The organism is Sphingobacterium daejeonense (genome assembly GCF_901472535.1).
Taxonomy (GTDB): Bacteria; Bacteroidota; Bacteroidia; order Sphingobacteriales; family Sphingobacteriaceae; genus Sphingobacterium; species Sphingobacterium daejeonense.
Genome location: NZ_LR590470.1, coordinates 3,858,444 through 3,973,786 on the forward strand (window position 1 = coordinate 3,858,444; position 115,343 = coordinate 3,973,786).

General features: G+C 37.3%; 112 protein-coding genes and 23 pseudogenes (2 of these 135 cut by a window edge). 54 read left to right on the plus strand and 81 right to left on the minus strand.

From position 1 onward, the window contains the following. The 12 genes and pseudogenes from ilvB to FGL31_RS18530 all read left to right on the plus strand — a co-directional run. A pseudogene (ilvB, locus tag FGL31_RS30025) lies at positions 1-434 on the plus strand (biosynthetic-type acetolactate synthase large subunit) (it extends 1,312 nt beyond the left edge of the window). Positions 435-436: 2 nt separating this feature from the next. After that, positions 437-1,030: pseudogene (gene ilvN / locus FGL31_RS30030) on the plus strand (acetolactate synthase small subunit). Positions 1,031-1,044: 14 nt separating this feature from the next. Further along, on the plus strand, positions 1,045-1,515 hold the full coding sequence (locus FGL31_RS18490; RefSeq protein ID WP_138093644.1) for a DinB family protein: 471 nt from the start codon (positions 1,045-1,047) through the stop codon (positions 1,513-1,515). 40 nt (positions 1,516-1,555) lie between these two features. After that, positions 1,556-2,521 carry a ketol-acid reductoisomerase gene (ilvC, locus tag FGL31_RS18495; protein ID WP_394366159.1) on the plus strand — a complete coding sequence of 322 codons (966 nt, stop codon included), beginning with the start codon at positions 1,556-1,558 and terminating at the stop codon, positions 2,519-2,521. Positions 2,522-2,537: 16 nt separating this feature from the next. Next, a complete protein-coding gene (locus tag FGL31_RS30035; protein WP_394366160.1) occupies positions 2,538-3,104 on the plus strand; it encodes an NADP-dependent ketol-acid reductoisomerase in 567 nt (188 codons plus the stop codon). Between the two features lie 32 nt (positions 3,105-3,136). After that, positions 3,137-4,534: a 3-isopropylmalate dehydratase large subunit gene (leuC, locus tag FGL31_RS18500; RefSeq protein WP_138093647.1), complete on the plus strand. Its 1,398-nt coding sequence runs from the start codon at positions 3,137-3,139 to the stop codon at positions 4,532-4,534. A 12-nt stretch (positions 4,535-4,546) separates the two neighbouring features. Beyond that, positions 4,547-5,212 (plus strand): 3-isopropylmalate dehydratase small subunit, encoded by a 666-nt coding sequence (gene leuD, locus FGL31_RS18505; protein ID WP_138093650.1) that lies wholly within the window; start codon positions 4,547-4,549, stop codon positions 5,210-5,212. After that, a complete protein-coding gene (locus tag FGL31_RS18510; RefSeq protein ID WP_138093654.1) occupies positions 5,130-6,593 on the plus strand; it encodes an ATP-binding cassette domain-containing protein in 1,464 nt (487 codons plus the stop codon). Before leuD ends, FGL31_RS18510 begins: the two co-directional genes overlap by 83 nt. Before the next feature lie 3 nt (positions 6,594-6,596). Beyond that, positions 6,597-7,672, plus strand: a pseudogene (gene leuB / locus FGL31_RS30040) (3-isopropylmalate dehydrogenase). Between the two features lie 35 nt (positions 7,673-7,707). Then, positions 7,708-8,868, plus strand: a complete 1,161-nt coding sequence (locus tag FGL31_RS18520; protein WP_138093657.1) for a 2-isopropylmalate synthase — start codon at positions 7,708-7,710, stop codon at positions 8,866-8,868. A gap of 57 nt (positions 8,869-8,925) precedes the next feature. Continuing rightward, positions 8,926-10,179 carry a threonine ammonia-lyase IlvA gene (ilvA, locus tag FGL31_RS18525; protein ID WP_138093661.1) on the plus strand — a complete coding sequence of 418 codons (1,254 nt, stop codon included), beginning with the start codon at positions 8,926-8,928 and terminating at the stop codon, positions 10,177-10,179. Between the two features lie 400 nt (positions 10,180-10,579). After that, on the plus strand, positions 10,580-11,101 hold the full coding sequence (locus tag FGL31_RS18530) for a DUF2911 domain-containing protein (RefSeq protein ID WP_138093664.1): 522 nt from the start codon (positions 10,580-10,582) through the stop codon (positions 11,099-11,101). A 57-nt stretch (positions 11,102-11,158) separates the two neighbouring features. On the opposite strand, the gene FGL31_RS18535 is transcribed toward FGL31_RS18530, so the two are convergent. Continuing rightward, entirely contained in the window at positions 11,159-11,617 is a 459-nt protein-coding gene (locus tag FGL31_RS18535) for a GNAT family N-acetyltransferase (RefSeq protein ID WP_138093667.1), read from the minus strand. A gap of 484 nt (positions 11,618-12,101) precedes the next feature. On the opposite strand from FGL31_RS18535, the gene FGL31_RS18540 reads away from it, so the two are divergent. From FGL31_RS18540 to FGL31_RS26655, 8 genes are all read left to right on the plus strand, one after another. Beyond that, the gene (locus FGL31_RS18540) at positions 12,102-12,335 is read left to right on the plus strand and encodes a glutaredoxin family protein (RefSeq protein WP_099369994.1); all 234 of its coding nucleotides are present in this window, start codon (positions 12,102-12,104) and stop codon (positions 12,333-12,335) included. Positions 12,336-12,358: 23 nt separating this feature from the next. Continuing rightward, complete coding sequence (nrdI, locus tag FGL31_RS18545; RefSeq protein ID WP_099369993.1) at positions 12,359-12,766, plus strand: class Ib ribonucleoside-diphosphate reductase assembly flavoprotein NrdI; 408 nt, start codon at positions 12,359-12,361, stop codon at positions 12,764-12,766. After that, positions 12,726-13,259, plus strand: coding sequence for a ribonucleotide reductase N-terminal alpha domain-containing protein (locus FGL31_RS26630; RefSeq protein WP_232046951.1), 534 nt, complete (start codon positions 12,726-12,728; stop codon positions 13,257-13,259). The genes nrdI and FGL31_RS26630 overlap by 41 nt, the downstream gene beginning before the upstream one ends. Beyond that, the gene (locus FGL31_RS26635) at positions 13,246-14,592 is read left to right on the plus strand and encodes a ribonucleoside-diphosphate reductase subunit alpha (protein ID WP_232046952.1); all 1,347 of its coding nucleotides are present in this window, start codon (positions 13,246-13,248) and stop codon (positions 14,590-14,592) included. Before FGL31_RS26630 ends, FGL31_RS26635 begins: the two co-directional genes overlap by 14 nt. Before the next feature lie 68 nt (positions 14,593-14,660). After that, the gene (locus FGL31_RS26640; RefSeq protein WP_262709262.1) at positions 14,661-14,834 is read left to right on the plus strand and encodes a ribonucleotide reductase barrel domain-containing protein; all 174 of its coding nucleotides are present in this window, start codon (positions 14,661-14,663) and stop codon (positions 14,832-14,834) included. A 102-nt stretch (positions 14,835-14,936) separates the two neighbouring features. Continuing rightward, positions 14,937-15,320 (plus strand): ribonucleotide-diphosphate reductase subunit beta, encoded by a 384-nt coding sequence (locus tag FGL31_RS26645; protein ID WP_232046953.1) that lies wholly within the window; start codon positions 14,937-14,939, stop codon positions 15,318-15,320. After that, positions 15,280-15,699, plus strand: a complete 420-nt coding sequence (locus FGL31_RS26650; protein WP_232046954.1) for a ribonucleotide-diphosphate reductase subunit beta — start codon at positions 15,280-15,282, stop codon at positions 15,697-15,699. The genes FGL31_RS26645 and FGL31_RS26650 overlap by 41 nt, the downstream gene beginning before the upstream one ends. 40 nt (positions 15,700-15,739) lie before the next feature. After that, positions 15,740-15,925 carry a hypothetical protein gene (locus FGL31_RS26655; RefSeq protein WP_232046955.1) on the plus strand — a complete coding sequence of 62 codons (186 nt, stop codon included), beginning with the start codon at positions 15,740-15,742 and terminating at the stop codon, positions 15,923-15,925. Between the two features lie 147 nt (positions 15,926-16,072). On the opposite strand, the gene FGL31_RS26660 is transcribed toward FGL31_RS26655, so the two are convergent. The 8 genes from FGL31_RS26660 to FGL31_RS18585 all read right to left on the minus strand — a co-directional run bounded on the left by FGL31_RS26660 (position 16,073) and on the right by FGL31_RS18585 (position 25,230). Beyond that, the gene (locus FGL31_RS26660; RefSeq protein ID WP_232046956.1) at positions 16,073-16,642 is read right to left on the minus strand and encodes a RagB/SusD family nutrient uptake outer membrane protein; all 570 of its coding nucleotides are present in this window, start codon (positions 16,640-16,642) and stop codon (positions 16,073-16,075) included. Next, positions 16,578-17,708 (minus strand): RagB/SusD family nutrient uptake outer membrane protein, encoded by a 1,131-nt coding sequence (locus tag FGL31_RS18560; RefSeq protein WP_232046957.1) that lies wholly within the window; start codon positions 17,706-17,708, stop codon positions 16,578-16,580. Before FGL31_RS18560 ends, FGL31_RS26660 begins: the two co-directional genes overlap by 65 nt. A 12-nt stretch (positions 17,709-17,720) precedes the next feature. Beyond that, positions 17,721-18,410: a hypothetical protein gene (locus FGL31_RS26665; protein WP_232046958.1), complete on the minus strand. Its 690-nt coding sequence runs from the start codon at positions 18,408-18,410 to the stop codon at positions 17,721-17,723. A gap of 1 nt (position 18,411) precedes the next feature. After that, positions 18,412-20,766 carry a SusC/RagA family TonB-linked outer membrane protein gene (locus tag FGL31_RS18565; RefSeq protein WP_232046959.1) on the minus strand — a complete coding sequence of 785 codons (2,355 nt, stop codon included), beginning with the start codon at positions 20,764-20,766 and terminating at the stop codon, positions 18,412-18,414. 256 nt (positions 20,767-21,022) lie between these two features. After that, positions 21,023-22,201, minus strand: a complete 1,179-nt coding sequence (locus FGL31_RS18570; RefSeq protein ID WP_138093670.1) for a glycoside hydrolase family 76 protein — start codon at positions 22,199-22,201, stop codon at positions 21,023-21,025. A 123-nt stretch (positions 22,202-22,324) separates the two neighbouring features. Continuing rightward, positions 22,325-24,040 carry a GMC oxidoreductase gene (locus tag FGL31_RS18575; RefSeq protein WP_138093673.1) on the minus strand — a complete coding sequence of 572 codons (1,716 nt, stop codon included), beginning with the start codon at positions 24,038-24,040 and terminating at the stop codon, positions 22,325-22,327. Then, the gene (locus FGL31_RS18580) at positions 24,040-24,519 is read right to left on the minus strand and encodes a gluconate 2-dehydrogenase subunit 3 family protein (protein WP_138093676.1); all 480 of its coding nucleotides are present in this window, start codon (positions 24,517-24,519) and stop codon (positions 24,040-24,042) included. The genes FGL31_RS18575 and FGL31_RS18580 overlap by 1 nt, the downstream gene beginning before the upstream one ends. 51 nt (positions 24,520-24,570) lie before the next feature. Beyond that, entirely contained in the window at positions 24,571-25,230 is a 660-nt protein-coding gene (locus tag FGL31_RS18585; RefSeq protein WP_138093679.1) for an HAD family hydrolase, read from the minus strand. Positions 25,231-25,405: 175 nt separating this feature from the next. On the opposite strand from FGL31_RS18585, the gene FGL31_RS18590 reads away from it, so the two are divergent. The 4 genes and pseudogenes from FGL31_RS18590 to FGL31_RS18605 all read left to right on the plus strand — a co-directional run bounded on the left by FGL31_RS18590 (position 25,406) and on the right by FGL31_RS18605 (position 29,717). After that, the gene (locus tag FGL31_RS18590) at positions 25,406-26,017 is read left to right on the plus strand and encodes a fumarylacetoacetate hydrolase family protein (protein WP_138093682.1); all 612 of its coding nucleotides are present in this window, start codon (positions 25,406-25,408) and stop codon (positions 26,015-26,017) included. Position 26,018: 1 nt separating this feature from the next. Continuing rightward, positions 26,019-27,740, plus strand: coding sequence for a M23 family metallopeptidase (locus FGL31_RS18595; RefSeq protein WP_138093685.1), 1,722 nt, complete (start codon positions 26,019-26,021; stop codon positions 27,738-27,740). Positions 27,741-27,752: 12 nt separating this feature from the next. Continuing rightward, positions 27,753-28,217 (plus strand): thioredoxin-dependent thiol peroxidase, encoded by a 465-nt coding sequence (bcp, locus tag FGL31_RS18600; RefSeq protein WP_138093688.1) that lies wholly within the window; start codon positions 27,753-27,755, stop codon positions 28,215-28,217. A gap of 29 nt (positions 28,218-28,246) precedes the next feature. Further along, a pseudogene (locus FGL31_RS18605) lies at positions 28,247-29,717 on the plus strand (glycine--tRNA ligase). A gap of 81 nt (positions 29,718-29,798) precedes the next feature. On the opposite strand, the gene FGL31_RS18610 reads toward FGL31_RS18605, so the two are convergent. The 7 genes from FGL31_RS18610 to FGL31_RS26675 form a co-directional block, all read right to left on the minus strand. After that, positions 29,799-30,818: a helix-turn-helix domain-containing protein gene (locus FGL31_RS18610; protein WP_138093690.1), complete on the minus strand. Its 1,020-nt coding sequence runs from the start codon at positions 30,816-30,818 to the stop codon at positions 29,799-29,801. Positions 30,819-30,986: 168 nt separating this feature from the next. Next, entirely contained in the window at positions 30,987-31,196 is a 210-nt protein-coding gene (locus FGL31_RS18615) for a hypothetical protein (protein WP_138093693.1), read from the minus strand. 2 nt (positions 31,197-31,198) lie between these two features. Then, positions 31,199-31,654, minus strand: coding sequence for a hypothetical protein (locus FGL31_RS18620; protein WP_138093695.1), 456 nt, complete (start codon positions 31,652-31,654; stop codon positions 31,199-31,201). 332 nt (positions 31,655-31,986) lie between these two features. Beyond that, a complete protein-coding gene (locus FGL31_RS18625) occupies positions 31,987-32,469 on the minus strand; it encodes a hypothetical protein (RefSeq protein WP_138093698.1) in 483 nt (160 codons plus the stop codon). A gap of 159 nt (positions 32,470-32,628) precedes the next feature. Then, positions 32,629-34,950 (minus strand): glycoside hydrolase family 95 protein, encoded by a 2,322-nt coding sequence (locus FGL31_RS18630; RefSeq protein WP_138093701.1) that lies wholly within the window; start codon positions 34,948-34,950, stop codon positions 32,629-32,631. A gap of 2 nt (positions 34,951-34,952) precedes the next feature. Then, entirely contained in the window at positions 34,953-36,092 is a 1,140-nt protein-coding gene (locus FGL31_RS26670) for a discoidin domain-containing protein (protein WP_232046960.1), read from the minus strand. Further along, positions 36,055-36,858 carry an alpha-L-fucosidase gene (locus FGL31_RS26675; RefSeq protein WP_232046961.1) on the minus strand — a complete coding sequence of 268 codons (804 nt, stop codon included), beginning with the start codon at positions 36,856-36,858 and terminating at the stop codon, positions 36,055-36,057. The genes FGL31_RS26670 and FGL31_RS26675 overlap by 38 nt, the downstream gene beginning before the upstream one ends. A gap of 204 nt (positions 36,859-37,062) precedes the next feature. On the opposite strand from FGL31_RS26675, the gene FGL31_RS18640 reads away from it, so the two are divergent. Continuing rightward, positions 37,063-38,238 (plus strand): trans-sulfuration enzyme family protein, encoded by a 1,176-nt coding sequence (locus tag FGL31_RS18640; protein WP_138093704.1) that lies wholly within the window; start codon positions 37,063-37,065, stop codon positions 38,236-38,238. Between the two features lie 213 nt (positions 38,239-38,451). Here the strand turns inward: FGL31_RS18640 and tpx are convergent, their stop codons facing one another. Next, positions 38,452-38,949, minus strand: a complete 498-nt coding sequence (gene tpx, locus FGL31_RS18645) for a thiol peroxidase (RefSeq protein WP_099369975.1) — start codon at positions 38,947-38,949, stop codon at positions 38,452-38,454. Positions 38,950-39,122: 173 nt separating this feature from the next. Here tpx and FGL31_RS18650 point away from each other — a divergent pair, with 173 nt between their 5' ends. From FGL31_RS18650 to FGL31_RS18660, 4 genes are all read left to right on the plus strand, one after another. Continuing rightward, positions 39,123-40,343: an OmpP1/FadL family transporter gene (locus FGL31_RS18650; RefSeq protein WP_138093707.1), complete on the plus strand. Its 1,221-nt coding sequence runs from the start codon at positions 39,123-39,125 to the stop codon at positions 40,341-40,343. A 19-nt stretch (positions 40,344-40,362) separates the two neighbouring features. Next, positions 40,363-40,620, plus strand: coding sequence for a hypothetical protein (locus FGL31_RS26680; protein WP_232046962.1), 258 nt, complete (start codon positions 40,363-40,365; stop codon positions 40,618-40,620). Further along, positions 40,589-41,632, plus strand: a complete 1,044-nt coding sequence (locus FGL31_RS18655) for an SGNH/GDSL hydrolase family protein (protein WP_232046963.1) — start codon at positions 40,589-40,591, stop codon at positions 41,630-41,632. Before FGL31_RS26680 ends, FGL31_RS18655 begins: the two co-directional genes overlap by 32 nt. A gap of 241 nt (positions 41,633-41,873) precedes the next feature. Further along, positions 41,874-42,290, plus strand: a complete 417-nt coding sequence (locus FGL31_RS18660; RefSeq protein ID WP_099369973.1) for an OsmC family protein — start codon at positions 41,874-41,876, stop codon at positions 42,288-42,290. A gap of 2 nt (positions 42,291-42,292) precedes the next feature. Here the strand turns inward: FGL31_RS18660 and FGL31_RS18665 are convergent, their stop codons facing one another. The 7 genes and pseudogenes from FGL31_RS18665 to FGL31_RS18690 all read right to left on the minus strand — a co-directional run bounded on the left by FGL31_RS18665 (position 42,293) and on the right by FGL31_RS18690 (position 48,018). Beyond that, positions 42,293-43,093, minus strand: coding sequence for a substrate-binding domain-containing protein (locus FGL31_RS18665; protein ID WP_232046964.1), 801 nt, complete (start codon positions 43,091-43,093; stop codon positions 42,293-42,295). 31 nt (positions 43,094-43,124) lie between these two features. Further along, entirely contained in the window at positions 43,125-43,304 is a 180-nt protein-coding gene (locus FGL31_RS26685; protein ID WP_232046965.1) for a LacI family DNA-binding transcriptional regulator, read from the minus strand. Between the two features lie 31 nt (positions 43,305-43,335). Then, positions 43,336-44,772, minus strand: a complete 1,437-nt coding sequence (locus FGL31_RS18670; RefSeq protein ID WP_138093710.1) for a S41 family peptidase — start codon at positions 44,770-44,772, stop codon at positions 43,336-43,338. 70 nt (positions 44,773-44,842) lie between these two features. Beyond that, entirely contained in the window at positions 44,843-46,342 is a 1,500-nt protein-coding gene (locus FGL31_RS18675) for a S41 family peptidase (RefSeq protein ID WP_138093713.1), read from the minus strand. A gap of 7 nt (positions 46,343-46,349) precedes the next feature. Continuing rightward, positions 46,350-46,898: an HAD family hydrolase gene (locus FGL31_RS18680; RefSeq protein ID WP_138093716.1), complete on the minus strand. Its 549-nt coding sequence runs from the start codon at positions 46,896-46,898 to the stop codon at positions 46,350-46,352. A 1-nt stretch (position 46,899) separates the two neighbouring features. Continuing rightward, complete coding sequence (locus tag FGL31_RS18685) at positions 46,900-47,367, minus strand: ATP-grasp domain-containing protein (protein ID WP_138093718.1); 468 nt, start codon at positions 47,365-47,367, stop codon at positions 46,900-46,902. Between the two features lies 1 nt (position 47,368). Then, positions 47,369-48,018: pseudogene (locus FGL31_RS18690) on the minus strand (ABC transporter ATP-binding protein). A gap of 149 nt (positions 48,019-48,167) precedes the next feature. Here FGL31_RS18690 and sucC point away from each other — a divergent pair. The 3 genes and pseudogenes from sucC (at position 48,168) to FGL31_RS18705 (ending at position 52,055) form a co-directional block, all read left to right on the plus strand. Continuing rightward, positions 48,168-49,365 (plus strand): annotated as a pseudogene (gene sucC, locus FGL31_RS18695) (ADP-forming succinate--CoA ligase subunit beta). Between the two features lie 496 nt (positions 49,366-49,861). Next, entirely contained in the window at positions 49,862-51,175 is a 1,314-nt protein-coding gene (gene hemL / locus FGL31_RS18700) for a glutamate-1-semialdehyde 2,1-aminomutase (protein ID WP_138093720.1), read from the plus strand. Between the two features lie 67 nt (positions 51,176-51,242). After that, a complete protein-coding gene (locus FGL31_RS18705; protein WP_138093722.1) occupies positions 51,243-52,055 on the plus strand; it encodes a hypothetical protein in 813 nt (270 codons plus the stop codon). 828 nt (positions 52,056-52,883) lie between these two features. On the opposite strand, the gene argC is transcribed toward FGL31_RS18705, so the two are convergent. The 3 genes and pseudogenes from argC to FGL31_RS18720 form a co-directional block, all read right to left on the minus strand. After that, a complete protein-coding gene (gene argC / locus FGL31_RS18710; RefSeq protein ID WP_138093724.1) occupies positions 52,884-53,909 on the minus strand; it encodes an N-acetyl-gamma-glutamyl-phosphate reductase in 1,026 nt (341 codons plus the stop codon). A gap of 91 nt (positions 53,910-54,000) precedes the next feature. Next, positions 54,001-55,190: pseudogene (gene argG, locus FGL31_RS18715) on the minus strand (argininosuccinate synthase). Between the two features lie 53 nt (positions 55,191-55,243). Next, a pseudogene (locus tag FGL31_RS18720) lies at positions 55,244-55,949 on the minus strand (GNAT family N-acetyltransferase). Between the two features lie 564 nt (positions 55,950-56,513). On the opposite strand from FGL31_RS18720, the gene FGL31_RS18725 reads away from it, so the two are divergent. Then, positions 56,514-56,705, plus strand: a complete 192-nt coding sequence (locus FGL31_RS18725; RefSeq protein ID WP_232046966.1) for a hypothetical protein — start codon at positions 56,514-56,516, stop codon at positions 56,703-56,705. Positions 56,706-56,805: 100 nt separating this feature from the next. On the opposite strand, the gene FGL31_RS26690 is transcribed toward FGL31_RS18725, so the two are convergent. From FGL31_RS26690 to FGL31_RS26700, 3 genes and pseudogenes are all read right to left on the minus strand, one after another. After that, a complete protein-coding gene (locus tag FGL31_RS26690) occupies positions 56,806-57,306 on the minus strand; it encodes a prolyl oligopeptidase family serine peptidase (RefSeq protein ID WP_232046967.1) in 501 nt (166 codons plus the stop codon). Between the two features lie 4 nt (positions 57,307-57,310). Beyond that, positions 57,311-57,592, minus strand: a complete 282-nt coding sequence (locus FGL31_RS26695; RefSeq protein WP_232046968.1) for a prolyl oligopeptidase family serine peptidase — start codon at positions 57,590-57,592, stop codon at positions 57,311-57,313. 28 nt (positions 57,593-57,620) lie between these two features. Continuing rightward, positions 57,621-58,701 (minus strand): annotated as a pseudogene (locus FGL31_RS26700) (S9 family peptidase). 383 nt (positions 58,702-59,084) lie between these two features. Here FGL31_RS26700 and FGL31_RS29285 point away from each other — a divergent pair. The 8 genes and pseudogenes from FGL31_RS29285 (at position 59,085) to FGL31_RS18760 (ending at position 64,196) form a co-directional block, all read left to right on the plus strand. Continuing rightward, positions 59,085-60,059 (plus strand): S8 family serine peptidase, encoded by a 975-nt coding sequence (locus tag FGL31_RS29285; protein WP_317131078.1) that lies wholly within the window; start codon positions 59,085-59,087, stop codon positions 60,057-60,059. 20 nt (positions 60,060-60,079) lie between these two features. Continuing rightward, entirely contained in the window at positions 60,080-60,556 is a 477-nt protein-coding gene (locus FGL31_RS29290) for a S8 family serine peptidase (protein WP_317131079.1), read from the plus strand. A 2-nt stretch (positions 60,557-60,558) separates the two neighbouring features. Next, positions 60,559-60,714, plus strand: a complete 156-nt coding sequence (locus FGL31_RS29295; RefSeq protein ID WP_317131080.1) for a hypothetical protein — start codon at positions 60,559-60,561, stop codon at positions 60,712-60,714. Between the two features lie 65 nt (positions 60,715-60,779). Next, a complete protein-coding gene (locus FGL31_RS18740; RefSeq protein ID WP_138093728.1) occupies positions 60,780-61,085 on the plus strand; it encodes a hypothetical protein in 306 nt (101 codons plus the stop codon). Further along, positions 61,063-61,725 (plus strand): annotated as a pseudogene (gene nth / locus FGL31_RS18745) (endonuclease III). Before FGL31_RS18740 ends, nth begins: the two are co-directional and overlap by 23 nt. Positions 61,726-61,866: 141 nt before the next feature. Continuing rightward, a pseudogene (gene recA, locus FGL31_RS18750) lies at positions 61,867-62,894 on the plus strand (recombinase RecA). A gap of 118 nt (positions 62,895-63,012) precedes the next feature. Continuing rightward, the gene (locus FGL31_RS18755; RefSeq protein WP_138093730.1) at positions 63,013-63,645 is read left to right on the plus strand and encodes a hypothetical protein; all 633 of its coding nucleotides are present in this window, start codon (positions 63,013-63,015) and stop codon (positions 63,643-63,645) included. Next, positions 63,642-64,196 carry a metallophosphoesterase family protein gene (locus tag FGL31_RS18760; RefSeq protein WP_138093732.1) on the plus strand — a complete coding sequence of 185 codons (555 nt, stop codon included), beginning with the start codon at positions 63,642-63,644 and terminating at the stop codon, positions 64,194-64,196. The genes FGL31_RS18755 and FGL31_RS18760 overlap by 4 nt, the downstream gene beginning before the upstream one ends. A 279-nt stretch (positions 64,197-64,475) precedes the next feature. Here FGL31_RS18760 and FGL31_RS18765 read toward each other — a convergent pair whose 3' ends face one another. The 7 genes and pseudogenes from FGL31_RS18765 to FGL31_RS18795 all read right to left on the minus strand — a co-directional run bounded on the left by FGL31_RS18765 (position 64,476) and on the right by FGL31_RS18795 (position 70,745). Then, positions 64,476-65,045 carry an ATP-binding cassette domain-containing protein gene (locus tag FGL31_RS18765; protein WP_232046969.1) on the minus strand — a complete coding sequence of 190 codons (570 nt, stop codon included), beginning with the start codon at positions 65,043-65,045 and terminating at the stop codon, positions 64,476-64,478. Between the two features lie 20 nt (positions 65,046-65,065). After that, the gene (locus FGL31_RS18770) at positions 65,066-66,547 is read right to left on the minus strand and encodes a DUF5687 family protein (protein ID WP_138093734.1); all 1,482 of its coding nucleotides are present in this window, start codon (positions 66,545-66,547) and stop codon (positions 65,066-65,068) included. 460 nt (positions 66,548-67,007) lie between these two features. Beyond that, positions 67,008-68,646: pseudogene (gene pruA, locus FGL31_RS18775) on the minus strand (L-glutamate gamma-semialdehyde dehydrogenase). A 352-nt stretch (positions 68,647-68,998) separates the two neighbouring features. Then, positions 68,999-69,613, minus strand: a complete 615-nt coding sequence (locus tag FGL31_RS18780) for a superoxide dismutase (RefSeq protein ID WP_099370373.1) — start codon at positions 69,611-69,613, stop codon at positions 68,999-69,001. A 91-nt stretch (positions 69,614-69,704) separates the two neighbouring features. After that, positions 69,705-70,181: a nucleoside deaminase gene (locus FGL31_RS18785; RefSeq protein ID WP_138093736.1), complete on the minus strand. Its 477-nt coding sequence runs from the start codon at positions 70,179-70,181 to the stop codon at positions 69,705-69,707. Beyond that, complete coding sequence (locus tag FGL31_RS18790; protein ID WP_138093738.1) at positions 70,181-70,522, minus strand: tRNA-binding protein; 342 nt, start codon at positions 70,520-70,522, stop codon at positions 70,181-70,183. The genes FGL31_RS18785 and FGL31_RS18790 overlap by 1 nt, the downstream gene beginning before the upstream one ends. Positions 70,523-70,529: 7 nt before the next feature. Continuing rightward, positions 70,530-70,745, minus strand: coding sequence for a hypothetical protein (locus tag FGL31_RS18795; protein ID WP_138093740.1), 216 nt, complete (start codon positions 70,743-70,745; stop codon positions 70,530-70,532). A 71-nt stretch (positions 70,746-70,816) separates the two neighbouring features. Here FGL31_RS18795 and FGL31_RS18800 point away from each other — a divergent pair, with 71 nt between their 5' ends. The 5 genes and pseudogenes from FGL31_RS18800 (at position 70,817) to FGL31_RS18820 (ending at position 78,985) form a co-directional block, all read left to right on the plus strand. Then, a complete protein-coding gene (locus FGL31_RS18800; RefSeq protein ID WP_138093742.1) occupies positions 70,817-71,395 on the plus strand; it encodes a porin family protein in 579 nt (192 codons plus the stop codon). 163 nt (positions 71,396-71,558) lie between these two features. After that, positions 71,559-72,338, plus strand: coding sequence for a succinate dehydrogenase cytochrome b subunit (locus tag FGL31_RS18805; protein WP_138093744.1), 780 nt, complete (start codon positions 71,559-71,561; stop codon positions 72,336-72,338). Between the two features lie 49 nt (positions 72,339-72,387). Further along, positions 72,388-74,325 (plus strand): annotated as a pseudogene (locus FGL31_RS18810) (fumarate reductase/succinate dehydrogenase flavoprotein subunit). 46 nt (positions 74,326-74,371) lie between these two features. Further along, positions 74,372-75,149: pseudogene (locus tag FGL31_RS18815) on the plus strand (succinate dehydrogenase/fumarate reductase iron-sulfur subunit). A gap of 83 nt (positions 75,150-75,232) precedes the next feature. Continuing rightward, positions 75,233-78,985 (plus strand): ATP-binding protein, encoded by a 3,753-nt coding sequence (locus FGL31_RS18820; RefSeq protein WP_138093746.1) that lies wholly within the window; start codon positions 75,233-75,235, stop codon positions 78,983-78,985. A 439-nt stretch (positions 78,986-79,424) separates the two neighbouring features. Here the strand turns inward: FGL31_RS18820 and FGL31_RS26705 are convergent, their stop codons facing one another. The 4 genes and pseudogenes from FGL31_RS26705 to FGL31_RS18835 all read right to left on the minus strand — a co-directional run bounded on the left by FGL31_RS26705 (position 79,425) and on the right by FGL31_RS18835 (position 82,316). Further along, positions 79,425-79,601, minus strand: a complete 177-nt coding sequence (locus tag FGL31_RS26705; RefSeq protein WP_232046970.1) for a DUF8428 domain-containing protein — start codon at positions 79,599-79,601, stop codon at positions 79,425-79,427. Next, positions 79,591-80,367 carry a cell division protein ZapB gene (locus tag FGL31_RS18825; protein WP_232046971.1) on the minus strand — a complete coding sequence of 259 codons (777 nt, stop codon included), beginning with the start codon at positions 80,365-80,367 and terminating at the stop codon, positions 79,591-79,593. Before FGL31_RS18825 ends, FGL31_RS26705 begins: the two co-directional genes overlap by 11 nt. Positions 80,368-80,476: 109 nt before the next feature. Continuing rightward, a pseudogene (gene gmd, locus FGL31_RS18830) lies at positions 80,477-81,629 on the minus strand (GDP-mannose 4,6-dehydratase). 126 nt (positions 81,630-81,755) lie between these two features. Then, a complete protein-coding gene (locus FGL31_RS18835) occupies positions 81,756-82,316 on the minus strand; it encodes a lipocalin family protein (protein ID WP_099370363.1) in 561 nt (186 codons plus the stop codon). A gap of 399 nt (positions 82,317-82,715) precedes the next feature. Between FGL31_RS18835 and FGL31_RS26710 the strand changes: the two genes are divergently transcribed. The 5 genes and pseudogenes from FGL31_RS26710 (at position 82,716) to FGL31_RS18860 (ending at position 88,994) form a co-directional block, all read left to right on the plus strand. Next, the gene (locus FGL31_RS26710) at positions 82,716-83,096 is read left to right on the plus strand and encodes a lysylphosphatidylglycerol synthase domain-containing protein (RefSeq protein ID WP_232046972.1); all 381 of its coding nucleotides are present in this window, start codon (positions 82,716-82,718) and stop codon (positions 83,094-83,096) included. After that, a complete protein-coding gene (locus FGL31_RS26715; RefSeq protein WP_232046973.1) occupies positions 83,041-83,580 on the plus strand; it encodes a lysylphosphatidylglycerol synthase transmembrane domain-containing protein in 540 nt (179 codons plus the stop codon). The genes FGL31_RS26710 and FGL31_RS26715 overlap by 56 nt, the downstream gene beginning before the upstream one ends. A 57-nt stretch (positions 83,581-83,637) precedes the next feature. Then, a pseudogene (locus tag FGL31_RS18850) lies at positions 83,638-84,347 on the plus strand (SDR family NAD(P)-dependent oxidoreductase). Between the two features lie 243 nt (positions 84,348-84,590). Next, positions 84,591-87,596 (plus strand): SusC/RagA family TonB-linked outer membrane protein, encoded by a 3,006-nt coding sequence (locus tag FGL31_RS18855; RefSeq protein ID WP_138093748.1) that lies wholly within the window; start codon positions 84,591-84,593, stop codon positions 87,594-87,596. Positions 87,597-87,614: 18 nt separating this feature from the next. Next, positions 87,615-88,994 (plus strand): RagB/SusD family nutrient uptake outer membrane protein, encoded by a 1,380-nt coding sequence (locus tag FGL31_RS18860; protein ID WP_138093750.1) that lies wholly within the window; start codon positions 87,615-87,617, stop codon positions 88,992-88,994. A gap of 92 nt (positions 88,995-89,086) precedes the next feature. Here the strand turns inward: FGL31_RS18860 and FGL31_RS18865 are convergent, their stop codons facing one another. From FGL31_RS18865 to FGL31_RS18880, 4 genes are all read right to left on the minus strand, one after another. Next, positions 89,087-90,451, minus strand: a complete 1,365-nt coding sequence (locus tag FGL31_RS18865; protein ID WP_138093752.1) for an alpha/beta hydrolase family protein — start codon at positions 90,449-90,451, stop codon at positions 89,087-89,089. Positions 90,452-90,632: 181 nt separating this feature from the next. Continuing rightward, entirely contained in the window at positions 90,633-91,055 is a 423-nt protein-coding gene (locus FGL31_RS18870; RefSeq protein ID WP_138093754.1) for a hypothetical protein, read from the minus strand. Then, complete coding sequence (locus FGL31_RS18875) at positions 91,045-91,305, minus strand: hypothetical protein (protein ID WP_138093756.1); 261 nt, start codon at positions 91,303-91,305, stop codon at positions 91,045-91,047. Before FGL31_RS18875 ends, FGL31_RS18870 begins: the two co-directional genes overlap by 11 nt. A 207-nt stretch (positions 91,306-91,512) precedes the next feature. Further along, a complete protein-coding gene (locus FGL31_RS18880; protein WP_138093758.1) occupies positions 91,513-91,782 on the minus strand; it encodes a DUF2089 family protein in 270 nt (89 codons plus the stop codon). Between the two features lie 135 nt (positions 91,783-91,917). Between FGL31_RS18880 and FGL31_RS18885 the strand changes: the two genes are divergently transcribed. Further along, positions 91,918-92,649 carry a lysophospholipid acyltransferase family protein gene (locus FGL31_RS18885; protein ID WP_138093760.1) on the plus strand — a complete coding sequence of 244 codons (732 nt, stop codon included), beginning with the start codon at positions 91,918-91,920 and terminating at the stop codon, positions 92,647-92,649. A 17-nt stretch (positions 92,650-92,666) separates the two neighbouring features. Here the strand turns inward: FGL31_RS18885 and FGL31_RS18890 are convergent, their stop codons facing one another. Both FGL31_RS18890 and FGL31_RS26720 read right to left on the minus strand, forming a co-directional pair. Then, complete coding sequence (locus FGL31_RS18890) at positions 92,667-93,686, minus strand: glycosyltransferase family 2 protein (RefSeq protein WP_317131081.1); 1,020 nt, start codon at positions 93,684-93,686, stop codon at positions 92,667-92,669. Between the two features lie 518 nt (positions 93,687-94,204). Next, the gene (locus FGL31_RS26720; RefSeq protein ID WP_232046974.1) at positions 94,205-94,762 is read right to left on the minus strand and encodes a lysylphosphatidylglycerol synthase domain-containing protein; all 558 of its coding nucleotides are present in this window, start codon (positions 94,760-94,762) and stop codon (positions 94,205-94,207) included. 81 nt (positions 94,763-94,843) lie between these two features. On the opposite strand from FGL31_RS26720, the pseudogene ruvC reads away from it, so the two are divergent. After that, positions 94,844-95,415 (plus strand): annotated as a pseudogene (gene ruvC / locus FGL31_RS18900) (crossover junction endodeoxyribonuclease RuvC). Here the strand turns inward: ruvC and FGL31_RS26725 are convergent. Then, positions 95,412-95,822, minus strand: a complete 411-nt coding sequence (locus FGL31_RS26725; RefSeq protein ID WP_232046975.1) for a hypothetical protein — start codon at positions 95,820-95,822, stop codon at positions 95,412-95,414. The pseudogene ruvC and the gene FGL31_RS26725 sit on opposite strands and share 4 nt — an antisense overlap. Then, the gene (locus tag FGL31_RS26730; RefSeq protein WP_232046976.1) at positions 95,794-96,456 is read right to left on the minus strand and encodes a hypothetical protein; all 663 of its coding nucleotides are present in this window, start codon (positions 96,454-96,456) and stop codon (positions 95,794-95,796) included. Before FGL31_RS26730 ends, FGL31_RS26725 begins: the two co-directional genes overlap by 29 nt. A gap of 379 nt (positions 96,457-96,835) precedes the next feature. On the opposite strand from FGL31_RS26730, the gene FGL31_RS18910 reads away from it, so the two are divergent. Continuing rightward, a complete protein-coding gene (locus tag FGL31_RS18910; protein WP_099370389.1) occupies positions 96,836-97,306 on the plus strand; it encodes an Lrp/AsnC ligand binding domain-containing protein in 471 nt (156 codons plus the stop codon). Positions 97,307-97,352: 46 nt separating this feature from the next. On the opposite strand, the gene FGL31_RS18915 is transcribed toward FGL31_RS18910, so the two are convergent. The 32 genes and pseudogenes from FGL31_RS18915 to rplB form a co-directional block, all read right to left on the minus strand. After that, the gene (locus FGL31_RS18915) at positions 97,353-98,417 is read right to left on the minus strand and encodes a M20 family metallo-hydrolase (protein ID WP_138093762.1); all 1,065 of its coding nucleotides are present in this window, start codon (positions 98,415-98,417) and stop codon (positions 97,353-97,355) included. After that, positions 98,410-99,209: pseudogene (proC, locus tag FGL31_RS18920) on the minus strand (pyrroline-5-carboxylate reductase). Before proC ends, FGL31_RS18915 begins: the two are co-directional and overlap by 8 nt. Before the next feature lie 11 nt (positions 99,210-99,220). After that, the gene (gene argB, locus FGL31_RS18925; protein WP_099370348.1) at positions 99,221-100,009 is read right to left on the minus strand and encodes an acetylglutamate kinase; all 789 of its coding nucleotides are present in this window, start codon (positions 100,007-100,009) and stop codon (positions 99,221-99,223) included. A 6-nt stretch (positions 100,010-100,015) separates the two neighbouring features. Beyond that, a pseudogene (locus tag FGL31_RS18930) lies at positions 100,016-100,983 on the minus strand (Rossmann-fold NAD(P)-binding domain-containing protein). Between the two features lie 17 nt (positions 100,984-101,000). After that, positions 101,001-102,133: pseudogene (locus FGL31_RS18935) on the minus strand (aspartate aminotransferase family protein). A 134-nt stretch (positions 102,134-102,267) separates the two neighbouring features. Then, the gene (gene rplQ / locus FGL31_RS30045) at positions 102,268-102,999 is read right to left on the minus strand and encodes a 50S ribosomal protein L17 (RefSeq protein ID WP_138093765.1); all 732 of its coding nucleotides are present in this window, start codon (positions 102,997-102,999) and stop codon (positions 102,268-102,270) included. A gap of 94 nt (positions 103,000-103,093) precedes the next feature. Next, entirely contained in the window at positions 103,094-104,086 is a 993-nt protein-coding gene (locus FGL31_RS18945) for a DNA-directed RNA polymerase subunit alpha (protein ID WP_093100377.1), read from the minus strand. A gap of 78 nt (positions 104,087-104,164) precedes the next feature. After that, positions 104,165-104,773 (minus strand): 30S ribosomal protein S4, encoded by a 609-nt coding sequence (rpsD, locus tag FGL31_RS18950; RefSeq protein WP_099370344.1) that lies wholly within the window; start codon positions 104,771-104,773, stop codon positions 104,165-104,167. A 67-nt stretch (positions 104,774-104,840) separates the two neighbouring features. Continuing rightward, positions 104,841-105,230, minus strand: coding sequence for a 30S ribosomal protein S11 (gene rpsK / locus FGL31_RS18955; protein ID WP_099370343.1), 390 nt, complete (start codon positions 105,228-105,230; stop codon positions 104,841-104,843). A gap of 10 nt (positions 105,231-105,240) precedes the next feature. Further along, on the minus strand, positions 105,241-105,618 hold the full coding sequence (gene rpsM, locus FGL31_RS18960) for a 30S ribosomal protein S13 (protein WP_094257893.1): 378 nt from the start codon (positions 105,616-105,618) through the stop codon (positions 105,241-105,243). 27 nt (positions 105,619-105,645) lie between these two features. Continuing rightward, positions 105,646-105,762 (minus strand): type B 50S ribosomal protein L36, encoded by a 117-nt coding sequence (gene ykgO, locus FGL31_RS18965; protein WP_013665024.1) that lies wholly within the window; start codon positions 105,760-105,762, stop codon positions 105,646-105,648. 42 nt (positions 105,763-105,804) lie between these two features. Further along, a complete protein-coding gene (gene infA / locus FGL31_RS18970; protein ID WP_021071231.1) occupies positions 105,805-106,023 on the minus strand; it encodes a translation initiation factor IF-1 in 219 nt (72 codons plus the stop codon). A 74-nt stretch (positions 106,024-106,097) separates the two neighbouring features. Beyond that, positions 106,098-106,880: a type I methionyl aminopeptidase gene (gene map / locus FGL31_RS18975; RefSeq protein ID WP_099370342.1), complete on the minus strand. Its 783-nt coding sequence runs from the start codon at positions 106,878-106,880 to the stop codon at positions 106,098-106,100. A 6-nt stretch (positions 106,881-106,886) separates the two neighbouring features. Then, positions 106,887-108,233 (minus strand): preprotein translocase subunit SecY, encoded by a 1,347-nt coding sequence (secY, locus tag FGL31_RS18980; RefSeq protein ID WP_099370341.1) that lies wholly within the window; start codon positions 108,231-108,233, stop codon positions 106,887-106,889. A gap of 6 nt (positions 108,234-108,239) precedes the next feature. Beyond that, positions 108,240-108,686 carry a 50S ribosomal protein L15 gene (gene rplO, locus FGL31_RS18985; RefSeq protein ID WP_099370340.1) on the minus strand — a complete coding sequence of 149 codons (447 nt, stop codon included), beginning with the start codon at positions 108,684-108,686 and terminating at the stop codon, positions 108,240-108,242. 110 nt (positions 108,687-108,796) lie between these two features. Further along, positions 108,797-108,976: a 50S ribosomal protein L30 gene (gene rpmD / locus FGL31_RS18990; protein WP_021071227.1), complete on the minus strand. Its 180-nt coding sequence runs from the start codon at positions 108,974-108,976 to the stop codon at positions 108,797-108,799. Between the two features lie 4 nt (positions 108,977-108,980). Next, positions 108,981-109,499, minus strand: a complete 519-nt coding sequence (gene rpsE / locus FGL31_RS18995; protein ID WP_093100392.1) for a 30S ribosomal protein S5 — start codon at positions 109,497-109,499, stop codon at positions 108,981-108,983. A 13-nt stretch (positions 109,500-109,512) separates the two neighbouring features. Continuing rightward, positions 109,513-109,866: a 50S ribosomal protein L18 gene (rplR, locus tag FGL31_RS19000; protein WP_093100394.1), complete on the minus strand. Its 354-nt coding sequence runs from the start codon at positions 109,864-109,866 to the stop codon at positions 109,513-109,515. 5 nt (positions 109,867-109,871) lie between these two features. Next, positions 109,872-110,426, minus strand: a complete 555-nt coding sequence (gene rplF / locus FGL31_RS19005; RefSeq protein WP_099370339.1) for a 50S ribosomal protein L6 — start codon at positions 110,424-110,426, stop codon at positions 109,872-109,874. Between the two features lie 18 nt (positions 110,427-110,444). Beyond that, positions 110,445-110,843 carry a 30S ribosomal protein S8 gene (gene rpsH / locus FGL31_RS19010; RefSeq protein ID WP_099365470.1) on the minus strand — a complete coding sequence of 133 codons (399 nt, stop codon included), beginning with the start codon at positions 110,841-110,843 and terminating at the stop codon, positions 110,445-110,447. A gap of 141 nt (positions 110,844-110,984) precedes the next feature. After that, positions 110,985-111,254, minus strand: coding sequence for a 30S ribosomal protein S14 (gene rpsN, locus FGL31_RS19015; RefSeq protein ID WP_093100399.1), 270 nt, complete (start codon positions 111,252-111,254; stop codon positions 110,985-110,987). Continuing rightward, entirely contained in the window at positions 111,247-111,786 is a 540-nt protein-coding gene (rplE, locus tag FGL31_RS19020) for a 50S ribosomal protein L5 (protein WP_232046977.1), read from the minus strand. The genes rpsN and rplE overlap by 8 nt, the downstream gene beginning before the upstream one ends. Before the next feature lie 30 nt (positions 111,787-111,816). Then, positions 111,817-112,162 (minus strand): annotated as a pseudogene (rplX, locus tag FGL31_RS19025) (50S ribosomal protein L24). 2 nt (positions 112,163-112,164) lie between these two features. Further along, complete coding sequence (rplN, locus tag FGL31_RS19030; RefSeq protein WP_037498951.1) at positions 112,165-112,533, minus strand: 50S ribosomal protein L14; 369 nt, start codon at positions 112,531-112,533, stop codon at positions 112,165-112,167. Between the two features lies 1 nt (position 112,534). Beyond that, the gene (rpsQ, locus tag FGL31_RS19035; RefSeq protein WP_099370336.1) at positions 112,535-112,789 is read right to left on the minus strand and encodes a 30S ribosomal protein S17; all 255 of its coding nucleotides are present in this window, start codon (positions 112,787-112,789) and stop codon (positions 112,535-112,537) included. A gap of 13 nt (positions 112,790-112,802) precedes the next feature. Further along, on the minus strand, positions 112,803-112,928 hold the full coding sequence (locus tag FGL31_RS30050) for a 50S ribosomal protein L29 (RefSeq protein ID WP_394366161.1): 126 nt from the start codon (positions 112,926-112,928) through the stop codon (positions 112,803-112,805). Beyond that, on the minus strand, positions 112,909-113,022 hold the full coding sequence (locus FGL31_RS30055; RefSeq protein ID WP_394366162.1) for a large ribosomal subunit protein uL29: 114 nt from the start codon (positions 113,020-113,022) through the stop codon (positions 112,909-112,911). The genes FGL31_RS30050 and FGL31_RS30055 overlap by 20 nt, the downstream gene beginning before the upstream one ends. A 91-nt stretch (positions 113,023-113,113) precedes the next feature. Further along, the gene (gene rplP / locus FGL31_RS19045) at positions 113,114-113,536 is read right to left on the minus strand and encodes a 50S ribosomal protein L16 (RefSeq protein WP_094257903.1); all 423 of its coding nucleotides are present in this window, start codon (positions 113,534-113,536) and stop codon (positions 113,114-113,116) included. A 51-nt stretch (positions 113,537-113,587) separates the two neighbouring features. After that, a pseudogene (gene rpsC / locus FGL31_RS19050) lies at positions 113,588-114,374 on the minus strand (30S ribosomal protein S3). 11 nt (positions 114,375-114,385) lie between these two features. Next, positions 114,386-114,817, minus strand: a complete 432-nt coding sequence (rplV, locus tag FGL31_RS19055; RefSeq protein ID WP_099370333.1) for a 50S ribosomal protein L22 — start codon at positions 114,815-114,817, stop codon at positions 114,386-114,388. A gap of 6 nt (positions 114,818-114,823) precedes the next feature. Next, positions 114,824-115,090 carry a 30S ribosomal protein S19 gene (gene rpsS / locus FGL31_RS19060; RefSeq protein WP_002997495.1) on the minus strand — a complete coding sequence of 89 codons (267 nt, stop codon included), beginning with the start codon at positions 115,088-115,090 and terminating at the stop codon, positions 114,824-114,826. 3 nt (positions 115,091-115,093) lie between these two features. Beyond that, positions 115,094-115,343: pseudogene (gene rplB / locus FGL31_RS30440) on the minus strand (50S ribosomal protein L2) (its annotated part continues 575 nt past the right edge of the window); the annotation flags it as partial.

Sequence of the window (115,343 nt, forward strand, 5' to 3'; positions counted from 1 at the left end):
CGATGGGATTCGGGTTGCCAGCGGCAATTGGCGCTTGGTATGGTGCTCCTGAGCGTGATGTTGTAGCGATTATTGGTGATGGAGGAATTCAAATGACGATCCAAGAGTTGGGAACCATTATGCAATTTGGCGCAAAGGTTAAAATTTTGATCTTAAACAACGAGTTCTTGGGAATGGTACGTCAATGGCAGCAGTTGTTCCATGATAAGAGATATTCCTTTGTGAATATCACCAGTCCAGATTTCGTTGCGGTAGCCAAAGGGTATTATATCGATGGAAATAAAATTTGTGAGCGTAAGGATCTTAAGGATGCCTTAAAGACCATGTTGGATCATGATGGTTCTTACCTATTAGAAGTAATGGTAGGTAAAGAAAACAATGTATTCCCTATGGTAGCGCAAGGTACGAGTGTGTCAGAAATTAGATTGAAGTAATCATGGAAAAACAAGAATATACCATAACCATCTATACGGAAAACTCTATCGGGATGATAGGTCGTATATCTGGGATATTTTCAAGACGTAAAATAAATATCGAGAGTTTGAATACTTCACCTTCTGAGGTTGATGGGATCCATCGTTTTACGATCTTAATTACAGAGTCGGAAGAAGTAGTACGCAAATTATGCCGTCAAATTGAGAAGCCAAGTTGAGGGTTTTTGAAGGCGTATTTCAACACGAATGATGAATTGATTTGGCAAGAGCAAGCTTTATATAAAGTCCCTGCGGAAGCAATTGCTGAGAAAGTATTGGTTGAGCGTTTATTGCGTCAATATGGAGCAAATGTCGTTGTTATCCGTAATGATTATATCGTATTTGAAACTGCGGGTCACCGTGAGGAAATCGACAGATTGACAGAGGAACTTGGAAAATACAGTTTGATTGAATTTGTAAGAGGAGCTCGTATTGCTATCATAAAAGACAGCGCGGGATTCCATACCAAACTTAAGCAATTTGAGATCAACGAACCAGGAACTGATATCGTTGAGAACGAATATCTGGATCAAAGGGACGACGTCTTCACGATGTAATTATAATATTAAAAATGGATAAAGTATTTAAATTCATTATCGATGGCCGTAAGGCGTTCATTCGTTTGATTGATGAACTTACATTAGATCAACTGAATGAGATTCCCGAAGGGTTCAACAACAACATCATTTGGAACTTCGGTCACATCGTGGTGAGTACACAAACCCTGAGCTATACCCGAACTGGTATTCGCGAAGGAGTAAATTGGGTGAAATATGTAGATGCCTATGCAAAAGGCACAAAGCCCACATATTATGTTAGCCAAGAAGAAGTGGATAACTTAAAGGAGATTGCATTGCGTTCAATTGCCGCAATTGAGGCAGATTATAACGCAGGGGTTTTCAAGCATGTCACCGCATACGAAACGGCAACCTACGGCGCAAGCTTAAATAGTATTGAGGATGTATTGATCACTTCGGTTGGTCATGACAACCTTCATTATGGCTATGCTACGGCACAAAAAAGAATAATCAACAACAAATAGTAAGAAACCTTAATCGAAAAAGTATTTAATCAATATTACAATGGCAAATTATTTCAACACATTACCACTTAGAGAGCAATTGGATCAGTTAGGAGTTGCGGAATTCATGGACCATGCAGAGTTCAATGAAGGAGTTGAGGCTTTAAAGGGTAAAAAAATCGTAATCGTAGGTTGTGGAGCTCAAGGCTTGAACCAAGGTTTAAACTTGAGAGATAGCGGACTTGACGTATCTTATGCATTACGTAAAGAAGCTATTGAACAAAAAAGAGATTCATGGAAAAATGCAACAGATAACAATTTCAAAGTTGGAACTTACGAAGAATTGATTCCAACGGCTGATCTAGTTATCAACTTGACACCAGATAAACAACATACATCAGTAATCAATGCGGTGATGCCATTGATGAAACAAGGTGCTACCCTATCCTACTCACACGGGTTCAACATTGTTGAGGAAGGGATGCAAATCCGTCCTGACCTTACTGTCATCATGGTAGCTCCAAAATGTCCAGGTTCTGAGGTTCGCGCTGAGTACTTAAGAGGTTTTGGTGTACCTACGCTAATTGCGGTACATCCAGAGAACGACCCTCAAGGCAAGGGATGGGCAGAAGCAAAAGCTTACTGTGCAGGAACAGGTGGTGACCGTGCCGGAGTATTGAAATCATCCATTTGTGCAGAAGTAAAATCTGACTTGATGGGTGAGCAAACAATCCTATGTGGTTTGTTACAAACGGGTTCTATTCTTTCATTTGATAAAATGGTAGAAAAAGGAATCGATGCAGGCTACGCTTCAAAATTAGTTCAATATGGAGTAGAAGTAATTACAGAAGCATTGAAACACGGTGGTGTTAGCGGCATGATGGACCGTTTGAGCAATCCTGCTAAAATCAAAGCATTTGAATTGTCAGAAGAATTGAAGGACATTATGCGTCCATTGTTTCAAAAGCACCAAGATGATATCATGTCTGGTGAGTTCAGTAAAACAATGATGGAAGACTGGGGCTAACGGCGATGCCAATCTATTGAAATGGAGAGCAGAAACCGGAGAGACAGCATTTGAGAAAACTCCTGCTGGGGATGTTAAAATCTCGGAGCAAGAATATTTTGACAACTATTTATTGATGGTTGCTTTTGTAAGAGCTGGTGTAGAATTAGCATTTGAAACTATGGTTGAGGCAGGTATTAAGCCAGAATCAGCTTATTATGAATCATTGCACGAAACACCATTGATTGCAAATACGATTGCACGCAAGAAATTATTCGAAATGAACCGTGTAATTTCTGATACTGCAGAATACGGATGTTATTTATTTGACCAAGCATGTAAGCCATTATTGGCGGACTTCATGAAGAAAATCGACACTGATGTTGTTGGTAAAAACTATAATGAAGGAAAAGATGGTTCGGTTGACAACATCAAATTAGTACAGGTTAACGAAATTTTAAGAAATCATGAGGTAGAAATCGTTGGTAGAAAACTACGTAAAGCGATGACTGCCAATGAAAGCTATTCAAACTGTTTAATTTTTCGTAAATTAGATAGCTTTAAAGGGGGTAAAATTGTCAAATTCATATTTTACCCCATTTAAAATTTCAAACCAATAAGAGATAAAAGAGTAAAATGGGAAAAACATTAGTAGAAAAAATTTGGGATGCTCATGTCGTCAAGCGCCAAGAGGGTTTTCCTGATATCTTGTATATCGATACCCACTTGATCCACGAAGTAACGTCTCCACAGGCGTTCGATGGATTACGCAAAAGAGGATTGCCTGTATTCCGTCCAAATCAAACAGTTGCAACTGCAGACCACAATGTCCCAACATTAGATCAGCACTTGCCAATCAAAGAAGAACTTTCTCGCTACCAAGTAGACATGCTGACCAAAAACTGTAAGGAATTTGGCATCGAGCTATATGGTTTGGGTCATCCATACCAAGGTATTGTCCATGTGATAGGTCCAGAATTGGGTATTACCCTTCCTGGCAAGACGATGGTATGTGGGGATAGCCACACTTCTACGCATGGTGCATTTGGTGCTATTGCATTTGGTATCGGTACATCACAGGTAGAGCAGGTATTTGCTACACAATGTTTGTTGCAGCAAAAACCTAAGACCATGAAAATAGAGGTGAATGGAGAATTGGGTAAAGGAGTTGGCGCGAAAGATATCATTCTATATATCATTTCTAAAATTTCTGCTGCTGGAGGTACTGGTTATTTCGTTGAATATGCGGGAGAGGCTATCCGTTCATTGAGTATGGAAGGTAGAATGACCATCTGTAACATGAGTATTGAGATGGGTGCACGCGGTGGACTGATTGCTCCGGATCAAACGACATACGATTATATCAATGGTAGAGAGTTTGCTCCTAAGGGTGAAGAATGGGACAAAGCGTTGGCTTATTGGAAAACATTATACTCAGATGAAGATGCTCAGTTTGATGAGGTATTGACCTTTGATGCTGCAGATATTCAACCGATGATCACTTATGGTACCAATCCTGGAATGGGTATTGGTATTACCGAAGCAATTCCTACTACGGGTTCACAACCTGAAAACGAGCGTCCATCGTATCAAAAAGCATTAAATTATATGGGTTTTGATGATGGCGAGCAAGTTATCGGCAAGCCGGTAGACTATGTATTCATCGGAAGCTGTACGAACTCTCGTATTGAAGATTTACGTCAGGTTGCTGCCTTTGTACAGGGTAAGCACAAAGCTGACAATGTTGAGGTATGGATTGTTCCGGGTTCAAAACAAGTGGAGGCGCAAGCGAAGCTTGAAGGAATAGACAAGATTTTTGAAGAGGCTGGATTTGTATTACGCGAGCCAGGCTGTTCAGCTTGTTTAGGGATGAATGAGGACAAAATTCCTGCTGGAAAATACTGTGTTTCTACTTCGAACAGAAACTTTGAAGGTAGACAAGGACCAAACGCTCGCACGATGCTGGTAAGCCCACTTACCGCAGCGGCTGCAGCTGTTACTGGTAAAATTGTTGACGTTAGAGAATTGGTGTAAAGAATTAGAATCATGAAAAAATTTGAAAAATTATCCTCTCGTGTAGTTCCACTACCGATAGAAAATATTGATACAGACCAAATCATTCCTGCTCGTTTCTTAAAAGCAACGACCCGTGAGGGATTTGGGAATAATTTGTTCCGTGACTGGAGGTTTGACAGCCAAGACCAGCCCAAGGCTGATTTTGTAATGAACAATCCTACTTATCAAGGAAAAATCCTAGTTGCAGGTAAAAACTTTGGCTGTGGTTCATCACGTGAACACGCTGCTTGGGCTATCCAAGATTATGGATTTGATGTCGTTGTGAGCTCCTTTTTTGCAGATATCTTTAAAGGTAATGCATTGAATAATGGCGTATTACCGATTACAGTTCCTGAACAATTTTTGGAGAAGATCTTTGAAAAAGTATTTGCCAACCCTGATACAGAGATTTTGGTTGATCTAGAGGCTCAAACGATTACAATTGCCGAAACAGGGGACCAATTTACATTTGAAATCAATCCTTACAAAAAATCATGCTTGATCAATGGTTATGATGATATTGACTATATCTTAAGCCAAAAGCAGATATCGAATCTTTCGAACAACACAGATAATGGCGACAAGAGTCCAAATTTCAGATTTAACGATCTCATACGGTGCAACCACAGTTTTGAGCAATCTGACATGGACTGTTGAACCACATCAAAATTACGTATTGGGAGGAAAGAGTGGTTCAGGGAAAACGACTCTTGCAAAAGCCATAGCAGGTCTTGTTACAGGCAGTGGAGATGTAAAGGTTGATTTTGATAAAAGCAGCTCCCTCCTACCTCAAGTAATTTATGTGTCTAATTGGTATCAATTTACCAATTTGGAAGGAGATAGAAATTTCTATTATCAACAGCGTTATAATAGACATCAGGGCAATGATACCTTAACGGTAAAGGCTGAATTCCTTCATTTTGCAAAGAAAGAAAATTTAAATCTGGAGGATATTCAAGATAAGATTGTTGCCATGGGCTTCGGTCACACCATGGATTCTCAATTGATTGAGCTTTCTAGTGGTGAGCATAAGAAGCTTCAGCTTATCAAATCCCTTTGGTTAAAACCACAGCTTTTGATAATTGATGAGCCTTATACGGGTCTGGACAAACAATCACGTGCAGAGTTGAACATATGGCTGGATGAGTTGGTGTGTGAAGGTGTTCAATTGATCATCATTTCAAATGACAAACAGTTACCTAATTCTATCAATAGCTATGCACATGTTGTGGATGGTCAATTAGAAATTGTGTCTTCATTTGATGAGATTCTGCAGGATGAGCGAAGAGTTCGGAAGACTTTACCTTCATTTTTGCAACAGGCTCCCAACATTAATTTTGAAAACATTGCAGATTTAAAGCACATTATCATCCGCTATGGTGACAAAGTTGTCTTAAAGGATGTAAGCTGGAGGGTTGATGTTGGTGAAAAGTGGTTATTGCAGGGTCCGAATGGCTCTGGGAAATCGACTCTATTGAGCTTAATCAATGGCGATCATCCTCAGTCCTATGGCTTGGATATATCCTTATTCGGAAAAAAGAGGGGCTCTGGTGAAAGTATCTGGGACATCAAACAAAAAATCGGCATGATATCGCCGGAGATGCATTGGTACTTTGATCAAAACGCTACGGTCTGGCATACTCTTGCTTCGGGGTTTTACGACAGTATTGGTTGGTTTATTGATGTAAAATTCCATGAGAAGAAACAGATTGAAGAGTTAATGTCGTTTTTTGATTTGACTGAACATAAAGACCAGTTATTGCATACATTGCCATTGGGCAAACAACGTTTGGCCATGTTGGCGAGGAGCATTATCAAAAACCCACCTTTGTTGGTATTGGATGAGCCTTGTCAGGGATTGGACACACAGCAAGCTAAATATTTCAATGATGTTGTCGATGAGTTATGCGAACACGGCAAGACTTTGATTTATGTTGGTCATTATGAAAGTCAGCTCCCAAGCTGTATTGAAAAAAGAATAGTATTAGAAAAAGGCGAAGTTGTCGCCTTGGAAAATAAAGTTGAAAACGTTTTATAAAACATGAAGAAAAACATTCTTATTATTCCTGGAGATGGTATCGGACAAGAAGTTACCACTTGGGGAAAAGAAGTTCTAAATAAAATTGCCGAGAAATATCATCATGAATTTATTTTTGATGAGGCAATCATGGGTCATACTGCCATTGAAGCAACAGGTAACCCCCTACCCGACGAAACGTTGGAGAAAGCAAAGGCTTCTGATGCGATATTATTTGGAGCGATAGGCCATGCTAAATATGACAATGATCCTTCTGCAAAGGTTCGTCCTGAACAAGGGTTATTAAAAATCCGCAAGGAATTAGGCTTATATGCTAATCTTCGTCCTATTCTGTTGTTTGATGAACTTTTGGATGCATCTAGTTTAAAGCCTGAAGTTCTACGTGGAACAGACATTTTATTCTTCAGAGAATTGACAGGCGATGTTTACTTTGGTGAGAAAAAACGTAATGAAGACAACACATTTGCTTCAGATTTGATGAACTACAACCGTTACGAGGTTGATCGTATTGCTCGTAAGGCATTTGATGCAGCAAGGACGAGGAACAAAAAACTTTGTTCTGTTGATAAAGCAAATGTATTGGGAGACATCAAGGTTGTGGAGAGAAGTAGTTCAGGAAATTGCCAAAGAATACCCTGATGTGGAGACCGAGCATATGTTCATCGACAATGCAGCGATGCAATTGGTTAAGAACCCTAAGAAATTTGATGTGGTATTGACAGCGAATCTTTTTGGAGATATCTTAACAGATGAAGCTTCGCAGATCGCGGGATCAATGGGTATGCTAGCATCTGCCTCGGTTGGTGATGGTACAGGTTTCTTTGAGCCTATCCATGGTTCAGCACATGATATCGCTGGTCAAAACAAAGCTAATCCTTTGGCTTCTATTTTGTCAGCGGCTTTGATGTTAGATATTGCTTTCGGACTACAGGAAGAAGCAAAAGAGGTTACTCAGGCAGTTGCAGACACCCTGAAAGCAGGTTGGAGAACAGGTGATATTGCCAATGCGGAAACTCCTGCAGACAAAATATTAGGCCACCAAAGAAATGGGCGCTAAGGTATTAGAGTTTTTAAAGTAGAAATTAATCAAGGTTTAAACATAAATTGAGACAATATGTTACACGATCCTAATCACTTATACATATTCGATACAACATTACGTGACGGTGAGCAAGTGCCAGGTTGTCAATTGACAACTCCAGAGAAAATCGAAATTGCTAAAGATTTGGAACGCTTAGGGGTAGATATTATTGAAGCAGGATTTCCTGTATCTAGTCCTGGAGATTTCCAATCTGTAGTTGAGTTATCCAAAGCTGTAAATGATGTGATCATCTGTGCACTGACCCGTGCTAACATGAATGATATCGATGTTGCTGCAGATGCATTAAAATATGCTAAGAGACCCCGTATCCATACTGGAATTGGTTCTTCGGATATGCATATCAAATATAAATTCAACAGTACACGTGAAGAAATTCTTGAGCGTGCAGTTGCTGCTGTAAAACATGCTAAGAAATACGTTGAAGATGTTGAGTTTTACGCTGAAGATGCTGGTCGTGCTGACCTAGCTTTCTTAGCACAGATGATTGAAGCAGTTATTGATGCTGGTGCTACGGTAGTCAATATTCCAGACACCAATGGATATTGTTTACCCGACCAATATGGTGCTAAAATCAAATATCTGAAAGAGAATGTCAGCAATATTGACCAAGCTATTATTTCGGCCCATTGCCACAATGATTTAGGTTTGGCAACAGCAAACTCTATTGCTGCAGTTCAAAATGGTGCTCGCCAAGTTGAATGTACGATCAATGGAATTGGTGAACGTGCTGGAAACACTTCTTTGGAAGAGGTAGCTATGATTTTAAAAGTTCACAATCAAGCTTTTGGAGGTTTATCATCGAACATCGACAGTAAAATGTTCACTTATCTTTCGAGAAAAGTAAGCGAGATGATGAATATGCCGGTCCAACCAAATAAAGCAATCGTAGGACGCAATGCTTTTGCACATAGTTCTGGTATCCATCAAGACGGTTTCTTGAAACACCGCGAAAACTATGAGATCATTCGTCCTGAGGATGTTGGATTAGCTGAAGCAGATATTATTTTGACTGCTCGTTCAGGACGTCATGCTTTGAAACATCACTTAGAACGTTTGGGCTATAACCTAGACAAAGATAAATTAGCAGATTGCTATCAAAGATTTTTAGTTATGGCAGATGCCAAGAAAGAAATTGTAGATGCGGATCTGTTGATATTGGTACAAGAAAACTAAGATAAAGGCTGGTTTTCCAGCCTTTTTTAAATCACCTAAACACCGAATGGAAAAAGAATGAGTTTGGACCTATCAACGATAACCATAGACTCTGTTGCTGCAAAAGAGCGCATCAAGGATGTGGTTACTCGTACACCATTACAATATAATTTACATCTCTCGGAGAAATACGGAGCAGATGTTTACTTAAAAAGAGAAGATCTGCAAGTTGTAAGATCTTATAAACTACGTGGAGCATTCAACAAAATATTGAGCTTGTCTGAGGAAGAGAGATCAAAAGGGGTTGTATGTGCGAGCGCAGGGAATCACGCGCAAGGTGTTGCTCTATCTTGTAAAAAACTTAACATCCAGGGTGTAATCTTTATGCCTGGTCCAACTCCAAGGCAGAAAATTACCCAAACTGAGATGTGGGGGAATGGCAATATTGAAATCATCTTAGTTGGTGATACATTTGATGATTGTCAGAAAGGGGCTTTGGAATATGCTAAAGATCATGGTATGACCTTCATTCCACCATTTGACGACCTCAAGGTTATTGAAGGGCAAGGCACAGTTGCGGTTGAGATCTTGGAAGACCTTCCTGATGTTGATGCAGTCTTTATCCCTATTGGTGGTGGTGGTTTATCTTCTGGGCTTAGTTACCATATGAAGAAGCACGCACCTCATGTTAAGTGTTATGGAGTTGAACCAGAGGGAGCTCCTTCGATGCAAGCGGCATTACAGAATGGTGGTCCTATCGAACTTGAGCATATCAACAAGTTTGTAGATGGTGCAGCTGTCAAAAAGATCGGTGCTTTGACCTATGATATCAGTTCTCAATTATTAGATAGCGTAAAGTCAATTCCCGAGGGGAAAATCTGTACGACGATTTTAGAGTTGTACAATAAGGATGCTATAGTTGCTGAGCCTGCTGGGGCATTGTCAATTGCTGCTTTGGATTTTCACAAGGATGAGATCAAAGGTAAAAAAGTAGTTTGCGTTGTGTCTGGAGGAAACAACGATATTGATCGCATGAGTGAAATCAAGGAACTATCATTATTGTATGAAGGGTTTAAACATTATTTCATTGTTCGATTTCCACAACGACCGGGAGCATTGAAGCTTTTGGTAACCGAAGTATTAGGTCCCAAGGATGATATCACCAGGTTTGAATACATCAAAAAGACTGAGCGCGAAAGAGGTCCAGCATTAATTGGTATTGAATTAAACGATCCAAATGACTATATTACATTTATAGAAAGATTAAAGTCTTACAAATTTGATTTCATCGAAGTGAATAAAGACCAGACTTTATTTGAGTATTTAGTATAAAAACGCAACTAACCCTCCAAAATAAAGTAGATGCAACGGCCATTAAATCATATGGTCGTTGCTTTTTTATTTTAACGGATATTAACTCTTTTTTGACCTTTTTGTTACAAAACAAATAAAAAAGGACAGTTATCTTAAAGGTAGATGTTTCCCGCCATCTGCTTCAATAACTGTCCTAAATTTTTAAACTAAATAACTTTGCCTTTCTTTTAAAAAGATCTTATGGTCTAAATTAATTGTTTGTTGTGTTAAGAAGTGTAAATAAATGATAATGTTCTCTTAAAATTATGTTCATTTCAGTTAGATACTTTTCAAGTATGGAACAATTAAAAATAAAAAACACAACAATTTTCATTATTTTCAGTTTATTAATAAGTTATAAACCAAAATTTTAGACACTATGAAAGCAACTACAATTCTATTGGCCTTGACCATGATATTGACTTTTTCATTTGCTCAAGCGCAAGAACAGAAACAGAAGGCTAGTCCAGCGGACAGTTCAAAGGTTACTACTGATGATGGAGTGACCATTGATATTCACTACAGCAGCCCTTCTCTTAAAGGGAGACAACTGGGTGTTGATTTAGCAGAGGTAGGGAAAGTTTGGAGAACAGGAGCTAATGAGGCTACTACAGTAGAGTTTGATAAAAACGTTACGGTGAATGGACAAAAACTTCCAGCAGGAAAATATAGTCTATATTCCATTCCTGGTGAAAACCAAACAACCATGATTTTCAACAAGACTTGGAAACAATGGGGAACCAAGTATGATGAAAAAGAAGATGCCTTAAGGGTGGTTGTTGACAATGAACAAAATTCAGACAATGTCGAGCGAATGAAAATCACTGCCGATAAGAATGGTAAAATCCATTTAGTATGGGGTAACTACGGTTTGGCTATGGATGTGAAAGCGGATAAGTAAGAATCCGTAAACATAAGAGATTAGAAATGGGTGACCGTGTTTTACGGCACCCATTTTTTATATCTCGAATCTCATTTCCAATAAGTTTGGTTTAAACCCAGCTTTCAAATATGCTTTTTTAGCAATTTCGTTTTCGTCGTATACATCCAATTTAACTTCTGTCAATCCTTTTTCTTTGGACCACTCAATCAGATTGTTTAAAATCTTTTGATTGATTCCATGCCCTCGGAATGTTGGTTTGACGTACATAAATCGCAAATACGCATATTCTTCAAATTTCTGATATGGTTTTGCTTTTAGGATTTTGGCATAACCTGAGCCTACAATTTCATCATTAATAACTGCCAGCAATACCTCTGCTTTATCTGATCTAATCAGTTCAGTTAAGTCATAATAGTGAATTTCTCCTTCCTTTAGGGAATTATCAAATGGTCTTTCAGCATCAACGATGCCTTGTTCGAATTCGAGAAGGATATTAATTTCAGATTCTAGCGCTTTCCTGATTTGCAGTTCCATATGATTTATTTATAATTTTCGATTTTAAAAACGGTGGTTTTATGGGTTGATTCTGATTGTGTTCTTAACAATTGTTGATAAAGTTGCATCATTTTTTGTTCAAAGAACAGATTAAAATTTTATTTATCAATACGTTAAAAACTATATAACGTTTTTGGTTAAGAATAACAAAAAAAAGCGGTTAATTTGACAATAAAAACAGGATCGAATTACGTGTAAAAATTTACTATTAAAAGCAATAGTCAAAGTTATCAACATAGTTACAAACCTGTAAAACAACGCTTTACCAAATATCGAATAGTGCCACGGGTGTTTTAGGTTGATTTTGTGAATCGATGTGGAAAAGTATCGTTACCGCCTGGAAGAAAAATAAGGGATATTTGTTCTACTTGAGAAAATAACCTTCTCATTTCAGAACGTTTTTTTAATTATCATAAAGACCAAGGCTTAAATAAGCTATAATTCTTTTTAAACATAACATACCATGGCAAGAATCATTAAATTCGAAAAAAATGACTGTGCACCATGCGCACAAGTATCGGCATACCTTGACAACAAGGGCATCTCTTACGAAACAGTTAATCCTTTCGATGAGCCGGAATTAGCTGTTAGGTTTAAAGTTCGCACAGTACCTACCGTTATCGTATTGGAGAACGATGAAATCAAAAATCGTATCATAGGATTCAATCCTGCGGAGTTGGATCAAATCGCATTGTAAGACAATCATAAACTAGATAAATTATGATTTATTTATACTATGATTCACGAACAGGTAATGTTGAGCGCTTTATCAATAAAGTCGTTCAGATTACAGGCTGGACCGCTATCCGTATCCAAGAAGGAATGGAGATCCAAGAGTCGGGCCATTTAGTGACCTATACGACCAATTTTGGTAAGGTTTCTGAAAAAACGGATGCTTTCATGAGAGAGCAGAGCCATCTTATCCATTCGGTTACATCAAGTGGTAACCGCAACTGGGGAAGAAATTTCGCGGTGGCAGCGGACAAATTATCTGAAATATTCGACATCCCAACGGCGATGAAATTCGAACTTTCAGGAACAATGGAAGATATTAATCAATTTATTGACATCATAAAAAATCAGTACTATGATAGCAAACGAGGTAGCGAAAAACTGGATATTGCTTAACAACGAAATCATGATCAAACATGATGACGAGTTCAGCTTGCACAAGGATAAGGAAGCTGTAAGGGCTTATTTCCTTGAATATGTAAACAAGAACACTGTCTTCTTCTACACATTGAAGGAGAAAGTTGACTATTTGATTGAAAACGATTATTACATCGATTTCTATCAATGGTTTACTTTTGAGCAAATGGAAGAGGTATATAACTATGTATTTGCCAAGAAATTCCGTTTCCAATCGTTCATGGCTGCTTTCAAGTTTTTCCAGAGCTACGCATTGCGTGATGACTCTGGCGAGAAATTCTTGGAACGCTATGAAGACCGCGTTGTTGCTGTTGCTTTGTTCTTGGCAAGAGAAGAAGGCGTACAGAAAGCTATCGAATATGCCGAGATCATGATCAATCAAGAATATCAGCCCGCTACCCCGACTTTCTTGAACGCTGGAAAAAAACGTTCCGGTGAATTAGTTTCTTGTTTCTTGGATGAAATTTGGTGATAACTTGAATGGTATTGGCTACGCTGTTGATTCAGCGATGAAGCTATCCTCCATTGGTGGTGGTGTTTCATTCAATATCTCGAAAATCCGTGCTCGTGGTGAAGCAATCAAAGGTGTAGATGGCCGTGCTGGTGGGGTATTGCCCATCATGAAGATCATGGAAGACACATTCTCCTATGCAAATCAATTAGGTCAACGCCCTGGTGCTGGTGCAGTATACTTAAACATTTTCCACTCTGATATCGAAGAATTCTTAGATTGTAAAAAAATCAACGTGGATGAGAAAGTTCGTATCAAATCGTTATCTATCGGTATTATCGTTCCTGATAAATTCATGGAATTGGCAGAGAAAGATGAACCATGTTATTTGATCTACCCTCACACCGTAATGCAAGAGTATGGTCAATACTTGGATGAGATAGACATGGACGTGATGTACGATGAATTGATCACCAACCCGAACGTAAAAAAGAAAAAAATCAATGCCCGTCACCTATTGGTGAAAATCGCTCAAACACAAAAAGAGTCAGGGTATCCTTATATCTTCTTTAAAGAAAATACAAACCGTGCGCATGCATTGAATGGAATAGGTAAAGTAAAATTCTCTAACCTATGTACAGAAATCATGCAAGTATCAGAAGTATCTGACATCAACATTTACGGTAAAGAAGACACTATCCGATACGGTATCTCATGTAACTTAGGTTCATTGAACATCGCAACAGTGATGGACAACAAACGAATCAAAGAAACAGTGAAAACTGCAATGAGAGCCCTTACTGTAGTTTCTGATGTAACGAACATTGAAATGGTTCCTTCTATTGCTAAAGCAAACCGTGAATTACATTCGGTAGGTTTGGGAGCAATGAACTTACATGGTTACTTAGCGAAAAGCTTTATCATGTACGAATCTACTGAGGCATTGGATTTTGCAAACATCTTTTTCATGGCCATGAACTACTATTCAATAGAAGCTTCCATGGAAATTGCAAAAGAACGCCAAAAAACTTTCGTAGGATTCGAAAAATCAGCTTACGCTGATGGAACTTACTTCGACAAGTATATCCTACAAGAATATGCTCCTAAAACTGAAAAAGTAAAGGAACTATTTGAAGGAATCCATATCCCTACTGTTCAAGATTGGGAAAACTTGAAAGCACAAGTAGCTGAGCATGGCGTTTACCATGCATACCGTTTGGCAATTGCTCCAAATCAATCTACTTCTTACATTATGAATGCAACTGCATCTGTAATGCCAATCGTAGACATTATCGAAGTTAGAGAATATGGTGATAGTACAAACCTACTACCCTATGCCATACTTGACAAATGACAACTACTTCTACTTCAAATCTGCATACGACATGGATCAGATGAAAGTGTTGAAATTAGTTTTCGGTTATCCAACGTCACATTGACCAAGGTGTATCAACTATCCTTCACACTAACTCAAAAGATTCAACACGCGATCTTGCGAAGTACTACATTTACGCACATAAGTTAGGATTGAAATCCCTATACTATACCCGTACTCGTAAATCCACAATCGAGGAATGTATTTCATGCTCTGCATAAAACAGACTCCTTAGAAAAAAGACATATAATTCAGAGAAGCTGAACTGGAAATTGAGAAATATCCAGTTCAGCTTCTTTAACTAAAAGAAACAAAGAATAGCAATGAGTAAACAATTTACAGCGGTAAACTGGAACACTCCAGACAACGATTATGCGTTGATGTTCTGGGAACAGAATATCAGACAATTTTGGATCGATACGGAATACATTCCTTCAAAAGATATTGACAGCTGGAAAGGCTTGAGCTGGGACATGAAAGAGTGTTATAAAAAAGCTTTAGGTGGACTGACACTATTGGATACCCTACAAAGCCATACAGGGATGCCAAAGATCATTGACCATATCAGCTCTTTGCAAAACAAAGCAGTTCTTTCATACATGTGTATGATGGAAGCTATCCATGCTAAATCATATTCAACCATCTTTACAACCGTTTCAACTACCAATGAAATCAACGATGTATTTGGATGGGTATCACAAAAATAAATTCCTTCAATACAAAGCTTCTACAATCGATAAGTACTACCGTGCTATTGATAAAGAAAATGTATCTGATGAAGAATTATTCATGGCTTTGGGTGCATCTGTATTGTTAGAGTCATTCTTATTCTATTCTGGATTTTTCTTGCCTTTATGGTTGTGTGGTCAAGGACAAATGGTAGCTTCGGCTGATATTATCAAAAAGATCATTGCAGATGAATCTATCCATGGTGTATTTGTAGGGCTTATCGGCCAAGAAGTGTTTGCTAGACTGTCCAACAAAGCAGAAGTAAAACAACGCTTCCTAGAGCTATTAAATGATCTGTATGAGAATGAAATCAAGTACACAGAAGAATTGTACACTGTGGTTGGTTTAAACAGCTGAGGTAAAAGAATACGTTCGCTACAATGGAAACAAAGCTTTGATGAACTTAGGTTTTGAGCCAATCTTTGAAGTAAAACAAGTGAATCCTATCGTATTGAATGGTTTGAATACAGAAACTACTCAACACGATTTCTTCTCGAAAAAATCTACGAACTACGAAAAAGCAACAGAGATCGTTCATTTGAAAAATGAAGATTTCCTATTGGATGCTACAGTAGAGATCTAATAAAAATACTCTTTGTTATAGAAAGCCTTCCAGGATATATCTTGGAGGGGCTTTTTTAATATCTATCCATTTAATACATGGTCTAAATAATAAAAACGGGCATGTACATAAATGCACACACCCGTAAAATATAACAAAGATAAATCCTTAGTATCCTGGGTTTTGTTGCAGGTTTGGATTAATTGCAATCTGTTGTTGAGGAATTGGGAACAATTCTTTATTTGGATCTCCGGTAGGTTTATGATCCCACCAAGCCGCTGTTGTGAATTTTCCAAAGCGAATAAGGTCTGTTCTACGTTTACCTTCAAAGATAAACTCTCGACCACGTTCTGCTAATAGTTCATCAAGCGTCAATTTTGCTGTGGTGTATTTGTTCGCTTCCCAATCAGCAGCTGCAAACGAGCGTTTTCTTGATGAATTGATCAAGTCAACAGCTTCTTGGTTCGCTGAGCCACCGTTTTTACGCATAATGGCTTCTGCTTTATTGAAAATTACTTCTGTCAAACGATAGATGATATAATCATTCTCTTGGTAATTATCATCTGAAAGACGTCCCGATTTGTATTTATTAAAGCGAGCACCTGAGTTTTCTTCACCTTCAGCCATAGATCCTTGTGAAGTTTTATCACCTTCACTTTCTCTACGGATGGAGTTAACAAAAACTAAAGGTTGTTTCGCATATTCTTCTGTTCCTAACACTGGAGTTTTTAGTTCCATATTTATATTGAGGACCAAATAGAAACCAATCTTTTTTACGAAGATCTTTTGCACCAAAGGCATCGAATGCGGTAGGTATTACTACAAATGCATTCCAACCTCCATACCCAACGTCCAAGGTTTCTTTCATATAGTCATATCCCATATAGAAACCACCCCAGTCAAATGTGAAACCACCTTTTCTACTAAATTGAAATTGGAATAGAGATTCAGGATTTGCACTGTTCGTATTACTAAAGATGGAATTGATATCGGCTGACAATTTAGGTGCACCACCAATACCACCACCAGTACCTTTGATAACATTATCAGCCGCAGCGATTGCTTGGTCCCACATTGGGGTTCCAGCCCATTTCTGAGCGTTCAGATAAAGCTCTGAAAGCATAGCATAGCCCGCAGCTTTATTTACTTGACCTATTGTTTTAGCATCTAGGGTAGGTAATTTAGGAACCTCAGCCTCCAATTCTGTTTTAATAAATTCAAAAACTTCTTTTCGAGGTTTTGTTTCTGGGTTTAAAGGTTTATCAGCTACTTCCACTGAAATCGGAATATTTCCCCAAAGATCTATAGCTCTCATATAATGATAAGCACGGAGTACCTTTAACTGGGCAATAACTTGATTTCTTTCTTCCTCCGTCATATCAATAGCATTGATGTCCAAGGATTCGATATCTGCAATGGCACCATTGATATATCCTATACCAGTCCACATTAAATCCCAAGAAGTTTTCCCTCTGTTTTCTGTAGCTGTCCAGGTATGGTAATGCATGCGGAAGTGGTCTCCCCCATCATAACCATGGCGTCCTTTTTGAGGCCAAGCAACCTGGTCTGCTGACAGTTCAGAATGATAATAAAAACCTGAGTTACCAGTTGGAGCCAACCATGCCTGCATATGAGTCATTGGGCGCAAGGCAGCCTGCATGACTTCCAGTTTATTCTTATAGAAACTATCTTTCTCTAAGGTGCTGTACAGATTCTCATCCAAATTGGTACAGCTGGAAAGACTTGCCGTAGCAATCATCGTTGCTACTGTAAATCGTATTGCTTTTTTATTAAATAATTTCATGTTTCTTCTCCCTTAAAAACCAATATTAAGTCCTAAAGACCAAGATTGCGTTCTTGGATAGAACCCTCTTGAATCAATCGCACCATTAAATCCTGTATCTTGCAATTCCGGATCAATTCCTGAATACTTAGTAAATGTTGCTAAGTTTCGAACGGTTAGATACACATACATATTTCTTAAGTAATCATTCTTCATATTGAAGTTGTAACCTAAAGTCACATTGTCAATTTTCACGAACGATCCATTTTCAAGGTAATAGTCAGAGTATTGAGGATCATCTTTTAGATCAGCATGCTTTCCGAAGGCAGATTCCAAAACGTTGTTTGGCAACCATTTTTGATTTCCAAAGAACATATCCGCAGTGTTCAAGATGTCGTATTTAAATTTACCTCTCAGGAATACCGTTAAATCAAGTCCTTTGTAGCTGAATCTATTTCCTAATGATGCTTGGTATTTAGGAATACCATTACCGATATAAGTTAGGTCATCATTGTTGATTTCACTTGCTGGCGCTGTTGAACCATCCGCTTTGTAGAATAACCACTTGCCTTCTTCATCCAATCCAGCATATCGCTTACCATAGAATGAACCAACTTCACCACCTTCTTCAAGTCTTACCGCATTACCTAAGTTTCCTGGTGAAGGAAGACCTCCAAATTCTAACCAGTTACTTTGGAAAATATCACTTGAAAGTTTAGTCAACTTATTTTTTTTGGTAGTTAGCTGTGAAATCAACTTGCCAAGTAAAGTCATCCTTAACAATCGGTGTACCTGTTAATTGAATTTCAACCCCTTTGTTTACTACTGAACCTACATTGTACCAAATACTTGATTGAACGTATGAAGGTAACTGTGCGTTGTATTGATAAAGTAAATCTTTGGTGTTCCTTTGATAAACGTCAATCGCACCAGTTAATCTGTTGTTGAACAAGCCAAAGTCCAAACCAATGTTTGTTTCTGCTTTTTGCTCCCATTTCAAATCAGGGTTCGGGTTTGTATTCACACCATATGTTTGGTAATAAACACCATCTTGAGGATAAACACCACCTGTTCCCAATGTAATTAATGATAGGTAGTTAGGGATACCCTGGTTACCAGTAACACCGTAACCCACACGAAGTTTTAAATCATTGACAACTTCTTTATTGGTGAAGAAGTCTTCATTGGTGATGGTCCAACCTGCAGAAACCGCTGGGAAGTTACCCCATTTGTTATTAGCCCCAAACCTTGATGAACCCTCACGACGTAAAATCGCTGTCAAAAAGTATTTGTCAGCATAGTTATAATTTACACGTCCAAAAAATGCAACTAATGTATTATCATCTTTAAATGAGTTCAACCCTGGTCTAGGTAATTTATCATTGGTGATTGCCGTACCTGATCCAAAATTCCAATCCAAAAATCCATCAGTGGTAAAACCACTATTTGACATATCAAAATATTCTAAGGTTGAGTATTGATAACTATACCCTAGTAATCCTGTAATCGTATGGTTGTCATTAAAAGTTTTGTTGTAGTCAATGGTACTTTCAAAAGTCTTGGTCCAGCTCAGTTCATTTCTTTTGTAGGCATATCCTGTACCTTGATAATTTGATTCAGGTCTTTGATCCCAATCTAACCTTGAACGGTATTGACGGCCATTCCAGTTATCACGTACGTAGGAACCGAACGCTGAAACGCTTAATTCATCGATGATTTGATATTTCAAACGTGCATCACCGGAGAAAGTCTGTTGATTTCTATCATCCAAGCGGTAAGCAAAACGACTGATTGGATTGTAGTTGTTAAATTCTTGAGTTTGGTAGTAGGTTCCATCAGGATTCATGATTGGAGCCGTTGGATTTCTTTGAACTGCTTGCTCAAAATCCGGAACGTTCTCACTATCATCCGCTTTTTTACCACCTAATAAATTTGCCTTATTAAAGTTTGCAGCAATGTTTGCTGACATGGTCAATTTATCATTGAAACCAGTTTGTGTAAAATTAATACGACCACCAAATTGATCTCTGCCGTTTTCTTTAGCTATACCTTTTGCTTGTTCATAATTAAAGGAAGCACGGTAGGTCGAGTTTTCTCCACCACCACTTGCAATAAAATTATGGAAGTGAGAGAAATTATCTTTATTGATTAGTTCATCATACAAATCTGTTGTTGCTCCAAGATCCAATTTAGGTCTGTTCATTCCTTGGACAACCTTTTCACGGAATTGTGCAGCATCCAACATTGTTGGCCTTCTATTTACAATCTCTGTTTGGCCATAGGTTAAATATTCAAACTGTGGTTTTCCGGCTTTTCCTTTTTTGGTAGTTACCAAAATTACACCACCATTACCACGGGTACCATAAATAGCTGCTGCAGAACCATCCTTCAATACATCAATCGATTCGATATCACCTTGTTTGATTAGATCTAGGCTACCACCTGGTATACCATCGATTACGACCAAAGGACTATTAGTTCCTTTTAAAGAAGCCATACCACGCAATTGGATATTAGTTCCAGAGTTTGGGTTACTACCTTGAGCCCTGGTGATATTCAAACCAGCCACTTTACCTTGAACTAATTCCATTGGGTTTCTCATTCCCCCACGGTTGAAATCTTTTTCTTTTACGGAAGCTACTGCAGAAGTAATTTCTTTACGCTTTTGCGTACCGTATCCTACAACTACGACCTCATCAAGTGATTCTGAATCGGGTGTCAAAACCACATTAGCTGTTGCTGAAGTTACCGGGAATTCTTGTGCTGTAAAACCGATGAAACTCACTTGTAGCACGTCCCCATTTTCGGCAGCAATGCTGAAGTTACCAGCATCGTCGGTTTGTGCTGCTGCATCTTTTCCTTTTACACGAATGGTTACTCCGGAAAGAGCTTCTCCAGTAGCACCATTTTTCACCGTCCCCGTAACTGTTTGCTGAAACTCAACCCTCTCAATTGACGTCTCTTCAGAGTAAGGTACCGAAGCAGCATATCCATAGCTGCAAGCCATCAGAGCAAAGCATAAAATACTCCCTCTGACAAAGCCTTTCCGATACATTTTTGAACTGTAAATGTTTGGCATGTTAATTAACGTTAATGAATAAATAATTTTAAAAGGTCTATAAACTAATATTTTACAATAAAACGTTTTAGCGAGATGTGAAAACAGAATTATTCTGCAATAACACAAATAACATAACGAAAATTTAAAGCAAATATTATCCCGTTTACAACTAGATTGATGTAAATTAGAAAAAATATGTTAAAAAACTTTAGCTGAGTGAGAAAGTTTAGTAAAAATTATTAGAAGTGTAGCTAAAACAATTAAGCTAATTGCGTTACAAAACCGAAGCTATTCTAGCATACATCTCAACCATAGCAAGCTGATCTAGTAACCATTTCTTCTTAGTCTCTTTTTGACCAGACCAGTCCTTTTGAAATAGACCATGATCATCTCTTAAATCCGTCCACGCATAGTTCAGATTATCAATGAAATTATTAAGATAAAGTGGATTTTTGTCAACATGAAATAGCTCCACATATCCCCGTAACATCACTGCTATAAACCATGCATCTGAATTCTTCAGCAACTTGAAATCTTTAGATGAATTTTCAGAAGAATGAAAGAAATAATTATATCCTGATGCAGCAATAGCTAGCGCATCATTTAGGTATTTTTGCTCATTAGTAATTTTATGCAGCAAAACTGCAGATTGTAACATTTGACCCGAGTTATAAGGAAACTTTGTTTTGTTAACCTTTCCAGATAAACTGATATTATCGTAATACAGATGATCTTCTTTGTCTTCCAAATTTTCCTTCGTCCATTGGTAAAGAGAAATAGCTTTGTCCAAATATTCTTTTTTGTTGGTCGCTTGGTAGAGCTTCAATAGATAAACTACTGCAGGAGCATTGGAACAAGTATTTTTGGATTCTTTTTTCTGTTCACACCAATAGATGCCACCACCTAATTTATCATCCATACCACTTTCTACAAATTTCCATATCTCTTCGGATTTTGCTAAGAAGGAATTGTCTTTGGTATTTAGATAAAGATCTGCGAAATCTATACCTAACCAAACATTATCATCATAAAAGCGATCAGATTGCGGAGCCGAACTTACATAGGAAGCATATCCGTATGGAGATCTTTTATCGTAATAATGTTGGAGGCCAGGCAATACAGTAGACCTAATATCTTTCAAAATAGATTTATCCTTGTTGATTTCGTACCGTGCAACCTGGGCAGATAATGAACCTGAGAATGGCCATAGGTATGAATAAGCATTTCCTTTTGAAGCTTGTTCTGGCCCCGCTAAATAACTGGCTTTGTAACTTTCATCATAGGGATAATTCTCACGTAGCAACTTCTCTCCCTTGATTCCAAAATGTTTATAGATGGAATCCAATGTTATTTTTGCCTTGTCAGCAAATCCTTTCTCGGATTTTAGTGATTGGGAAAATAACTGAGTTGTACATAAAATACAAAAGAATATAAAGATGAAAAGTCTTTTCATGATCACGGTTTTTTGATAATTATAAAAGGAACAGGGTTCCAGCAGGTTGACAGAACCTAGGATGGTTCTTATTATTAAAATCCATTGAATAAAATAATTTATTCAATGGACTATTATTTCATATTAAATATTTCCTTTTTTCAGCTCATTTACAGCATGGTCTACAGCTCTTGCCGAGAATGCCATATAGGTCAAAGAAGGATTTTGAGTTGATGTGGATGTCATACTTGCTCCATCCGTCACGAAAACATTAGGACATGCATGAATTTGATTCCAACTATTCAGAACCGAGGTTTTTGGGTCCAGTCCCATTCTTGCCCCTCCCATTTCATGGATATCCAATCCAGGAGCTTGAGAGCTTTCATTTCGACGGATATTTTTGAATCCAGCCTGTGTGAACATCTCTTCCATAGTATCCAGATAGTCCTTTTTCATCTTGGCATCATTGTCGTCATAATCCACCGAAATCTTTAATAGAGGTATGCCCCATTCATCTTTTTGAGTGGCATCAAGAGCAACAAAATTTGACTCCTTAGGAATTGTTTCTCCCATCATGTGCGAGCCTACGCCCCAATTTCCAAATTTTGGAGATAGAATAGAATTTTTAAGATCCTCCCCTAAGCCAGATTCATCTGCCCACGAAGAACGATAAGCGCCGAACCCAGCTGCATAACCTCTCAAGAAATCGGTCTCTTGTTTATGAAGATTTCTAAATCTTGGAATATAGCCTCCTCCGGCAGGATTTCTACCATCGGTTTTATAATCCAAGAAGCCTTCGTACTCAGCACTTATCCTTGCGCTATAATTGTGGAAAGCAACATATTTACCCAAGGTGCCAGAATCATTTCCTAGCCCATTTTGAAACCTATTGGACTTAGAATTCAAAAGAATTAAGGTAGAATTCAATGCTGCAGCATTAATAAAGATAACCTTAGCATAGAAATCAATTTCTTCTTTAGTTTCCCTGTCAATTACTTTCACACCCACTGCTTTCCCTTTGTTTTCATCATATAAAACTGAATGAACAACAGAATTCGGTCTCATCGTTAGATTCCCGGTTTTTGCTGCCCATGGCAAAGTTGAGGCATTGGAACTGAAATATCCCCCAAACGGACAACCTCTCTGGCACAACGTTCTGTTTTGACATTGAACCCTTCCTTGATCTAAGTGGATTTGATTGGGTTTTGAAAGATGTGCACATCTCGCCGAGATAACTTTCCGCCCCGGGAATTTAGTTTCCACTTGTTCTTTAAAATATTTCTCGACAATATTCAAAGGGTATCCAGGCAAAAATTCTCCGTCAGGTAACTCAGGCAGACCATCTTTATTGCCTGATATTCCAGCGAAACGTTCAACGTGATCATACCACGGTTTGATATCTTTATATCGGATGGGCCAATCGACTGCAAACCCATCGCGCGCAGGTCCTTCAAAATCAAAATCCGACCAGCGTTGTGTCTGTCTTGCCCACAATAATGACTTACCACCAACCTGATAGCCTCTGATCCAATCAAATGGTTTTTCTTGCACATAAGGATGTTCTTTATCCTTCACAAAAAAATGTGCCGCATCTTCATGGAAAGCATAACACCTGTTTACAATAGGATTTTCTTGCTTTACAGCATAGGGCAATTCATTGCGATGTTCAAATTCCCAAGGATAAAGATTGGTGGTGGGATAATCTTTGATATGTTTTACATCTCTACCTCGTTCAAGAACGAGCGTTTGTAATCCTTTTTCACAGAGTTCTTTTGCAGACCAGCCTCCAGAAATTCCTGAGCCAATGACAATGGCATCATACGTGCGATTTTTCTCAGAATCAATATTCAAATTTGCCATTATCCATCTATCTTAAAAGCACCATTGTATCTTCCTGGCACTAATTCATAAACTAATTTATTCTTCATGACATATTCAGAGTTTTTATAGCCCTGAATTGTTCTTCTTTTCAGAATATTAAAGAAAACATCATCTTGAGGAAGAGCCTTCAAATAAGCAATTTGTTCCGCGGCAGATTTTCCTTTTATTTTTTCGGCCGTCTTGAGGCCCTCTAGAAATTTCTTCTGATCTTCTGGACTTGTGCAATCATCCAGCATTTTCATCACAAATAAGTGCAGGTTCAGGTCCTTTGCACCAGAACTATCAGTTTTGGGAATGATAGTTTCGACAAGTTCAAACAAGAAAAGTTCATCATCTGAATCAAGTTTAACGTTGTTTAATTGTATACTGGGTGCTTTTGAACTAAAATCGCAGGAAGTAGCAATCATCATACCGCCCGCGATTATAAACATTTGCTTTAAAGCTGTCCGTCTGTCCATAGGTTTATAATCTAGTTTCCTAAATTACAAATTTAACAGATAGATATTAGCTTAATTCATAGAAAGCAACGATTTTTTTACTTCTGCTAAATCGTTTAAAACTTGGTCAGCATGCGTCAACCTCTTCTTTTCTACTTCTTGCTTGGTTACTGCAATACAATATAGACCTGCCTCCTTTGCCGCCGTACAGCCCGTACTCGTATCTTCAATCACTACGATTTCTTCCTTCGGAATCATCAATTTATTCACCGCCAACAAATAAGGCTCAGGATTTGGCTTTGGTTTTTCTACAAGTTCACGAGTAACAAAAAACTTAAAATATTTCAATAGTTTATGTTCGCCCAACACAGTTTCAACAGTAGATTGAAAACTTGATGTCACTAACCCAAGTTCTTTTCCAGAATCTTTTACCGCATCAAGGATTTCCTTTGCATGTGGCATCAAACGGATATTCCGCATATTCGCTTTGGCATATCTTGAACGAGTAGCAAACCACATATCTTCCTCATCAACATTCAACTTATAGTCATTATTCAGCATCTGAACGTTTCTACTTAGGGTATGTCCAGCAAAATTAGATATCCATTCATCGAAATCAATCTTTAGTCCGTAATCATTTTCTAAAATCGGTGCCCAATTACTGAAATAAAAATATTCAGAATCAATTAATGTTCCATCCAAATCAAATAGAACTGCATTTACATTATTCATAATGCAAAATTAACCATATTAATATTAAGCCTATGTTAAATCCAAAATACTTAACATCCGCTGACAGAACTTGTAATTTCATTGTGGTTTATTTGCCATAACTTGATATACAATGGCTCTTTTCTTAAGTTTGCTATGCTCATAAAATTGCTGTGAGCACAAAAACTCAATATTTATGAAAATAATTGCTGTAGGCAGAAATTATATTGACCACGCCAAGGAACTAAACAACCCTGTACCAGAAAAACCTGTTATCTTTTTAAAACCAGACACTGCGGTTTTAAAAGACAATAAAGACTTCTATTATCCGGAATTCAGTAAAGATATTCACTATGAAGTAGAGGTGGTATTAAGAATTTGTAATGAAGGTAAACATGTTTCTAAAAAATTCGCTCACAAGTATTATGATTCCATCGGATTAGGAATTGATTTTACGGCAAGGGACCTCCAATCGGATCTTAAATCGAAAGGCTTGCCTTGGGAATTGGCAAAAGCATTTGACCACTCTGCTATAGTCAGCAATATGATTTTCAAAGAAGAATTTGATGATCTACAAAACTTAAACTTTTCATTACAAAAAAATAATGAAACAGTTCAAATAGGGAATACAAAAGACATGATTTTTGATTTTGACAGCTTAATCACCTTTGTTTCACAGTACATAACATTGAGAAAGGGTGACCTGATCTTTACAGGTACACCAGCAGGTGTCGGACCCGTAAAAATCGGGGATAAATTGGAAGGATTTTTGGAGGAAAAATCCATGTTTACTTGCCAAATAAAATAAAATGAAGAAAATATCACTTTCAATATTAATTGCTGCTACCCTAATGGGCAACTTATCTGCCCAAAATAAAGACATCATAACATCAAGAAACTATCCACAAGGATATTTTCGGAATCCATTGAATATAGCTCCTGATGCATCAGGGACATTTGGAGAATTACGTTCTACCCATTTTCATGCTGGCGATGACTACAGAACTCAGCAAAGGATTGGGCTTCCTCTGCATGCCGCTGCTGAAGGTTATGTTTCACGTGTTAGAGTACAAATTGGAGGCGGGGGAAACTCAGTATACATCAATCATCCTAACGGATTCACCAGTGTTTATTTGCACATGGACAGCTTTAATGATGCATTGACAAAAATCATCAGGGCTGAACAATATAAACAACAGAGATTTGATGTTGACATGGAATTAAATCAGGGCCAGGTAAAACTGACTAAAGGCCAATTTATTGGAAATGCAGGAAATACAGGAGGATCTGCAGGTCCACATTTACATTTTGAAATCCGTGACACAAAATCACAACATCCACTAAACCCTCAATTATTCGGACTTCATTTTAACGATAAATTTGCTCCAACAATAAACGGAATAATGGTTTATGATCTCGAAGATCCATTGTTCAATGAGAATACCGGCAGAAGGTATCAACAATTGAAAGCATTGGGATCCGGAAGATATGCGTTGGCGTCTGGAGCACCAATATCAGTAAATGGAAAATTTGGCCTTGGAATAAACACCATTGACAGACATCGTGCTGGAGGATTTCAAAATGGGGTATATTCAATCGAACTATTCTTAGATGGAAAATCGGTATCTACTGTATTATTTGAAGAATTGGACTTCAACACTTCTAGTGCAATTCATTCTTATATAGATTTTCCTCATTTTAAAAGATCAAAAGCGAAGGTTCAAAAAAGCTTTAAAGATCCAGGAAATCCAATTCAGATTTTCAAAAATCTGAACAATCAAGGAATAATGGAACTTAATGATGACAAAATTCACGATGTAAAATATGTTGTCAAAGATGTTCATGGTAATTGTAGTGAGTTGGATTTTAAAGTAAGGAACAACCCTACATACACAGCAAAGAAAAACCCAATTAAGGGAGAACTTTTTCAATATGCTAAAGACAATTCATTTAGTGCTGATGAGGTTAAAGTCGAAATTCCAAAAGGTTCTTTGTACAGCGATGTAGACTTTATTTACTCCAAAAGTGCTGCAAGACCAAACAGTTATTCATCGGTGCATCATGTTCAAAACAATCTGACTCCTTTGTTCTCTACCTATAAATTAAGTATAAAACCAACAACCTTACCGAGACATTTGGAAAGCAAGGCTCTATTAGCTTCGGTTCAAGGTGGTTCGGTAGGAGGCAAATTTGAAAACGGATGGGTAACAGTAAATACGAAAATATTCGGTTCATTTTATGTCACAGTAGATACTATTGCTCCTACGATTACACCTAGGAATTTCAGTAATGGCAAAAACGTAAGCGGACAGTCAAAAATCGACTTTACAATTTCAGACAATTTCTCAGGGATACAGTCATTTAATGCCTATATTGATGATAAGTGGGTTTTGATGGAATATGATTCCAAAAACCGACATGTGTGGCATAGGTTTGATCCATCATTGAGTAAAGGCCAACATACATTTAAATTTGTTGTAAAAGACTGGAAAGACAATGAGAAAGTCTATCAAGCAACATTCACTAGATAAAATTGGAATATTATGGCAGAATTAAAAGTTGGGGATAAAGCCCCTCAGTTCAAAGGGAAAAATCAACATGGTGAAGAGGTAAAACTTTCTGACTTCAAAGGAAAAAAGATCATTCTATATTTTTATCCAAAGGATAATACTCCAGGTTGTACCACCGAGGCATGTAATTTCAGAGATAATTACCAAAGTCTTTTGAAAGATGGTTACGAAGTGATAGGTGTAAGTATCGACAGTGAGCAGTCCCATCAAAAATTCATTTCAAAATTTGAACTTCCATTTACGCTTCTTTCCGATGAGGATAAAAAGATTGTGGAAGACTATGGAGTTTGGGTGGAGAAGAACATGTACGGAAAGAAGTATATGGGAACTGCCAGAACAACATTTATCATTGATGAGAATGGTATAATTAAGCACATTATTAAAAAAGTAGACAATAAAAACGCCAGTCAACAAATTAGAGACTTAATGGCGAAATAAGTCGCCCGAATACATTATATTTGCCCCCTATGAGCAAGCAAACAGACGATTTTTTCAAGAATATTATTTCACATGCAAAGGAATATGGATTTGTTTTCCCTTCAAGTGAAATTTACGACGGATTAAGCGCCGTCTATGATTATGGTCAATTAGGTTCTGAATTGAAAATGAACCTTAAAACATATTGGTGGAAATCCATGGTTCAATTAAATGAAAATATTGTTGGAATTGATGCAGCAATATTTATGCATCCAACAACATGGAAAGCATCAGGCCACGTAGATGGTTTCAATGACCCAATGATTGACAACAAGGATTCTAAAAAAAGATACCGTGCAGATCAATTAATTGAAGATAAAATTGACCGCTATGAAAAAGATGGCAAAACTGAAAAAGCAGCACAATTACAAAAGGACCTTGATGATGCTTTGAATGCAGATGACCTTGTACGCTTAAAAACAATCATCGAAGAGCATAATATCGTTTGGTCCAATTTCAGGAACAAAGAACTGGACCGATGTCCGTCAATTCAATTTGATGTTTGCTACCCAAATGGGAGCTATGGCAGATGGTGCTGAGCAAGTGTACCTTCGTCCTGAAACAGCTCAAGGTATTTTCGTGAACTTCTTGAACGTTCAAAAAACTGGAAGAATGAAAATCCCATTTGGTATTGCTCAAATTGGTAAAGCATTCCGTAATGAAGTAATTGCACGTCAATTTATCATGCGTATGCGCGAATTTGAACAAATGGAAATGCAATTCTTTGTCCGTCCTGGAACTGATCTAGAATGGTATCAAAAATGGAAAGAAAACCGTTTGAAATGGCACTTGGCATTAGGAGCTGACCAAAATAAATATCGTTATCATGACCACGTTAAATTAGCTCACTATGCAAATGCAGCTGTGGATATCGAATACGAATTCCCATTCGGATTTAAAGAAGTGGAAGGAATCCATTCACGTACAGATTTTGACTTGAAGCAACATCAGGAATTTTCAGGCAAGAAAATGCAATATTTTGACCCTGAAATCAATCAAAGCTATATTCCATACGTTATCGAAACTTCAATCGGTTTAGACCGTTTGTTCTTAACAGTTTTAGCCAATAGCTTGGTTCAAGAGGATTTGTCGACTGATGAAAAACAAGATTCTCGTGTTGTACTGAAATTCCATCCTGCAATTGCTCCGGTAAAAGCAGCAATTCTTCCTTTAACTAAGAAAGATGGTCTCCCAGAGAAAGCAAGAGAAATCATGGCTAAATTAAAATTGGATTACAATATCCAATATGATGAAAAAGATTCAATCGGAAAACGCTATCGCCGTCAAGATGCGATAGGTACTCCATTCTGTATTACTGTGGATCATCAAACATTGGAAGATAACATGGTGACCATTCGTCATCGTGACAGTATGCAACAAGAAAGAGTAAATATTAATGAGCTAGAAAATATCATCGGGAATTTAGTCAGTATGACAAATTTGTTGAAGGAATTAGTATAACTCATTTTATAAATAAAAAGATAACCTGCCTTGAGAAATCAAGACAGGTTTTTTTATAAATGGAGGGTTAGTTTAAAATAATTATTTTAATGTTGAACTTAAACCAGATTCATACATTGACATCCTTTTGGTCTCAGCATATTTCCAAACGCTACAACCCATCTGTTTTTTGAAAAACTTGCTGAATTCATGGTCATTCTTAAACCCAGCATCATGCAGGAGGCTAATTATTCGTTCAGAATCATGATTTACACTTTTTAAACGTTCTAAAAAATAATTTATCCGCTTGTTGTTCAGGTAGTTTTCAAAACTTCCGTTTAAATATTTTTTCGACAAATTTTTAAAGTCAAGATCAGATATAGGCATGAATTTCTTAAAATCCGAAAGCTTTAGATCCGGATTTTTAAAGAGATTTTCTTGATCAATCAATTGGTCTATCGCACTGATATAAAATATCAGCTCAGTCTGTTTCAATTGAGCCTGTTCTTCTTCATACTGCTTTACCATACCATTTGTCTTGAACAAGTATCCAAAATAAATGTTGAGGGCATGGTAATATCGGTAATATATGATCCCCAAAAATATCATAACTGTAAATAGACCATCAAGAAACTCAAAAAACAGGTCTGAATCTATGAAAAGCCCACGACTGAGAATAATACTTAATGTTAAGATCTTAGCTGAAAAGAAGTAAAAGGCTAACTGTCCATCAATAGAATTTACTAAATTCCCTACCTTCCTTCTCCAAGGCCAAAGAATAAACAAATCATATACTACGGATATGAAAAACAAAATTGTTCTAGATTTCTGATAAAAAAAGTCCAAATAATCATAAATCATCCCGTCAGTAATTTGAGAAGAATAGATATTGAACAACAGATAGAACACATAAAATAATATAAAAGGGAAAAGTGCTAATAAAAATAGATAGATTGATGTTCGGGTTTCTAGCGCTATATTCCTGAGATATAAGGAGGTTATGGAAACCAAACACAAACTACTTGTAGCTGTAAATAAAATCCCGATATGTGAATTCAATACCGGAACAAAATATTTAACCATTAAGATAACTGCTCCTGTCAACAAGAGAAATCTTATCATCTCTCCTCTTTCATCGCGGATGGTTCTAATCTTTAGATATAGAATCACTATTAATACCTGGGTGACAGTTAGTGCCAGCAAATAAGCCATATAACAATAATAAAATACTAGTATTAAGAAATTAAAAAGGTGTCGTTAAGTTTAATTTTTTTTAAACCTCATGCAGCATTATTTAAATTCAACAATCTTAGTATCATCCCATTCCTCATCTATTATGATCTCAAATATTTTGTTAACCATTCCACTCGGATAGAGATCTCCTCTGAAAATTAACTTGACATTATTTTTCACCGCAGCATTTAACCTAAAATTCCTAACCATTTTGGCATCATCCCAAACTTCAAATTCATAATGCAGAGGAATTTCATCAGAACTCATGCCTATAAATTGATTGAATGATATCTCTTTATGGATGTGAAATGTTGAACAAATTCAATTACATTGTCTTCCGATTTGGGGATGATAATTTCAAGATTTGGGTTAAAGGGGCTCCATCTAATCGGCGCCATAATAGGCTTGACAATAATTTTTTTGATTTCAGATAAATCCCTTAAATCAGTAAAATCCAGGGTAACCATGCTATAGGCACGTTTAAAATTGACTTTTTTCTCTATACTTTCCTTCAACTCAAAGGAGTCTAGCACAGCAAATGTCCGAGCAAACTTATCTTTGAATGATGTTCCAATATAAAAATCTCGAATATGTTTAACATCTCTCGGATAGGATAAGGGTTCATTTAATTCACTGTAAACCAAAGTCGAGTAATACTTGCCCTCTGGTAAATCAACTAATAGGTTATTGGTAGAGCTGTTTGGAATAAAATGGCCTGAATTCACAAGATCACCATTCTCCTGATTAAAAATAAAATAATTCAGATTGAAGTTTTTGGGTTTATTGGGGTTAATTGAATTATTTGTTTTCCCATAAAATCTAAAATTATCTAAGAAATAAAAATAATCAGAAGTATCTCGTAATAATGTAAATTGAAATTCTCCTTTAACAAGGTGCGATCTTAGTATATCATTTCTTCCTCGAATATCTAAAGAAAAAGTTCGCAATCCATTTTTAGGAACATCATCCGAATTAACTATTAACTCAAAGTGATCTCTTCCTTTATAAATACTATTTGGTTCGTTCTTTCCCAGTACAAAATAAATCGTATCCTTGCCTATTTTATTCGTGGATACATCAAATTCAACCTGCCTAATTTCTCAATTGACGTAGTATCCAAAAAAAAGAAAAACCCTAAATTAGTACCCTTAAAGGTCAAAACACTATCGCCGAATGCGTTTAAGGACAATGGCCTATTAACTTTCTTTATTAATGGTAAAAAATGATTTCCCCATCTGAATTTTATACCTTTACGCAAATAGTTCGGAAAAATTCCCGGTCCATTAAAATCCCCAAACATAAGGAGTTCAAGACGCTCAGGATTTTCAGCCACAGCTCCGGAGGATGAAGTGGATTTGGTAATGATAGGAGAATTAAATGGTTTGATCTCTTTTTTAAAATCTTCAAAATTAAAGATAACTTGTCTTACTGGACCCTCGCCGCGGTCAACAATGGAATGATTTTTTTTGCAAGAAATAAGTGAAAATGATATACTGATTAATAACAGTAGGCATCTAGAAATAACATTAATAGTCTTCATAAAATATTCATTTAATTAAAATAATTTATAATAAATTAATATTTATGAATGAATTAAAAATAAAAAGGAGATAATCTTAAAGTTAATTATCTCCTTATAAATCAATCAGATACAAACCTATCCAATTGATAACGTACTAATTCTTAATGTCTGTAGGTTCTAAAGTGTCTGGACTTTTTTTTCACCATTGACTAATAAATCTACCTTCTCTCCTTTTTTTCCAATTACGCTGTACTTTGTAACTTTTCCATTTTTCCATTCAAAATCCACGGTATAATTTCCTCTAGCTTTGAGACCCTTTACATTTCCATCCTTCCAAGCTTGAGGCAAAGCTGGCAGTAAGTGAATATAGCCATCATGACTCTGAATTAACATCTCCGCTATTCCTGCTGAACCACCAAAATTTCCATCAATCTGAAATGGTGGATGAGCACAGAAAAGATTTGGATAAGTTCCTGCTCCAGCTCCCCCATAAGTAGTGCTTTGTTCAAAAGCAGGTTGCAACAACTGCCTTAAGATTTCAAGGGAATGATCGCCATCATGTAATCTTGCCCAAAACAAAATCTTCCATGCCCTAGACCATCCTGTCCCCTCATCACCCCTTACTGCCAACGTTTTCTTTGCTGCATCTGCCCATTCAGGACTCGTAACAGGTGAAATGAAATTCGCCGGATACAATCCATATAAATGTGAAACATGTCTATGTTGAGGTTCTGTTTCCTCATAGTCTTCGAGCCATTCCATCACTCTACCTGATTTACTCACTACTACTGCAGGAGGCAAAGAGGTAAGATCAACTTCTACTTGCTTCGCGAAATCATCATTTAAACTCAAGATTTCATTTGCCGCAATTACAGATCCGTATAACTCTCGAACAATCTGATTATCGATTGTAGGTCCCATCACTACTGCTGCCCTTTTTCCATTTGGCAATTTAAATCCGTTTTCTGGTGATACAGAAGGCGAGGTAACTAACCAACCTGTCTTAGGATCCTTCACCATGGTAGCCTTATAAAATACCGCAGCATCCTTGAGTACGGGATAAATTTCCTTCAGGTAATTTTCATCCTTAGTAAATTGGTAATGCTCCCAAAGATGATTGCACAACCATCCAGAAGCAGTACTGGCTCCCCATGAAGCATGCTCGCCTGGTGCCGTATATCCCCAAATATTGCTCATCATATAAACGACCCATCCTGGAGCATCGTAATATGCCTTGGCAGTTTTAACACCTTCCTTGGAAATGTTTTTTATCATCTCTATAAAAGGTTTATGATACTCGGATAGATTATTCACCTCAACTCCCCAATGATTCATTTGAGCATTAATGTTCAAATGATAATCTCCATTCCAAGGGGTCTGTATTTGGTGTGCCCAAAGTCCTTGTAAATTGGGTGGCAAAGCTTTTGAAACTCTTGGAGCAGAACTTGAAAGAGTTAAGTATCTCCCAAATTGGTAATATAATGTTGCCAAACCATTGTCCTGTCCTGGATCATTATAAAATGCAGATAAACGCTTATCCGTAGGAATATCAGACTTAGATAATAAATCCGTAATTTCTAAGGAAACCCGCTCAAATAGTGGCTTATATTTACGATGATGGGATTTCATCAAAGCAGAAAAATTCATCTTTTCCACCTTTTTAATTTCTGATGAAACTACTTCTTTAGGATTATGCCCATAATAGCTCGTAGAGGCTGAAAATAATACAATAGCTTCATTTGCACCTTTCACAATTATTTCATTGTCATGATCCATTAAGGTTCCTCCTTTCGTAAGAACCTTAAATTTGGCCGCAAATTGAATACCTTTCCCGCCCTGGCCATCAGGGAGTGAACCAGAAATCGTAATTTCATTTCCATTGACTTTATACTCTTCGATGTTCTCTTCACGATAGAAATGCATCGCAAATTCAATGGACTTTTTCTTATCCGCAGATAGCCTTACAACTCCTACATTATTGTCAAAAGAAGTAAAATATTCCCTCAAAAACTTTGTGCCATTGTTGGTAAAACTTGTTCCAGCAGTCGCATCACCTAAATCTAGCCACCGCTTGTAGTCCTTGGTTTCGCCTTCATGAAAAAACAAAAAGTTCATAAACCCAAAGTTTTGGAAGCTTCCATAAGGAACATTCGCTCCATTGCCCTGACCCGAACCAGATCCTACACATACGAAATTCTTATTGACCAATGCTTCAGCCTCATCATTCTTTCCTTCAAACAACAAACGCTGGATATCCAAAACAGAACTCTTCGCATTGTAGTTATTAGCGTCTTGAGGTGAACCAGACCACATCGAGATTTCATTTAACACAATAGACTCATCGTTAATACTACCATTAGGCATCATACCGATCAGTCCGTTTCCCAATGGAAGGGTTTCTTCCCATTTTTCTCCGGGACGATCATACCACAACTTCAAATCCTGACCTTGTAACTTCCCTACGAGTAGGCAACAAAATATCCCTAAAATCCTTCTCATTACTATTTTAAATAAATATCAAACTCTGCCACCGAAAATTCCTTGTCATCGCTTAGTACTTCATTAGGAATAAATCTGATGTAGTGAGCTTCCTGTGCTGTATCAAAAGTTATACTTTGCTCAGTAGCATTCGCTCTAATATTCGAAAATTCCCCAGATGCAACGGTTTTCCATTCTTTACCATCAATACTAGTTTGAATTTCATATTTCGCTGGAACACCTTTAATCTTGCGGTCTTGTCTCGGCATATAACTCATACCAGTAATCAACTCCGTTTTTGGCAACCTAATTTCTACAAACTTCTGACTGCTGAGAATTGCCTCCCAAACAGTTTTATCATCGTTATCTACTGCTTTTTTCGAATGTTTATCTCCACTAATTATATTCAGCTGATCTTTTGCAATTTTCTTTCGGTCTGCTTGGTCGAATTTAAAATCTGATTTTGCTTCTTTAAACAATGCAAAATCACTCAATGTTGGAGCAACAGGAGCATAAAGATGAACTCTCAGTTTTGTTGCCCGAACTGGCTCTGCTAATTTAATCAACCTATTAGAACCAATACTGGTTGCTGATGCCAATGGTTTCCATGAACCATTTACCCAAACATCCACTTTAACACTGTCAATTCGCTGACCCAATTTGATGTTTTCCCTTAACCTGATCAAATCGAATTCTTGATCATGTGCCAAAGTAATTTCAATACTAGGACTTAAAACATTGTCATCTGAAGCATAATAGCTATAACGGTCATTGTCAAAAAGATTTTTTTCTGAGAACAATGCATTGTTTTCTCGTACATTACTCGCTTTAGCAGTAGCACCTGCTGCTAAATTGTCCGAAAAAGTTGCTTTGACCTTCTCTCCAAATGCTGCTAACGATTTCACATCATTGTCATGTAGCATACCATTTGGCATAGGTGCTAAACCAAGGTTCATGTTACCACCTCGACCGACTGATTTCAAGTAGATTTCAAATAATTGATTTGGAGTCTTAACCTTATCATTTTGGTCCTCATGGTAAAACCATCCTGGACGTTGAGGAACATCACATTCTGCAGGGATCCAAAACTCCCCACCCCTAGTGCCGGTTGGTAAATTAGAATTGTCAACCTCTCCAGGTACTGGGAGGCTTGCCGGGCTCAATGCTCTTCGGAGTAAGAGTAGCCCAACTGGTCTCTGCCGCAAAACCATGCTCATTGCCAACCCATCTCATATCCGGACCAACATCAGAAAATATCATAGCCATAGGCTGTAACTTCCGAACAATCGGCCATGTCTTTTCATGCCATTCATAATAAGTCGAACGGTCAATAGTCCGTTTTTCATTTTTGCCGCCGTAGTAGCCATCACCACCATTGGCCCCATCATGCCAAGAAGTGAATAACTCCCCATAATTCGTCATCAATTCGGTCAATTGCTCTCTATAAGCGTCAGCATATGCTTTCGTGCCGTATCTCGTGTCATTTCTATCCCAAGCAGATAGATAAACTCCAAACTCAAGACCATTATCGTGTGAAGCTTGCATAAAATCTTTGACCATATCACCCTTCCCGTCTTTCCATGGTGAACTGGCAACACTGTATGTAGTAGTTTTAGTTGGCCATAAACAAAATCCATCGTGATGTTTGGCAACTGAAATCAAACCTTTAAATCCTCCGGAAGCAGCTGCTTTCGCAATCTGATTCGGATCGAATTTGCTAGGATTGAAAACCTTAGGATCTGCATCTCCAAAACCCCATTCTTTATTTTGGAATGTAGTCGGAGTGAAGTGAATTAAGGTGTACATTTCCATCTCATGCCATTTTAATTGGCGTTCGCTAGGTAAAACTCCATATGGAGCCGGTTCTGTCTGTGCAATTGTTAGTAAGGGGCATAATAATGCTAAAGATAGAAGTTTAGATCTTTTCATAAATTGAGCTTAATAAATTCTCAAGATACAGAAATATGTAAAGATTCAACAAGAAAATCCAACATTTCACAATTTTCTTTACAACATTCGAAATATTCATCCCACGTAGAAAAATCATTTAATTTTATAGATAAATACGAAAAACCCGAAAATTATCTGGTTGACTTAGTGCTTTTTATTGAAAAGTGAATAAATTTGCTGATCATGAATAACGAACAATCCAAAATAATACGTGAACAAGCCCAACGTTCTTCACTTAGAGAACATTCGGTTCCATTATACCTGACTTCAAGTTTCATCTTTGACAGTGCCGAACAAGGACGTGCTGTATTTGCAGACGAAGAGGAAGCAATGGTTTACTCGCGCTATGCAAACCCGAATACCACAGAATTTATCAATAAAGTTTGCCTTCTAGAAGATGCTGAAGCAGGTCTTGCTTTCGCCTCTGGAATGGGTGCTATATTTGCTACTTTCGCCGCTTTTATGCAACAAGGTGACCATATCGTATCTTCAAGGGCAATATTTGGATCAACACATCAATTGTTTACTCAGCTATTCCCTCGTTGGGGCGTCACGACAACTTATGTCGATGCTATTAATCAAGAAGAATGGGAAAAAGCAATACAACCTAATACCAAATTCATCTTTTTAGAATCTCCTTCAAACCCAGGCTTGGAACTAGTAGATCTAGAATGGTTAGGTGGATTGAAGAAAAAATATCCGAACATTATTTTTGCCATAGACAATTGTTTCGCAACACCTTATCTGCAGAAACCATTACCTTATGGTTTTGACCTATCAATCCATTCAGCAACAAAATATATGGATGGTCAAGGCCGTGTATTAGGCGGTGTAGTAGTTGGAAAAGAAGAACTGATTGAAAAAATGATGTTCTTGATTCGTCATACAGGTCCAGCAATGTCACCATTCAATGCTTGGGTGCTTTCAAAAAGTATCGAAACACTAGGATTGAGAATGGACAGACACTGTTCAAATGCGTTAGCTCTAGCTCAAGAATTAGAAAAAAATAAAGAAATACTAGATGTAAAATATCCTTTTCTTCCTTCCCACCCTCAATATGAATTAGCTAAAAAACAAATGAAAGCTGGAGGTGGTATTGTTACAATTGAAGTTAAAGGCGGAAAAGAAAGAGCATTCCAATTTTTGGATGCCCTAAAAATGATTTTATATACTTCAAATCTTGGTGATTCGCGCAGTATTGCAACCCATCCTGCTTCCACAACACACTCAAAACTAACAGAAGAAGAAAGAGAAAAATTAGGAATCAGACCTGGAACTATTAGACTGTCTATAGGTATTGAAGACCAAAATGATATCATTCAAGATATCTTGCAAGCACTGGATGCTTCTGTAAAATAAAAAAAGACATAAGACATAAGACAATAGAACTTATATAACTTGTAAAAAAATTCGCTGTCTTAGAATTATAATGCTGTCTTAAAAATTTAAAAAGACAAGAGCCGGATTAATCCGGCTCTTCATATTTTCAGACAATAGAGATTATACAAATATCCCACAAACCAAATCTAATGTCTAATGTCTATTGTCTAATGTCTAAAGACTAAAGTCCCTCTAAACCGCCGCTAAAGCTGCTTCGTAGTTAGGTTCTTCGGTAGTTTCTGCGATTTGCTCTGTATATTTCACTTTGCCATTTTCGTCAACCACCACTACAGAACGGCTTAACAATCCTGTCAAAGGTCCATCAGTGAATTTCACACCATAAGCATTCGCGAAGGATTCATCTTTAAAATCCGATAAAGTAATCACGTTTTCTAGACCTTCGGCCGCACAAAAACGACTTTGAGCAAATGGAAGATCCTTAGAAATACACAATACAACTGTATTGTCTAAGCCTGAAGCCTTCTCGTTAAATTGACGTACTGACATGGCACATGTTCCGGTATCAATACTTGGAAATATATTTAGGATAACTTTCTTTCCTGCAAAATCTTTTAATGATTTTTGTGACAAATCGCCAGCTGTAAGTGTAAAATCTGGAGCTGTCTCACCTACTTTAGGTAATTCTCCGCTGGTATGCACTGCATTACCTTTAAATGATACTTGAGCCATAAATAGTTTTTTATATATGTTTATATTCAAAACCAATATACCTCATTTATGTTTTGATTAAAAACAATTGTCCTTTATTTATTAATAATTGACAAAAATTTTATATTAATTAACAAAATTTTACTATGTTAGCATATCAAATAGTTTTTGAAAAACGCTAATCAATAATTACTATGAAACGATTATTACTCAGTTTGTTATTAGCTTCCCCTTCCCTTTTATTTGCTCAGGGTTCTCAAGTTAATACCCAAAGCCAAAAAGCAGTGGGTATGGCGGGCGCAGGGTCCGCACTTTTTATCGATGAAACTTCAATCGTATACAACCCGGGCGCTTTGGTAAAAATGGAAAACAATGGGGTACAAATAGGTGGTAGCGCCATCATGTACAGATCTCAATTCCAAGAAGCAGGAAGTCCAGACGTACATAACACCAGATTTCAAATCTCTCCCCCCTTCGGAGCTTATGCCACTTTCGGACCTAAAGGCTCTTGGTGGAAAGCAGGGATCGGAGTATATACCCCTTTTGGAGGATCTGTTGATTGGGGAACTGAATGGCCAGGAAGATTCTCCTTGACTCACCTTTCGATGCGAGCAATCTATATCCAACCAACAGTTAGTTTTAAATTAACAGAACAGTTCAGCGTCGGTGGTGGATTTGTTTACAACATCGGTCTTGTAGATCTTGGAAGAGCATTGCCTGTTTTTTATCCAGATGGAAGAAACGGCCAAGCAACTCTTAAAGGTACTGGAACCGGAATGGGATACAACTTAGGTGTACACTATACATTGGATGAAACATTTGCTCTATCTGTAAATTACCGTTCGAAGGTCGTTACTAAACTAGAAGGTGGTGACGCTACTTTTGATGTGCCATCTTCATTGGCAGCGAATTTCCCGAATGGAAAATTTGACGCTGAATTGCCTTTGCCATCTTCATTCAACGTAGGTATCACATTCCCACTTTCTGAAAAAGTCGATGCAGCAATTGATGGATCTTTAATCAATTACAGCATTTACAAAGAATTGGTGTTCGACTATGAAAACAATACACCAGTGTTACAGGATACCCGATCTGAAAAAAGATATCAAAATGCATTCTCAGGAAAAGCAGGTATCAACTACGAAGTAAATGATAAATTAGACCTTCGGTTAGGTGCTGGTTATGTATACACTCCTGTGCAAGCAAAATATGTATATCCAGAAACTCCAGATAATAACCGTGTAATGGCCGCTGGTGGTTTAACCTATAAATTCAACCCTAATTGGCAAATGTCCGCAGCATATGTATTCCAAAAAATATTGAAGAGAACAACCACAAATGCTGAAACGCAATTAAGAGGTGCATATGAAACAAATATTCATGCACCAGGTATTTCTGTATCTTATTATTGGTAGGACTTAAATTATGAAAACAATGAAAAAGAATTTCAAACTATATATTGGACTTGCATTAATAGGACTTGCAAGCTCATGTGCTCCCTCATTGGATGAATTTGAACCAAGTAAAGGTACTGCCGACTTCTCAAAATTTATCGCAGTAGGAAACTCCTTGACTTCTGGATATGCAGATAATGGACTATATCTTGAAGGGCAAAAAGTAGCATTCCCAAATTTAATCGCTGAACAGTTAAAAGAAGTTGGTGGTGGAGAATTTACTTCCCCCATTCTTTAGCCAAGACCAAGAAAATGGCTCTGGTTACATTAAATTCGGTGGATTTGATACAAATGGCAACCCAGTGATGGAACCTGTTACAGATAAATTAGCCGTAAGAGGACTAAATCCTGATGGAAAACCATTGTACACCAAATACACAGATCCTATCCAAAACTTAGGTGTACCTGGAATGCGCCTAGATATGTCTATGGCTCCTGGTGTCGGAACAGTTATGGGAAACCCATATTTCGAACGCCTTTTACCTGAAGGAACACCAGCAACAATGAAATATGTAGAATATGCCGCAAGTCACGAACACACCTTCTTTACCTTTTGGTTAGGAAATAACGATGTGCTTGGTTATGCTACAAATGGTGCTGCCGCAACTGAAGATGCAACTAAAAAATTATTAGATCTTCCAACATTCGAATTTGCGTATAATGCATTTGTGAAAGCACTTGTTGGAACTGGAGCTAAAGGTGTGGTTGCAACAATCCCTGATGTTACGGCCATCCCAGTGTTAAATACCCTAACAACAGCTCGCTTAAATGCTGCCGTTGAAGCTGCTACTGAAGGTCAAGCAAAAAATGTATATATCGCAACGAAAAAAGGACCAAGAATAGCAACAGAAACTGATTTATTTATGTTGACTTTCCCAACAGCTTTATTGGGAAAACCAAATGAGGCTGGAATTCCATACGGTATCCATCCTTTGAATCCAATTGCCGATAACTATGTATTGGACAAAGATGAAGTGGTAGAAGTATCGAACAGAGTAAAAGCTTTTAACGAAAAAATCAAAGCAATTGCTGGAGCAAATGACCTAGCTGTAGCTGACGTATATACGTTCTTAAACAAAGTAAAATCAGGATACAACTATAATGGTGTACATATCTCAGCAGCATTTATAACTGGTAATGCCTTCTCACTAGATGGCGTCCACCTAACCCCTATGGGAAATGCAATCGTAGCTAACGTATTTATCGACGCTATAAACGCTAAATACAACTCCAAAAATCGGAAAAATTGACGTCAGTCAATACCGAGGAGTTAAGTTTCCGAATTAGTGAAAAAACTAAAAAACCCTCCCGAAAAGAGGGTTTTTTAGTTTTTAGATATGAGATGTGAGATATGGGATATGAGAAATTTGAAAGCCTGCCTATCCCACTTTCTATCTCAAATCTCAAATCTCATATCTCACATCTCACATCCAATTTTCACATCTCACATCTCACATCTATTCCCTACCTTTACACCATAAATCAAAAAACATGAAAGTTCATTTAAAAAGACAGAATCAAGGAGTACATTTTGAAGCATCTAGCGAGTTGTCTTCAGTAAAGGTGAATATTGATGGACCTGAATCCATTGGTGGCGAAGGAAAGGGTGTGAGACCTATGGAATTGGTATTGATGGCATTGGGTTCCTGCAGTGTATTCGACTTAACTACAATCTTGCAAAAGCAACGCCAGGATATACAAGATATTGATGTAGAGGTACAGGGAGAACGTCGTGAAGAGATCCCAAATATCTTCACTAAGATTCATATAGCTTTTAAATTAAAAGGTGAAATCGATCCTGCAAAAGCAGAAAGAGCAGCTGAATTGGCCGTAAAGAAATATTGCTCAGTGCATGATATGTTGGCTAATGGTGGAATTGAAATTACCTATAGCCTTCAAATCAATTAAAATTATTTAAGGACTAATTTTGAGGGATATACCACTTCTTGTGCAGTATCGGTATATTCTTTCTTATCTATAATATCGAACAATATTTCAGCAGCTTTATGTGCTTGTTTTTCTGGATATTGTTCGATACTACCCATTGGCGGATTATCCATATACTTCCACAAAGGATAATTGGCATAACTGATAAAAAACATATCTTGATTTAGAATAATGCCACGTTGTTTCGCATAACGAATTAAATCCAAAGTCACAAAATCATTGAATGAAATTAATGCTGAAGGACGGTCTACCAAAGTGCAAATCTTTTCCATGGCTTCTTCATTCCCTGCTTCTGTTAAATCAGTATTCACAACATAACTAGCATCATATTCTATCCCATTTTTGTCCATAGCTACTTTAAAAGCCTCAGCTCTTTCCTTCGAAGCCAATAGAGATTCAGGACCATTGATCAAGGCTATCTTTTGATGACCACGATCCACAAAAGCATCAATCGCTTCTATCATTCCTGACGCTAGATCACTGTAAACTTTATGCACATTGGGCATATCCGGCACACAATCAAAAAACACAATAGGAATTTCTGTTTTGGCAAGGATATCTAAGAAGTCCGTGTCGCCAGTATTCTTGCTCATAGAAATTAAGATACCATCAACACGATGTTTTTTAAAAGTTTGGATAATATTCAGCTCCCTATTTTCGTCATCCAGGGATTGACCCAATAGAACCGTATATTTTCTCTCTTCAGCCACATTTTCAATAGCTGAAATTGCTTCCGAGAAAAATGGCTCAGATAATTTTGGCAAGATTACCCCAATTGTAAATGTCTTCCGCTGTTTAAAAAATATGGCAGTTTTGGTTAGGCTCATAAGCCATCTCCTCCGCCATTTTCTTAACACGCATCGTCGTAACCAAACCAATGCTTGGATGGTCATTCAATGCTCGTGAAACAGTAGAAGGGGAAATTTTAAGCTTCCTTGCGATTTCCTTGATAGTCGTGGGTTTATTGCCTGCCATGCATCAAAGTTAATAATTATAAAATGATTTATTAATCCTTTATCATATTGCGGCGAGGGATTTTATTCAATTCCCGAATCTGACTCCGATTTGTTTTTACGCTTGACGTAACCCTCGCAGATGCCCTCGCATTTGATGCACCCAACAACGAAAGTCCTTTTTGTGTCATATCTTCTGAAGGGTCTCCAAGTAGCTTATGAATATTGTCGTTAGCCTGGAAATTAGCGGTAATACCATCCCAATAATCCGTAAAACCTTGCGCATTGATGATCTTAAATGAGGCAGCCCATAGACCAACATCATCGGAAATATCCTCCCTAAAGAAACCAACAGGCTTGCCATAGGTCGATTTCTCATATCCTACCAACTGAACTTTCATATATGGCATTAAAGCTGAGATAACGATCTCACTCGCAGAGGCGGTATAGTCACTTACTAGAAAAACAACATCGGTAACTTCTAGACCATTATTATCCCTTGCAAAGATCTCATCAACAAATTCTGTACTACCCTCATTCCGCTCTCTCTCCAAGTTTTTATTAACATCATATTTGAACATGACTTTTTTATCACCACTGCTGTTGATGATTTTATTCAATAGATAGATCGCTGAACTTACATAACCACCACCATTATAGCGTAAATCTACAATAAGCTTCTTTACCTGTTGAGCTCCAAAAACCGTGAATGTAGAATCAATTCCTTTTTTCATCTTGGAGTCCGAACCACCAGACCTAAGCTCTTCAAAGGATGACAATGCAATATAACCTACTTTAGTGCTATTATCAGTGAAAACCTTTCCTAACATAAAGGGTTGAATGTCGTAGGTATCATAATTAAGGTTATGAGTTTTCTTTGTACCATTTATACTTTGGACAGTAATATTTAGGGTTTTTCTTTCGATGTATTCATCCACTTTCGATTGATTAGCATAAACCATGTTTTTATCACCTTCCATCTCCAATACCCTATCCCCTCTTTTTATGCCAGCTCTTTCACCAGGTGAACCACCCTCAACAAACATCACAAATAAGCTATCCTGCCTATCCCCATCAAAGGCCATATAAAGACCATAACCATCCGTCACATCTGCACGTGATGAAGCATCAGAGCCTGAACTCAAATCCTCAATCCATGAAAACCTATCTAATGGACCATTATAGCTTGGATGATAGATATAATTTGTCTTTTGTGGAGTCTGACTCATTAAATATCCCAATAACGCATCTGCATCATCATATTTATCTGTCAAGGTCGAAATTGGATTAGCCACCTCAATGGATGATTCCCAATAAGACAAATACTTGTATTTGGAATATACACTGTCCAAAACTTGTTGGGCAGCAGTCCTAGTTCCATCACCACCGGGTCTCGGTGGTGGGTCTATATCTTTAAGGTCCTTTTTACAACCAACAAATAATATAACGGTTGCAAGGATTATAATCTTTCCCAGTAATATGTTTTTCATCTGAATTATTAAGTAATCTCGAATTATACAAATTTGATTCCAATAATTGACTCAAATTTGAACAAAAAGATTAATCCTTAATGGGCAATGATGGCATCTTATCTTTAGAAAACTTGTACATGTTGTTTCTGTAAGATTTCATCTCAGGTTGTTGTGGCGTTTGAATAACATCTAAACCTGTTTTTGATCTCCGTGCAGAAGCCCTTGCAGAATATGAACCTGTAGCAATATGGTCCAATGCTGCAGCAAGCAAACTCTCACTTTCATCACCCAGTTGAGTCAAGAAACCATCTCTAGCATCTTTCTTCTGACCAGTCAATCCACTGAAATAATCACCATAACCATCCTTATTGTTCATTTGGAAAGAAGTAATATATAAATCAGCATACCCATTGACAGTTGGCCATCCAAAAAAGCCAACAGGTTTACCGTATGTTCCTCTTCCATTAGTCGTAATTAGTTCTACAGTCATATAAGGTTTCAGAACATTGATCACCAATTCACTCGCGGATGCCGTACTAGTCGTACCCAAGAAATAAACTCTCGGTAAATTCAAGCTATTGGTCTTGTTGAAGTTCACAGATTGAAAAGGCGCTTCAGGATTCGAATTATCATTCCAACCAGCCTCAGCAAGGTTTTTATTTACCTTATAGTCATACATCTTTCCTTTCCCTGCTGCAACAGGCGCAATTAAATTTGCCATAAACTCCGCTGAACTCGTAGAACCACCACCATTGTACCTTAAGTCTACAACTAATTCATCGATGTTTGCCGTTTCAAACTCTTTGAAAGCATCCAACATCGCATTATAATAAGCATTCGGTTTAGAATTACTGAAAACATTGACAAATGAGGTGTAAAATAGATATCCCACTTTTTTGCGATTGACAGTAAAGATTTTTTTGATCAATATTGGATCGATATTGTATGCTGCTGCCGATACTGTTATTTTTTTAGTGCCAGTTTCTCCAGCTGCCTGAACAACTAATTCAAGAGCACCCTCTCCAGTCATAACTTTATAAAAGTTCTTGAAATCTTGTTTCTCGTCGGTATCGTAGTCAATCTTGGAATCACCATTGATACTTAAAATCTTCATCCCACGAATTAAACCAGCTTTCTCTGCTGGTGAACCCTTCTGAACTACCTTAACGTAAAGATTCGTTTCAGTGTTATTGTTCTGATCAGTAACAGAAATATAGATCGGGGTAATACCAGTTTCCTTATAAACCCCTTGCTGTATTTCTTCACTCACTGTTCCTGCGCGATCCACAAAACTAAAACGGTCATCAGGTGCATCTTTTCTTAAGGCCGCAAATACTTCCTCGGAAGTCTGAAAGGAACCCGTAAAAGCTTTAAGATCTGCCTTACCATCAGTACCTACTTTTGGTTGAGGCAATTTCTCCTCCCAAAGCGAAAATAAAAGAGAATAAAAATACGTGGAATCCCTCAACAAAATCTCTTTATCAGGGTCGCGACCATCATCTTCTTCTGGTTTTACAGAATCTTTTTTACAGCCTACACAAAAGATAAGTGTAGCAAGAAAGGCAAAAACAATAAATCTTTTCATCATAATTTAGCTAGTTGTCTTGAATGAAAATCAAATCACTCTCGGTTATTTGATTTTCTGAAGCAATATAGCTAAATGGCTCAATATTTCGAAAACTTAACTCATCGATAAAATAGATTTTAACATTCTTATCAAATCCTTGCCAGTCAATATGTTTTACTTTATTCAATTGCAAAGCAGGGTTGCCTTTTGTTAAAATCGCAATTGAAGAACCTCTTTCCAAAATAGATGCAAACAATAATTTTATTTCGTTGAAAAGGTAAAGCTTTAGTGGAAGATGCCCATTTACCATCAAACGCTCAAAATTCTCCTTATAATCATTGCTAAAACTGAACCGCTCAGAAGTCATTTCATAAACCGCATCCTCACCCTTCTCAAGATAAACATCCTTCATAAAAGAAACCATATCTGTAGCCATTGTCTTACCTTCAGTAAACTCAACAAATTGAGCAAACAAATAATAGATTTGTAACAGATAGTCCTTCTTAGGAATTAGGACATCATCAACTTCGAATAAATAAAGTTTCTTATCTAATGGAATTTTAGAAATATCAATCATATTAAATCGTACATAAAGCTACATCATCGCCTTCATCTGAAACAGCATACAATCCACTAATACCACCATCAAAATCATTTGAATTATTCAAGCTTTTTCCATGAAGGAATAAGGAAAGCTCAACAGATGAATTCGGATTTTCCAAGACAAAGACCTCTTCTAAGGTTTCTCTATCGGGACAGAGCAATTGAATCCCATATTCTTCAAATAAAATCTTTGCTTCTGAAATAGTTTGAATTTCCGAAAGACCTAAAGGTAAAACAAGATCAACCTGCCTGTCTAGACTCAACTTCAATATCTCATGGGCATAGGTAGGATTTACTCCTGTCGGAATCTTAAGATAATTGGAAGCCAAAAAACTAGGCACTTCCTCAGAAGTAGAAAAAAGAATCTCAAATTTGTCCTGGAGCATTTTGGAAATCCTCTGCGCCAAAGGTCTGGTACCAAAGGTTATTAAAAGCTTTTGCATATTAATAGATTAAGCCGTCTCGCATATGAATAGTACGGTCAGATATTCTTGCCAACTCTTCGTTGTGAGTAACTATGATAAATGTTTGTTGCATCTTCTCGCGCAGGTCGAAAAACAACTGATGCAGCGCAGTAGCATTTTCAGAGTCAAGGTTACCTGATGGCTCATCCGCCAAAATCAAAGTCGGATTGTTGATCAGTGCTCGAGCTACCGAAACACGTTGTTGTTCACCACCAGACATCGCGGATGGCTTATGATTGGCCCGATGTGAAACCCTAAAATATCAAGTAAATCCAAAGCGCGCTTCTCAACAGATTTCTTGTCCTGTCCTGCGATAAACCCTGGAATACAAACATTCTCCAAGGCTGTAAACTCAGGCAATAAATGATGAAATTGAAAGACAAATCCAATATGTCTGTTCCTGAAATCACTAAGTTGCTTTTCATTCAACGCAAAAACATCCTCTCCCTCTATCAAAACCGTACCTTTATCAGGCTTATCCAAAGTACCGATGATATGAAGTAGCGTACTTTTACCAGCACCAGAAGCACCAACGATAGATACAATCTCACCCTTTTTAACTGAAATACTAACTCCTTTTAAGATTTCAAGGTCTCCATAGGACTTAAAAACATTATTTGCTTTCAATATCATATTGCGAAAATAATAAAAAACAAAAACATCCAATCCCATACCTGAGATTATAAATATGATGACGAACACGGAGACTCAATTTTATCGTAATAATAACTTGTCCCTTCCGAATAAATACGCTATTTTTACTGCAAATTTTTTTATCAATGAACATTCACGAATATCAAGGAAAAGAAATACTTAAGAGTTTCGGAGTAAGAGTACAAGAAGGTATTGTTGCTGAAACCCCAGAGCAGGCTGTTGAAGCTGCTAAGAGAATGAAAGAAGAATTCAACTCGGATTGGGTTGTGGTAAAAGCACAATCCATGCGGGTGGCCGTGGTAAAGGTGGTGTGTAAAATTAGCTAAAAACCATGACGAAGTATTGCAACGCTCTACGGACATCATCGGAATGCAACTAGTAACTCCACAAACTGGTCCAGAAGGTAAAAAAGTTAACAAGGTTTTAATCGCGCAGGATGTATATTATCCAGGTGATAGCGAAACCAAAGAATTCTATATGTCCGTATTATTAGACCGTGCTACTGGTCGTAACATCATTATGTACTCTACAGAAGGTGGTATGGATATCGAAGAAGTTGCAGAAAAAACTCCACACTTAATTTTCAAAGAAGAAATCGACCCTAAAGTAGGTCTTCAAGGTTTCCAAGCTCGTAAAATTGCTTTCAACTTAGGACTGTCTGGTGCAGCTCACAAAGACATGGTGAAATTCGTAGCAGCGCTTTACAAAGCTTACGATTCTATCGATGCTTCTATGTTTGAAATTAACCCAGTATTAAAAACTTCTGACGACAAAATTCTTGCCGTAGACGCTAAAGTTAACTTAGATGAGAACGCACTTTACCGTCACCCAGAAATCGCTGCTTTACGCGATATTACTGAAGAAGACCCTACTGAAGTAGAAGCAGGCGAATTCAACTTGAACTATGTGAAACTAGATGGAAACGTAGGATGTATGGTGAATGGTGCCGGGCTTGCAATGGCAACTATGGACATCATTAAAATCGCTGGTGGTGAACCTGCAAACTTCCTAGACGTAGGTGGTACTGCTAATGCGGAAACTGTAAAAGCTGGTTTCAACATCATCTTAAAAGACCCTAACGTTAAAGCTATCTTAATCAATATCTTCGGTGGTATCGTTCGTTGTGACCGTGTTGCGCAAGGTGTAATCGATGCATACAACGAAATCGGAAACATCCCAGTGCCAATTATCGTACGCCTACAAGGTACTAACGCTAAAGAAGCTAAAGAATTAATCGACAATTCAGGACTTAAAGTTTACTCAGCAATCCTTTTAAAAGAAGCTGCTGAACTAGTAACTAAAGTACTAGAAGAAGGAAAATAAAATTAAACACAAAAAAAGCCGGGCTTTCAAAAGAAGCCCGGCTTTTTTTGTAGACAATAGACACCAGACATTAGACATTAGACAAATTGAATGTTCCGCTATTTGCACAATTCTTAACGCTTGTTATCTTGATTGTTCTGAAATAAATTTCCCCCTTTCCAATTCTTATGTCTTGTGTCTTATGTCTTATGTCTATAATTATGCAATAAAATTCCCCCTTTCCAATTCTTATGTCTTGTGTCTTATGTCTTATGTCTATAATATGAAATAAAATTCTCCCCCATTCCAATTCTTATGTCTTGTGTCTTATGTCTTATGTCTATAATATGAAATAAAATTCTCCCCCATTCCAATTCTTATGTCTTGTGTCTTATGTCTAATGTCTATAATTACACAATATGCAATAAATTTCCCCCTTTCCAATTCTTATGTCTTGTGTCTTATGTCTTATGTCTATAATTATACTACTTTTGTATAAACACAAATTTTAAAGACTATGACAACATCTACTTCGGATATTTCACGTGAGAAGTCAGCGAAGTTATTTGAGAAAGCTAAGGAATATTTCCCTGGCGGTGTAAACTCCCCTGTTCGTGCATTCAAATCAGTATATGGAACTCCTTTATTTATTGAACGTGGCGATAAAGCTCACCTTTGGGATGCTGATGGAAATGAATTTATTGATTATTGCTGTTCTTGGGGCCCATTGATTTTGGGACATAATACCCCAGAAATTCGACAAGCAGTTCAAGATCAATTGGAAAAAGGATTAAGCTTTGGAGCTCCAACTGCCTTGGAAAATGAATTGGCAGAATTAATCCTGAAAAACAACAAAAAAATTGAAAAAATTCGATTCGTAAGCTCAGGAACAGAAGCTGTCATGTCAGCAATTCGATTGGCAAGAGGATATACAAAAAGAGATAAGATTGTAAAATTCGAAGGATGCTATCATGGACACTCTGATTCACTACTAGTAAAAGCAGGATCAGGATTGGTAACTTTCGGTGAAACATCATCCGCAGGTGTACCTAAAGCATTTGCTGATGAAACAATAGTCATCGCTTTAAATGATAAAGAAGCACTCGAAAAAGTGTTCGCAGATTTTAAAGATCAAATTGCTGCAGTAATTATCGAAGGAGTCCCTGCAAATAATGGCCTTCTAATTCAAGATAAAGATTACATACATTTCCTTAGAGACATCACCAAGCAAAATGGAGCTCTACTGATCATGGACGAAGTCATAACAGGCTTTAGACTGGGATTTGAAGGTGCTTCAAAATATTACGATATCCAACCTGATATCTTAACTTATGGAAAGATTATTGGTGGCGGCATGCCTGTAGGTGCCTACGGTGCCTCAAAAGAATTAATGGCTTGCATTTCCCCTGATGGTGCAGTATACCAAGCAGGAACATTGTCAGGAAACCCAGTGGCAATGGCAGCAGGAATCGCAGCATTACAAATCTTAGCACAACCAGGTTTTTACGAAAAAATAGAACAAACAACTCAACAGTTTGTTCAAGAATTACGTTCATACATTCAAGAAAAAGGTTACGAGGTAACATTGACCACAATTGGATCCATTTTCTGGTTTGCATTTACAACGAAAGAAAAAATCCAAAGAGCGGATGAAATCGATCCAGCATCAATGGACAAATACAAAGTAATGCATAGAGAATTGTTGAATAGAGGAATTTATTTTGGCCCATCCGGATATGAAGTAGGATTTATTTCCGCTGCTCATACTCCTGAAGACCTTAAAATAACATTAAATGCGATAAAAGAAGCCTTAGATATCGTTTTTCAATAAAAATCAAACAATTAAGGCTTATATTTGTTTAAGTATTAACATATTTCGACTAAATATTAATTAAAAGATGAGAACAATCAAATCAGCATTAGCAGTATTAGCTGCAACAGCGGTACTTGCTTCTTGCAATACCCCCACTAAAAATCAAGAAGGTGAAGTGAAAGATTCAACTGCATTAGCAGATTCTGTTGGTGCAATCGCAGTAAACCCACTTTCTCATGCCAAGGACTTCCCAGGTGCAACTCTGAAAGTATCTTCTATAACTTCAGAAAAACTTGGAACTGACTCAGCTAAAATCACGGTAAAATATGACGTTCAGAACTTCAAATTAACTGAACAAACTGAACATACTCACCATATGGCAAACTCTCATGATGGACAGCATATCCACTTTATCTTGGATAACACTCCTTATGTAGCGCTATACAAACCAGAGCATACTTTCACCGTACCAGTTAATTCTGAGCATTACTTGATGTCTTTCCTTTCTCGTTCTTTCCACGAGTCACTGAAAACAGCAGATGCTTCAAAATTAATCAAGTTCAAAGTTGAAGGTGATGGAAAAATCACTGAGCTTCCAGCTCCTACGGAACCATCAATCTTCTACAGTAGACCAAAAGGTGACTACAAAGGCGATGAAACAAAAACTTTATTGTTAGACTTCTTCGTATCAAACGCAACTTTAGGTGCTGATTCATACAAAGTAAAAGCAAACATCAACGGTCAAGAATTCATTCTAGACCAATGGGTGCCTTACGAAGTACTTAACCTTCCTCTTGGTGAAGCTACAGTGAAATTAACACTTGTAGACAAAGACGGAAACGCTGTAACTGGTGACAACGTATCAGTTGAAAGAAAAGTTAATTTACTAGAGAACTAAAACTCTTTTAAAATCACAATAAAAAAGGCGGAATTTTCATTCCGCCTTTTTTATTGCCCCAATAACTAATCCCATCTTTAGCCCTATAACCCTTACCCAAAATAATCCTACGAATTATTGCCTCCATGTTACCCCATCAATTATTTTCATTCCATGTAATCCCATCAATTATTTTCAATCCATGTAACCCCATCAATAATTTCAATCCATGTAACCCCGCTAGGGGTGCAACTATTATAGAAAAATGTTACACCAAAAAACAGAACCCCGCTAGGGGTGACACTATTACATAGACCATAATCCCCACAAACCCCATCGGGGTTAAATGCCGGAGGCATGAAATATCTCTTAAATGCTATCGGCATGACATATCTATAGATTTAAAAATCACCTCAAAAACCAACGCCGTAGGTGTGGCATGTTTGTTAAAAAATTATGTCTTTTAGATGGATTCTTTATTAAAAATAAATTTATAGTTACACCCCTCTGGGGTTTTATGGTGTGGAATTTTGGTCTCTATAATAGTTACACCCCTCTGGGGTTTTATGGTGTGGAATTTTGGTCTCTATAATAGTTACACCCCTCTGGGGTTTTATGTGTGGAATTTTGGTCTATGTAATAGTGCCACCCCTACAGGGTTGGTAGACGTCGCATTTCCATTTCTATAATTGTGCCACCCCTCTGCGGTTTTATGGTGTAGAATTTTGCTTTCAATAATAGCTACCCCCTGAAGTTGTATAATGTGTAATATTGTTAAAAACAAAAAGGGCCAAAGGCCATCTCTAAACTTTACCAAAAGTCTATTGTCTAATGTCTTATGTCTAATGTCTACTCTACATCCCCACCGACTTCAACCCCCAAACCTGCCTTTTCATCCAAACCAAACATCAAGTTCATATTTTGAACAGCTTGCCCCGAAGCACCTTTCAACAAATTATCCGTTGCATTTAGAATCAACAATTTATTTCCGTGCTTTTCTAGGTGCATAATACTTTTATTTGTATTCACTACTTGCTTCAAATCAATATTAGCTCTTGAAACATGAGTGAAAGGATGTGCTGCATAATAAGATTTATACAACTCATATGCTTGTTCTTCAGTCAGGTCAGTTTCCACATATATAGCAGAAAAAATACCTCTCGCGAAATCCCCTCTTTGAGGAATAAAATTAATACGTTCCGCAGCCCTTTCGATCAACGAACCATCACCCGATGGTAGAAACCCCTCTTGCAATTGATTCAATGATTCAGAGATCTCCTGGAGGTGTTGGTGGTCAAAAGATTTATAGGCTGACAAGTTATTATTACGCCACGAAAAATGAGTGGTGGCACTTGGCTTTTGCCCTGCTCCTGTAGAACCGGTCGTAGCATTCACATGAATCTGATCAGGCAACAAACCTTTACTTGCTAATGGCAATAAAGCCAATTGGATGTTCGTAGCAAAACAGCCCGGATTCGCAATGTATTGTGCAGTTTTAATAGCTTCCTTATTCAATTCAGGAAGACCATAGATAAAATTCTTACCTTGATAGGAAACGTTCGACTTCAACCTGTAATCTTGGGAAAGATCAATAATCTTTACCGAAGGATCAATAGAATTCGCATCTAAAAACTTGCGCGCATCCCCATGACCAACACATAAAAACAGAACATCGATATCCGAATGAAAGTCCGAAGAAAAAGTTAAATCGGTATCACCAAATAAATCATTGTGAACATCAGAAAGCTTATTACCAGCATTAGAAGCACTATTAGCGAAAATTATATCTACATTAGGATGATAGATTAATACTCTTAATAATTCCCCACCAGTATAACCTGCAGATCCAACAATTCCAACTTTAATTTTTTCCATTGTATTTATTTGATAGAATATAACAAAAAACCAAGGTACCTAGCATGGCTACCTTGGTTTGCAAAAAGAACATTTTTATATAAAAAGACAATTAGTCTTTCTTATTTACTTTATGCCAGATAATAGTTTGGTTAACGAAGATTTTCGAGAAAACCTTTTACATCATCAACAGTATAGCCTTTATTCATCTCACCGTAGCTGCCAAATTTGTTTGACATCAAATCATGATCTGATTCAACACCAATAATCACAAAACGGTGTGGATGCAATTCAACAATCACACGACCAGTCACAGTCTCTTGAGAGCTCTGTAAAAAAGCCTCCATATCTCGCATTACAGGATCGTGCATCTGACCTTCGTGCATATAGTTTCCGTAGAATGCAGATAACTGGTCCTTCCACGATAATTGCCACTTGGTCAAGGTATGTTTTTCCAACGTGTGGTGTGCTTTGATCAAAATTATTGGACCAGCAGCCTCAAAACCCCACACGACCTTTGATACCAATAATAGTATCTCCTACGTGAATATCGCGCCCAATTCCATAAGGTTGTGCAATAGCTTGTAACTCCTGAATAACCTTGACAGGACCAATTTTCTCACCATTCAATGCAACAGGTTGTCCCTTTTCAAAATCAATGGTAATAGTTTGAGGTTTCGTCGAAGTCAATGGCGTAGGCCACGCAGACTCTGGTAAGTATTGGTTAGAAGTCAATGTTTCGGCTCCCCCAACAGAAGTACCCCAAAGACCTTTATTAATCGAGTATTTAGCCTTTTCTGCAGAATACTCAACACCATGTTTATTCAAATATTCAATCTCATCCTCACGTGACAATTGTAGGTCACGAATTGGAGTAATGATCTCAACGCCTGGAATCAACGTTTGGAAAATCATGTCAAAACGAACTTGATCATTTCCAGCACCTGTTGAACCATGTGCTACACATTCTGCACCGATCTTCTTAGCATAGTTTGCAATGGCAGTAGCCTGTGAAACACGCTCCGCTGAAACTGACAAAGGATAGGTAGCATTCTTTAACACATTACCAAAAATTAAATACTTAATAGTATCTTGGTAATAATCTTCAGTTTCATCAATAGTGGTATGCGACTTAACACCTAATTCATAGGCTCTTTTTTCAATATTCTTTAATTCTTCATCAGAAAATCCACCAGTATTCACAATTACTGAGTGAACCTCTAATCCTAAGTCACGAGATAGATAAATACAACAAAATGAAGTATCTAATCCACCACTAAATGCTAAAACTACTTTTTTCATTTTATAACGATTAATATGCTTATGATAACAAAAATAACAATTTAAAAAACCTTTTACAGGTCTTGCGCCAACCGGAATGACCGCAGCAACAATTTTTTAGTCGATTTCCAAAGCTTAGCTTCTATCCTCTTTAATAAAGATTGCTTCTTTGAAATCCGATCCAAACGCTCTTTAGCCTCCGCTTTGCGTAGGATTTTCTCCTTCAACTCTCTCTCCTTTTCTACAGGATCCCAAAGCATCGCTGTACACATACAGTTCTTGCGATCCTTTGACATCAAAATATCGTAATTAACACAGGATTGGCAACCCTTCCAAAACTCCTCATCCTGAGTCAATTCAGAATAAGTAACAGGCTCATATCCTAAGTCAGAATTGATCTTCATAACAGCTAATCCTGTTGTCAATCCAAAAATTTTGGAATTCGGATATTTCTCCCTTGACAGTTCAAAAACTCTTTTCTTGATCGCCTTCGCCAAACCAACTTTCCGGAATACAGGATTTACAATAAGACCCGAATTCGCAACATAGTCTCCATGACTCCACGTTTCTATATAACAGAAACCAGCCCCAGGTACCATCCTTATGCAAAGCAATAACAGCCTTGCCCTCCTCCATCTTACGGGCTACGTATTCAGGCTTCCTACGTGCAATACCAGTTCCTCGAGCCTTCGCAGACTCAAACATTTCATTACAGATTTCCTCAGCATATACAATATGATTTGCCGTTGCAGGAATAATTAAAAAATCTGAAAGTGTCATTTAATAATGTCGACCTAAAAAATAAAATACAAAAGTATTTGAACTATCTAATCTAATTTGAATATCACTCATCGAGCTTGATGAACAACAAAATGGGAAGTTTGCCTGCCTCAGAATCAAGCTCGAGGCAGAATAGGTCGTCGGAATCGAAGAATAGGACAATTGAAAGTACGTAAAGAACAATAAATCTCACGACTAAGCTTTTTATTAGCTTGTGTCAAAGAATTCATATATAACTTGTTACAATACATTTTCTTATGTCCCGTTAAACTTAATGATCAGACTGCGCAAAAGTAAACAATTATTTTTTTCTTTTATGCAATATCAAAGTAGTTTTTTTATTTAAAAAATAAATTGCCCCTACCTTCTTTGAAAACCTTTCAATCAGACTTTCCAATTATTGAAACGTTTAAAATCATTCATTGTTTTGTAAGTTTTTTATTCTAACAACCATACCTAATCACATTTATTAAATAAATCCTTAGTTTTGCACCAAATAATAAAATCATGGTAGGTCCTAGTGTCTTTTTTTACGCAATATTTGTCATCCCATATATCCTCTTTATGTACTGGTTAGTGAAACAAGACAAAAAGAAATATATGTGGGGAATAATTGTCGTAACGGTAGTTGCCATATTTGGCCTTGTAGTTTCTCAACGTGCTAGTAAAATCGCAATGGAAAACTACAAACAACATCAAATTGATGCTCGTGAAATCGAAGCAGAAAATAAAGCTGATAGCTTAAAACAGAATTAAATAAAATCTTCAGCATAATAAGAAATGGGGCCGTTCAATTATTTCGAACAGCCCCCATTTATTTTTTATAAAAATTGCCTAAGTAATCTTTACCTATAAACTATTTCGTTATTCCTTCCAGTTTAAATAAAAACGCATAGCTTAAAGCAACATCCTTTAAATAATCAAACCTTCCAGATGCACCGCCATGACCATACTCCATATCTGTTTTCAATAAAATCACATGACTTCCTTTCTTCGTAGCCCGCAACTTTGCAACCCATTTCGCAGGCTCAAAATATTGAACTTGACTGTCGTGAAGACCCGTGGTAACCAATAAATTCGGATATTCCTTAGCCTCAATGTTTTCATAGGGAGAATATGACTTCATATAATCATAGGCCTCCTTATTATTAGGATTGCCCCATTCATCATATTCGTTTGTCGTCAATGGAATAGATTCATCCAACATCGTATTCACAACATCCACAAATGGAACTTGCGCAATTACACCGTTCCAAATTTCTGGAGCCATGTTGATTACGGCACCCATCAATAAGCCTCCCGCACTACCTCCTTGAGCATATAAATGCTCTTTGGATGTAAATTTCTGGTCAATCAAGAATTTACCGCAATCTATAAAAATCAGTAAAGGTATTTTTTTTCTTCATCATCTTCCCATCTTCATACCATTGTCTACCCATTTCCTCTCCACCTCTGATATGCGCAAGTGCATAAATAAAACTCGGTCCAATAGTGAAAAGTCGGGTAGAACTGAAACTTGGATTCATCGAATTACCATAAGATCCATAAGCATATAATAATAATGGCGCACTACCATCTTTTTTAGTGCCTTTTTTATAAACTATAGAAATTGGAACTTCAACGCCATCTCCTACTTTCGCCATCACTCGTTCAGTAACATAATTCTTTTGGTCATATCTCCCAAAACCTCTGCTGCTTCATCAAGGTCTTATCCTTGGTCTTCATATTATAATCATAAGTAGAAGAAGGTGTAACCATAGAAGTATAACCATACCTTAATATATCCGTATGATACTCTGCATTGGTACTAGGATAAACCGTGTATGCAGCTTCACCAAAATCTAAATAATGCTGACTATTATCCTTAAGATCACGAATTGCCAATTGAGTCAAACCATTTTTTCCGTTCCGAAATTGCAAGTAATTCGCAAATTCGTCAATCCCTTCTACCAAAACATCTGCACGGTGGGGAATAAACTCTTCCAATTTTCTTACCCGTGTTTTCCAATGAAGTCTCCATAACTTTGAAGTTTTTTGCATTATCGTTCGTTACGATCAAGAATTTATCCTCCAAAGGTGTGACATCATACAGAACATCTTTCATCCTCGGCTGAAAAACCTTGAATTCAGCATTCGGATCATCAGATTTGATATATCGGGTCTCCGAGCTCAAGGTACCGCCTGAATAAATAAAAATGTATTTATCATTCTTTGATTTAGACACACCAATATAATTGGTATTGTCTTTTTCATCATAAACAACTGCATCAGAATCAGAACTTGTTCCTAAGGTATGGCGTTTAATCTTTTCACTTAAAAGGGTTACTGGATTTTTAGCAGTATAGAAAATAGTCTTGTTATCCGCAGCCCAAACCGCAGATCCTGAAGTCCGAATAATACGGTCAGGCAATAATTCGCCTGTCTCCAGATTCTTTATTTGAATAACATACTCTCTCCTGGAAACGGTATCCACTGCATAGGCCAGCAATTTGTTGTCCGGACTAACAGATGCGCCTCCTAAAGCAAAATATGCAAACCCTTCAGCCATCTTGTCTACATCCAACAAAACTTCCTCAGCAGCCTCCAAACTGCCCTTCTTTCTGCACAACTTGTAATATTGCTTGCCTTCTTCCGTCCGTTGATAATAATAATACCCATTTTTAAGATAAGGAACGCTCTCATCAGTTTCTTTGATCCTCCCTTTCATCTCCTTAAAAAGTATATCCTGAAAACCCTCCGTATCTTTCATCATCTCCTCCGTATACTTGTTTTCAGCAGTCAAATAATTTACAACCTTTGAAGAGTCAGGACCTTTTTTTGAAATAGTCAATCATCCAATAATAGGGATCCGAAACTGTATCTCCGTGGATTATTCGATTATGTGGTATTTTTTCTGCTACAGGTGCCGTAGCATTTGGCCAACTCAAAGGCTCTTTCTTTGTACTACTCTCTGGGGAACAAGATGAAATCATTATAGATAATATTAAACCAATTACATATTTATCTTTCATACATTTAAATTAATTTGGTTATTGAAAGTTTAAAATTAAGACATTTTTTTAACGATTTTTAGATTAATTAACAAAAGCATCTTGTTGAAAATCTTAAATTTGTCGAATTATAATCTATAAAAATATGATAGGAACAAATAAATTTCTGTGCTACTTAGCTTTAGGAATTCTTCCAACACTTGGCTTTAGCCAAGATAAAACATCTAAAACCCCAGAAAACTGGTATAATCTGGATTTCCAAAAAGACGGGTACATGGGTATAAGTACCGAAAAAGCTCAAGAATTATTGAAAGGCAAAAAAGCAAACCCAGTAATTGTGGCTGTACTAGATGGTGGTGTCGACATTCAACATGAAGACCTCAAAGATGTATTGTGGACAAACCCTAAAGAAATTCCAGGAAATGGAAAGGATGATGATGGCAATGGATATATCGACGATGTACATGGATGGAACTTCATAGGTGGAAAAGATGGTAAAAATGTAGACCAAGACAATCTAGAAGTTACTCGATTGATTAGAATCTACGAACCAAAATATATTTCTGTCCTGCCTTCAACTCCACTTTCTGAAAAAGAAAGAAGAGAGTTCGTGGCTTACCAAAAAATGATCACCGATTATACAACCAAAATGGAAGAAGCTTCTTTTGGTAAAGTGAATTACGGTGGACTGAAAACTGAATTGGATGGAATCGTAAAAACAATTGGTAAGGATGTTAAAGATATTACCAAAGCTGACTTAGATGCTTATCAAACAACTTCTGACCGCCAAAAAATGGTCATCAGAGTAGCTAAGAAAGAATTGGATAATGGCTCTTTCGAGAAATTTTATAACGATGTATCTGATGGTGTTAAATATTTCACTGATCAAGCGGATTTTCACTTAAACAAAGAATTCGACCCTAGAGGTATCGTAGGAGATAATTATGAAGACGCATCTGAACGTATCTATGGAAATAATGACGTAAAAGGTCCAGATGCTGAACACGGAACGCACGTAGCAGGTATCATTGGTGCAAAACGTAATAATAACAAAGGAGTTAACGGCGTTGCAGACAATGTTCAGATTATGGCAGTGCGTTTAGTCCCTAATGGAGGATGAACGAGACAAAGACGTAGCGAATGGAATTCGTTTATGCCGTAGATAACGGAGCTAAAGTAATCAACATGAGCTTTGGTAAAGGATATGTATATAACAAAAAAACAGTAGACGATGCAGTGAAATATGCAGAATCTAAAGATGTATTGTTAGTACATGCTGCTGGTAATGACGCCCAAGACAATGATAAAGAGAAAAATTACCCTACTAAATATTTCACTGACAGCCTAGATGCTGTAGTGGGTGAAGCCAAAAATTGGATTACGGTAGGAGCAACGGGCCTAAAACAAGATTCTGATCTTTTAGCTGAATTCTCAAACTATGGATATCGAAGTGTAGATGTATTTGCTCCAGGTGTCAAAATTAACTCCACAATTCCGGAATCTAAATACAAAGAAAACCAAGGAACAAGTAATGGCAGCCCCTGTCGTAGCTGGGTTAGCAGCAATGATCAGAGCGTATTACCCAACATTAACTGCCGAACAGGTAAAAGAAAGTAATCATGAAATCTGTAACAAAGGTAGACCAAAAAGTAAAAGTGAAGTCTGAAGGCGGTTCTAAAAGAGTGTATCTGGATGAAATAAGTGTAAGTGGAGGAATTGTCAATGCTTACAAAGCAATTGAAGAGGCTAATAAATTAGTTTCGAAAAAAAAGTAAAAAAATGTTAAATTTTTCACAATATTGCTTAGTATCTTGCGTTTAGAAAGAAAAACAAGATGCTTATGGTCGAAAACTCTACTAACATTAAAGAAGTAAATTACGAAGGTCAACTTTCAGGTATTATTCAAGAAAACAATCTTGAATTATCATTCGAGGAAAAAATCAAAGTTGCATACAACAATTGTCTAAAGATCCAGAAGACAGAACAATTGAAAATATCCTCAACTACTCTAAGACCTTCAGTAACTTATAATAACGAAGCCATTCTAAGAAGAATGGCTTCGTCGCTTTTACCTATTCAAACTTCTCACTTATTTCTCCCTGTAATTATTATTATCTTTGTCTATGCTGATAAAAGAACGTTATAAGGCTTTTGTTGAGTATTTCTCTACCCACAACCCTGAAGCTCAGACTGAATTAAACTATGGTAATCCCTTCGAATTGCTAATCGCTGTAATTCTGTCTGCTCAATGCACCGATAAAAGAATAAATCAAATTACACCAGCACTCTTTGAAAGATATCCAGATCCTGAATCCCTAGCAAACAGCTCCGTGGAGGAAGTATTCAGTTATATCCGTTCAGTCAGCTATCCAAACAATAAGGCTAAGCATCTTGTTGGAATGGCACAAAAATTATTGAGCGAATTCAATGGAGAAATCCCAGAAAAAGTAGAAGACCTTGTTAAATTGCCAGGGGTTGGTAGAAAAACTGCAAATGTAATATCATCAGTCGTTTATCATAAGCCGGCAATGGCAGTCGATACGCATGTGTTTCGGGTAGCAGCGAGAATAGGGCTTACCAATAGAGCAACCACACCCTAGCAGCTGAAAAACAATTGGTAAAACATTTACCTAAAGACACTATAGCAATAGCACATCATTGGTTAATATTACATGGCAGATATATATGCCTGGCAAGAAACCCCAAAATGTGAGATATGCCCGATAACATACTTCTGCAAATACTTCGAAAAAAACTACAAAGCAAAGGTGGTAGCAAAAGATTAACGATTCTATAGCATCTTATTCATTTATTATTCCCAAAAATCAAGTATTTTTAAAAAGAAAAATTAATTAACTAATTTTTTTAGCATTTTATTTGTAGATATCAATATTATAATTTATTTTTGACAACATTATACTAAAAATATGAGCAACTCAGACAAATTAAAAGCATTACAGCTTACTTTAGATAAACTTGAAAAGAGTTACGGTAAAGGTACGATTATGAAACTTGGGGATTCAGCTGTTGAACCAATTGAATCGATCTCTACAGGTTCATTAGGTTTGGATATCGCGTTAGGCATTGGTGGTGTTCCAAAAGGAAGAATCATCGAAATCTATGGACCAGAATCTTCTGGTAAAACAACCCTGGCAACTCATATTGTAGCTGAAGCTCAGAAAAAAGGTGGTATAGCAGCAATCATTGATGCTGAACACGCATTTGATAAATATTATGCTCAAAAATTAGGCGTAGATATCGAAAACCTTTTGATATCCCAACCAGACAATGGTGAACAAGCCCTTGAAATCGCTGACAATTTAATCCGTTCAGGAGCAATCGACGTAATCGTAATTGACTCAGTAAGCGGCATTGGTACCGAAAGGTGAAATCGAAGGTGAAATGGGTGAGTCTAAAATGGGACTCCAAGCTCGCTTAATGTCTCAAGCATTACGTAAGTTAACCGGTACAATCGCAAAAACGAACTGTTGCTGTATATTCATCAACCAATTGCGCGAAAAAATTGGCGTGATGTTCGGTAACCCTGAAACTACAACCGGTGGTAATGCGCTGAAATTTTACGCTTCTGTAAGATTGGATATCCGCCGTACTTCACAAATCAAAGATTCTGATGAAGTATCAGGTAACCGTGTAAAAGTTAAAATCGTGAAAAACAAAGTCGCTCCTCCTTTCAGAATTGCTGAATTCGACATCATGTTCGGTGAAGGTATTTCTAAAGTAGGTGAAATTATAGATCTAGGTGTAGAGTACGGAATCGTGAAAAAATCAGGATCATGGTTCAGCTACGGCGATACTAAATTAGGTCAAGGACGGGATGCTGTGAAAACTCTATTGTTGGACAACCCAGATCTAATGGATGAATTGGAAAACAAAAATCAGAGCAGAAGTAACCGGACAAGACTTGGACCAAGTCGCTCTTAAAGAAGAAGAATAGTTCAGATCATTTTTTACAAAAACTCCACTAGGTTTCAAAAAAGGAGTTAATATAGAACAGCAGCTAATTTTAGTTGCTGTTTTTTTTGTTAATTTTATACCGATCTAACCAAAATATCATGAGCTTTAACAGAAGAAATTTCCTAAAAGGCTTAGGCTTAATCGGCCTCGGAGCAAGTACGCCATCCTACGCCAACAAATTCGCTGAAGTAAAAATCGATGAGTTCGCATTCGCATGCCCACCATACCTCCAAAATTTAAAAGACAACACTATAACAGTTTGTTCAATTTTCAATAAACCTTGTCTCGCTTGGGTAGAAGTCCTTGATGAAAATAATCAGGTCCTCACCAAAGTTTATGAAGTGGAAGACGGAATGAGAAATGCCAATGCCGAAGTATTCAAGTTTAAAGTACCGACCAAAAATGGAAAACTAAAATATAGAGTCGCCGCTAAAGAGATAACAAAATTTGAACCCTATAAGATCGAATATGGCAAAGAAATTCAATCTGAGCCATTGGACATTACATTACCAACCTTGAAACAAGACAGCATCAACTGCTTAATTCTGAATGACATTCATGAAGATAAAGACAGCTATGCTTTTCTGTATGATAAAAGTAAACTTGCAAAAAAAGACCTGGTATTTCTAAATGGTGATTTATTCCATTATGTTACCAACCAACAGGATCTCACAGATAAACTTTTAAAGCCTATAGGAGAAAAATTTGCTAGCAAGACCCTTTCCTCATGATCAGAGGAAATCATGAAACAAGGGGCAGTTTTGCCAGGGATTATAAAAGATACTTTGACTGCCCAGAAAATAAATTCTACCAAGCTTTTAGAATGGGACCTATTTATTGGATCATTTTAGATAGTGGCGAAGACAAACCAGATGACCATGAAGTATATGGAGGAACAGTCGATTATGATAACTATAGATTGGAACAAAAAGAATGGTTAGCAAAAGTATTGCAGTCTAAAGAAAGAAGAGAAGCGAAACATACCTTGGTGATTACCCATATTCCATTCCAACATTCGGACGATTGGCATGGCACAAAACACAACCACCAGTGCTTCCATGAACTCATTAACAATAATGATGTCGATGCAGTAATCTCTGGACATACACATAAGTATAGCTTCCACCCTCCCGACCAAAACCACAATTACTATGTCATCATCGGCGGCGGCCCAAAAGCCGGAAACAGAACCTATGTCGATATTTCAGCAGCAGCCAAAAACTTGCAGATATCACTCAACCTAGACGACGGCACCATCATCAACAGAATGACCAAAGGCTAAAGAAATTATACTGCTAGCGAAGCACGGTTTCTGAACGGAGTCGAAGCACGCCATGGTTGGTGTCCCCACCAACCATCTAAAGCTTAGCTAGCCCAAGTCTTACGAGCAGCCCGGTGGCTGAGCGGAGCCGAAGCCCCAACAGACTTGCGTTATTCAACCGCAAAAAACGAATTCAATTCCGCCAACGTCTCCTCTGTCTTCAGCGAATCTTTAACAACAACACCCTTATTCAAAGCAATAATACGATCAGCAGTATCAACGGTATGCGATAAATCATGACTAGATATCAATAGGGTTACATCCTTCCTCTCTTTCAAACCGATTGATCAGATTCTTCAACCTAAACTGCGTACTAGGATCTAAATTTGCAAAGGGTTCATCCAATATAATTAACTCAGGATTGCCAACCAAAGCCCCAACAATTCCGACCTTCTTCTGATTACCTTTGGACAAATCCCGGATGTAAACCTGTTTTCCTATGACCTCCCCATTAAAGAATTCTTCATATTCTGAAACCAAAGAATCCACATCAACCTTATTCATTCCCCGCAATTCACCCAAAAAATAAAAATACTCCTCAGGACTTAGATACCCTATCAAAAAGCTCTCATCAACAAAAGCAGTTGTAAACCTCTTCCAATCATCATGACCATGAACTTGAAGTTTGTTCAACAATACTTCCCCAGTATCTGGTTGAATTAAATCTAGGATCAAACTGAATAAGGTCGTCTTACCGGCGCCATTATTCCCTACCAAACCAACACTTTCACCTTTACCAATATGTAATTGCGGAATATTCAAAACCTCCACATTTTTATAACTTTTACTTAAGTTTCTTATTTCAATCATGATTCAATCAATTGATCTTTTTAATTGTTTACCTCTTTAAAACCTGCTAGCATTTTATATTTATTGTCCCTGTATTTCTTCGCAATCATCGTGATAATTTCATTCCGCAGCGCAAGACCAATTATTCCCAAAAATATCAATACAATATTAGCTGCATGTAAACCAAAGAAAGACTTGACTAAAACCCATATAATTATCGGTATCAATATCAATGGAAAACTAACCAACCATTGTGCAGCGCCAGTACCCTGATAATTGAAAAAGTTTCCATTGTCCAAATCAATCCTCTTTTTATTCATCGACCCAAAATAAAGAATCAAAGGAACATTAACCCCCATATTATAAATAGCGCACGAAATATTGATCCACAAAATATCTAAACCAAAATATAAATAGGCCGTACTCAAAACCGCCAATATCCCTATTGAAATGTACATCAAGATAGCTTTCGATTCTAAGTATTGTTTAAGTGGCATATTCTGGGTCATCAACATCGAATAATATGCACTGTCCCAGGACGGAACAAATTGCCCAAAATTGATCACAAAAATACCCGTGATAAAAATACCCACGAATACCAACATCGACGAATCCCTTAATTCCGGATTGGTATAAAATATCAAACCATACGCTAAAAACAATAGACACACTATAACCGTATTTCTTGCTCGTTTGGAACGCCATAACAACTTTAGATCTAACTGTAAAAATGGAGCCAAACCACCAAAACGATTTGTCCAAGCCAAATCATAAGCCTTAAACTCACTCCGCTCCACCTGCAAATAAGCATCAAGAAACATATTCCTTTGTATATCCTTGAAAAGCATAAAATAAGTAAGAAATACTAACAAAACAGGAATCAAAAACAAAACCGGATAAGTCAATACCAGCGTAAAAAACGACCCAAACAAATCAGTTATGGAGAAATAACCGAAATAATCCAAACAAAACAATAGCAAGGCAACTACTACAAATGGAATAACTTTCTTGAATCCGCTGCTGAAATTCTTTTGAATGTAGAGATTTAAAAAATTGATGGCATACTCAAAACCAATGACTGCAATTGCCCAACCCAACAACTGGATATTCGAGAAATCAGTAACTCGGGAGGTAATAATCACGTATGGCACGATCGTAACCAACAACAAAAAATTACAAAACGAGTAAACCGTCTTGAATAAGGTATAATTGACTATAGTTCTCCTATCAATATTTTGAATCAACAATGGTTTGATGTTCAATAATGGAAGTTTCTGAAACATAACCCGGATGAAAAAGCTGAAACAAAACCATATCAATAAAAATTTATTGACCATATAGATGGGCTCATCATCTGGCTTCAATTCTTTTAATAGAAAATGCAAGGATATACCAAGTGTCAAAAACGATACTAGAAAATATAAACCCAAAAAGCCCAACAACAACTTTACCGCAATACCTTTTCCCAAATCTGCAGACCGAAAAAATGAACGCCATTCCAATAAAAACAATCTCTTGAACATATATTATTTAAGCTTTATCTGGTTAAATGCCATCGGTAGCATACAAAATGGCCAAAGAAAATCGAAGAGAACTTTCCCCAATCTTCTGGCATCAATTTAATAAAAAATACCAAGCATTTAAAGCAATATTAAGCAACTACCATAATACTAATGTCTTTTGTCTAATGTCTTGTGTCTTTTGTCTAATGTCTTGTGTCTTGTGCCTAAAATCTCACATCCCATATCTCACATCTCATATCTCTTACATGTAACTCCTTCCACTCTCCTTCGTCTCTCGTTCGGACCTCCTTCGGACCTTGTTCGGAGCTGCTTCGGAAAACACCCGAACAAGGTCCGAACAAGGTCCGAAGGAAAGAGGACTGAGAGTGGAAGGAGAGTGGAAGGAGAGTGGAACAAGAGTCAAAAAAAAACCGCCATTTCTCAATGGCGGTTCTTATATCTAAATGTTTTGAACTGATTCTTATAATTCCTCAGCTAAGAATGGATAACGGTAGTCAACATCAGGATTGAAGGTCTCCTTAATTGTTCTTGGAGAAACCCAACGCAATAAGTTGATCATTGATCCGGCCTTATCGTTTGTACCTGATCCTCTAGCTCCACCAAATGGTTGCTGGCCAACTACAGCTCCTGTACATTTATCGTTGATGTAGAAGTTACCTGCAGCATTGCGCAATTCTTGTGTCGCTTGGTTGATCGCATATCGGTCTTGAGCGATGATAGATCCTGTCAAGGCGTAGATAGAAGTCTGGTCTACAACTTTCAAAGTCTCGTTCCATTTTTTATCATCATAAACAAAGATCGTTAAAACTGGACCAAACAACTCTTCACTCATGGTCTCATAGTCAGCTTTCTTAGCAACGATAACGGTTGGGTTAATGAAATACCCCTTTGATTTATCATATTCACCACCGATCACAACCTCAGCATCTTTGGAGTTCTTAGCTCTGTCGATATATTTGGTAATCTTGTCAAATGCTTTTTCATCGATTACAGCATTGATAAAGTTGCTGAAATCTTCTGTCCCACCGATTTTGAAAGTCTTGATGTCACGCTCCATCATTTTCTTCAAATCTTTCCATAATGATTTAGGCACATATGCACGTGATGCAGCAGAACATTTTTGTCCTTGGAATTCGAATGCACCGCGAACCAACGCCGTATTCAATACTTCTAGATCAGCAGATGGATGTGCTAAGATAAAGTCCTTACCACCGGTCTCTCCAACAATACGAGGATACGTTTTGTACAAGTGGATATTTTCACCAATAGTTTTCCAAATATCTTGGAATACACCAGTAGATCCGGTAAAGTGAATACCTGCAAAATCAGGGTGCTTGAAGATAACGTCCCCAGCATCTGGACCTGAAACATAAACCAAGTTGATAACGCCTGCAGGAACTCCCGCCTCTCTGAAAATCTCCATCAACACATTCGCAGAATAAATCTGTGTGTTAGCTGGTTTCCATACTACAACATTACCCATCATAGCAGCGCTGGTAGGTAGATTTCCTGCAATCGCTGTAAAGTTGAATGGTGTTAAGGCAAATACAAATCCTTCTAAAGGACGTTGTTCTACCCTATTCCAAACATTCTTTGGACTGATAGGAGGTTGTTGTTGATAGATCTCACTCATGTATTTCACGTTGAAACGCAAGAAATCTGCAATCTCGCATGCTGAATCAATCTCTGCTTGGTATGCATTTTTTGATTGACCTAGCATAGTTGCTGCATTCAACTTATAACGGTATTTTGTAGAAATCAATTCTGCCGCTTTCAAGAAAATCGCAGCACGTTGCTCCCATGGTAAGTTTTCCCCAATCAGGTTTTGCAGCTAAAGCAGCTTCGATAGCGTCCTTAACATTTGCTTTGGTTCCTTGGTTGAAGTAACCTAAAACATGCTTGTGATCGTGAGGAGGAGTAATTTTTACTTTTTTATTCGTGCGAACTTCCTCGCCGCCAATGTACATTGGAATATCAATTTCAGAGGCTCTTGCAGCCGCAATAGCTTCTTTCAACAAACTTCTTTCTTTAGTTCCTGGAGCGTATGAATATACAGGCTCATTTGTAGGAGTAGGAACGTTAAAAAATCCTTTTAACATAATAATAAATATTAATTTGATTCATAAAAAACTCAAAACCCTAAGCATAATATGCTTAAGAACAGAGAAATAACTAAATATAACAAAGAATTATACCCTTCATGCTATTCCCCTAAAATTTCAATTCGAAATTACTAATAATAGATAAGCTTGAGAAAACATATCTCAACCGATAATAAACATATTTTGTTCATATTTCGATTTTATATCACAAAGATACAAAATAAATGTTTATAAATTTTTCAATAAACTCTATAAAAACACCGATAACAGCGTAATAAACAAACTTTTAAACAAAAAAGCGGACATCTTCTTCAGACATCCGCTTCGAGTGATCAATCGTTATTATAGATTAACCTTTTTTAGCTTCTTGGTAACGCTTAGCTACATCATCCCAATTGACTACATTGAAGATTTCTTCTAAGTAGGCCGGGCGCTTGTTTTGGTATTTTAAGTAATAAGCATGTTCCCAAACGTCGATTCCAAAGATTGGTGTACCTTTAACTTCAGCAACATCCATCAATGGATTGTCTTGATTTGGAGTGGAAACAACTGCTAATTTGCCATCTTCACCAACGATCAACCATGACCAACCAGATCCAAATCTTCCAGCACCTGCTTCTTGTAGTTTTTTCTTAAGGTCATCAAATGAACCAAAAGTAGCGTTAATATCTTCTGCCAATTCACCAGTAGGCTCGCCTCCAGCGTTTGGACCTAAAACCTTCCAAAATAAATCATGATTCCAAACACCACCTGCATTGTTGCGAACCGCAGCTGGATATTTGCTTACATTTTTAAGAATCTCTTCCAATGAAAGATTCTCTGCATCAGTACCTGCAATAGCTTTATTCAAATTGTCAACATAAGCTTGATGGTGACGATCGTGATGAATAATCATTGTTTCTTTATCGATTGATGGTTCTAATGCGTCCGCTGGGTAAGGTAATGGTTCTAATGTAAATGCCATAACGTTTATATTTTATTTATTAATTATCAATAATACGAATATAACAATTTAGAGGCGTTTTTGTTTCGTTTACGTCCATTTTGTGGATAACTCAACGTTTATTACGGAAAAACGACATCATAAGTTCAGCACACTCTCGCTCGAGAACCCCAGATTGAACAATAGTCTTGGGATGAATGATTTTTTCCGCAATGGTAGAATAGCCTCTTTTGTCATCTCTTGCTCCATACACAATCTTGCTCACTTGTGTCCAATAGCTCGCTCCGGCACACATGACACAGGGTTCAACAGTCACATATAACGTGCAATCTTTCAAATATTTACCGCCAAGAAAATTTGCCGCAGCAGTAAATGCCTGCATCTCCGCATGGGCAGTTACATCGTTCAATCGCTCTGTCATATTGTAGCCCTTACCGATAATTTTACCATTCGATACAACGATGGCACCAATTGGTATCTCATCTTCCTCAAAGGCACGCTTGGCAAGCTTTAACGCTTCCTGCATATATTGTTCATCCAAACTTGGACTTGGACGGTCTAAATCTTCTTCGAAATTATAAATCTTCATTACTTCAACTTGGATCCATTCGGAACCTGCTGTTCCACACTTGTTAACACTATTTCACCATGCTCATCCTCAAACCCTGTTACCAAACATTCCGACATAAAATTCGCAATCTGCTTTTTCGGAAAATTAACAACTGCAACTACTTGCCTGCCTACTAAAGTCTCCTTGGTATAATGATAGGTGATTTGAGCCGACGATTTTAATATCCCGATCTCTGGACCAAAATCAATATGCAATTGATAGGCGGGCCTCCTGGCTTTTGGGAAATCAGAAACCTCCAGAATAGTTCCTACACGAAGGTCTACTTGCTCAAAATCTTCCCAACTAATAAATTTATCCATGTTTTGATTATAGTTGATTCGAGTCTAAATCCACCATTTCTTTTGAAAGCGTGAAAATAACATAATCTATATTACGGTTTAATCGTTTTGCTAAACGCCTTAATAAATCATCTTCTTGCCCTTCTTGAAACTCCAAGTCGGCATCCGTAAGATGATTATATTTTCTTTGCAATTTAAGTTTGAGGATAGGCCATTCATTGGCACGAATCTTAAAATTGTACATATTGATTTACGCTAATTGAATAAAAACTTCTATTTTAGTGTTTGGAATTAGTAAATATATAAATTTTTGACATGAAAAAAATCTTACTTGGATTAGCTGCCTTATTCTTTTGCGTTCAGGCTACGCAAGCTCAATTATTACCTAGCTTCAAATTAGGTATTAAAGGCGCAGTAAACTTCTCGAGTCTAAAATCAGAAGGAAAATGGTTGAATTCAGATACTAAAGCAGGTTTCCAAGCAGGTCTATGGGGACGTGTAGGAATCGCAGGATTCCACGTGCAACCGGAACTTTATTACGCACAAAAAAACGCTGGATACGAAACCGAAGATGGAGAAAATGGTGAAGCAACTTTCAAAAGTTTAGATATGCCAATCCTTTTAGGTACTAGAATTGGTTTAGGACCTGTAGGTGTACGTATTCAAGCAGGACCAGTGTTCTCTTTCGCTCATGACGGAAAAGTAACTCAAGTGACTGACCCTGATACATACAAAAAATCATCTACTGGTATCATCGGTGGTGTCGGTGCGGATATCAGCAAATTTACAATCGATTTGAGATATGAGCATGGATTGAATAACATTAGCCAAGATGCTAACCATAAACAAAAGATCAGCATGTGGTCAATTGGATTGGGATATGCATTCTTATAGTAGATAAAGAACTAAAAATTTAAGGCCTGATTTGATAAAAATCAGGCCTATTTTTTTAGTAGAAATTAGAACCATTCTAAATTAGGCCTTTTTTATATATAAATCTCATTTTTGTGTCACCAAATAGATAGATTTGCGTACTTAAATTAAATTCATAGTAATAATGAGTAAATCAAAGCCAGTATTAACATCTTCACTAGGGAAGAAACTAATCATGAGCTTGACGGGATTGTTCTTATGTACTTTCTTAATTGTTCACTTGATTGGTAACTTACAACTATTCAAAGATGATGCGGGGTATGCGTTTAACAAATACGCTTATTTCATGACCCACTTTACCCCTATTAAAGTAGTATCCTACTTACTTTATCTTTCTATCATTGTCCACGCGGTTTATGCATTGATCTTAACTACTAAGAATAAAGCAGCAAGACCAATTGAATACAACCAGTATGATGGTAAAGCAAACAGTGCATGGAACTCTCGCAACATGGGAATTTTAGGAACGATCCTATTAATTTTCATTGTTACGCATATGCAAAACTTTTGGTATCAGTACAAGTTCGGAACAACTCCATATGTAGAGTACCGTACGGAACTAGCAACTGGAAATCAAGAAGTTGTCAAATTGGACGATATCCCTTCTGATTACAATGGATATGTTGAATACCCTGAAAATGGTGTAGAAGTAATCAAATCCAAAGATTTATACAGACAGGTGGAAGAAACATTCAAAAACCCATTGTTGGTTGGTTTGTATGTTATCGGTATGGCTGCATTAGCATTCCACTTGATCCATGGTTTCCAATCAGCATTTCAAACGATTGGTTTCAACCACAGACGCTACAATGGAATTATCAGAGCTATCGGTGTATGGGTATTCGGTATCATTATCCCGATCCTTTTCGCTGCAATGCCATTGTATTTTTATTTTGTTAAATAGGTTATTTACAGATTAAGCTCACGCAAGATCTTATAAATAAATAAAGGATATGTTAGATTCAAAAGTACCTTCAGGCCCATTGGCCGAAAAATGGTCCAAACATAAATTTGAAATGAAGCTGGTAAACCCAGCCAACAAACGTAAGTTTACCATTCTCGTTGTTGGTACAGGTTTGGCAGGAGCATCTGCTGCTGCTGCTTTAGCTGAACTAGGCTACAACGTTAAAACTTTCTGTTACCAAGATTCACCTAGACGCGCGCACTCTATCGCAGCGCAAGGTGGTATCAATGCTTCTAAAAACTACCAAAACGACGGTGACTCTGTTTTCCGTTTGTTCTACGATACAATCAAAGGTGGTGACTACCGTGCGCGTGAAGCAAACGTCTACCGTCTGGCTGAAGTATCTGGTAATATCATCGACCAATGTGTCGCACAAGGTGTACCTTTTGCTCGTGAATACGGTGGTTTATTAGATAACCGCTCTTTCGGGGGTGCTCAGGTATCCCGTACTTTCTATGCACGTGGTCAAACTGGACAACAATTATTGTTAGGAGCTTATTCTGCTCTTAACCGCCAAATAGAAAAAGGAAAAGTAAAATCTTATACTCGCCACGAAATGCTTGATTTAGTGAAAATCGATGGCGAAGCGAAAGGAATTATAACTCGTGACTTGGTGACTGGTGAAATCGAAGCACACGAAGGACATGCCGTATTGCTTTGTACTGGTGGATATGGAAACGTATTCTTCCTGTCAACAAATGCAATGGGATGTAACGTAACGGCTGCTTGGAGAGCACACAAACGTGGTGCTTACTTCGCAAACCCTTGCTATACTCAAATTCACCCTACTTGTATCCCCGTAACTGGTGACCACCAATCTAAATTAACCTTGATGTCCGAATCATTACGTAATGATGGACGTGTATGGGTTCCTAAAACGGTAGAATTAGCTGAAAAACTTCGTAAAGGAGAAATCAAGCCTAAAGATATTAAAGAGGATGACCGTGATTACTTCTTGGAAAGAAAATACCCTTCATTCGGTAACCTAGTACCTCGTGACGTTGCTTCTCGTAACGCGAAGGAAATGGTAGACGATGGACGTGGTGTTGGTAAAACTGGAGTAGCGGTATTCTTGGACTTTGCTGAAGCAATCCAACGCTTAGGAAGAGATGTAGTTGAAGCTAAATATGGTAACTTATTCGACATGTACTATCAAATTACTGACGAAAACCCATATGAGCAACCAATGCGTATCTACCCGGCTGTTCACTATACTATGGGTGGTGTATGGGTTGATTACAACTTGATGACTACCGTACCTGGACTTTATTGTTTGGGTGGAAGCAAACTTCTCAGACCACGGTGCTAACCGCTTAGGTGCTTCTGCATTGATGCAAGGTCTTTCAGATGGTTTACTTTGTTATTCCTTACACTGTAGGTGATTACTTAGCAAAAATCGGAAACTTCAAACCAGTAGACAAAAATAACCCAGCATTCGAACAAACTCGTAAAGATGTTGAGGATAGAATCAACAAATTATTGGCACTTAATGGTTCTAAAACAGTAGATGATATCCATAAAAAACTAGGCCATATCATGTGGGAATACTGTGGAATGGCGCGTACTGCTGAAGGATTACAAAAAGCTAAAGGATTGATCCAAGAATTACGCAAAGAATTCTGGACTGATGCTCGCGTATTAGGTGCTAACGAAGAATTGAACATGTCGTTGGAAAAAGCTGGACGCGTTGCAGACTTTTTGGAATTAGGAGAATTAATGGTTGACGATGCTTTGAACAGAAATGAGTCTTGTGGTGGTCACTTCAGACTAGAATCACAAACTGAAGAAGGAGAAGCAAAACGTAATGATGATGAATATGCCATATGTTGCAGCTTGGCAATACAACGGTGATAACCAACCGGAAATATTGCACAAAGAACCATTGATATTCGAAAACGTTAAGTTAACACAAAGAAGTTATAAATAAGCTCAATGGCTTCTAACGAAGCCATTGCATACTCAAAAATATTATTATGAGTGCACATATGAATTTAACGCTAAAAGTTTGGCGTCAAAAAAACTCAAATGACAAAGGTCAATTCGTAACGATCCAAGCTAAAGACATCGCTGACGATATGTCTTTCTTAGAAATGCTTGACGTGGTGAATGAAGACTTGACTCGCAAAGGTGAAGATCCAATTTATTTTGATCATGACTGTCGTGAAGGTATCTGTGGAATGTGCTCCCTAGTGATCAACGGACGCCCACATGGCCCTAAATACGGCATTACAACTTGTCAGTTACACATGCGTTCTTTCCATGATGGACAAACCATCGTAATCGAACCGTGGAGAGCTGCTGCATTCCCTGTATTGAAAGACTTAGCTGTTGACAGAACTTCTTTCGACAGAATTCAACAAGCAGGTGGTTACATCAATATCAACACAGGTGGACCTCAAGATGCAAACGATATCCTTATCCCTAAAAGAGTAGCTGACGAAGCATTCGAATCCGCTACTTGTATCGGATGTGGAGCATGTGTTGCAGCTTGTAAAAACGCTTCTGCAATGTTGTTCGTTTCTGCTAAGATTTCCCAATTTGCACTATTGCCTCAAGGTCAAACTGAACGCTACGAACGTGCGCAAGCAATGGTAGACCAAATGGATGCTGAAGGATTCGGAAAACTGTACGAACACAGGAGCTTGTGAAGCAGAATGTCCTAAAGGCATTAAATTGACTAATATCGCAAGAATGAACCGCGAATATTTTACGGCAAAATTCTTCCGTCAAGAAGACGTTCACCAACACTAAGCGTGAATTTCTCTTTAAAACTCCTCGTAATGGTAATTGCGAGGAGTTTTTTATTATATTTACCCTTCGGAAAAACAAATTAAATGGGTAACAAAATAAGAATACTTTTACTAATCCTAACAGTATCCTTCTTGGCAACGGCAATCATGATAAACAACATGATTACCAAGGATGACATGTTAGAATTAGATACAAGAACTCTTTCAAACAGCATTAATAAATACGAGGAAATCGTTGACGACCTCTTTGCTGATTCCAACCTAATGAAAGCTTTCGTGAATGTTGAGGTATACCCTACTCAAGTTCTCGATGCAACCAATAAATACGCCGATAAGCACAAGATATTCTTCTATATATACAAAGATCATAAACCCATATTTTGGAGCAATAACATCTATGTACCGCTAACAGATGGGGGAATACAGTCGGACGTCGTCTTCATCCAAGAAGACAATCGATCCTTTATTATCAAAAGGAAAAACCTAACAGCAAATACATCTGTACTCGCTCTAATACCAATAAAAACACACTTCTCCATAACCAATCAATATCTCGAAAATCACTTCTTCAAAGATCTTATTAACACAAATAATCTTACAATAGCTGATTATACGGATTCGGAGAACATCAAGAATATTTACAGCAAAAATGGATCTTATCTGTTCTCTGTAAAATTAAACCAAGGAAAACAAGATAATATCTTCATGGATATCCAATTTATATGTTGGGTGTTCGCATGTATCTGCTTCTTAATCCTGGTAAACAATATTTGCTTAATGATTGCTAAAAGAGGTAAACCTTGGTTTTCCTTGATATTTTTCACATTGACCCTGGTATTGACAAGGTATGTCGATCTGAATACAAACTGGTTAGCAACGACTTCAAGTATTGGTCTCTTTGACCCCAAATATTACGCTTACAGCCCTCTGTTGCCTAACCTATGGGGATTCTTTATGACAACTATACTGGTTGGATGGCTCGTATTTTATTTCCGTGCAATTCAACCTTACCTCAAGATTAGACTAAAGAACCTATCGGCAAATTTATCCACAATAGTTTCTTTGATCGCAATACTATCGATCTATTTTATCAGTAACCTCCTGTTTTTCCACTTATCAACCCTGATAACGAACAGTACTGCCGTTACTCTTGATCTGACAAACCTCCTATCATTCAATTCATACAGTTGGTTCAATATATTGATCATGTGTATCAATATGGTGATCCTACTTTATTTTATAGACACCGTAGTCAATATATTAAAATCTATATTACCTAATACCACATCTTTCCTTAACATTCAATTGATTGCACTAGTAACTTCGATAATACTAAATGCTATCCTGATTGGGGAAAATACTTTCTTCAATATATTCCTAGCCGGTGTGATTATGCTAAGGGCTTATAGTAAAGTAAGGGTTCATCTTTCAATGTCTACCTTTATCTTGACTTTAGTTTTCTTGGCATTTATGACTACCTCTGTATACACCAGAAGCTTGGAGGAAAAAGTAGAAAGGGAAATGAAAGTGACGGTCAACCAATTGGAAGCTGAGGATGACCTTAATGCCACAGCTCTATTCGTCGATTTGGAGAAAAGGATCGTTGCCGATGAAGGATTGAGACAATCATTTGCAATCAGTCTGCCAAATACCCAGACCGATATTATCAATGATTATATCAAGAACACCTACTTCAGCGGTTATTTATCAAAATTCGAATTCAGCGCATTTTATTATTATAATAATAAACCGCTAGGTTCTTATGACAATAATAAAATTGATGAATATCGTGAGAAAGTAATCAATAAATCCACAAAAGTTCAGCAAACAGAACACTTCTATCGTGTCCGAAGTGATTTGGGAACACATGAATATTTTCTACAGTTTGACATTCCTATCAATGAAGCTGAAGATCAAGTCGTACAAGTGTTCTTAAATCTTAAAAACAGAGCATACGGCACTTCATTGCCTTATCCGGAAATCCTTTCGGATAGTAAAGTTGAATTTATTAGAGGTTACCAAAGTAATGCAACTTCTTTTGCACTCTATAGAGACGGTGCGCTAGTCACACAAAATGGCGCATTCACCTATCCCAACAAAGACGAAATGTTTGGTGGTAAAGTCGAAGAGTACGTAAATGTAGAAGATTATAACGGGTTCTTCAATGTAGTATATAAACCGGATGAGAATACAACCTTGGTGGTAAGTACACCGCAGCTGAGCTTATGGCAGTCAGTCGCCGTATTCTCTTTCTTATTTTTATGTCTATATATATGCTTCTTGATTTTTGACAGTATCAAATATTTCTTCAGCACAATTACTCAGAAATCATTCAATGTTAGAAGTATCCGATACCATTTTAAGCTCATCATAAACAGGATTCAGTATAGTACCAGGATTCAAACCATGATCATTGGGGTCGTAATTTTCGCAATTGTAATCTCTGGTTTAATCTCCTTTATCAGTATATCTGGACAGTTAGAGAAATCTAAGGTGCAACAGAGATTGAGTTACATAATGGATGTTGTCAAAAAAATTGAAAACAAAATCCAATCTTCTGACAATCTAACGGAAACTCAAATCCAAGAATTCGTGAAAGAGTTCTCAGAAAAATCAGTGACTGATATCAACCTCTATAATAAAAACGGTAAACTGATATTTTCATCACAGCCCAAAATATATGATATGGGTTTAGTGTCAAAATTCATTAATCCTATAGCATTCAATAACCTAAACGTTTTAAAGAAAACTGATTCCTTCAACAAGGAAAGAATATTGAATTTTGAATACAATTCTAGTTACGCAACTATCAAAAATAACCAGTACAATAATATATTGTTCTTGAACATTCCATATTTTACCTCTGTTGAAGAGGAAAATGAAAGCCAGAACTTATTGTTGAATACCTTATTGAATATTTATACCATTATTATATTAGGTCTAGGCTTTTTAACAGTTATGGTTGCCAACTCGATTACCAAACCTTTGAACTTAATCGGGAAAAAGCTTTCGCAAACTATCTTCAGCAATAAACCAAATGAACCACTCTATTGGGAAAGAGATGATGAAATCGGTGCATTAGTAAAGGAATACAATTTTATGATCGTGAAATTGGAAGAAAATGCCAAACAACTGTTGAATGCGGAAAGGGAATACGCATGGCGCGAAATGGCAAAACAAATCGCACATGAAATCAAGAACCCCCTCACCCCAATGAAATTGGGAATTCAACAACTGAACCGAAGTTATACCGAAAATGACCCAAGGTTTGAAGAACGTTTTTTCAAAATATCAAACTCATTTATCGAACAGATAAACAGCTTAAGCAAGATCGCAACAGAGTTCTCCAATTTTGCGAAACTCCCTGATACAAACCTTGCGAAGATTAATATTATCGAAAAAATCAACAAGTCAGCAAACGTATACCACAATAACCACAATACATACATTAAGATCATCAACAATACGGATGATGAAGCAGTGTATGTTTTAGGCGATAAGGACCAACTTCTCAGATCCTTCAATAATCTGATCAAGAACTCAATAGAAGCCTCAATAGGCCGTAAAAAACACCTTATTAGCATTCTGGTCGAATACCTCGATGTTGATAAAATCAAAATCATAGTCAAAGACAACGGTATGGGAATCCCAGGGGATGTAATTCCTAAAATATTCCAACCAAACTTTACGACCAAAAGCTCCGGTACTGGCTTAGGATTGGCATTTGTCAAAAAAACCGTAGAGTCAATGCATGGCGATATATCATTCGTAACATTCGAAGGAATCGGAACAACATTCACAATCATTCTTCCAGTTTACAAAGAAACACAGGATTAATAAAAACGGACCATAAAATGGTCGGATGATTATTTTGTAGTGCAAGGAATTTGATAGGACTCTCACACTTTATAACATAAAGCGACAAAATAGTTTCTTGAGCTAAAGCTCAAGATGACACATTCTTTTATGATTTAAAAACAATAGTGGTAGGTGCTTTCACCAACCACGGCGAATCACATCCAACACAACGCCATCAGCTTGGAATGTTTGTTTAACACGCTAAATTTAATGACATTGGTATATATGGGTATATTATCAGATGCCATTGAAATGTGTAAGGAATGCTCTTAGATCTTTTGCAAAGCATGCTCTTGATTGTGTCAATCTTACCTGGATCTAAAAATACTTTTAATAAATCATATTGTCCTTGAACTATGACAAAAAAAAGAGCTGGTACAATACCAGCTCCTTTTCATATGTTTAAAAAATAACCTTTCTATTTAAACACGACAGATGATCTACCCATAATGGCATCATCTGCGTACAATAATACGGTATATGCTCCCTTTTGGAATTTGTGGGTGTCATCCGACCACATGAATTGATATTCCTGTCCGTTATTATTGAACTCGATAGCTTCTTTAAAAGTGTATTGAAGCTTCTCACCATGCACTAAAAAATAAATCTTCCGAATTAGCAATTAGATTTCCTTTAGGATTGATAATTCTTACGTAAACGTTCTTTTTTCCCATCGCAGCCAAAGGATTGTCTGCAATCGTAAAGTTGATCTGAAGTTTATCAATACGTTTTGCACGGTTTTCATTTTCCAATGACCCGTTTCTTTTTTCTTCGATTCCTACAATATGAACATTAGAAACCTTAACTGAGGATGCTTTGGCAATCTTATCGCTCAGAACATTGCGTTCATTCACCAAAGATGCTGTTTTCGCTTCATTTTCTTTGACCTTTTCATTAAGTTCATTATTGGTTTCAGCCAACAATTGATTCTTGATTTTCAAGGCTGTAAAATCGTCCTTCATTTTAGATACCTGATCCTTCAATTGAGAAACCTCTAATTTGGCAGCCTCAATTTGTGGACCGGATATTTCATTTTTTTCGAGCCCTTTTCGTAAATCCTCAATTTTCTGACGAGCGGATTGCTCGGCAGATACCAATGCTGCTGTACTAGAAATGCCTTCAGATTTTATATTATCTAATTCCGCCTCAATACGATCTATTTCTATCTGTAAATTTTCTTTCTGTAGGGTAACTGTATATAGTTTCTCGCCAGAGGACTTATATTTTACATAAAAATATATGTTTGTAGCAAGCAGGGCTGCAATTGCAATTACGAAAAAGTAGATCTTAGAATTATCCCGCTTAACGACCGGGGCCGCTTGCGCTTCTCTAGATTCTATCTTGTTTACGTCTGTTTTCATTTTCCACCATCTCCATTGAAATGAATAGCCGGTGATAGACTAAACATTTACAAAATGAATATTTAATAATTATTTAATTTTCGAAAGCAAATATTGTTCCAACTTCCTGTTATTCAAAATAATTTAGAATGTCAAAGCCACCTTTTTTAAGGTATTCTTCCCTCTTCATTAATTTCAGGTCAGATAGAACCATTTCATTAACCAACATTTCTAAGTTGTATTTGGGAATCCAACCTAGTTTTGAATTTGCTTTGCTAGGATCGCCTATCAATAGATCAACTTCCGTTGGTCTATAATAGCTTGGGTCCACTTTTACAATGGTTTGACCTAGCTTTATCTTATCGGGATCAAGTCCCAACTCTTTTACTCTTTCAATATCAACATCGATGATAACGCCCTTTTCAGCCTCCGCTTTCCCTGAAAACTCAACCGAAATACCTAGCTCTCCAAAAGCCATACGAACAAATTCACGAACTGTGGTCGTTACCCCAGTAGCTATGACAAAGTCCTCAGCCTTTTCTTGTTGCAATATTAACCACATAGCCTCCACATAATCCTTCGCATGCCCCCAATCACGCTGTGCTGACAAATTCCCTAAATAGAGCTTATCCTGTAAGCCCAACGCTATTTTAGCAGCAGCTCTCGTAATCTTACGAGTAACGAAAGTCTCCCCTCTAACTGGACTCTCATGGTTAAATAATATGCCGTTGCAAGCATACATATGATATGCTTCGCGATAATTCACCGTAATCCAATACCCATAAAGTTTTGCAACAGCATAAGGACTCCGAGGATAAAATGGAGTGGTTTCACTCTGTGGCACCTGTTGTACCAAGCCATATAGTTCTGATGTAGAAGCTTGATAGATTTTTGTATGCTCTGTTAACCCTAATAGTCTAACAGCTTCCAATATGCGTAATGTACCTAAACCATCAGCATTCGCAGTATATTCTGGAGTATCAAAACTTACTTTAACATGTGATTGAGCCGCAAGATTATAAATTTCGTGGGGTTTTGTTTCTTGGATAATACGAATGAGATTCGTGGAATCTGTTAAATCCCCATAATGTAGCACAAAATTGCGCCCCAAATTCATGTGGATCTTGGTATAGGTGGTCTATACGGTCGGTATTGAACAATGAACTTCTTCTTTTCAACCCATGGACTATATATCCTTTTTTCAATAAAAATTCCGCTAAATATGCTCCATCCTGACCGGTTATCCCAGTAATAAGAGCAACTTTCTTGCTTTCCTGACTCATTCTAATTGTTATAACATGACAAATATAGAGATTTCAGACAAACGATTGAGAAAAACGTGCAGGAATCATCCACAAAAAAAGCCGTAGAAGATTCTACGGCTTAAATTCAAAAATTCTTCAGCTCAATTATTCTCCAGCTCTGCTGAACTTCAACACTAAGTTTCCTGTACCTTCATTCAATTCAACCGGCAAGCGCATCTCTAAGGAGTTTTCATCAGCATACGATAAATCTAAGCGGTATCCGCTAGTTACGTTCGATGCTTTGTCGCCAGCGTAGATTTTCTTGAATTGGAAAGATGGTTGGCCTCCAGTTTTACCTGGATTAAAGATCGACCAAACAATGGTACGAACAGTTCCACTTGCACATAAATTGCCATCAGCATTAAAGGTAATGCTTCCTCTTTGATTTCCCCCAGGCAAATCCCATCTTGATCCGATGAAACAGTCTACCGGAGCTTCATCAAACATATTTTTCACAGTATAGCTGCTAGGAATGTTTTCACGAGTCACCGAATTTAAAATCCATGTGCCTTTAACTCCAGAACGCCATTGAGATGCCGAAGGTCCCTGTGCAGATGTTGTACCTGAATCAGAACCGCCTGTAGTACCTTTCCTAGGTGCTCCACAACTACCTAATACTAACAATGCTGTTAATAAAGATAAAAACGAAATAATACGTTTATGCATATTACAAAGTTTAAAATAGTATAATAAATGTATATTAGTAAACAAAAAATTCAATTTTCATTGATGAACAACACTTCCAAAAATCATACCATAAGCAAAATTGTTGCAAAGGCCATACTGCGTTTGGTAATGATTATTTTAATCGTCGGTATTGCATTCTCCTTTAGCAAAGATGCTAATTTACTAGAAAATATCTCTTTAAATTTCCAAACAAATGGGCTATATTTGCACCCATTTCCCTTTTCCTCATCTTTATCATTTTGATGTTCATGATGTTAAAGGAAAAATACAATAGAATAGACTACAATTGGTTATTTAGTTTATGTGGAGGATTCTTATTGGTTTACCTGATATTGTTTTACTCCAGAGTATACCCTTTGTTATAAGTAAATAGAGTAAATGGAAAAATCAAAAATCTGGGATATCCTCAAAAACATCCTGAAGGTGCTCATCACATTGGCAGCACTGTACTGGGTTTCTACTAAAATATCCCTAGGAGAACTTACAGAAGCGCTTAAAAATAGCAACTTTCTATATCTGTTCTTTGCTTTGCTGGCATATATATGTTCCATCCTAGTCGCATCATCGCGCCTTAACTCCTTCTTTGCTGCAATCGGATTAAAATTAACAGAACGATATAATTTCAGATTATACCAATTAGGGCTCCTCTATAATTTCTTTTTGCCCGGAGGTATTGGAGGGGGACGGATACAAAATCTTCTTCTTGAAAAAGAATTTTCAGATCTCCAGAAGAAAAGTTCTTGGCGCGGTGTTTTTTGATAGACTTTCGGGGTTATGGGCATTGGCAATAATTATTGGTGCATTGGTTATTTTTATGCCGAGATTTGCTATCCCAAATTCAGTGACAATCGCCATATTAGCGGTCGGAACAATAAGCTATCTCTATGTCCTAAGGTTATTCTTCAAGCAGTTTCTCAAAAACTTTATTACCACACATTTTAAAGCGCTTTGTGTACAGGGATTCCAAACTTTGGCCGCAATTTTCATCCTCTATTCCATGAATTTTGACGGTAAGTTCTCGCCGTACCTATTGATATTTATGGTTTCCTCTTTAGTGGCTATTGTCCCATCTATCGGTGGAGCAATTGGACTTAGAGAAACCGTGATATTTACCTTGGCAACTTATTTAAAATTAGATCAGCATATCGCTGTGACAATTAGTTTAATATTTTATATCATTTCTCTATTGGTTGCTTCAAGTGGAGTTTATTATATCTTCAGACCGCAAAGACTAGGGGGCTGATAAACTTCCTTCGGCAAAAGAAGTAGAAGAAGAAATTGACAAAGAAGAAGAAGAATAATGGCGAATATTGTTATTACAGGAGCAAGCAGTGGAATCGGTTTTGAAGCTGTATTGGATTTAACTGCAAATAAAGAACATAAGGTTATTGCTTTAGCAAGATCTGCAGATAAATTGAGAAATTACATGAGATAGCATCCTCACTAAATCATGATGGCGGAACCCTCTATCCTGCTCAATTTGATATTGTGTTTGATAATTATCCTGAATCTTTGGTCCCTTTTATTAAATCAAAGTTTGATAAAGTGGATATACTGATCAATAATGCGGGAGCACTGATAAACAAACCTTTTATGGAAACAACCATGGAAGATGTATCGCAGATGTTTCAGTCCAATTTATTGGGACATATACAAATGATTCAGCATATTGTACCCTTGATGACTGAAGGTGGACATATTGTTAATATCAGTAGTATGGGTGGTTTTCAAGGATCATCAAAATTCCCGGGCCTGTCTGCTTATTCTTCAAGCAAAGGTGCTTTAGGTATTTTAACAGAATGTTTGGCCGAAGAATTTAAAGATAAAAACATACAGGTCAATTGCTTAGCTCTTGGATCTTCACAAACAGAAATGTTCGAAGCAGCCTTTCCAGGAATAGAAGCAGGTACATTAGCTTTTGAAATGGGTAGATATGTAGCCGAATTTGCCCAAAATGGCAACAAATTTTATAATGGAAAAATATTGCCCGTAGCAAACACAACACCCTAAAAAATAGAGACTTAAAGAATAAATAGCAAATGCCAGTAATTTAAAAATTACTGGCATTTGCTATTTATTAAGCATACGTTAAGTTACTTAATTAAATAATTGCTGTTTTTTCACCTTAAATTTTTAACAATAAAATAAATAAAAATTGATTTTTTTATATATTTATCATCATAAAAATACCTAATTAGGAGTTAGAATCGCTCCTTATATGAAAACAATATTACTAACCGAAACAAACTATTTATGAAAAGCAAACTGTTATTTTTCATAACGTTTTGTCTGCTGCACTTCGTTGCTACAGCACAAGACCAAACAATCTCTGGGACAGTTACAGATGCTGTTACCAATCAGCCCATTGCCGGCGTGACAATCCGAGCCGTAGGCAGTAGTTCTGCTGCACAGTCGGACGCTAACGGAAACTATGAAATCGGGCTGAACTCTAACATTAAAGCCCTGTACTTTACCTTCGTAGGGTACACCACTCAACAAGTGAGTATAAACAACAGAAGTAAAATTGACATTCAACTTGTCTCTACGGCTTCGGATTTAGATGAAATCGTTGTTGTTGGTTACGGTACTCAGATGAAAAAGGACATGACCGGTTCTTTCTCTAACATTAAAATGTCAGAATTAGAAGATGTCCCATTACAAACTGTTGAGAGCGCCTTGCAAGGACGTACACCAGGGGTATTTGTCAATACAAGTTCTGGAAAATTAGGACAAGCTCTTCAAATAAGAGTGAGAGGAATTTCCTCCATTACGGCTAGTTCTCAACCACTATACGTAATTGATGGTGTTCCAGTAATTTCAACTGCCATGGGAACATATGATGAGCCTGACAACCCATTATCAGCAATCAGCCCTGATGATATTGAAACATTAGATGTTTTGAAAGATGCCGCAGCAACAGCAATTTATGGGGCACGTGGATCTAACGGAGTAGTCTTGATCACTACTAAAAAAGGTAAAGCAGGAAGAACAAAAATTGACCTTGGATATTTTAATGGCTTTAGTGATCCAACAAAAAAAGGAGAATTCTTAAATGCAAGCCAATATAAAGAATTGTTGACCGCAGCGGTAACCAATGCTGGATATATTGGAGTGAATGCAGATTATCCAAGCATGAGTGAATTTTGGGCGGACTGGACAGGTACAGAAGACTGGGACAAAAATTATAATTCAAATTGGGTTGATGAAGGGTTAAGAAGAGGAGGAAATCAGCAGGTCAGCCTTAGTATTTCCGGTGGTGATGCAAAAACAAGATTTGTAGCTTCTGGAAGCTATAACGATAATAAAGGTATTATTGTTGGAAACCGCTTCGTCAGAACCTCAGGAAGACTAGGTTTTGACCATTCTGCTAATTCTTGGTTAGACGTTGGTGGTACAATGAATATTAACAAAATTGACAATTACAGGGTAAGCAGTGATAACGCCTTCTCCAACCCATTGCAATTGAATGCTCTACCTCCTATCCAACCAATTAGGGATGAAAATGGTGAACTTTATAATTATACAGTTTATTACAACAATTTAATTGATCTTGAAAACGGTAAAAACTTATCTAATACTTACCGAACCTTTGCAACAGTATATGGAAATGCTAAAATTACCCCTGATTTAGTGTTCAGAACGGAGTACGGGATGGACTTCCAAAATTTGGAAGAAGAAATATATTTAGGATCTAGAACACAAGATGGTGGTGATGTGGGAGGATATTCATGGAATTACCAAGCAAGATCTATAAACTTCAACACCAACAATACTTTAACTTATACCAAAACCTTCAACGATATCCATAATATAACTGCAATGGCAGGTATGGCATATCAAGAAGGTCAACTCAGATACAATATGGCGGAAGGAAAAAGCTTCCCTTCGGACTTGTTCACTAAAATAACGAGTGCTGCTATTAAATCTGATGCTAGTTCTTCTGAATCGAGATTCTCATTTCTTTCCTATTTTGCCAGAGCAAATTATAAATTGAAAAACCGATACTTATTCGAAGCAACATTTAGAATTGATGGTTCGTCTAGGTTTGGTCGCGATTCTCAATACGGAACTTTCCCTGCAGCATCTGTGGGCTGGGTAGTATCGGAAGAAGAATTCTTAAAAGGAAATCCTACTCTTTCATTTTTGAAATTAAGAGCTAGTTATGGTAATACAGGTAATGCTGAAATTGGAAACTTTGCCTCTAGAACATTATATACTGGTGCCAACTATGCAGGTATTCCAGGTACTGTTCCTCTGAATCTTGGGGATGGAGAATTAACTTGGGAAAATACCGCCGCAAGCAACTATGGTATTGATTTCGGATTGTTCAATGACCGATTATCTGGTACAGTTGAAGCTTATTTTAAAAAGACAACAGACTTATTATTAAATGTGCCTATTGAATCTACAAGCGGATTTACTACCATTCTTACCAATGTGGGTGATATGTCGAATAAAGGAATGGAATTCACGTTGAATTCTAAGAATTTTGTAGGAGAATTTAAATGGAGCACATCATTTAACCTTTCATTCAATAAAAACAAAATCCTAAAACTTGTTGATGGTCAACCAATTTATCCAGGTGGAAGGTATTTAGGCAGACTTGAGGAAGGTAAGCCTTATGGATTTTTCTACGGCAAAGCTTATGCTGGTGTTGATACAGAAAATGGTGATGCCCTTTATTATCTTGATGATACAAAAACAACTACTACAAATTCATATTCAGAAGCAGCAGACCAATTTATTGGAGACCCTAATCCAAAATTCTATGGTGGCTTCGGCAATACATTCTCTTACAAAGCATTCGATCTAGCAATTCAGACACAATTTGTTTATGGAAATGATATTTACAATGCAGCAGGAGGATTCCAATCTACTAACGGAGATTATTTTGATAACCAAACTTTAGATCAAATGGATTATTGGAAGAACCCTGGAGATGTGACCATGATCCCTCAACCTAGGTTTGATGAAGCAAACGGAACTAGACCTTCTTCTAGATATGTTCAGGATGGATCGTATTTCCGTATTAAAAACGTAGTTCTTGGCTATAATCTACCAAATAGTATTGCGAGTAAAGCATACATGCAATCAGCCAGAGTTTATGTATCTGCGACAAATTTATTGACCTTCACCAAATACAATGGTTATGATCCAGAAATAAACACCACGTTTGCTGGAGCATATCAATTAGGAACAGATTTTTATACTGCTCCACAACCAAGAATGGTCACTTTTGGAATCAATATAGGTTTTTAATTTTCTAAGCGATTAATCATGAATTTAACAAAATATATAATTATCCCCGCAGTAGCAGTCGCACTGACAATGGGATCTTGTGGAAATAAATTAGATATAGAACCAGTTGATAATATATCTAGTGAAATAGCGCTGTCAACCCCTGCAGATATTAACAACGCATTAATAGGTGCTTACACTGTCATAGCCAATGGTGCCCTATATGGAAATAACCTGGTTTTGCTACCAGATATTTATGCGAGCCCGGGTTATGTAAACTGGACAGGAACTTTCTCAACTTTTCGAGACATATCTAACCAAAACATCATTGCTACAAATGAAGACGTCACTCGAACTTGGACAAATGCTTATAAAGCAATTAATATCGCAAACACTGTATTGGAGTCTTTAGATATCATAACAGATGAAGCCCAAAAAGCAGAGATCGAAGGAAAAGCTTTGTTCATCAGAGGTATCATGTACTTTGAACTTGTGAGATTGTATGGCTTACCGTATGAAACGGGGAACGCGAGTACAAACTTAGGGGTGCCAATCACAACCAAAGCTGTGAAAAAATTGGATGATATCATTAAAGGAATCACCAGAAACACCGTTGCGGAAACATATACCCAAGCAGAAAATGACCTCTTAGCTTCAATCTCAAATTTAGGAGATTTACCAGGAGATCTTGCAGCTGCGCAAGGAATGCTCGCAAGGCTATACTTACAACAAGGCAAATATGATAAAGCTAGAGATTTGGCTAATACAATCATTGAAAGTGGAGACTATGATTTGGCAACCAATTTAGAAACACCTTTCAGAACTCCTAATTCTTCAGAAGGTGTATTCGAAATTCAACAAAGCGAACAAAGTAACGCCGGATCTTCAAATGATGGATTAGCAACATTTTACTCCAGCTATACTAATGCGACAGGTGGTAAAGTTGGTCGTGGTGATGTAAGCATTATTCCTGCATTCTATAACTCTTATGCGACTACTGACAAACGAAGAACTCAGATGATTTATGAAGGAAATGGAGCTAAAACTGGACTGTTTACCAGGAAATGGTACAATTATTTCGACAATATTCCTGTCGTAAGATTGACAGAACTTTACCTGACTCGTGCTGAATGTAACTCACGGTTAAGAACAAGCACAGGTGACTCGCCATTAAATGACATAAATAAATTACGCACCCGAGCTGGGATTGATGCATTATCTTCTGTAACTTTGGCCGATATTTTGACAGAAAGGGATAAGGAATTAGCTTTTGAAGGCTATAAAATCCATGACCTGAAGAGAACTAAAAGAAATGTGGGAACGTATGCATATAATGCTGACGAACTTGTATTCCCGATTCCTTACCGTGAAATCTCTGTAAACCCTGCCTTAAAACAAAATGAAGGCTATGGTCAATAGAATATTATCTAAGAGAATAATTCGCCAATCGGCAATTATCATATAAACAGCAAGCATGATCCGCTCCAATTAATTTGGAGCGGATTTTTTTATTACAATGTTTTGATCCAGCTAACGATATCCCTCATTAGCTCTGGATTCACTGTTTCTTCGATTTCTGAATACTCACCCACTGCCCCTGTTTTAGCATGCTGAAACAAGTGATTAAAGGTTGGGTAAACTTTGGATTCAGCTTTTTTATTTTTTGGAAGGTTCTTCATCAGACTTTCCATGTTCTGAACTGCCGGAACCTGAACATCCTTGCCACCAAAAGCAGCAAATATCGGAATCTTAATTTTTTTGATAAATGGTATAGGATCAATTTTTATAAAATGACGGAACCATGGAGTAACCAATGCGCCGATTTGATCAGCACTCTCTAAATTCTGGCTACCTTTAACCGACTTCATATTCTCGCGGATAGCATCAAAAGCCTTAGCACTAGGAAGGTCTGAACCCATGATTTCATAGTTCTTCTTGATCATTGCCAATTCCTCTTTTGAAATTGATAACCCCTGCGATTTCATCACCGCTTCATTTTGCAATAACATCAAGGAATCCATTGGAATCATTGGACCTGCTAAAGTAACGATGAAGTTAAGTCCTGAAGCCTGCTGACCTGCTAATATCGTTGCTATCAATCCTCCCTCACTATGACCTATAATACCTACTTTCATAGGATCTACCTGTGGCTGTTTCCTTAGAAAATTTACAGCAGCCAAAGCATCTTTTCCAAAATCAGCAGTAGTACCCTTACTGAAATCGCCTGTAGATTTATTGATACCCCTATCATCATAGCGTAGAACTACAATGTTGTTCTTTGTCAAATAATCAGCCAATACCTTAAATGGCTCATGCCCCATCAATGTCTCATTCCGATCCTGAGGACCACTCCCAGAAACTAACACCACTGCAGGATATTTACCAGCCTCTTTTGGTTTAGTAATAGTTCCCGCAAGCGTAACCTTATCAATCGTATTTTCAAAATTCACATCTACCGTATCATATGAATATGGAGGATTCACGCGTTGACTTCTTTTCATGGAAGAAGCTTTTTGAGCTTGTGCTTCAGTTAATTTGTTCAGTATCAAATCCACCTTGAGCCCTCCCTGTTGAAATTTTCCATCAATTGAATTTCTGTCTGCACTGATCTTGCCTGCATATTTAATCCCAAGGTTCTTCATCTCCAAAAAAATGGAATCACCTTCAGATACAATACTGGTCAATGGGAATTTATTCGTTGATTGTTTTGGACTTTGCATTGTCCCTTCCCATTCACCATTATATTTGAGCCCAAATATTAAGGGCATTTCCATACCTGAAACTTTCAAATCTCCTTTCCAATTCCCTTCAAAGGATTGAGTAAACCCCATGGTGCATGAACACAATAATATTAATGCTAAAAAATAACTCTTCATAAACTTATAAATAAGGATAAATAATCTTAAAAACCATATCTAAAACCAATGTCAATAAAACGATGGCAATAGTATGAACTAACCTTTTACTGTTAATGGCAATTTTCATTCCTACCACCAATAAGTGAAAGAAATAATACAATAATAAAAATACCCAATAAACCACTAATCGTAAGAATAATCAGGTTTCTGGTATCCATCTTAATATTCTTGATATTTCCATTTCGAGCTCTTTAACCATAGAATTACTAACTTCCATCGTAAATGGATTCATGGTTATCAAAACCACTATGATCAGCGCTAACTGAGCAATCAGAACAGCAATCAATACATCTATAAATCTGGTTTTTGAATATACAATTTTGCCATAGGCGAACATACACAGTGTCAAGCCTGCCGTATTAATGGTACCATTCAATAAGCACCTCCAATATTCTTTCGGTTCTGACTTATGCAAATGAATAATTCCATCATTGATAAAGTGTAGAAAATAACTCAACACACTCATCAAGAAAAAACCTATAGCGCCAATAATTAACAATTTTTCGCTGGTAACATCCTCAAATGGATTGATAAGGACATTCATAAAATCTCTAGAACTCATCTTTATATGGTTTATATTGGTTTATAATCTTTTGGACCTCTTCAGGTTTTTGTGTTCCAATCAATATTTTGCTACTATCTTTTAGAACTAATTGTAAACCTTGATTTCCTTTTGCAGTCATTGCTCTTCCATCTTTGCCAAACCGATAACCCCAACCACCAAAATCTGAAATACCATAAGTTCTTACATAAGCATATGAAACTGTATCCCAAGGTATAAACTTTTTCCAAACGAAAGGGTATAAACACAATATAAATACCTTCTGATGTATAATTAGTCTTTAGCCGTAATAACATTAAACCAATTAAAACAATTCCAGTAATAATAATCGCAGGATTTTTAAGTATCCCAATAGGATTGTTTATGTCTTGATAAACCTGATAACCAAAAATAGGCAGGATGATCAACAATAGCCATAAGGCAAACATATTCTGAGACTCTCTAAAACTTGTCATGTTTAAGTAGTTTGAAGTGATTTAACTTTATGGATTAGATCATCCAATTTATTGCGGACTGTAGGATAACTCTTACCCATCTTGCTGGCCATCTCTTTCAAACTTCCAGAATTCAAAAGAAATTCTATGATGAATTCTTGCTCTTCGGGTTCCAGTCGCATCAAAAGTGGAAAATTAAACTTTCCAGCGACCTCGGTTTCACAGCTATCGCAACGTAATTTAACAACCGTCAATTCATTATTACATGCTGGACATTGAATAGGAAACTTCATATTATAAAATATTATATTAATAAAATTAAACAATACTTTAATAATATTAAAATTATTATCAATATTTATTAGGAAAGGAATTGTTGAATGCTAAGAAATATTCTTATTTGTATATTTGCACAATTTAATTAAGAAATGAGAAAGATATTAGGATTTATCCTTACCCCCATATTTTATATTTGCTTTGTATTATCATTGTTGATTTTTCATCCTATTCAATGGTTATGCCTAAAGATTGGAGGTTATTCTGCACACAAGAAAAGTGTGGATATTTTAAACGGATTTTTGGTTGCCTGTAATTACATTCTTTTCAATAGAACACAATTTATTGACAATAAAAATATCCCTGTTGGAAAACCTATCGTATTTATTGCCAATCACCAAAGCACATATGATATTCCACCGTTAATCTACTTTCTAAGAAGATTCCATGGAAAATTTATTTCCAAAATTGAATTGATGACTGCAAATATTCCAAGTATTTCATTTAATCTAAAGCATGGAGGTGCTGCTAATATTGACAGGAAGGATCCAAAGCAATCGATCGCTGAAATTCTAACATTAGCAAACAACATGAAGAAAAACAATTGGTCAGCTTTTATCTTCCCGGAAGGGACTAGAACAAAAACCGGCAAAATGAAAGCATTTTCGGTTGGAGGAATTGCAACGCTGTTAAAGAAAAATCCCGATGCGCTAGTTGTCCCAATCGCGATAAATGGTTCTTATAAAATGGTACAATGGGGAGTGTTTCCTTTAAGACCATTCACTCATATGTCTTGGGAAGTTTTGGACCCAATCGATACAAAGGGCTTAAATGCAGAAGAAATTGTGAAAAAAAGCAGAAGATCTAATCCGTCAAAAAGTTAAAGAAGAAAACTTCTAGTTTATTTGACAGTCCTTCCCTTCCAGTCATATTTCCCAATGTTTCCAATTATTCCAATGTAAACTAGATACAGCGAATGGATTACCGACAAGAAAGGTAAATTCCATAACAATTCGCGACGTCCTACAAAAGAAACAATCGGATATAAAAAGGCAAGCTCTACCCCTATCTTCATTAATAAGGAGATAATTACCAATTCGCTGGCTTCAAAGATTCCAAACAATAAGAAAATAAGACTCAATAATAAAGACAGGTTGAACAACCAAATACAAACACCCAGCACAACGACCTTTTTGTCCTTGTACTTGGTACTTTTGGATGCCCAACGCTTTCTCTGGCTCAGGAAAGATTTAAGGTTTTCTTTTGCATCTGTATAGACAACTGCTTCTCTAGATTTACAGAAACCAATACGGTCGGCATATTTTTCAGCAACCTTGTGCAACAATAATTCATCATCGCCAGACGCCAATTCATCGATACCATTAAATCCCCCCATTTCAAAAAACAAGGATTTCCTATAAGCTAGGTTTGCTCCATTGCATGTTGTTGGGTTCCCGTTACCAATACCAGCAGCACCCAAGCCTATAAGATATAAGAATTCTAAGGTCTGTAATTTCTCAAAATAGGACTTCTCCTCATCATAGCACACGGGTGACGATACCATCAATTTATTGTGGAGTTCCATATATTGAATGATACTGAGCAACCATTGTGATCCCATCCGACAATCTGCATCTGTAGTGACGATAATTTCTCCCGAAGATTCATTAATCGCTCGATTGATAGCAAATTTCTTATAAGAATTGAGTTTGTTGCCCTCATCCAAGGTGATTAATTTCACTCCTTTATCTGCATAGCTCTCTACAATCTCTCCAGTCCTGTCAGTAGAATGGTCATCAACAACAATAATCTCCAATAGTTCCTTAGGATATTGCTGAGCAACAATATTATCCAACGTTTTCCCGATATTATGTTCCTCATTTCTTGCAGCAATAATCACTGTAACCTTAGAAATAGGCATCTTGGAATGATTAGTAAAATATGGCAATTTCATCCCAACCATTGCGCATATAAAGTACCAAGACCACATAGACCATGGTCATGATAAACAGAAAAAAACTAAGATTTATTATCACTGATGTAATTCACGTTAAAAACAAAAAATGCTCCTATGATTGCAGGGAATATCAAATTAACAAACCAAACACAGGACACAATCGCCATTACTGCAATTTCTTGCGTAGTAATATAAGCATACAAATTGCTAGCCACAAAAACTACGAACACTAAAGTCAAAAATATCTAAAGAAGGGAACGGCAGATTGAATAAAAAACATAATAAATATCATTAATACCATAGAAACAATTGGCAAGTCCGGCAAAATGACCAGCATCAAAATGATATATTGTGAGGTAAAAATCGCAAAACGAAATGCTGACAAGAATAGAACATATGCTAACTCCCTAACCGAAAAATCCTCCAATACCGCAAAGAACGGCTTTATTTTCTGTAAGAACTTAACCTTGCCAACTAAATAATCAACCCAAGAAACATTTGAAATATAGGATTACAAAAGCTAGAGCATAAATCACGGCAATAATCCATATACCAAAATCGACGGAGGACGGGGTATCAATAAACGTAGTGATAAACCAAGCGATGCTCAAAGAACCAAACACACTGGTAAGTACTAATTGAGCAAACAACCCAACTCCCATCGCAACAGCACCAGTAGCTCGATTTTCCGGCTTCAACACCATTACCCTACCGCCATATTCACCGATTCGGTTTGGTGTGAATATAGCCCAAGTAAGTCCGCAAAAAACAGATTTAGTAGCCTTCCAAATGCTTAGTTTCTCGATCCTGCGACTCAAGAACCGCCATTTGATGACTTCCAAAAACCAATTCATGAACATCAGCAGTACCACAGCAAATAAGATCAAACGAATAGTCAACGGATCGATTTGATGAATTAAATGTTCAAATTCTATCAAATTCTTCTGATTGTTAACCTTTGTAACAACAAACCACATTGCTAATGCAACGATGGCTATTTTTATCAGTAGATTGAGATATTTACGCTGTGTCTGTGTCAACTTTTATTTATGAAAGCACAATTTTAACAATTTTTTAATAAATAACCGTTTTTAGTGGGCAATGTTTAGAAAAATCGTATTATTGCACTATGCAAAAAGGAACCAGCAAAAGAGCGGATAATATTGGGGATAGACCCCGGCACAGTGGTTTTAGGATATGGTATCCTAAAGGAAGTGAACAAAAAAATCTCGCTGATCACGCTGGGAGTTATAAAAATGGGGCATTTGGACGATCATGGTCTTAAGCTTCAGCGCATATTCAAAAAAACGAGTGCTCTGATTGCTGAGTATAACCCTGATTGCGTGCTTTGGAAGCTCCTTTCTACGGCAAAAACATTCAAGTGATGCTAAAACTCGGACGTGCACAGGGTGTTGCAATGGCCGCCGCGCTGAACGCAGACATCCCAATCTTTGAATACTCTCCGAGAAAAATCAAACAATCTGTTACCGGTAATGGAAACGCCAGCAAAGAACAGGTCGCAGCCATGTTACAAACTCTCCTCTCATTTAAAGAAACACCCGAGTTCCTGGACGCAACAGATGGCTTGGCCGTAGCAGTATGCCATGCATTCCAACAAAATCAATCAACAGGTGGAAAAAACTACTCTGGATGGGAAGCATTCGTAAAAGATAACCAGAAAAGAATCCGTTAAAGCTGAACCTGCCGGATTACATTTTTGACATTGAGCTCAATTATATCTGTCATCGAATGGCAATGGTAGTATTTTTCATTATTATAGTATTTTGCATAGCCATCACGAAGTCGCTCGATATTCTCTTTGGTGGATAATATCTGGGTCTTGGAAGCATCTCTGAGATCTTTAATACGGTGCCTTTCACTTCGAACCCGATGAACAATCGAAGAACGCTCTTCTTGTTGATACTGTAAGACGGTCTTCTCATTCAAATGCTCCATAGATAGTTTCACGTAAGGTAGATTCTCCTTGAAGAATTGAGGCATATAAACTTTTATATTACCTTCATAAAACTGTTGGTCGAAATCAATTGCCCTAATCCGAAACTGAAAATCATCAAAAATCAGGAGTGATCTGCATAACAAAGTTATAAGCCCGCATATCTCCCAACATCGATATAATGCATCGCTCATTGAACTTTACAAATTCCTTGGCAATCCTGGTCTGATTATAATCCGGAGTTTCCATACGGGTTTTGGCAAAGGTGTCTCCAGGGATGCCGACAATATGCTCCTCTACAAGGGTATCCTTATCATATATATAATTGACTTGATTTGGAGAAACAATCTCTTCGAGCTCCAATCCATATATCCGCGAAGCATCTGCCTGTTTGATATAAAAATAATCATAAACGTCATTCAGTCGATTGACAATCTTGACACGAAAAGGATGGGTATTTCCAAAAGCACAGAATTCAATTTTCTCAATAACCTTATGCTGGACTATTCTGGTATTACCGGAAGCTTTTAATTGGGCATAGACAATTTTCAATTGATCATAGAGTACATCTTGGATATGTGGCGGATATAAGGGAATTTCCCAAAGAGTATCATTTCCAAATTTATCCAGTGAAGGGATGGTTTCTTGGAAACTCAGCAAATCAAAGTAAGATAATGGCAGCTTAGCATCTCGCTGATAAGCCTTTAGATATTTCAACAAGCCTGGTCCAACTGGAAAAATCGGTTTTTTCCTTGAAATCTTTACATCATCTTCTTTCATAACACTCCAATGTGATTAAAAACTAAAGTACGAAAAATAGTTGTTGTATACAGCAATGTAAAAATGTTAAAAAAAATGACATAAATTTACAATTGATTATTATAATCACAATAATTGTTATTATTTTTGAAAAAATTAGAAAATAAGAATTATTATTTGAAAGGCTTATAAATGGAAGAAGCTCCCCGGGCGAGGAGCTTCTACGCTAACCAATTATAAACCTATGTTATTTTGAGGGAAGTAACATGCAAACATTGTAATGTTTTAACATGTTTGTTGATACAAATTTAATTTTTATACCAAATAAATTAAAATTTATTTGATTTTTTTAGATATTTTTAAAAAACACAAGACAAATAAACAGATAAATACCATTTTTATGGAAAAAAACTATTCAAATTACGATTTAGACAACCTAGATGTTCAAATTTTATCCATTTTAATGGAAGATGCCTCAATTCCCTATACTGAAATTGCAAAAAAACTAATAGTTTCTGGTGGAACTATCCATGTTCGCATGAAAAAAATGGAAGAATTGGGAATAATTAGAGGTTCAAACTTAATTATCAACCCTCAAAAGGTTGGATTTGACATCACAGCCTTCTTAGGAATCTATTTAGAGAAAGGTTCTCAGTATTCTGACGCCGTAGAACAGCTAAGACAAGTAAAAGAAGTAGTAGAATTACACTATTGTACGGGTCAATATAGTATGTTCGCTAAGATTATCTGCAAAGATACATCACACTTACGTAAGGTATTGAACGAAGATATTCAAGGTTTGAAAGGAATTCAGCGTACAGAAACCATAATTTCCTTAGAAGAGAGCATCAAAAGACAAATCACACTATAAAAAAAAGCGGGCAATGCCCGCTTTTTTTTCTTATTATCTATTTTTTTTAGATTATTCCCCCCAAAAGATCGATATAATATCGAATTCCTGCTCCAATTTCATCCACATATATAAATTCATCTGCAGAATGGGACCTCGCAGAGTCACCAGGGCCAGTTTTTATAGATGGAATCGATAAAATCGCTTGATCACTCATCGTCGGACTACCATACAATTCTTTACCCAATGAAATTCCTGACAAAACTATCGGATGATCGATAGAAATAGATGATGGATTCAAACGAGTAGAACGTGCTTCCACATTCGATCTCACATTTTCTTTAATAATTTCCAGTACTTCGAGATTGGTATAAACATCGGTAGTCCTTACATCAACAACAAACTTACAACTGGCAGGCACAACATTGTGCTGAGAACCCGCTTCTATCATCGTAACGCTCATCTTAACCGGACCTAAAAATTCTGATTTCTTCGGGAACTCAAAAGTATTGAACCAATTGATATCCTTAATTGCTTTATAAATAGCATTATCACCCTCTTCCCTGGCAGCATGGCCTGATACTCCTATTGCTTCGCAGTCCAATACCATCAATCCTTTCTCAGCAACAGCCAAGTTCAGAAGCGTTGGCTCACCAATAATGGCAAATTCGCATGGCTTGACATGCTTATATGCCTCTTCCAATCCTCCTTTGCCAGAAACCTCCTCTTCAGCAGATGCTATCAAACACAAATTGAAAGGCAAGTCCTCCCGATCGTAATAATACCGGAAACAAGCAATTAGGGAAACTAGACATCCTCCAGCATCATTACTCCCTAAGCCATATAGCTTACCATCTTCAATTACTGGAAAATACGGATCCTTTAGATATCCTGGATTAGGTTTCACCGTATCATGATGTGAGTTTAAAAGAATAAATGGCTTAGCATCATCAACAAACTTATTGTATGCTATCACATTATTCCCAACCCTCTCGGTTCTGATTCCTTTTGAACTTAGGAATTCCTCTAATATCTGAGCTGTTTGATCTTCTTCTCTACTGAAAGATTGAATCGTAATCAATCGTTTCAGAAGAACTGTACTATCATCAATTAAATGCTCAATATTAGTCATTGTATAAACCTCCTGCTTTTTTTGCAGACAATTTAATTCCCTTGATGAATGCAGAACTGAAACCATTGTGTTCCATTTCGTTCAGTCCAGCAATTGTACATCCTTTTGGAGATGTCACCTTATCAATTTCACTTTCAGGATGGCTTTCCATTTGGAGCAATAGATCTGCTGCTCCTTTAGCGGTTTGTATTGCCATCTTTAAAGCATCATGCGCATGAAAACCAATCTCTACACCACCTTGTGAGGCAGCACGAATACTGCGCAAGAAAAAGGCAATCCCACAGGCACACAATGCCGTAGCTGAAGTCATCAGGTCCTCATTGATAACTACAACAGATCCTACGGATTCGAAGATTTTAGAAACTTCGTTTACCTTTCCCTCTGCTGCACTGTCCGTAGCAATACAGGTCATGGACTGGCCAATAGCAATGGCCGTATTTGGCATTGCCCTGACCACAATTTTATCTTGACCCAATACTTCTTTGATATCATGGCAGGTAACGCCAGAAACTACCGAAATAACGGTCTGTGACGATGACAATACCGGAGCCAACTCATCCATTACCTTACGAATCTGCTGAGGCAAAATCGCTAGAACGATGAATTCTGCTTCTTTTATAGCCTCCGCATTTGAATCACTAACATTATAACCCTGTTCTTTTTCTTGAGAAAGGGACGCAAGGTTCTTCTTGTAATGGTAATTTCACCAGCTTTGCAATAATTTGACTTGACCAGGCCTTTAGCCAAGGATAATCCAATATTACCGCCTCCAATAATTGTTATCTTATTCATTTTATTTAGGTTTATGCAATCAAGCAAGTACCAAATTTCCTTTGCTGGAACAAATGCAGATTATTGGCATTACCAATATAGACATTGCTCACTCCCTTAGATATAGCATCAAATGCATTGAATAACTTAGGGATCATTCCATCATGGATGGTCTTACTTTCTTTAAGTCTTTCAAATTCTCCTGAACGTATAGTTTCGATGACAGAGTTTTCATTATCGATATCCAATAATACTCCATTTTTGTCAAAACAATAAATTAAAGATACTTCATATAATTTTGAAAGTGCAACTGCCAGCGAAGAAGCTATCGTATCAGCATTCGTATTCAGCAGTTGACCATTTCCATTGTGCGTAATCGCTGAAAAAACAGGAATAAATTCTGCTTCCAACAATTTTTTAATAGCTAAAGAATCTATAGAATCAGCTAGAATATCGCCAACGAAACCATAATCAATTTCTTTTACAGGTCTTTTGACTGCTTTAATCACGTTTGCATCTGCACCACATAAACCAATAGCATTGCAATTATATTTCTGCAAAGATGCTACTATGTTTTTATTGGTCAGTCCCGCATAAACCATGGTCACAACATCCAACATGGCAGCGTCCGTAATACGACGTCCTTCTACCAATTTGGCTTCAATGCCCATATCTGTTGCTATACGTGTTGCAATCTTGCCTCCACCATGAACCAAAATCTTACGCCCTGGCAAAGCTGAGAATTTCTCAAGAAAAGTTTGTAATTGATCAGGATTGTCTATGACATTTCCGCCAATCTTAATAATATTTAATACCGACATTATTATTTAAGCCTCCAAATCTTCTAACATTCTTTTCAACACCACCTGTGCTGCCCAAACCCTATTACTAGCTTCTTTGACAACTAATGAATTAGGTCCATCTAATATCTCCGAGGAAAGCTCTAAATCCCTTCTTACAGGCAGACAATGCATCACTTTAGCATCATTGGTCAGCTTAAGTTTTTCATTGTCCAAAAGCCAGTTTTCATTAACAGGATAAACTTCTCCATATTCTTTGAATGAAGACCAGTTCTTTACATAAACAAAATCAGCTCCATCCAATGCTTGGTCAAGATCTGTTGTTATGTTTGCACCATTTGTTAAAATCTTCAGACAATTCATATCCTGCAGGTTGAGCAATTGTAAAGTCTACCAATCCTTCTTCTTGTGCACGGCACATCCATTCTGAAAACGAATTAGGTACCGCCTGAGGCAAAGCCTTTACATGTGGTGCCCAAGCCAAGACAACTTTCGGCTTATCGGTCTTTTTATACTCCGTAATGGTAATCAGGTCCGTCAAACTCTGTAGCGGGTGTCTAGTTGCGCTTTCAAGTGAAACTACCGGCACGCCACAATATTTAATGAACTTGTTGAAATAGATCTTCCGAATAATCGGCATCTTTGTCCTTCAATGTCGGAAAAGATCGAAGGCCTAAGATATCACAATATTCCCCCATTACGGCTGCTGCCTCACGGATATGCTCTACTGTAGTACCGTTCATGATAACTCCATCCCGAGTTTCCAATGCCCAACCATCTTTGTCCATATTCATCACCATCACATTCATCCCTAAATTCATCCCTGCTTTCTGGGTACTCAAGCGAGTCCTTAAACTCGGATTAAGAAATACAAGACCCAACATCTTGTGCTTACCCAAATTCTCATCAGCATAAGGCTTGGATTTAATCTCTAACGCTTCAGAAACAATGTTTTTCAGATTATCTACGTCTGCAACGGAAAAAAACTTCTTCATTTAATCTTTATACTGTTTTATGCTTTTAATCTTTCATCAAAAGCAGTTAAAAATTGATCTGCAATCTCATTTGTTATGTTCAAGGCAGGCAATAACCTGATCACATTCGGTTTTGCTTCGCCTGTGAATATACGATTCTTAAGCAAAAGATCTTTCTTTACATGAGCCAACTCTGCAGGCAATTCAATACCAATCATTAAACCTCTACCTCTCACTTCTAAAACCTTATCGAATTTCTTAAGCTCATCAATCAAATATTGACCAACCTTGGACGCGTTTTCCATGAGGTTATCTTGTTTGATAATGTCAAGAACAGAAATTGCTGCCGCACATGCCAAATGGTTACCTCCGAATGTTGTACCCAACAACCAAATGAAGCTTTGAATTTTGGGGAAATAGAAATACCGCCAATTGGGAAACCATTGCCCATCCCTTTTGCCATAGAATATATATCTGCGTCTACTCCAGCATAATCATGAGAATAGAAGTTACCGGTCCGTCCATAACCACATTGAACAGAATCTGCGATAAACACAGAACCATATTGATCACATAAACTTCTGATCAATTTCAAGAACGGAATAGAAGCCTCACGAATACCACCGACACCCTGGATACCTTCAATAATAACAGCTGCAATTTCTTCACCATATTCATTGAAAGCTTTTTCCAAAGCTTCCTCATCATTAAATGGAAGGAATACGACATTGTCAGTCTCATTTACTGGAGCAACAATATTTGGGTTATCAGTAGCTGCAACAGCTAATGATGTACGGCCATGGAAAGATTTATTGAAAGCGATAATTTTCTTCCTTCCAGTATGGAATGAAGCTAATTTAAGAGCATTTTCGTTGGCTTCAGCACCGGAATTACACAAAAACAGAGTATAATCTTGTCGTCCTGAAACTTCGCCCAATTGCTTTGCTATTTGTTGTTGAATAGGAATCAATACAGAATTGGAATAAAATCCGATTTTGTTTAATTGATCAGTTAGGCTTTTTACATAATGTGGATGAGTATGTCCGATGGAAATTACAGCATGTCCACCGTATAGATCCAAATACTCATTGCCCTGTTCGTCCCATACTGTTGAGCCTAATGCTTTGACAATATTGATAGGGGTAACAGGATATACGTTAAATAGTTCCATGAAATGAAAAAAATATGCTAAAGTTTAGTAATAGTCAAATGTACAAATAAATATATAGCTGAACTTACTTAAAAAGTGTATAAAATAAAAAAGTCCTCTTGTTTAAGAGGACTTTTCTATGATTCGTTTAAAGATTATTCATCAACTTTTTTACCACCGTCTAAATCGGCTTTAAGTTTTTCTAATTCTTCGAATTTACCATCTGCAGCTAGTTGCGCTTGTTCAGCCCAAGTAGTTGGATCTGCAGTGTTAAAGTTAGAACCAGCTTCAGTTAAGATTTCTTTAACTTTCTCTGCATCAGTTTTAGCTAATTCAGCGTAAGTTGCGATACCAGCAGCTGCTAATACTTCTGCAATCTTAGGACCGATACCTTCAACGATTGTTAAATCATCGCCAGCTTTGTCAGCTTTTGCCTCTTTAGATTCAGCAGTTGAAGTAGCTTTCTTTTTAGAAGAACCGCGACGACGAGTAGTTTTCTTCTCAGCTTGAACAGTTTTACCGTAGATTTCGTTGTAATCAACTAATTCGATAAATGCCATTTCAGCGTTGTCACCTAAACGGTTTTCTAATTTAATGATACGAGTGTAACCTCCTGGACGAGATGCTACTTTTTCAGAAATCTCGCGGAACAAGATTGAAACTGCATCTTTGTCTTTCAAGTAAGCGAATACCGTACGACGTGAGTGAGTAGTGTCGTTTTTAGATTTTGTAATCAAAGGCTCAACATACGTACGTAATGCTTTAGCTTTAGCTAGAGTAGTTGTAATACGTTTGTGTTTGATCAATGAAGTCGCCATATTAGCTAACATCGCCTTACGGTGACTGTCAGTGCGGCCTAAGTGATTTACTTTTTTTCCGTGTCTCATTTTAGTTTTGATTTTGTGCGTACCGTTCTTTCTTTATGGAGTATTCCATATTCAAGAGGAATTACGCAACAGGTCGCTTATATTATTTTAATTATTATTCTTCGTCCAATTTGTATTTAGACAGGTTCATACCGAAAGATAAACCTTTAGATTTCACTAATTCTTGGATTTCGCTCAACGATTTTTTACCGAAGTTGCGGAATTTCAACATATCAGCTACGTCATAAGTTACTAATTCAGCCAAAGTGCGGATGTCAGCAGCTTTCAAACAGTTCAAAGCACGAACTGAAAGATCAAGATCCACTAATTCAGTTTTCAAGATTTTACGCATGTGTAAAATTTCCTCGTCTACTACTTTAGTTTCTTCTTTAGTTTGAGATTCTAACAACATGTTTTCGTCAGAGAACAACATGAAGTGTTGAATCAAGATTTTAGCTGCTTCTTTCAAAGCGTCTTCTGGATGAATAGAACCATCTGTAGAAATATCTAACAACAATTTCTCGTAGTCAGTTTTTTGTTCTACACGGTAGTTTTCAATGGTATATTTTACATTCTTAATTGGAGTGTAGATTGAATCAATCGCAATAACTCCAACAGGACCGTCAACCACTTTATTTTCTTCTGCATTAACGTATCCACGACCTTTTGCAACTGACAATTCAACTTCTACAGTTACTGAACTATCCATGTTACAGATGACCAAATCAGGATTCAATACAGTAAAATTATTGGAAAACTTCGTAATATCACCAGCTGTAAATTGATCTTGACCATTGATAACCACAAAGATTTTTTCGTTATCGCCCTGTTCACCACTTTTTTTGAAACGTACTTGTTTCAAGTTCAAGATGATCTCAGTAACGTCTTCTACTACACCTTTAATGGTAGAGAATTCGTGCGACACGCCTGAAAATCTTACCGACGTAATTGCATATCCTTCTAAAGAGGACAATAAAATACGGCGTAAAGCATTACCAATAGTAACTCCAAAACCTGGCTCTAGTGGACGAAATTCAAAGGTACCATCAAAATCAGTTGATTTCTGCATGATAACTTTATCCGGTCTTTGAAATGCTAAAATTGCCATTTATGTTCTTTTAAGTTTATTTACTATTTATGAAAACAACAACATGCACTTTTAGAAAAGGCATGTTGTTATTAATTATTATTTAGAGTACAACTCTACAATTAAGTTCTCTTTAATGTTTTCTGGAATATCAGCTCTTTCAGGGAAGTTAACAAACGTTCCTTGTAATTTGTCTGCATCCCAATCCAACCAGCTGAATTTGTTGATTTTTCTTCCAGCTACTGAAGTTACGATTGCCTCTAATGATTGAGAACGTTCGCGAACTGCAATAACATCACCTGGGCGGATACTGTATGATGGAATGTTAACAACTTGACCGTTAACAGTAATGTGCTTGTGCGAAACTAATTGACGAGCAGATGAACGTGTAGGAGCGATTCCTAAACGGTATACGATGTTATCTAAACGTGCTTCTAATAATTTCAAGAAGTTTTCACCAGTAACACCTTGTTTTGCTGCTGCCTTAGCAAATAAGTTAGCGAATTGACGCTCTAATACACCGTAAGTATATTTTGCTTTTTGCTTTTCTAACAACTGAATTGCGTATTCAGATTGTTTACCTCTTCTTTTCGATGGTCCGTGTTGACCAGGAGGGTAATTCTTTTTTTCTAATGCCTTATCTGGGCCGAAAATTGGCTCTCTAAATTTACGAGCTATTTTGGACTTAGGTCCTGTATATCTTGCCATTTCTTATTCTGTTTGAAGTATCTATCAGCCTTTAACTGACGAATCTTATCTTAAACAAATCTGTTTATTAAACTCTTCTGCGTTTTGGAGGACGACAACCGTTGTGAGGAAGTGGAGTGATATCCTTGATTGTTGTTACGTCGATACCAATTGTTTGCAATGAACGGATTGCAGACTCACGTCCTGCACCCGGACCTTTAACGAAAACTTCAACTTTACGCAATCCTAAATCGTGTGCAACTTTACCACAGTCATTAGCAGCTTGAGATGCGGCATACGGAGTGTTCTTTTTAGAACCTTTGAAGCCCATTTTACCAGCTGATGACCATGAAATTGTTTGACCTTGATTGTTAGTCAAAGTTACGATAATGTTGTTAAAAGTAGCGTTGATATGAGCTTGTCCAACAGGCTCGATAACTACGATACGTTTTTTAGTAACTTTTTTACTTTTAGCCATTTCTTACTTATTATTTAGTAGCTTTTTTCTTGTTTGCAACTGTCTTACGTTTACCTTTTCTGGTACGCGAGTTATTTTTAGTACGTTGTCCACGAACAGGAAGGTGTTTACGGTGACGTAATCCACGGTAACATCCAATATCCATTAAGCGTTTAATGTTCAATTGAACCTCTGAACGTAAAGCTCCTTCTACCTTAATCTCATCGTTGATGATAGTACGGATAGCTGCTAATTGATCATCATTCCATTCTTGAACTTTAACATCTTGACTGATGCCTGCTTTCTCTAGGATATAAGCAGCAGTAGAACGACCAATACCGAAAATATAGGTAAGGCCAATGATGCCTCTTTTGTTTTTAGGTAAATCTATACCTGAGATCCTTGCCATATAATATTTTAAGCGATTATTTTAAAATTAACCCTGACGTTGTTTGAACTTAGGGTTCTTTTTATTGATTACAAATACTTTTCCTTTACGACGGATAATTTTACAATCCGCACTACGTTTTTTTATTGATGCTCTAACTTTCATTACAGTATATTTTTAAAAGCTATTTATTGAAGAAACTTACGTTTATTTATAGCGGTATGTAATTCTTCCTTTTGTTAAATCATATGGTGACATTTCCAATTTAACCTTGTCACCTGGTAATATTTTGATATAATGCATGCGCATTTTTCCAGAAATATGAGCGATGATCTCATGCCCATTCTCTAATTCAACGCGAAACATCGCATTTGAAAGCGCTTCTTTGATTATGCCGTCTTGTTCAATCGAGGCTTGTTTAGCCATATAATCTATTATTTAAAATTATGATAAACCCGCAAACAGGAGTGCAAAGATAAATAAAAATAATTGAATACCAACTACTTTTTATTTAAAACTTTCTCTATTGCTTCAAAATTCAAAAGCACGTCTGGACTGCCCTTTCTTATCGCTACCATCTGTTCAAAATGTGCAGAAAGCTTTCCATCAACTGTACTAACTGTCCAACCATCGTCCCAAAACTTGACCCCTGCTTTTCCAGCATTGATCATCGGTTCGATACAGATAATAAGACCTTCCTCTAACTTTGGTCCCGAACCACGCTTTCCGTAATTTGGCACCTCTGGTTTTTCGTGCAAATGAAAACCTACTCCATGACCAACTAATTCGCGAACGATACCGTATTTATATGGTGTTACATATTCTTGAACTGCTGCGGAAATATCTCCTACACGTTTACCTGCGATTGCTTGTTCGATTCCTGCTTGAAGCGAAGCTTTTGTTACATCCAACAATTGTTGCGCTTCTTCAGAGATCTCACCTACAGCAAAAGTATATGCAGAATCGCTGATGAACCCGTTCAAATTAACACCGCCATCCACTGTCACGATATCACCTTCTTTCAGAACATAGTCACTTGGGAATCCATGAACAACTTGATCGTTCACAGAAATACACAGTGAGTACGGAAATCCTTGGTAATTCAAAAACGCTGGAGTTCCTTTATGGTCTTTGATAAAGTCGAAGGCGAATTTATCAAGTGAAAGCGTTGTAATTCCTGGTTTAACTAAACCTGCAATTTCAGCAAGTAATTGCGAGAGTACATTTGCTGACTCTCGCACTTGCTCAATTTCATCTGCTGTTTTATAATATACTTTAGACATTCAAACTTATAATGCGGATTGATCATAGCCTTCAACAGTAGTCGCAGTGCTTCTACCTTTTACACGACCAGTTTTCATCAATCCATCATAATGACGCATTAACAAATGACTTTCAATTTGCTGAATCGTATCCAATACTACCCCTACTAGAATAAGTAAAGAAGTACCACCATAGAAATGTGCAAATTGATTGTTTACTCCAAATAATGTTGCAATTGCTGGCAAGATCGCGATGATCGCCACAAATACAGCACCAGGGAAGGTAATATGTGATATTACGTTGTCGATGAACAAATTGGTTTCATACCCTGGTTTGATTCCTGGGATAAAACCACCGTTTTTCTTCATGTCCTCTGACATCTGTTGTGGGTTAACCATAATCGCCGTATAGAAGAAAGTAAATGCAATGATCAACAAAGCAAATACGACGTTATACGTAACGGAAGTATAGTTACTCAACGAATTCAAGAAGTCTGATTGGACATTCGGGAAGAACTGAGTCAAGGACATCGGTAAAAACATAATCGCCTGAGCGAAAATGATTGGCATTACACCCGCCGCATTTACCTTTAAAGGAATGTATTGACGCACACCACCAATCTGTTTGTTACCTACAATTTTCTTTGCGTATTGCACAGGGATCTTACGAACACCTTGTACAACTAAAATCGTAAAGATTACGACAAAGAACAGAGCAACAAACTCCAATAACAATGGAATAGGACCACCACCACTTGGGCTCATCCTAGATGCCCATTCTGCAGTAATACCTGCAGGAAGCTGAGCAATAATACCAGCCATAATGATTAATGAAATACCATTACCAATTCCTTTATCGGTAATCTTTTCACCTAGCCACATCACAAACAATGTACCTGCAGTCAATACGATAGCTGAAAGAATTGAGAACATTGGATCCGCAATAGTCTTAGCTTCAGGTCCGATTTGGGTCTTCACATAAGCTACGGCTTGAACTAATGTAATCGCTACTGTAAGGTAACGAGTGATATTGTTCATTTTCTTACGGCCAGATTCACCTTCTTTCTGCATCTTTTGAAACGCAGGAACAGCAATCCCCAATAGCTGAACTACGATAGATGCTGAGATGTATGGCATTACACCAAGCGCGAAAATAGCTGCACGAGAGAAAGACCCCCCTGCGAACATATTAATCAGGTTCATGATGTCATTACCACCTTCTCTATTTACTACCAATGCCTCTGGATTGACACCTGGTAAAACCACGTGACAACCAATTCGGTATATTAAAAGAAAAAGTAACGTATTAAGAATACGATTACGTAATTCTTCTATCTTCCATATATTGGTTAAGGTTGTGATTAGTTTCTTCATGTATTATTACAATTTAACGATAGAACCACCTGCTGCTTCGATAGCTTTTTGAGCTGAAGCTGAAAATGCATGGGCCTTTACTTCTACTTTAGCGGTTAATTCACCACGACCTAAGATTTTGATTAAGTCATTTTTAGAAACTAATCCGTGTTCTTTTAAAGTATCGAAATCAACAGTTGTTAGGTTATATTTCTCAACGATAGTTTGAAGTACGTCAAGGTTTACACCTACGTATTCTACACGGTTAATGTTTTTAAAACCAAATTTAGGTACGCGACGTTGAAGAGGCATTTGACCACCTTCGAAACCGATCTTAGTAGAGTTACCTGAACGAGATCCTGCTCCTTTGTGACCACGAGTTGATGTACCACCACGGCCAGATCCTTGTCCACGACCAATACGTTTTTTAGTTTTAATTGAACCAGCTGCTGGTTTAAGATTACTTAAGTTCATTTTTAATCAAATTGTGCTACGCCTTCGCTCTCACTAAACAGGCCTTAGCATTCCATAAATTTATTAACAAAGAATGGAAAGGAAGTGAGTATCCTTTCCATCTATTCTTATTAAATAGTTTCGATAGCTACTAGGTGGTTCACTTTACGAACCATACCAATGATTGCTGGTGTAGCTTCAACTTCTACCGAGTGGTTGATTTTTTTCAGACCTAATGCTTCGATAGTTTTCTTTTGGCGCTCGCTTCTGTCGATAACGCTCTTTATCTGGGTGATTTTAATTTTTGCCATGATATTAACCGTTAAATACTTTGTTTAAATCGACACCACGTGTTTGTGCTACTGTATAAGCGTCACGCATATTAGCTAATGCATCGATAGTTGCTTTCACCACGTTGTGTGGGTTTGAGGAACCTAATGATTTTGCTAATACGTCAGTAATGCCTGCAGATTCCAATACCGCACGCATTGCACCACCTGCTAATACTCCGGTACCACTTACAGCTGGTTTGATTAAAACCGAACCACCTGAATATTTACCGTATTGCTCATGAGGTACAGTACCTTTGATAATAGGAACTTTTACTAAGTTTTTCTTTGCATCATCGATACCTTTAGTGATAGCTTCAGTAACCTCTTTAGCTTTTCCTAATCCGTATCCTACGATTCCGTTTTCATCTCCCACTACCACAATAGCAGAGAAGCTGAAAGTACGACCACCTTTGGTCACCTTGGCTACGCGTTGGATGCTTACTAAGCGATCTTTTAATTCGATTTCGCTTGATTTTACTCTTTTAATATTGCTTAATGCCATTTTCTTTCTTTAATTAAAAGTCTAAACCGCCTTCGCGAGCACCTTCAGCCAATGATTTGATACGGCCATGGTATAAGTACCCATTACGGTCAAAAACTACTTTGCTAATTCCTGCTGCAACCGCTTTTTCAGCAACTAATTTACCTACTTCTTTCGATTGATCAACTTTGTTACCTGATCCAGCAAATTCTTTTGACAAAGTAGATGCTGAAGCGATTGTTTTACCAGTTGTATCGTCGATGATCTGAGCGTAGATTCCTTTGTTACTTCTAAAAACCGTCAAACGAGGACGTTCAGTTGATCCAGCCAGGTGTTTTCTAATTCCTTTTTTGATTCGCTCTCTGCGAGTTGATTTAATTCCTGCCATGGTTATTATTTTTTAGCTGATTTACCTGCTTTTCTTCTTAATACTTCACCTGCAAACTTGATACCTTTACCTTTGTATGGTTCTGGTTTACGGAAGCTACGGATTTTTGCCGCTACTTGACCGATCAATTGTTTGTCGATAGATTCCAAAGTGATAGTAGGGTTTTTACCTTTATCAGCAGTTGTTGTTACTTTAATTTCCTGTGGCAATACGAATACAATCTGGTGAGAGAAACCTAAGGTTAACTCTAGCGTATTACCGTTGTTAGCAGCACGGTAACCCACACCAACTAATTCTTGGGTAGTTTTGTATCCCTCAGTCACACCTACTACCATATTGTTCAATAGGGCGCGGTATAGACCATGTAATGCTTTGTGCTTTTTTTGTTCAGTAGGACGAGTCACGACGATGTTACCATCTTCTTCTTTAACGGTGATGTCGCGGTCTACTTGTTGTGTTAATTCACCTTTAGGGCCTTTAACAGTCACCAGATTCTTATCTGACACTGTAATCGAAACACCCGAAGGTATTGCGATAGGCGCTTTTCCAATTCTTGACATTCTGTGCTTTTTCCTAGATTAATAAATGTAACATAAAACTTCACCACCAACGTTTTGTACGGCAGCTTCTTTGTCTGACATTACTCCTTTAGAAGTAGACAAAATCGCAATTCCTAAACCGTTTAATACACGAGGTAAGTTGTCAACACTTGCATACTTTCTTAAACCAGGTTTACTCACACGTGTCAAAGTGCGAATAGCCGGTACTTTGCTAATTGGGTGGTATTTCAAGGCGATTTTGATTGAGCCTTGAGGACCTTCTTCGATAAATTTGTAATTAGCAATGTAACCTTTGTCGAAAAGAACTTTTGTGATTTCTTTTTTAAGGTTCGATGCAGGAATTTCAACAACCCTGTGGTTGGCCTTGATGGCATTCCTTACTCGGGTAAGGTAATCCGCTATTGGATCTGTATTCATTATATATAAAAGTTGTGATAATGGTTTCCGTGACTAACCGAAGTCACCGACCTTTTATCGGTTAAAATATTGCAATGCAAAAAAAACCCGATAAACCACTGTTCGTGGTTTATCCGGGCAAAAGTAATTATATTTTTTTGATTACCAAGAAGCTTTTTTCACTCCCGGGATTTTTCCGTCTAATGCCATCTCACGGAAAGTTACACGTGAGATACCGAATTGACGCATATATCCTTTAGGACGACCAGTTAATTTACAACGGTTGTGTAATCTTACTGGTGATGCATTTTTTGGTAATTTATCTAGTGCAGCGTAGTCACCAGCAGCTTTTAATGCTGCACGTTTCTCCGCGAATTTTGCAACTAATTTTTGACGCTTAACTTCGCGTGCTTTTAATCCTTCTTTAGCCATTGTTATTCGAATTTTGGTTTTTGAATGGTAAACCGAATTGTTTCAATAATTCTAAAGCTTCGATATCGTTCTTAGCTGAAGTTACGAAAGTGATATCCATACCTTGGATCTTGTTGATTTTGTCAATGTTGATCTCAGGGAAGATAATTTGCTCGGTAATACCTAAGTTATAGTTACCATGTCCGTCAAATCCTTTGTCGTTGATTCCACGGAAATCACGAATACGTGGTAAAGAAACCGCGATTAAACGATCTAAGAATTCGTACATATTGTTGTCACGTAAAGTTACGCGAGCACCAATAGGCATACCTTTACGCAATTTGAAGTTTGAGATATCTTTTTTAGATTTCGTAGGCACTGCTTGTTGACCAGTAATTGTTGTTAACTCAGTGATAGAGTTATCGATTAATTTCTTGTCAGCAGTTGCTGCTCCGATACCTTGCGATACTACGATTTTCTCCAGTTTTAGGAACTTGCATAACGCTTTTATACTGGAATTTTTCTTTAAGCGCTGTACGGATTTCCTCCGCATATTTCGCTTTTAATCTTGGTACGTAAGTCATTATTTAATTTCCTCCCCTGATTTTTTTGCGTAACGAACTATTTTTCCATCTGCATTAACTTTACGTCCCACACGGGTAGGGTTACCTGTCTTAGGATCGATAAGAGCTAAGTTTGAGATGTTGATTGCAGCTTCCTTTTCGATGATTCCACCGTTCGGGTTTTGCTGCGCTAGGTTTAGTGTGTTTCTTCACAATGTTAGCGCCTTCAACTACTGCTCTGTTAGTATCAATAATAACTTGTAAAACTTTACCTTGAACACCTTTAGAGTTACCAGCGATAACTTTCACTAAATCTCCTTTTTTGATTTTGATTTTGTGAGTAGTTTTGTTTGTCTTGTATGCCATAATTATAAAACCTCCGGTGCTAGTGATACAATTTTCATGAACTGTTTTTCACGCAACTCTCTAGCTACAGGGCCAAAGATACGTGTTCCACGTGGTTCATCGTTATTATTTAATAATACAGCAGCGTTGTCGTCGAAACGAATGTAAGAACCATCTTTACGACGGATTTCTTTTTTCGTACGTACTACTACTGCTTTAGAAACTGATCCTTTTTTAACGTTTCCTGAAGGAATAGCGCTCTTAACGGTAACAACGATTTTATCACCGATAGATGCATAACGCTTACGCGTTCCGCCCAATACACGGATTACTAAAACTTCTTTAGCACCGCTATTGTCAGCTACATTTAGTCTTGATTCTTGTTGTACCATGTTATTTAGCCCTTTCTAAAATTTCTACTAATCTCCAGTTCTTAGTTTTACTCAGCGGACGCGTTTCCATAATTAATACCGTATCGCCGATACCGCAGGTATTTGTTTCGTCATGAGCTTTAAATTTAGTAGTTTTCTTAACGAATTTACCGTAAATAGGGTGTTTCACTTTACGCTCAACAGCTACTACGATAGATTTGTCCATCTTGTTGCTAACTACTAAGCCGATTCTTGTTTTTCTTAAATTTCTTTCCATTTCGACTTAAATTTTATGCCTCAGCGGCTGTTTCAGATTTTGCTGCATTATTACGCTTAGAGATCTCCGTAGAGATACGAGCGATATTTTTGCGAGCTGCTTTGATCACGTTAGGGTTTTCAATAGCAGAAAACAGCATGTGCAAATTTCAATTTGTTCAAGGCAGCTTTCTCTTCAGCGAGACGAGCTGTTAAATCCTCAGTTGATAATTCTACGATTTCTGAATTTTTCATTTTTCAATTTGTTGTGCCGGGTTATCTTGAGTTAAAAACCGCCTTACTGGTAACGGCAGTAAGGCTAAACTCTTGACATTACCGACGATTATTATGCTTCAACGTAGTCTCTACGAATCACAAATTTCGTTTGTACCGGTAATTTTTGAGCAGCTAAGCGCAATGCTTCTTTCGCGATTTCCAAAGGAACTCCTTCTGCTTCAAATAACATACGGCCTGGGCGCACTACAGCTACCCAATATTCTGGCGCACCCTTACCTTTACCCATACGTACCTCTGCAGGTTTTTTGGTAACTGGTTTATCAGGGAAAATGCGGATCCAAACTTGACCTTCACGCTTCATATAACGTGTTACCGCAATACGAGCTGCCTCAATTTGACGGCTTGTGATCCATGCTGGTTCCATTGATTTGATACCGAAAGATCCGAAAGCTAATTCCGCTCCACGAGTGGCATTACCTTTCATGCGGCCTTTCTGCATCTTTCTGAACTTCGTTCTTTTTGGCTGTAACATGTTCGTATTTTTTTAAGTCTGCTTTACAGACAATCTTAATCTTGTTGTTAATTAATCTCTTTTACCACCACGGTTGTTATCACGACGGTTTCCGCCACGGTTTCCACCGCGACCACCACGGTTGTCACGACGGTTGTTGTTGTCACCACCTTCGTTTCCACCACGTGATTTTACTCCTGATGCTTGACCAATGTTTGGAGATAAGTCTCTTTTTCCGTAAACTTCACCTTTACAGATCCAAACTTTTACGCCAATTTTACCGTATGTAGTCAATGCTTCTGCTAATGCATAGTCGATATCAGCGCGCAATGTGTGTAGAGGAGTTCTTCCTTCTTTGTACTGTTCAGTACGTGCCATTTCAGCACCACCTAAACGGCCAGAACACATTACTTTGATACCTTCAGCACCCATACGCATTGTAGATGCGATTGCAGTTTTCATTGCACGACGGAATGAAATACGTGCTTCTAGTTGTTTAGCAATACCTTCTGCTACTAGTTTTCGCGTCTAATTCAGGGCGTTTGATTTCAAAAATGTTGATTTGTACATCTTTCTTAGTCAATTTCTTTAACTCTTCTTTGATTTTATCAACTTCTTGACCGCCTTTACCAATTACGATACCTGGACGTGCAGTGTGGATTGTAACCGTGATACGTTTAAGAGTTCTCTCAATAACAACTTTAGCTACACCGCCTTTAGCGATACGTACAGAAAGATATTTTCTTATTTTTTCGTCTTCAACTAACTTATCAGAATAGTTGTTGCCTCCGAACCAATTAGAATCCCATCCTTTGATGATTCCTAATCTGCTACCTATTGGATTTGCTTTTTGTCCCATTCTTAATATAATTAGTTGTTTACGTTATTAATGCTATCTACTACCAAAGTTACATGGTTTGAACGCTTACGGATTCTGTAACCACGACCTTGTGGAGCTGGGCGCAATCTTTTCAATTGGCGACCGCCACCTACAGATACTTCTTTCACAAACAGTCCACCGTCTTCTACTGAAGCGCCTTCGTTTTTAGCTTCCCAATTCTTGATTGCTGACAATAACAATTTCTCAACACGAATTGAAGCTTCTTTACCTGAATGTTTAAGGATGTAAAGAGCGTTTTCTACTTTCTGCCCGCGGATAAGATCCACTACTAGACGCATTTTGCGCGGTGAAGTAGGGCAATTCAATAACTTGGCAGTAGAAGCTCCTCCTACTTGAGCTTTTTCCTGCTCTTTGCGCTGTTTAACTAAAACAGACTTTTTGAGTTTTTTTGTTGCTTCCATTACCTATTATTTTTTCTTTTCTGCGTGGCCTCTGAAAGTACGCGTAGGCGCAAATTCACCAAGCTTGTGACCAACCATATTTTCTGTTACATAAACAGGGATAAATTTATTCCCGTTGTGCACTGCGAAGGTATGGCCAACAAAATCAGGTGAGATCATTGATCTACGAGACCAAGTCTTGATTACTGACTTCTTGTTTGTTTCATTCATAGAAAGAACTTTTCTTTCTAAGTTGTGATCGATATAAGGACCTTTTTTAATTGAACGAGCCATTATTTTTTTCCTTCTCTCAATGATGTAACGATTCGATGTTTTCTTCTTGTAGCGTGTTTTATAGCCTTTAGCTAATACACCTGTGCGTGAGCGTGGGTGACCTCCTGATGAACGTCCTTCACCACCACCCATAGGGTGATCAACCGGGTTCATTGCAACACCACGTACTCTAGGACGACGACCTAACCAACGTTTTACGACCTGCTTTACCTAATACTTGGTTCGCTTTTTCAGCATTTGAAACTGAACCAAT

What these genes read in the sequence shown, in the direction of transcription:
- rpsD (WP_099370344.1), bottom strand. Translation starts at nt 104,773, where the DNA reads ATGGCAAGATATACAGGACCTAAGTCCAAAATAGCTCGTAAATTTAGA.
- FGL31_RS29285 (WP_317131078.1), top strand. Translation starts at nt 59,085, where the DNA reads ATGATAGGAACAAATAAATTTCTGTGCTACTTAGCTTTAGGAATTCTT.
- FGL31_RS18880 (WP_138093758.1), bottom strand. Translation starts at nt 91,782, where the DNA reads ATGAAGTTTCCTATTCAATGTCCAGCATGTAATAATGAATTGACGGTT.
- rplV (WP_099370333.1), bottom strand. Translation starts at nt 114,817, where the DNA reads ATGGAAGCAACAAAAAAACTCAAAAAGTCTGTTTTAGTTAAACAGCGC.
- rpsH (WP_099365470.1), bottom strand. Translation starts at nt 110,843, where the DNA reads ATGAATACAGATCCAATAGCGGATTACCTTACCCGAGTAAGGAATGCC.
- rpsN (WP_093100399.1), bottom strand. Translation starts at nt 111,254, where the DNA reads ATGGCTAAAGAAGGATTAAAAGCACGCGAAGTTAAGCGTCAAAAATTA.
- FGL31_RS18580 (WP_138093676.1), bottom strand. Translation starts at nt 24,519, where the DNA reads ATGGACAGACGGACAGCTTTAAAGCAAATGTTTATAATCGCGGGCGGT.
- FGL31_RS18575 (WP_138093673.1), bottom strand. Translation starts at nt 24,040, where the DNA reads ATGGCAAATTTGAATATTGATTCTGAGAAAAATCGCACGTATGATGCC.
- FGL31_RS18660 (WP_099369973.1), top strand. Translation starts at nt 41,874, where the DNA reads ATGAAAGTTCATTTAAAAAGACAGAATCAAGGAGTACATTTTGAAGCA.
- FGL31_RS18725 (WP_232046966.1), top strand. Translation starts at nt 56,514, where the DNA reads ATGTACTGGTTAGTGAAACAAGACAAAAAGAAATATATGTGGGGAATA.
- FGL31_RS18540 (WP_099369994.1), top strand. Translation starts at nt 12,102, where the DNA reads ATGGCAAGAATCATTAAATTCGAAAAAAATGACTGTGCACCATGCGCA.
- FGL31_RS18610 (WP_138093690.1), bottom strand. Translation starts at nt 30,818, where the DNA reads ATGATAAGATTTCTCTTGTTGACAGGAGCAGTTATCTTAATGGTTAAA.
- rpsK (WP_099370343.1), bottom strand. Translation starts at nt 105,230, where the DNA reads ATGGCTAAAAGTAAAAAAGTTACTAAAAAACGTATCGTAGTTATCGAG.
- map (WP_099370342.1), bottom strand. Translation starts at nt 106,880, where the DNA reads ATGTCTAAAGTATATTATAAAACAGCAGATGAAATTGAGCAAGTGCGA.
- FGL31_RS26635 (WP_232046952.1), top strand. Translation starts at nt 13,246, where the DNA reads ATGAAATTTGGTGATAACTTGAATGGTATTGGCTACGCTGTTGATTCA.
- FGL31_RS26655 (WP_232046955.1), top strand. Translation starts at nt 15,740, where the DNA reads ATGAACTTAGGTTTTGAGCCAATCTTTGAAGTAAAACAAGTGAATCCT.
- FGL31_RS18825 (WP_232046971.1), bottom strand. Translation starts at nt 80,367, where the DNA reads ATGAAAACAGACGTAAACAAGATAGAATCTAGAGAAGCGCAAGCGGCC.
- FGL31_RS18785 (WP_138093736.1), bottom strand. Translation starts at nt 70,181, where the DNA reads ATGAAGATTTATAATTTCGAAGAAGATTTAGACCGTCCAAGTCCAAGT.
- FGL31_RS18630 (WP_138093701.1), bottom strand. Translation starts at nt 34,950, where the DNA reads ATGAGAAGGATTTTAGGGATATTTTGTTGCCTACTCGTAGGGAAGTTA.
- FGL31_RS18870 (WP_138093754.1), bottom strand. Translation starts at nt 91,055, where the DNA reads ATGAGTTCTAGAGATTTTATGAATGTCCTTATCAATCCATTTGAGGAT.
- FGL31_RS18945 (WP_093100377.1), bottom strand. Translation starts at nt 104,086, where the DNA reads ATGGCAATTTTAGCATTTCAAAGACCGGATAAAGTTATCATGCAGAAA.
- FGL31_RS18625 (WP_138093698.1), bottom strand. Translation starts at nt 32,469, where the DNA reads ATGAAGACTATTAATGTTATTTCTAGATGCCTACTGTTATTAATCAGT.
- FGL31_RS18565 (WP_232046959.1), bottom strand. Translation starts at nt 20,766, where the DNA reads ATGCCAAACATTTACAGTTCAAAAATGTATCGGAAAGGCTTTGTCAGA.
- argB (WP_099370348.1), bottom strand. Translation starts at nt 100,009, where the DNA reads ATGTCGGTATTAAATATTATTAAGATTGGCGGAAATGTCATAGACAAT.
- rplQ (WP_138093765.1), bottom strand. Translation starts at nt 102,999, where the DNA reads ATGAGACACGGAAAAAAAGTAAATCACTTAGGCCGCACTGACAGTCAC.
- bcp (WP_138093688.1), top strand. Translation starts at nt 27,753, where the DNA reads ATGGCAGAATTAAAAGTTGGGGATAAAGCCCCTCAGTTCAAAGGGAAA.
- ilvA (WP_138093661.1), top strand. Translation starts at nt 8,926, where the DNA reads ATGAGTTTGGACCTATCAACGATAACCATAGACTCTGTTGCTGCAAAA.
- FGL31_RS26680 (WP_232046962.1), top strand. Translation starts at nt 40,363, where the DNA reads ATGAAAAAGAATTTCAAACTATATATTGGACTTGCATTAATAGGACTT.
- FGL31_RS18835 (WP_099370363.1), bottom strand. Translation starts at nt 82,316, where the DNA reads ATGCATAAACGTATTATTTCGTTTTTATCTTTATTAACAGCATTGTTA.
- FGL31_RS18705 (WP_138093722.1), top strand. Translation starts at nt 51,243, where the DNA reads ATGAGAACAATCAAATCAGCATTAGCAGTATTAGCTGCAACAGCGGTA.
- FGL31_RS18590 (WP_138093682.1), top strand. Translation starts at nt 25,406, where the DNA reads ATGAAAATAATTGCTGTAGGCAGAAATTATATTGACCACGCCAAGGAA.
- FGL31_RS18510 (WP_138093654.1), top strand. Translation starts at nt 5,130, where the DNA reads ATGGCGACAAGAGTCCAAATTTCAGATTTAACGATCTCATACGGTGCA.
- FGL31_RS26660 (WP_232046956.1), bottom strand. Translation starts at nt 16,642, where the DNA reads ATGGAACTAAAAACTCCAGTGTTAGGAACAGAAGAATATGCGAAACAA.
- rplF (WP_099370339.1), bottom strand. Translation starts at nt 110,426, where the DNA reads ATGTCAAGAATTGGAAAAGCGCCTATCGCAATACCTTCGGGTGTTTCG.
- FGL31_RS18855 (WP_138093748.1), top strand. Translation starts at nt 84,591, where the DNA reads ATGAAAAGCAAACTGTTATTTTTCATAACGTTTTGTCTGCTGCACTTC.
- FGL31_RS18560 (WP_232046957.1), bottom strand. Translation starts at nt 17,708, where the DNA reads ATGAAATTATTTAATAAAAAAGCAATACGATTTACAGTAGCAACGATG.
- FGL31_RS26730 (WP_232046976.1), bottom strand. Translation starts at nt 96,456, where the DNA reads ATGAAAGAAGATGATGTAAAGATTTCAAGGAAAAAACCGATTTTTCCA.
- infA (WP_021071231.1), bottom strand. Translation starts at nt 106,023, where the DNA reads ATGGCTAAACAAGCCTCGATTGAACAAGACGGCATAATCAAAGAAGCG.
- leuD (WP_138093650.1), top strand. Translation starts at nt 4,547, where the DNA reads ATGAAAAAATTTGAAAAATTATCCTCTCGTGTAGTTCCACTACCGATA.
- FGL31_RS18910 (WP_099370389.1), top strand. Translation starts at nt 96,836, where the DNA reads ATGGAAAAAAACTATTCAAATTACGATTTAGACAACCTAGATGTTCAA.
- FGL31_RS18890 (WP_317131081.1), bottom strand. Translation starts at nt 93,686, where the DNA reads ATGCCTATTTCTAAGGTTACAGTGATTATTGCTGCAAGAAATGAGGAA.
- FGL31_RS26710 (WP_232046972.1), top strand. Translation starts at nt 82,716, where the DNA reads ATGGAAAAATCAAAAATCTGGGATATCCTCAAAAACATCCTGAAGGTG.
- FGL31_RS18765 (WP_232046969.1), bottom strand. Translation starts at nt 65,045, where the DNA reads ATGATTGAAATAAGAAACTTAAGTAAAAGTTATAAAAATGTGGAGGTT.
- rplR (WP_093100394.1), bottom strand. Translation starts at nt 109,866, where the DNA reads ATGGCAGGAATTAAATCAACTCGCAGAGAGCGAATCAAAAAAGGAATT.
- FGL31_RS18755 (WP_138093730.1), top strand. Translation starts at nt 63,013, where the DNA reads ATGAGCTTTAACAGAAGAAATTTCCTAAAAGGCTTAGGCTTAATCGGC.
- FGL31_RS18805 (WP_138093744.1), top strand. Translation starts at nt 71,559, where the DNA reads ATGAGTAAATCAAAGCCAGTATTAACATCTTCACTAGGGAAGAAACTA.
- FGL31_RS30050 (WP_394366161.1), bottom strand. Translation starts at nt 112,928, where the DNA reads ATGCTGTTTTCTGCTATTGAAAACCCTAACGTGATCAAAGCAGCTCGC.
- FGL31_RS18760 (WP_138093732.1), top strand. Translation starts at nt 63,642, where the DNA reads ATGATCAGAGGAAATCATGAAACAAGGGGCAGTTTTGCCAGGGATTAT.
- FGL31_RS26650 (WP_232046954.1), top strand. Translation starts at nt 15,280, where the DNA reads ATGAAATCAACGATGTATTTGGATGGGTATCACAAAAATAAATTCCTT.
- ilvC (WP_394366159.1), top strand. Translation starts at nt 1,556, where the DNA reads ATGGCAAATTATTTCAACACATTACCACTTAGAGAGCAATTGGATCAG.
- leuC (WP_138093647.1), top strand. Translation starts at nt 3,137, where the DNA reads ATGGGAAAAACATTAGTAGAAAAAATTTGGGATGCTCATGTCGTCAAG.
- tpx (WP_099369975.1), bottom strand. Translation starts at nt 38,949, where the DNA reads ATGGCTCAAGTATCATTTAAAGGTAATGCAGTGCATACCAGCGGAGAA.
- rpsM (WP_094257893.1), bottom strand. Translation starts at nt 105,618, where the DNA reads ATGGCAAGGATCTCAGGTATAGATTTACCTAAAAACAAAAGAGGCATC.
- FGL31_RS18770 (WP_138093734.1), bottom strand. Translation starts at nt 66,547, where the DNA reads ATGTTCAAGAGATTGTTTTTATTGGAATGGCGTTCATTTTTTCGGTCT.
- FGL31_RS18680 (WP_138093716.1), bottom strand. Translation starts at nt 46,898, where the DNA reads ATGATTGATATTTCTAAAATTCCATTAGATAAGAAACTTTATTTATTC.
- rplN (WP_037498951.1), bottom strand. Translation starts at nt 112,533, where the DNA reads ATGGTACAACAAGAATCAAGACTAAATGTAGCTGACAATAGCGGTGCT.
- FGL31_RS18670 (WP_138093710.1), bottom strand. Translation starts at nt 44,772, where the DNA reads ATGAAAAACATATTACTGGGAAAGATTATAATCCTTGCAACCGTTATA.
- FGL31_RS18570 (WP_138093670.1), bottom strand. Translation starts at nt 22,201, where the DNA reads ATGAAAAGACTTTTCATCTTTATATTCTTTTGTATTTTATGTACAACT.
- FGL31_RS26630 (WP_232046951.1), top strand. Translation starts at nt 12,726, where the DNA reads ATGATAGCAAACGAGGTAGCGAAAAACTGGATATTGCTTAACAACGAA.
- rplE (WP_232046977.1), bottom strand. Translation starts at nt 111,786, where the DNA reads ATGCGGAGGAAATCCGTACAGCGCTTAAAGAAAAATTCCAGTATAAAA.
- FGL31_RS18650 (WP_138093707.1), top strand. Translation starts at nt 39,123, where the DNA reads ATGAAACGATTATTACTCAGTTTGTTATTAGCTTCCCCTTCCCTTTTA.
- rpmD (WP_021071227.1), bottom strand. Translation starts at nt 108,976, where the DNA reads ATGGCAAAAATTAAAATCACCCAGATAAAGAGCGTTATCGACAGAAGC.
- FGL31_RS18885 (WP_138093760.1), top strand. Translation starts at nt 91,918, where the DNA reads ATGAGAAAGATATTAGGATTTATCCTTACCCCCATATTTTATATTTGC.
- nrdI (WP_099369993.1), top strand. Translation starts at nt 12,359, where the DNA reads ATGATTTATTTATACTATGATTCACGAACAGGTAATGTTGAGCGCTTT.
- FGL31_RS26685 (WP_232046965.1), bottom strand. Translation starts at nt 43,304, where the DNA reads ATGGCAGGCAATAAACCCACGACTATCAAGGAAATCGCAAGGAAGCTT.
- rplP (WP_094257903.1), bottom strand. Translation starts at nt 113,536, where the DNA reads ATGTTACAGCCAAAAAGAACGAAGTTCAGAAAGATGCAGAAAGGCCGC.
- rpsE (WP_093100392.1), bottom strand. Translation starts at nt 109,499, where the DNA reads ATGGCATTAAGCAATATTAAAAGAGTAAAATCAAGCGAAATCGAATTA.
- FGL31_RS30055 (WP_394366162.1), bottom strand. Translation starts at nt 113,022, where the DNA reads ATGAAAAATTCAGAAATCGTAGAATTATCAACTGAGGATTTAACAGCT.
- FGL31_RS18740 (WP_138093728.1), top strand. Translation starts at nt 60,780, where the DNA reads ATGGTCGAAAACTCTACTAACATTAAAGAAGTAAATTACGAAGGTCAA.
- ykgO (WP_013665024.1), bottom strand. Translation starts at nt 105,762, where the DNA reads ATGAAAGTTAGAGCATCAATAAAAAAACGTAGTGCGGATTGTAAAATT.
- FGL31_RS18595 (WP_138093685.1), top strand. Translation starts at nt 26,019, where the DNA reads ATGAAGAAAATATCACTTTCAATATTAATTGCTGCTACCCTAATGGGC.
- rpsS (WP_002997495.1), bottom strand. Translation starts at nt 115,090, where the DNA reads ATGGCTCGTTCAATTAAAAAAGGTCCTTATATCGATCACAACTTAGAA.
- FGL31_RS26675 (WP_232046961.1), bottom strand. Translation starts at nt 36,858, where the DNA reads ATGAAAAGATCTAAACTTCTATCTTTAGCATTATTATGCCCCTTACTA.
- secY (WP_099370341.1), bottom strand. Translation starts at nt 108,233, where the DNA reads ATGAAGAAACTAATCACAACCTTAACCAATATATGGAAGATAGAAGAA.
- FGL31_RS18865 (WP_138093752.1), bottom strand. Translation starts at nt 90,451, where the DNA reads ATGAAGAGTTATTTTTTAGCATTAATATTATTGTGTTCATGCACCATG.
- FGL31_RS18615 (WP_138093693.1), bottom strand. Translation starts at nt 31,196, where the DNA reads ATGAGTTCTGATGAAATTCCTCTGCATTATGAATTTGAAGTTTGGGAT.
- FGL31_RS18860 (WP_138093750.1), top strand. Translation starts at nt 87,615, where the DNA reads ATGAATTTAACAAAATATATAATTATCCCCGCAGTAGCAGTCGCACTG.
- FGL31_RS18795 (WP_138093740.1), bottom strand. Translation starts at nt 70,745, where the DNA reads ATGTACAATTTTAAGATTCGTGCCAATGAATGGCCTATCCTCAAACTT.
- FGL31_RS18915 (WP_138093762.1), bottom strand. Translation starts at nt 98,417, where the DNA reads ATGACTAATATTGAGCATTTAATTGATGATAGTACAGTTCTTCTGAAA.
- argC (WP_138093724.1), bottom strand. Translation starts at nt 53,909, where the DNA reads ATGGAAAAAATTAAAGTTGGAATTGTTGGATCTGCAGGTTATACTGGT.
- FGL31_RS18780 (WP_099370373.1), bottom strand. Translation starts at nt 69,613, where the DNA reads ATGGCATTTACATTAGAACCATTACCTTACCCAGCGGACGCATTAGAA.
- FGL31_RS18530 (WP_138093664.1), top strand. Translation starts at nt 10,580, where the DNA reads ATGAAAGCAACTACAATTCTATTGGCCTTGACCATGATATTGACTTTT.
- FGL31_RS18675 (WP_138093713.1), bottom strand. Translation starts at nt 46,342, where the DNA reads ATGATGAAAAGATTTATTGTTTTTGCCTTTCTTGCTACACTTATCTTT.
- rplO (WP_099370340.1), bottom strand. Translation starts at nt 108,686, where the DNA reads ATGAACTTAAGTAATCTTAAACCAGCAGCTGGTTCAATTAAAACTAAA.
- FGL31_RS26695 (WP_232046968.1), bottom strand. Translation starts at nt 57,592, where the DNA reads ATGGCGAAAGTAGGAGATGGCGTTGAAGTTCCAATTTCTATAGTTTAT.
- FGL31_RS18820 (WP_138093746.1), top strand. Translation starts at nt 75,233, where the DNA reads ATGGGTAACAAAATAAGAATACTTTTACTAATCCTAACAGTATCCTTC.
- FGL31_RS18685 (WP_138093718.1), bottom strand. Translation starts at nt 47,367, where the DNA reads ATGCAAAAGCTTTTAATAACCTTTGGTACCAGACCTTTGGCGCAGAGG.
- FGL31_RS18535 (WP_138093667.1), bottom strand. Translation starts at nt 11,617, where the DNA reads ATGGAACTGCAAATCAGGAAAGCGCTAGAATCTGAAATTAATATCCTT.
- rpsQ (WP_099370336.1), bottom strand. Translation starts at nt 112,789, where the DNA reads ATGGAAAGAAATTTAAGAAAAACAAGAATCGGCTTAGTAGTTAGCAAC.
- FGL31_RS26645 (WP_232046953.1), top strand. Translation starts at nt 14,937, where the DNA reads ATGAGTAAACAATTTACAGCGGTAAACTGGAACACTCCAGACAACGAT.
- FGL31_RS18790 (WP_138093738.1), bottom strand. Translation starts at nt 70,522, where the DNA reads ATGGATAAATTTATTAGTTGGGAAGATTTTGAGCAAGTAGACCTTCGT.
- FGL31_RS18520 (WP_138093657.1), top strand. Translation starts at nt 7,708, where the DNA reads ATGTTACACGATCCTAATCACTTATACATATTCGATACAACATTACGT.
- FGL31_RS18490 (WP_138093644.1), top strand. Translation starts at nt 1,045, where the DNA reads ATGGATAAAGTATTTAAATTCATTATCGATGGCCGTAAGGCGTTCATT.
- hemL (WP_138093720.1), top strand. Translation starts at nt 49,862, where the DNA reads ATGACAACATCTACTTCGGATATTTCACGTGAGAAGTCAGCGAAGTTA.
- FGL31_RS18640 (WP_138093704.1), top strand. Translation starts at nt 37,063, where the DNA reads ATGAATAACGAACAATCCAAAATAATACGTGAACAAGCCCAACGTTCT.
- FGL31_RS18800 (WP_138093742.1), top strand. Translation starts at nt 70,817, where the DNA reads ATGAAAAAAATCTTACTTGGATTAGCTGCCTTATTCTTTTGCGTTCAG.
- FGL31_RS29295 (WP_317131080.1), top strand. Translation starts at nt 60,559, where the DNA reads ATGAAATCTGTAACAAAGGTAGACCAAAAAGTAAAAGTGAAGTCTGAA.
- FGL31_RS29290 (WP_317131079.1), top strand. Translation starts at nt 60,080, where the DNA reads ATGGAATTCGTTTATGCCGTAGATAACGGAGCTAAAGTAATCAACATG.
- FGL31_RS18585 (WP_138093679.1), bottom strand. Translation starts at nt 25,230, where the DNA reads ATGAATAATGTAAATGCAGTTCTATTTGATTTGGATGGAACATTAATT.